The sequence below is a fragment of the Streptomyces californicus genome (assembly GCF_000717645.1).
GTDB lineage: Bacteria > Actinomycetota > Actinomycetes > Streptomycetales > Streptomycetaceae > Streptomyces > Streptomyces californicus.
Map to the genome: position 1 here is coordinate 115,343 of NZ_JNZZ01000005.1, position 115,343 is coordinate 230,685.

90 protein-coding genes and 4 tRNA genes (2 of these 94 running past the window's edge) are annotated in these 115,343 nt (G+C 71.7%); 70 read left to right on the forward strand and 24 right to left on the reverse strand.

Annotation, left to right across the window (positions count from 1 at the left end; all coding sequences use genetic code 11):
• Positions 1-1,138, reverse strand: partial view of an NCS2 family permease gene (locus IF19_RS0108585; protein WP_030116615.1) — the 5' portion only. 320 nt of this gene lie to the left of the window's left edge; 1,138 of the gene's 1,458 nt are visible here — the first part of the coding sequence; it begins with the start codon at positions 1,136-1,138; its stop codon lies beyond the left edge, outside the window.
• Positions 1,139-1,473: 335 nt separating this feature from the next.
• On the opposite strand from IF19_RS0108585, the gene IF19_RS0108590 reads away from it, so the two are divergent.
• From IF19_RS0108590 to mycP, 3 genes are all read left to right on the forward strand, one after another.
• Entirely contained in the window at positions 1,474-2,094 is a 621-nt protein-coding gene (locus IF19_RS0108590) for a helix-turn-helix domain-containing protein (RefSeq protein WP_078580970.1), read from the forward strand.
• Positions 2,095-2,339: 245 nt separating this feature from the next.
• Positions 2,340-2,825: a hypothetical protein gene (locus IF19_RS0108595; RefSeq protein ID WP_030116617.1), complete on the forward strand. Its 486-nt coding sequence runs from the start codon at positions 2,340-2,342 to the stop codon at positions 2,823-2,825.
• Between the two features lie 1,559 nt (positions 2,826-4,384).
• The gene (mycP, locus tag IF19_RS0108605) at positions 4,385-5,755 is read left to right on the forward strand and encodes a type VII secretion-associated serine protease mycosin (RefSeq protein ID WP_030277529.1); all 1,371 of its coding nucleotides are present in this window, start codon (positions 4,385-4,387) and stop codon (positions 5,753-5,755) included.
• Positions 5,756-5,791: 36 nt separating this feature from the next.
• Here the strand turns inward: mycP and IF19_RS0108610 are convergent, their stop codons facing one another.
• Complete coding sequence (locus tag IF19_RS0108610; protein WP_030116620.1) at positions 5,792-6,460, reverse strand: CatB-related O-acetyltransferase; 669 nt, start codon at positions 6,458-6,460, stop codon at positions 5,792-5,794.
• A gap of 284 nt (positions 6,461-6,744) precedes the next feature.
• On the opposite strand from IF19_RS0108610, the gene IF19_RS0108615 reads away from it, so the two are divergent.
• Positions 6,745-7,533: a hypothetical protein gene (locus IF19_RS0108615; RefSeq protein ID WP_078580968.1), complete on the forward strand. Its 789-nt coding sequence runs from the start codon at positions 6,745-6,747 to the stop codon at positions 7,531-7,533.
• A gap of 174 nt (positions 7,534-7,707) precedes the next feature.
• Here IF19_RS0108615 and IF19_RS0108620 read toward each other — a convergent pair whose 3' ends face one another.
• From IF19_RS0108620 to IF19_RS0108630, 3 genes are all read right to left on the reverse strand, one after another.
• Entirely contained in the window at positions 7,708-8,472 is a 765-nt protein-coding gene (locus IF19_RS0108620) for a DUF2071 domain-containing protein (protein ID WP_030116622.1), read from the reverse strand.
• Positions 8,469-8,804, reverse strand: a complete 336-nt coding sequence (locus tag IF19_RS0108625) for a metalloregulator ArsR/SmtB family transcription factor (protein ID WP_030116623.1) — start codon at positions 8,802-8,804, stop codon at positions 8,469-8,471. Before IF19_RS0108625 ends, IF19_RS0108620 begins: the two co-directional genes overlap by 4 nt.
• A gap of 273 nt (positions 8,805-9,077) precedes the next feature.
• Positions 9,078-9,719 carry a superoxide dismutase gene (locus IF19_RS0108630; RefSeq protein WP_030277150.1) on the reverse strand — a complete coding sequence of 214 codons (642 nt, stop codon included), beginning with the start codon at positions 9,717-9,719 and terminating at the stop codon, positions 9,078-9,080.
• 305 nt (positions 9,720-10,024) lie between these two features.
• Here IF19_RS0108630 and tkt point away from each other — a divergent pair, with 305 nt between their 5' ends.
• Complete coding sequence (tkt, locus tag IF19_RS0108635) at positions 10,025-12,337, forward strand: transketolase (protein ID WP_032748089.1); 2,313 nt, start codon at positions 10,025-10,027, stop codon at positions 12,335-12,337.
• Between the two features lie 186 nt (positions 12,338-12,523).
• Positions 12,524-13,207 carry a Dps family protein gene (locus IF19_RS0108640; protein ID WP_030116627.1) on the forward strand — a complete coding sequence of 228 codons (684 nt, stop codon included), beginning with the start codon at positions 12,524-12,526 and terminating at the stop codon, positions 13,205-13,207.
• Between the two features lie 177 nt (positions 13,208-13,384).
• Here the strand turns inward: IF19_RS0108640 and IF19_RS0108645 are convergent, their stop codons facing one another.
• The 3 genes from IF19_RS0108645 to IF19_RS0108655 form a co-directional block, all read right to left on the reverse strand.
• Positions 13,385-14,455, reverse strand: a complete 1,071-nt coding sequence (locus IF19_RS0108645) for a glycerophosphodiester phosphodiesterase family protein (RefSeq protein WP_030116628.1) — start codon at positions 14,453-14,455, stop codon at positions 13,385-13,387.
• 207 nt (positions 14,456-14,662) lie between these two features.
• Complete coding sequence (locus IF19_RS0108650; RefSeq protein WP_030116629.1) at positions 14,663-16,132, reverse strand: amino acid permease; 1,470 nt, start codon at positions 16,130-16,132, stop codon at positions 14,663-14,665.
• 298 nt (positions 16,133-16,430) lie between these two features.
• A complete protein-coding gene (locus IF19_RS0108655) occupies positions 16,431-17,942 on the reverse strand; it encodes an amino acid permease (RefSeq protein WP_030116630.1) in 1,512 nt (503 codons plus the stop codon).
• A gap of 349 nt (positions 17,943-18,291) precedes the next feature.
• Here IF19_RS0108655 and IF19_RS0108660 point away from each other — a divergent pair, with 349 nt between their 5' ends.
• The gene (locus IF19_RS0108660; RefSeq protein WP_030116631.1) at positions 18,292-18,885 is read left to right on the forward strand and encodes a biotin transporter BioY; all 594 of its coding nucleotides are present in this window, start codon (positions 18,292-18,294) and stop codon (positions 18,883-18,885) included.
• Positions 18,886-18,910: 25 nt separating this feature from the next.
• On the opposite strand, the gene IF19_RS0108665 is transcribed toward IF19_RS0108660, so the two are convergent.
• Positions 18,911-20,218 (reverse strand): FAD-binding oxidoreductase, encoded by a 1,308-nt coding sequence (locus IF19_RS0108665; RefSeq protein WP_030116632.1) that lies wholly within the window; start codon positions 20,216-20,218, stop codon positions 18,911-18,913.
• A gap of 109 nt (positions 20,219-20,327) precedes the next feature.
• Positions 20,328-21,761 (reverse strand): amino acid permease, encoded by a 1,434-nt coding sequence (locus IF19_RS0108670; protein WP_030116633.1) that lies wholly within the window; start codon positions 21,759-21,761, stop codon positions 20,328-20,330.
• 251 nt (positions 21,762-22,012) lie between these two features.
• Here IF19_RS0108670 and IF19_RS0108675 point away from each other — a divergent pair, with 251 nt between their 5' ends.
• The 3 genes from IF19_RS0108675 (at position 22,013) to IF19_RS0108685 (ending at position 24,715) form a co-directional block, all read left to right on the forward strand.
• Positions 22,013-22,501, forward strand: a complete 489-nt coding sequence (locus IF19_RS0108675) for a ribose-5-phosphate isomerase (protein ID WP_030116634.1) — start codon at positions 22,013-22,015, stop codon at positions 22,499-22,501.
• Between the two features lie 126 nt (positions 22,502-22,627).
• Entirely contained in the window at positions 22,628-23,461 is an 834-nt protein-coding gene (locus IF19_RS0108680) for an Fpg/Nei family DNA glycosylase (protein ID WP_030193545.1), read from the forward strand.
• A 108-nt stretch (positions 23,462-23,569) separates the two neighbouring features.
• Positions 23,570-24,715: a PP2C family protein-serine/threonine phosphatase gene (locus tag IF19_RS0108685; RefSeq protein ID WP_030116636.1), complete on the forward strand. Its 1,146-nt coding sequence runs from the start codon at positions 23,570-23,572 to the stop codon at positions 24,713-24,715.
• A 97-nt stretch (positions 24,716-24,812) separates the two neighbouring features.
• Here IF19_RS0108685 and IF19_RS0108690 read toward each other — a convergent pair whose 3' ends face one another.
• Complete coding sequence (locus tag IF19_RS0108690) at positions 24,813-26,000, reverse strand: cation:proton antiporter (protein ID WP_030116637.1); 1,188 nt, start codon at positions 25,998-26,000, stop codon at positions 24,813-24,815.
• 238 nt (positions 26,001-26,238) lie between these two features.
• On the opposite strand from IF19_RS0108690, the gene IF19_RS0108695 reads away from it, so the two are divergent.
• Entirely contained in the window at positions 26,239-26,739 is a 501-nt protein-coding gene (locus IF19_RS0108695; RefSeq protein WP_030121717.1) for an HD domain-containing protein, read from the forward strand.
• Between the two features lie 99 nt (positions 26,740-26,838).
• On the opposite strand, the gene IF19_RS0108700 is transcribed toward IF19_RS0108695, so the two are convergent.
• Positions 26,839-28,005, reverse strand: coding sequence for an acyltransferase family protein (locus IF19_RS0108700; protein ID WP_030116639.1), 1,167 nt, complete (start codon positions 28,003-28,005; stop codon positions 26,839-26,841).
• Positions 28,006-28,530: 525 nt separating this feature from the next.
• On the opposite strand from IF19_RS0108700, the gene IF19_RS1000000135980 reads away from it, so the two are divergent.
• Positions 28,531-28,725: a hypothetical protein gene (locus IF19_RS1000000135980; RefSeq protein WP_012380975.1), complete on the forward strand. Its 195-nt coding sequence runs from the start codon at positions 28,531-28,533 to the stop codon at positions 28,723-28,725.
• Positions 28,726-28,862: 137 nt separating this feature from the next.
• Here the strand turns inward: IF19_RS1000000135980 and IF19_RS0108710 are convergent.
• Positions 28,863-28,936 (reverse strand) — tRNA-Gly (locus IF19_RS0108710).
• Between the two features lie 211 nt (positions 28,937-29,147).
• Here IF19_RS0108710 and IF19_RS0108715 point away from each other — a divergent pair.
• The 5 genes from IF19_RS0108715 to clpX all read left to right on the forward strand — a co-directional run bounded on the left by IF19_RS0108715 (position 29,148) and on the right by clpX (position 33,926).
• Positions 29,148-29,224, forward strand: a tRNA-Pro gene (locus IF19_RS0108715).
• A 177-nt stretch (positions 29,225-29,401) separates the two neighbouring features.
• Positions 29,402-30,802 carry a trigger factor gene (gene tig, locus IF19_RS0108720; protein WP_030116640.1) on the forward strand — a complete coding sequence of 467 codons (1,401 nt, stop codon included), beginning with the start codon at positions 29,402-29,404 and terminating at the stop codon, positions 30,800-30,802.
• A gap of 297 nt (positions 30,803-31,099) precedes the next feature.
• Positions 31,100-31,705, forward strand: a complete 606-nt coding sequence (locus tag IF19_RS0108725) for an ATP-dependent Clp protease proteolytic subunit (RefSeq protein WP_018511477.1) — start codon at positions 31,100-31,102, stop codon at positions 31,703-31,705.
• An 82-nt stretch (positions 31,706-31,787) separates the two neighbouring features.
• Positions 31,788-32,471: an ATP-dependent Clp protease proteolytic subunit gene (locus tag IF19_RS0108730; protein ID WP_030116641.1), complete on the forward strand. Its 684-nt coding sequence runs from the start codon at positions 31,788-31,790 to the stop codon at positions 32,469-32,471.
• A gap of 156 nt (positions 32,472-32,627) precedes the next feature.
• Complete coding sequence (gene clpX / locus IF19_RS0108735) at positions 32,628-33,926, forward strand: ATP-dependent Clp protease ATP-binding subunit ClpX (protein WP_030193559.1); 1,299 nt, start codon at positions 32,628-32,630, stop codon at positions 33,924-33,926.
• A 92-nt stretch (positions 33,927-34,018) separates the two neighbouring features.
• Here clpX and IF19_RS0108740 read toward each other — a convergent pair whose 3' ends face one another.
• Positions 34,019-35,026, reverse strand: a complete 1,008-nt coding sequence (locus IF19_RS0108740; protein WP_030277151.1) for a hypothetical protein — start codon at positions 35,024-35,026, stop codon at positions 34,019-34,021.
• Positions 35,027-35,194: 168 nt separating this feature from the next.
• Here IF19_RS0108740 and IF19_RS0108745 point away from each other — a divergent pair, with 168 nt between their 5' ends.
• The 20 genes from IF19_RS0108745 (at position 35,195) to IF19_RS0108840 (ending at position 65,984) form a co-directional block, all read left to right on the forward strand.
• Entirely contained in the window at positions 35,195-37,816 is a 2,622-nt protein-coding gene (locus tag IF19_RS0108745; RefSeq protein WP_030118908.1) for a valine--tRNA ligase, read from the forward strand.
• A gap of 225 nt (positions 37,817-38,041) precedes the next feature.
• Positions 38,042-39,562, forward strand: a complete 1,521-nt coding sequence (gene folC, locus IF19_RS0108750) for a bifunctional tetrahydrofolate synthase/dihydrofolate synthase (protein ID WP_030118909.1) — start codon at positions 38,042-38,044, stop codon at positions 39,560-39,562.
• An 8-nt stretch (positions 39,563-39,570) separates the two neighbouring features.
• Positions 39,571-39,921, forward strand: a complete 351-nt coding sequence (locus IF19_RS0108755; RefSeq protein ID WP_030118910.1) for a DUF4233 domain-containing protein — start codon at positions 39,571-39,573, stop codon at positions 39,919-39,921.
• 280 nt (positions 39,922-40,201) lie between these two features.
• The gene (gene ndk / locus IF19_RS0108760; RefSeq protein WP_030118911.1) at positions 40,202-40,615 is read left to right on the forward strand and encodes a nucleoside-diphosphate kinase; all 414 of its coding nucleotides are present in this window, start codon (positions 40,202-40,204) and stop codon (positions 40,613-40,615) included.
• 288 nt (positions 40,616-40,903) lie between these two features.
• Positions 40,904-41,923: a rod shape-determining protein gene (locus IF19_RS0108765; RefSeq protein ID WP_030118912.1), complete on the forward strand. Its 1,020-nt coding sequence runs from the start codon at positions 40,904-40,906 to the stop codon at positions 41,921-41,923.
• Between the two features lie 311 nt (positions 41,924-42,234).
• Positions 42,235-43,281: a rod shape-determining protein MreC gene (gene mreC, locus IF19_RS0108770; protein ID WP_030118913.1), complete on the forward strand. Its 1,047-nt coding sequence runs from the start codon at positions 42,235-42,237 to the stop codon at positions 43,279-43,281.
• Positions 43,282-43,292: 11 nt separating this feature from the next.
• The gene (gene mreD / locus IF19_RS0108775; protein WP_030118914.1) at positions 43,293-43,958 is read left to right on the forward strand and encodes a rod shape-determining protein MreD; all 666 of its coding nucleotides are present in this window, start codon (positions 43,293-43,295) and stop codon (positions 43,956-43,958) included.
• 96 nt (positions 43,959-44,054) lie between these two features.
• The gene (mrdA, locus tag IF19_RS0108780) at positions 44,055-46,277 is read left to right on the forward strand and encodes a penicillin-binding protein 2 (RefSeq protein WP_030118915.1); all 2,223 of its coding nucleotides are present in this window, start codon (positions 44,055-44,057) and stop codon (positions 46,275-46,277) included.
• Positions 46,277-47,470 carry a rod shape-determining protein RodA gene (gene rodA, locus IF19_RS0108785; protein WP_030118916.1) on the forward strand — a complete coding sequence of 398 codons (1,194 nt, stop codon included), beginning with the start codon at positions 46,277-46,279 and terminating at the stop codon, positions 47,468-47,470. The genes mrdA and rodA overlap by 1 nt, the downstream gene beginning before the upstream one ends.
• Before the next feature lie 30 nt (positions 47,471-47,500).
• Entirely contained in the window at positions 47,501-49,030 is a 1,530-nt protein-coding gene (locus tag IF19_RS0108790) for a CYTH and CHAD domain-containing protein (RefSeq protein ID WP_030277152.1), read from the forward strand.
• Positions 49,031-49,079: 49 nt separating this feature from the next.
• On the forward strand, positions 49,080-51,008 hold the full coding sequence (locus IF19_RS0108795; protein WP_030120590.1) for a TIGR03960 family B12-binding radical SAM protein: 1,929 nt from the start codon (positions 49,080-49,082) through the stop codon (positions 51,006-51,008).
• A gap of 90 nt (positions 51,009-51,098) precedes the next feature.
• Positions 51,099-52,313, forward strand: coding sequence for a hypothetical protein (locus tag IF19_RS0108800; protein ID WP_030118920.1), 1,215 nt, complete (start codon positions 51,099-51,101; stop codon positions 52,311-52,313).
• Positions 52,314-52,435: 122 nt separating this feature from the next.
• Positions 52,436-53,218 carry a TIGR03936 family radical SAM-associated protein gene (locus tag IF19_RS0108805; RefSeq protein WP_030118921.1) on the forward strand — a complete coding sequence of 261 codons (783 nt, stop codon included), beginning with the start codon at positions 52,436-52,438 and terminating at the stop codon, positions 53,216-53,218.
• A 227-nt stretch (positions 53,219-53,445) separates the two neighbouring features.
• Positions 53,446-57,741: an Rne/Rng family ribonuclease gene (locus IF19_RS0108810; RefSeq protein ID WP_030277153.1), complete on the forward strand. Its 4,296-nt coding sequence runs from the start codon at positions 53,446-53,448 to the stop codon at positions 57,739-57,741.
• A gap of 479 nt (positions 57,742-58,220) precedes the next feature.
• Positions 58,221-58,541, forward strand: a complete 321-nt coding sequence (gene rplU, locus IF19_RS0108815; protein ID WP_010062939.1) for a 50S ribosomal protein L21 — start codon at positions 58,221-58,223, stop codon at positions 58,539-58,541.
• Positions 58,542-58,555: 14 nt separating this feature from the next.
• On the forward strand, positions 58,556-58,813 hold the full coding sequence (gene rpmA, locus IF19_RS0108820) for a 50S ribosomal protein L27 (RefSeq protein ID WP_026291105.1): 258 nt from the start codon (positions 58,556-58,558) through the stop codon (positions 58,811-58,813).
• Between the two features lie 144 nt (positions 58,814-58,957).
• Complete coding sequence (gene obgE / locus IF19_RS0108825; protein WP_030119195.1) at positions 58,958-60,394, forward strand: GTPase ObgE; 1,437 nt, start codon at positions 58,958-58,960, stop codon at positions 60,392-60,394.
• A gap of 356 nt (positions 60,395-60,750) precedes the next feature.
• Complete coding sequence (locus tag IF19_RS0108830; RefSeq protein WP_030119194.1) at positions 60,751-62,250, forward strand: bifunctional cytidylyltransferase/SDR family oxidoreductase; 1,500 nt, start codon at positions 60,751-60,753, stop codon at positions 62,248-62,250.
• Positions 62,251-62,381: 131 nt separating this feature from the next.
• Positions 62,382-64,574: a hypothetical protein gene (locus IF19_RS0108835; RefSeq protein ID WP_030119193.1), complete on the forward strand. Its 2,193-nt coding sequence runs from the start codon at positions 62,382-62,384 to the stop codon at positions 64,572-64,574.
• Positions 64,575-64,730: 156 nt separating this feature from the next.
• Complete coding sequence (locus IF19_RS0108840) at positions 64,731-65,984, forward strand: glycosyltransferase family 2 protein (RefSeq protein ID WP_032746074.1); 1,254 nt, start codon at positions 64,731-64,733, stop codon at positions 65,982-65,984.
• A gap of 68 nt (positions 65,985-66,052) precedes the next feature.
• On the opposite strand, the gene IF19_RS0108845 is transcribed toward IF19_RS0108840, so the two are convergent.
• Entirely contained in the window at positions 66,053-67,402 is a 1,350-nt protein-coding gene (locus IF19_RS0108845) for a polysaccharide pyruvyl transferase family protein (protein ID WP_229321009.1), read from the reverse strand.
• Between the two features lie 288 nt (positions 67,403-67,690).
• Here IF19_RS0108845 and proB point away from each other — a divergent pair, with 288 nt between their 5' ends.
• The 5 genes from proB (at position 67,691) to IF19_RS0108870 (ending at position 73,154) form a co-directional block, all read left to right on the forward strand.
• Positions 67,691-68,809, forward strand: coding sequence for a glutamate 5-kinase (gene proB / locus IF19_RS0108850; RefSeq protein ID WP_030120585.1), 1,119 nt, complete (start codon positions 67,691-67,693; stop codon positions 68,807-68,809).
• Positions 68,810-68,935: 126 nt separating this feature from the next.
• Entirely contained in the window at positions 68,936-69,427 is a 492-nt protein-coding gene (locus IF19_RS0108855) for a hypothetical protein (protein WP_030119188.1), read from the forward strand.
• A 258-nt stretch (positions 69,428-69,685) separates the two neighbouring features.
• Complete coding sequence (locus IF19_RS0108860) at positions 69,686-70,972, forward strand: glutamate-5-semialdehyde dehydrogenase (protein ID WP_030119187.1); 1,287 nt, start codon at positions 69,686-69,688, stop codon at positions 70,970-70,972.
• 134 nt (positions 70,973-71,106) lie between these two features.
• Positions 71,107-71,691: an SCO2584 family spore wall biosynthesis protein gene (locus IF19_RS0108865; RefSeq protein ID WP_030119186.1), complete on the forward strand. Its 585-nt coding sequence runs from the start codon at positions 71,107-71,109 to the stop codon at positions 71,689-71,691.
• Between the two features lie 311 nt (positions 71,692-72,002).
• The gene (locus tag IF19_RS0108870; protein ID WP_030277154.1) at positions 72,003-73,154 is read left to right on the forward strand and encodes an SCO2583 family membrane protein; all 1,152 of its coding nucleotides are present in this window, start codon (positions 72,003-72,005) and stop codon (positions 73,152-73,154) included.
• On the opposite strand, the gene IF19_RS0108875 is transcribed toward IF19_RS0108870, so the two are convergent.
• Complete coding sequence (locus tag IF19_RS0108875; RefSeq protein ID WP_030119183.1) at positions 73,069-74,190, reverse strand: M48 family metallopeptidase; 1,122 nt, start codon at positions 74,188-74,190, stop codon at positions 73,069-73,071. The two genes, IF19_RS0108870 and IF19_RS0108875, sit on opposite strands and share 86 nt — an antisense overlap.
• 111 nt (positions 74,191-74,301) lie before the next feature.
• Between IF19_RS0108875 and IF19_RS1000000137600 the strand changes: the two genes are divergently transcribed.
• The 15 genes from IF19_RS1000000137600 (at position 74,302) to IF19_RS0108945 (ending at position 89,312) form a co-directional block, all read left to right on the forward strand.
• Positions 74,302-74,454, forward strand: a complete 153-nt coding sequence (locus IF19_RS1000000137600) for a hypothetical protein (RefSeq protein ID WP_032748091.1) — start codon at positions 74,302-74,304, stop codon at positions 74,452-74,454.
• Positions 74,455-74,538: 84 nt separating this feature from the next.
• The gene (locus tag IF19_RS1000000137605; protein WP_032746079.1) at positions 74,539-74,700 is read left to right on the forward strand and encodes a hypothetical protein; all 162 of its coding nucleotides are present in this window, start codon (positions 74,539-74,541) and stop codon (positions 74,698-74,700) included.
• A gap of 38 nt (positions 74,701-74,738) precedes the next feature.
• Complete coding sequence (gene nadD, locus IF19_RS0108890) at positions 74,739-75,356, forward strand: nicotinate-nucleotide adenylyltransferase (protein WP_030119182.1); 618 nt, start codon at positions 74,739-74,741, stop codon at positions 75,354-75,356.
• 19 nt (positions 75,357-75,375) lie between these two features.
• A complete protein-coding gene (locus IF19_RS0108895) occupies positions 75,376-77,208 on the forward strand; it encodes an LCP family protein (RefSeq protein WP_030119181.1) in 1,833 nt (610 codons plus the stop codon).
• Between the two features lie 125 nt (positions 77,209-77,333).
• The gene (gene rsfS, locus IF19_RS0108900) at positions 77,334-77,765 is read left to right on the forward strand and encodes a ribosome silencing factor (RefSeq protein WP_030119180.1); all 432 of its coding nucleotides are present in this window, start codon (positions 77,334-77,336) and stop codon (positions 77,763-77,765) included.
• Positions 77,762-78,415 carry a histidine phosphatase family protein gene (locus IF19_RS0108905; RefSeq protein ID WP_030277156.1) on the forward strand — a complete coding sequence of 218 codons (654 nt, stop codon included), beginning with the start codon at positions 77,762-77,764 and terminating at the stop codon, positions 78,413-78,415. The genes rsfS and IF19_RS0108905 overlap by 4 nt, the downstream gene beginning before the upstream one ends.
• 207 nt (positions 78,416-78,622) lie before the next feature.
• Positions 78,623-78,695 (forward strand) — tRNA-Ala (locus IF19_RS0108910).
• 132 nt (positions 78,696-78,827) lie between these two features.
• Positions 78,828-79,016 carry a hypothetical protein gene (locus IF19_RS1000000138160; RefSeq protein ID WP_078580557.1) on the forward strand — a complete coding sequence of 63 codons (189 nt, stop codon included), beginning with the start codon at positions 78,828-78,830 and terminating at the stop codon, positions 79,014-79,016.
• Positions 79,017-79,019: 3 nt separating this feature from the next.
• Entirely contained in the window at positions 79,020-79,253 is a 234-nt protein-coding gene (locus IF19_RS0108915) for a hypothetical protein (RefSeq protein WP_003969224.1), read from the forward strand.
• Positions 79,254-79,465: 212 nt separating this feature from the next.
• A tRNA-Ala gene (locus IF19_RS0108920) sits at positions 79,466-79,538 on the forward strand.
• A 337-nt stretch (positions 79,539-79,875) separates the two neighbouring features.
• Positions 79,876-82,749, forward strand: a complete 2,874-nt coding sequence (leuS, locus tag IF19_RS0108925; protein ID WP_030120277.1) for a leucine--tRNA ligase — start codon at positions 79,876-79,878, stop codon at positions 82,747-82,749.
• A 238-nt stretch (positions 82,750-82,987) separates the two neighbouring features.
• Positions 82,988-83,770, forward strand: coding sequence for a hypothetical protein (locus IF19_RS0108930; RefSeq protein WP_030119176.1), 783 nt, complete (start codon positions 82,988-82,990; stop codon positions 83,768-83,770).
• 244 nt (positions 83,771-84,014) lie between these two features.
• The gene (locus IF19_RS0108935; RefSeq protein ID WP_030119175.1) at positions 84,015-84,860 is read left to right on the forward strand and encodes a DegV family protein; all 846 of its coding nucleotides are present in this window, start codon (positions 84,015-84,017) and stop codon (positions 84,858-84,860) included.
• 814 nt (positions 84,861-85,674) lie between these two features.
• Positions 85,675-86,373, forward strand: a complete 699-nt coding sequence (locus IF19_RS1000000137950) for a ComEA family DNA-binding protein (RefSeq protein WP_030119174.1) — start codon at positions 85,675-85,677, stop codon at positions 86,371-86,373.
• 401 nt (positions 86,374-86,774) lie between these two features.
• On the forward strand, positions 86,775-89,312 hold the full coding sequence (locus IF19_RS0108945; protein WP_418952726.1) for a ComEC/Rec2 family competence protein: 2,538 nt from the start codon (positions 86,775-86,777) through the stop codon (positions 89,310-89,312).
• A gap of 46 nt (positions 89,313-89,358) precedes the next feature.
• On the opposite strand, the gene IF19_RS0108950 is transcribed toward IF19_RS0108945, so the two are convergent.
• Positions 89,359-89,820, reverse strand: a complete 462-nt coding sequence (locus IF19_RS0108950) for a pyridoxamine 5'-phosphate oxidase family protein (RefSeq protein ID WP_030119171.1) — start codon at positions 89,818-89,820, stop codon at positions 89,359-89,361.
• A 378-nt stretch (positions 89,821-90,198) separates the two neighbouring features.
• On the opposite strand from IF19_RS0108950, the gene IF19_RS0108955 reads away from it, so the two are divergent.
• Positions 90,199-91,080 (forward strand): YceI family protein, encoded by an 882-nt coding sequence (locus IF19_RS0108955; protein WP_030119170.1) that lies wholly within the window; start codon positions 90,199-90,201, stop codon positions 91,078-91,080.
• Between the two features lie 27 nt (positions 91,081-91,107).
• On the opposite strand, the gene IF19_RS0108960 is transcribed toward IF19_RS0108955, so the two are convergent.
• Positions 91,108-91,353, reverse strand: a complete 246-nt coding sequence (locus IF19_RS0108960; protein WP_030119169.1) for a hypothetical protein — start codon at positions 91,351-91,353, stop codon at positions 91,108-91,110.
• A 248-nt stretch (positions 91,354-91,601) separates the two neighbouring features.
• On the opposite strand from IF19_RS0108960, the gene holA reads away from it, so the two are divergent.
• Positions 91,602-92,588: a DNA polymerase III subunit delta gene (holA, locus tag IF19_RS0108965; protein ID WP_030119168.1), complete on the forward strand. Its 987-nt coding sequence runs from the start codon at positions 91,602-91,604 to the stop codon at positions 92,586-92,588.
• 395 nt (positions 92,589-92,983) lie between these two features.
• Here holA and rpsT read toward each other — a convergent pair whose 3' ends face one another.
• Positions 92,984-93,250: a 30S ribosomal protein S20 gene (gene rpsT / locus IF19_RS0108970; RefSeq protein ID WP_030119167.1), complete on the reverse strand. Its 267-nt coding sequence runs from the start codon at positions 93,248-93,250 to the stop codon at positions 92,984-92,986.
• 216 nt (positions 93,251-93,466) lie between these two features.
• Here rpsT and lepA point away from each other — a divergent pair, with 216 nt between their 5' ends.
• Positions 93,467-95,341 (forward strand): translation elongation factor 4, encoded by a 1,875-nt coding sequence (gene lepA / locus IF19_RS0108975; RefSeq protein ID WP_030731087.1) that lies wholly within the window; start codon positions 93,467-93,469, stop codon positions 95,339-95,341.
• A 332-nt stretch (positions 95,342-95,673) separates the two neighbouring features.
• Positions 95,674-97,563: an AMP-dependent synthetase/ligase gene (locus IF19_RS0108980; protein ID WP_030120265.1), complete on the forward strand. Its 1,890-nt coding sequence runs from the start codon at positions 95,674-95,676 to the stop codon at positions 97,561-97,563.
• Positions 97,564-97,759: 196 nt separating this feature from the next.
• Here the strand turns inward: IF19_RS0108980 and IF19_RS0108985 are convergent, their stop codons facing one another.
• Entirely contained in the window at positions 97,760-98,611 is an 852-nt protein-coding gene (locus IF19_RS0108985; RefSeq protein ID WP_234313194.1) for a hypothetical protein, read from the reverse strand.
• A 306-nt stretch (positions 98,612-98,917) separates the two neighbouring features.
• On the opposite strand from IF19_RS0108985, the gene IF19_RS0108990 reads away from it, so the two are divergent.
• Together IF19_RS0108990 and hemW are read left to right on the forward strand one after the other, a co-directional pair.
• Positions 98,918-100,873, forward strand: coding sequence for an ATP-binding SpoIIE family protein phosphatase (locus tag IF19_RS0108990; protein ID WP_030119162.1), 1,956 nt, complete (start codon positions 98,918-98,920; stop codon positions 100,871-100,873).
• 22 nt (positions 100,874-100,895) lie between these two features.
• The gene (hemW, locus tag IF19_RS0108995; protein WP_030731096.1) at positions 100,896-102,137 is read left to right on the forward strand and encodes a radical SAM family heme chaperone HemW; all 1,242 of its coding nucleotides are present in this window, start codon (positions 100,896-100,898) and stop codon (positions 102,135-102,137) included.
• A 143-nt stretch (positions 102,138-102,280) separates the two neighbouring features.
• Here hemW and IF19_RS0109000 read toward each other — a convergent pair whose 3' ends face one another.
• The 3 genes from IF19_RS0109000 to IF19_RS0109010 all read right to left on the reverse strand — a co-directional run bounded on the left by IF19_RS0109000 (position 102,281) and on the right by IF19_RS0109010 (position 106,984).
• Positions 102,281-105,157, reverse strand: coding sequence for an ABC transporter substrate-binding protein (locus IF19_RS0109000; RefSeq protein ID WP_030277160.1), 2,877 nt, complete (start codon positions 105,155-105,157; stop codon positions 102,281-102,283).
• A 148-nt stretch (positions 105,158-105,305) separates the two neighbouring features.
• A complete protein-coding gene (locus IF19_RS0109005; protein ID WP_030119157.1) occupies positions 105,306-106,124 on the reverse strand; it encodes a DUF3097 domain-containing protein in 819 nt (272 codons plus the stop codon).
• 128 nt (positions 106,125-106,252) lie between these two features.
• A complete protein-coding gene (locus tag IF19_RS0109010) occupies positions 106,253-106,984 on the reverse strand; it encodes an MBL fold metallo-hydrolase (RefSeq protein ID WP_030119156.1) in 732 nt (243 codons plus the stop codon).
• Positions 106,985-107,167: 183 nt separating this feature from the next.
• Here IF19_RS0109010 and hrcA point away from each other — a divergent pair, with 183 nt between their 5' ends.
• From hrcA to IF19_RS0109045, 7 genes are all read left to right on the forward strand, one after another.
• Entirely contained in the window at positions 107,168-108,184 is a 1,017-nt protein-coding gene (hrcA, locus tag IF19_RS0109015) for a heat-inducible transcriptional repressor HrcA (RefSeq protein WP_030193664.1), read from the forward strand.
• Complete coding sequence (dnaJ, locus tag IF19_RS0109020; protein ID WP_030119153.1) at positions 108,185-109,327, forward strand: molecular chaperone DnaJ; 1,143 nt, start codon at positions 108,185-108,187, stop codon at positions 109,325-109,327.
• A gap of 133 nt (positions 109,328-109,460) precedes the next feature.
• The gene (locus IF19_RS0109025) at positions 109,461-110,534 is read left to right on the forward strand and encodes a nitronate monooxygenase (protein WP_030119152.1); all 1,074 of its coding nucleotides are present in this window, start codon (positions 109,461-109,463) and stop codon (positions 110,532-110,534) included.
• A complete protein-coding gene (locus IF19_RS0109030) occupies positions 110,531-111,277 on the forward strand; it encodes a 16S rRNA (uracil(1498)-N(3))-methyltransferase (protein WP_030277161.1) in 747 nt (248 codons plus the stop codon). Before IF19_RS0109025 ends, IF19_RS0109030 begins: the two co-directional genes overlap by 4 nt.
• A gap of 257 nt (positions 111,278-111,534) precedes the next feature.
• Positions 111,535-111,894 (forward strand): histidine triad nucleotide-binding protein, encoded by a 360-nt coding sequence (locus IF19_RS0109035; RefSeq protein ID WP_030119149.1) that lies wholly within the window; start codon positions 111,535-111,537, stop codon positions 111,892-111,894.
• 26 nt (positions 111,895-111,920) lie between these two features.
• Positions 111,921-112,832 carry a ribonuclease Z gene (locus IF19_RS0109040; RefSeq protein ID WP_030119148.1) on the forward strand — a complete coding sequence of 304 codons (912 nt, stop codon included), beginning with the start codon at positions 111,921-111,923 and terminating at the stop codon, positions 112,830-112,832.
• Positions 112,833-112,865: 33 nt separating this feature from the next.
• The gene (locus tag IF19_RS0109045; RefSeq protein ID WP_030119147.1) at positions 112,866-113,858 is read left to right on the forward strand and encodes an adenosine deaminase; all 993 of its coding nucleotides are present in this window, start codon (positions 112,866-112,868) and stop codon (positions 113,856-113,858) included.
• 187 nt (positions 113,859-114,045) lie between these two features.
• Here the strand turns inward: IF19_RS0109045 and IF19_RS0109050 are convergent, their stop codons facing one another.
• Positions 114,046-115,343 carry the 3' portion of an MFS transporter gene (locus IF19_RS0109050; RefSeq protein WP_030277162.1) on the reverse strand. The gene runs 46 nt beyond the window's last position, so only the last 1,298 of its 1,344 coding nucleotides appear in the window; its start codon lies off the right edge, out of view; its stop codon occupies positions 114,046-114,048.

Consider the following 115,343-nt stretch of genomic DNA (forward strand, 5'->3'; position numbering starts at 1 on the left):
GGAAGAGGGCGAGCGCGAAGAGCCCACCGGTGATCATGTTGGCGAAGCCCGTACGGGCCCCCTCGCCCACACCGGCGGCGGACTCGATGTAGGTGGTGGCCGACGACGCGGACGTGGCGCCGCCGGCGACGGCGGCCGCGCCGTCGATGAGCAGCACGCGGCCGAGGCCGGGCACCTGACCTCGCTCGTCGAGGAGACCGGCCTCGGCCGTGACACCGACGACGGTCCCCATCGTGTCGAAGAAGTCGGACAGGATGAGGGTGAAGACGAGCAGGACGACCGTCAGCACGCTGACCTGACCGAACGAGCCGAACAGGTCGAACCGGCCGAGCAGTCCGAAGTCGGGCGCGGCGACCGGGTTGCTGGGAATCGCGGGCGACGTCAGGCCCCACGCCTTGATGTCGGCGAGCTCGTTGACGACGATCGCGAGGGCGGTCATCAGGACGATGCTGATGAGGATCGCGCCCTTCACCTTGCGGGCGACCAGGACGACGGTCAGGAGTACGCCGAGGCAGAAGACGAGCATCGGCCAGCCGGTGAGCGTGCCGGTGCCGAGCTGGACGGGCACGGTGGAGTTCGCGGCGTCGGGGATGCGGGTGACGAACCCGGCGTCCACGAAGCCGATGAAGGCGATGAACAGGCCGATCCCGACGCTGATCGCCTGCTTGAGGGGTTGCGGGATGGCGTGCATGATCGCCTCGCGCAGCCCGGTCATCACCAGGAGGCAGATCAGCAGGCCTTCGAGCACGATGAGGCCCATCGCGTCTTCCCAGCTCATCAGCGGAGCGATCTGGAAGGCGACGACGGCGTTGATCCCCAGGCCCGCGGCCAGCGCCAGCGGAAGGTTGCCGCCGACGCCCATGATCAGCGTCATCACCGCGGCGACCAGGGCGGTGGCGGTGACCAACTGCACGCTGTCCAACTGGTCGCCGAACTTGTCCTTCGCCCCGCCGAGGATGATCGGGTTGAGCACGAGGATGTACGCCATCGTGAAGAACGTGGCGAATCCGCCGCGTATCTCCCGTAGGTAGGTCGAACCACGTTCGCTGATGCGGAAGAACCGGTCTACCGCGCCCCCCGACGGGGTGGGCTTGTCGGTGGGCGGCGGGCTGGTCGTGCTGGCCGTACTGGAGTGCATGACTGATCTCCTGGACCTGCGGATGATGAGGGGGAAAGGCATGCCGACGCTGCCGGCCGCACGCGGGAGGCACTGTGCGAACGCACATGCGCCACCGTGCGCAGCGGATCATACGCGGCACGGTCGGGCGCGCAACTCCCGTTCTGTGGTGCGTAGTTGATGCCTTTTCCGTCCTGTGGGTTCCTACGGAATCGACGGCGACCTTTGCCGTCAAACCGGCAGGCAGCCGACAGTGGCTGTGGAAGGACCGGTGACCGCACCCCTACGCTCCGTACGTGCACCCACCACTCCCCTTCAACGCGCGGGCGGCGCGGGCCTTGCGCGAGAAGCTCGGGATGGAACCCGGGCATGTGGCGTACGGCATGCGCGCGTCCTTCGGCACGACCCATGTCAGCCCCGAGCACGTGATCGCGTGGGAACGCGGCACCCATGTACCGGACCTGGCCGAACTCACCGCTCTGGCGGCGGCGTTGTGGTGTCAGCCCGGCGAACTGATGGGGCGGCCGAGCACGTTGCTCGAACACCGCGTCGCACGCGGGGTCTCGGCCGAGGAGGTGGCCCGCGCCACCGGCCTCACGGTCGAGGCGTACCTCGCCATGGAGGAAACCGGCCGGTGGACCGGTGACAAACGGCAGTCGGTCAGACTCGGCGAGGTCCTCGCCCTGCCCGCACGCGACTTCATCGCCGTCACCGGACTGGAGGCGGAACTGGCCGGCCTCCTCACCGAGGCGGTCTCCACCCGCTGGCAGGCCCACGTCCGCGCCATCGCCAAGCTCATCTCGATGGACCGCCGCGAGCTGAAGGCCCCGTTGAGCGCCATGCAGCAGGAGTACCAGTCCCTGATGGCGGCCACCTTGAGCCGCGCGGGCGGCACCACGGCTTCCGGCGAGGACGGCCGCCGCTACGTCGAGCACATCGTGGACCACTTCTGGTCCCGGCTGCCGGGCGGCGCCTGAGGAGCACCGGGCGGCGCCGCATCGCCCGGCGCTCGCCGCGTCATCTGCGCCGATCCCGCCATGCGCAGCGGCGAAGTCGCTTCGGCTTCGACACCCGGCAGGGCCGGGGAACCGGGGCAGGGCGAAGGGTCACCCAGGGAGCATGACTCAATGTGACCGGGTTCTGGCTCCATTGCTCCTGTGAATCCCTTCCGAGGATCTGCCAGAATCGCCTTCTGAGTGTTGGCTGTACGGGGGAGGGCGCTGTGGCGCACGGGGAAGACGGGGCGGTTCCGGACACGGGGAAGTCGTTCGACAGCCTGTACGCGGTGAATCCGCAGCAGGCCCTGGCGATCGAAGCCCAGAAGATGAAGGCATTCAAGAAGAGGGTCGACGACCTGCTCATCGCACTGGGCGACTCCGAGGCATCCCCGGACCGCATGGGCGAGGGCCGGGTGAGCCGAGCCCAGCTGGGCTCGGCGGAGTTCGGCGAGGCGCAGTACCTGTACGAGTCGTACACGGTGGTCCACGACGAGCTGGAGAAGCTGTCGAAGGTGCTTGGGGCGCAGATTGAGGGCATGGGGCTGGCCGTTCATGCTTCGCGCGTGGGGTACGACAACATCAACCAAGACGTCCGTGAGCGTATGAGGTCGATCAACACGGAAGTTGCGTCGCACTACGACCGGGAGCGCGACCCCTTCGTCAAGGACGAGTCGACGGAGAAGAAGGCGGACAAGGAGGCGGGCTTCTGATGACGAAAGGTGCCGGCGGCGGGAAGCCGCAGCCGCGGCGCACGGACTTCGAGTCGATGACGCATCAGCAGTTGGTCGCCCTGATCGCGTCGGCGAACCCGTCTGGTGCGTCGAACCTGGCGTCGAAGCTGTCTCAGGCGTCCTTCACGATCACGAGCATCGGTGAGGACTTGAAGGCTTATGTCGCAGGTCTGGCATGGCACGGAGAGGGCGGAGACGCGTTTCGTGCCTGGGGCGGGCAGACAGCCAGCGCGACGCTACGCCTGGGGGAGTACAGCAGGGGCGCGTCGCAGTGGATGGAAGAGGTAGCTCAGGCCATCGGGGAGGCGAAGGCGGCGATGCCGCCGATCTCGGAGACGACCCGGGCGCAGAACGCGCTGACGAAGGCGAACGGGGCGTACGAGACCGCGACCGACCCGGCCAATCGCAATGATCCGGATGCGCGGGGCCTTGCACGAACTGCTCAGTCGGACGCCGCTGCGGCGGAGGCCCGGATCGACGTGCTGCGGGGCGAGGCGGCGCTTCGGTTGCGGAAGTTGGCGCAGACGTATGAGTTCACCGCCCATCAGGTGAACGCAGAGACGCCGCCGACGTTCCCCCCACCTTCTTCGGTCATGCCGGAATCGGTCTTCAATGTGCGCGAGCCGACCTCTGGCGAGGGCCCGACGACGCCGGAGCGGTTGACGAGTGGTGACCGACCGGGTGCCTTCGCCCGGGCAGCGAACAGTGGAGACTTCGCGGCTGGATCGGAGGGCCGTGTTGAGCCTCGTCCGGTAGCGGACCTTCCGCACGTTGATATCAGCGAATCATCAGGGCGGCCGCCGCGCGTGGAGCCAACGACGCGCATGGAGATCGACGGTCTCGCGACGCTGCCGACTGCCACGTCACCGTCCCCTGCTTCGCCCTCGGCGAGTCCACCGCCCGCCGGTGCCACCGATCCGTTGGGTATGCAACCCACGCAAACGCCTCCTGTGTCGGCCGCAGGCGGTACGAAGGCGTCCTGGCAGCCCGCCCCACCCGTGATGGGGCGTCCCGGCCAATCAGGGGGACGGCCTTCGGCACTACCGACCCAAGGGCCTTTGGGGCCCGGCTCCACCGTACGTACGCCGCAAGAGAGCGGAATCGTCGGCGGCCGCCCGACACCTCCGAGTGCGACGGGCGCGGGCCGCGGGATGCCGCGTGGCTTGGTCGTAGGCGGCGAGGGAACTGCGGGGGCCCGCGGCCCCATGGGGCATACCTCTGCAATGGGAGCTGGAAGCGGTGGCGCGCGACCGGGAGCAACTGGAGGGAGCCGCCGTTATGCCTCCGAGAAGGGAGGAATTGTCGCAGGAACTCCCCGGCAGACGAACCGACCGGGTGCCCACCCAGTAGCGGGAGGCGGGGCCATGGCGAAGCCAACCTCGAACGCACCTTCTGGTCGCCGCGACAAGCGTGGCTCTGAGCGTCCCGACTACCTCATCGAGGACGAGGACACCTGGAAGCAGAACGGACGCCGTATTGTCCCTCCGGTCGTCGAGTGACGTCCGCTAGCCCCCGAATCCGTAAGAGGTAGACACGAGATGCGTATCAGCAGGCAGCGCGCCGGGCTCCGCCCAGCGCTGGCGGCTTTCATGGGGCTGGTGCTGACGGGTGCTGTGGCGGCTCCCGCGCAGGCCGAGACCGCTCGGGAGCAGCAGTGGCATCTCGACCTCATGCGCGCCGATGAGATGTGGAAGACAAGCACCGGTAAAGGCGTCACCATCGCAGTGATTGACACCGGCGTTGACGAAGGTGCGACCAACCTGCGGGGCCAGGTATTGGACGGCGTCGACTACTCCAGTGAGAAAGGCGACGAACACACCGACTGGGGAGAACACGGCACCGTGATGGCTGCCTTGATCGCGGGCACGGGAGCGGGTGGCGAGCGCGCCGGGGCCTATGGTCTGGCTCCCGGGTCCAAGATCCTTCCGATCAGAATGCCGAAGGAAGGGGAAGGTGTAACGGGGCTGCTGGTAACTCCGAGCTACCTGAAGAAGTGGGCGAAGCGCATGGCCCGGGCCATCCGTTTCGCTGCTGATTCTGAGGCGAAGGTCATCAACATCTCCATGGCTTCCCCGGGGGCAGAGAACCCGGAACTGTCCGCTGCTGTGAAGTACGCGCTGGATAAAGGGAAGCTGATCTTCGCTGGTGTCGGGAACAGCGGTGACGTCAAGAATGAGCTGCAGTACCCGGCCGCCACTCCGGGTGTCATCGGTGTGGCGGGAGTGGATCGGAACGCCAAGCCGTACAAGAGCTCCCAGTGGGGCCCTCAGGTCGACTTGGCTGCCCCTGCCGTGGACATCGTCAGTACTTGCCCGAACGACCGGCAGGTTTGCAAGGCGAGCGGCACGAGCAACGCGTCCGCTCTCGCCTCGGCCTCAGCCGCGTTGCTCTGGTCGCAGCATCCGGACTGGACGAACTATCAGGTGCTTCGGGTCCTGTTGCAGACGGCCAGTGGCAATGACAAGGGGTTGAGCCGCGATGATGTAGTCGGCTACGGCGTTGTCCGCCCTCGTATTGCGTTGACGGAGCCGGGTGATCCGGGGCCGGCTGATGAGTATCCGTTGCCTGATCTGGGTGGCAAGGCTGCCGAGTCCGCGTCTCCGGAGGCTTCTGAGCCTGCGAAGGGTTCCGCCGAGCCCACAGCCGCTGCCGCCGCGGCTGGTGAGGGCGGTGGGGGTGGCGGTGTGCCGACTGTGGGGATCGCCGTCGGCGTCGGTGCGGCCGTTCTGCTCGGTGGGGCCGCCGCGGTGTGGGCTGTTCGTAGGCGTCGTAGTGATGCGGCTCCCACGGGGGTCACTCCTGCGCCGCCGTACGGGGGGCAGCCGCCCTATCCGCCGTCCACTGTGCCGCCGCCGCACCAGGGCTACGCTCACCCCTCCCACGACCACGGCCACGACCGGAGGGCATGAGCCCTCCACCGCGGAGGCACGGGGCGGGGCGCGGGCTCAGGACGGGCGCTCCGCCCCTGGTGCTGCTGCCTCCAGTTCGGCCACCGTGCCGGACATGACCGTACGGATATGGCGTGTCAGGTGTTCCGTGGGCCAGTCCCACCAGGCCACCGCCAGCAGGCGCGCGATGTCCGCCTCCTCGTAGCGGGTGCGGAGCAGGCGGGCCGGGTTGCCGCCGACGATGCCGTAGTCCGGGACGTCCGAGACCACCACGGACCGTGAGCTGATGATCGCCCCGTGCCCGATGCGGACGCCCGGCATGATCACCGCTTCGTAGCCGATCCAGACGTCGTTGCCGATCACGGTGTCGCCCCGGTTCGGGAGGCCCGTCAGCAGGTCGAAGTGGTCCGCCCAGGAACCGCCGAGGGTCGGGAACGGGAAGGTGGACGGCCCGTCCATCCGGTGGTTGGCACCGTTCATGATGAACCGCACCCCGGTCCCCAGAGCGCAGAACTTGCCGATGACCAGACGCTCGGGGCCGTAGTGGTAGAGCACGTTCCGGGTCTCGAACTCCGTGGCGTGTTCGGGGTCGTCGTAGTACGAGTAATCCCCGACCTCCACCAACTCCGAGGTGACCAGGGGCTTCAGCTGCACCACACGCGGTTGGCCGGGCATCGGGTGCAGGACGGTGGGGTCCGCCGGGACAGGCGAAGAGGGAGACGTCATGGCAGTGCTTCCGGGGTCGGGGTGGGGGAACGAAGGGGCGTGCGGTGGTCATCGTGGCACCCGAGGGCGGTGGCGTGCGGACAATTTCCGCCCCGCCGGAGTGCGGCACCCGTTCCGCCGGCCTGCACCGCCCTGCTTGACCCCCATGCCCCGCCGGCCCGCATCGCCCTGCTCGACTTCGGCACCGGGCCGGCTGCACCGCCTCACACGCCCCCGCGCCCCGCCCTCCCACCGCCCGTCCGGCTCCGACGCCGCGCCTGTCGGCCTGCGACGATAGGGCGGTGATGCTTGCCGCGATCGACGCCGTCGACTGGAGCCGGATACCCGTGGCCGCCGCGCCTTCCGAGGTGGCTGGTCTGCCCGCTCCCATCCCTCCCTACGGCCTGCTCGACTTGTACGAACCTGATCGCGTCGCTGTCGGCCTGCGTGCCCTCGCCACGGCGACCGGGCTAGTCCGGGCCGCCGACGCCGGATCGCTCCTGGCCGGCGGCGGACTCCTGCACGACCACAGCGGGGCGGTGTTCCCCGCGGCCGTCACCGCCGCGCCGTTCCTCCTCGCCATCGTGCGCGACGGCCATGCGCACGCCGCGGCGACCGCCCTCGGGCTGCTCCACGACGCCCTCGCGTTCTCCGTCAGCGACGGCGTGCGTACCCGGGTGGTGACCCCGTACGCCGACGCCGTGCCGATCTGCTGCGCCCTCGCCGACCACCTCCGGGGCGAGGCCGGCCTGCTCGCCGCGTCCGGGGCCGAGGGCGGGTGGCTCCTCGCCGACGCCGCGCACCACTGGCGGTTCGACGTGCACGAGATCGTCGCCGACGGGAACGGTGCGCTGGCGCTCGGGGTGTTCGCGGGGCGGTTTCCGGGCGGTACGCGGTCGGCCGAGGCGTACCGCGTGGGCCGTGCCGCCCCGCTCCTCGTCCAGGTCGCCCCGCCCTACCCGCTCAGGGAGGACGGCGCCGAAGCCTGCCTGCGGATCGACGGCGTACGGCCGGACGAACTAGCCCCGCCCACGGTCCTGTTCCCGGCCCGGGGCAGCCACCCCGACGACGCCGACACCGACGCCGCCTCGTAACCCTGCGCGGCCTCGTCAGATCCGGCCCGCGCACTGCGCCCCCACCAGTTCCGGCCGCCCCCACCACCCCCGGTCACCCCCACCAGCCCCCCTGGCCCCACCAGCTCGCCCGGCCCGACGAACTTCCCCCGGCCCGACGAACTTCCCGGGCCCGGCGAACGCCCCCAGACCGTCCTACGCCGCAGCCGCAGCCGCAGCCGCCGTCCCCGCACCACACCCCAGCCGGAACGGCTCCCCCTGCGACCAGTCCGCCGGCACGCCCCGCATCACCAGCGCGCTGTCCAGCACCGCGCTGCCCGGCGGAAAGCGGTCCAGGTCCTCGAAGAACGTGGAGCGTACGGAACGGGGCCGGCCCGCCGTCACCTTCCAGGCGTCCGTGGAGAGTTCGAGGACGTCCAGGTGGCGGCCCCCGGCGTTGGGGGAGAGGCCCCGGTTGCCCAGGTGGAAGAACTCCGACGCCTCCGCCAGGTCCGTGAACAGCTCGCTGCCGCGCAGTTCGCCGGCCGGCTCCACCGTGGCGTCCACCGCCACCTCGCCGTCCCGGGTCGCGAAGGCCACGCGTACGGCGTCGGCGTCCTCCCGGACCGTGAAGTCCGCGCGGCCGTGCTCGCCCGGGTACAGCCGCCCGCCCGCGAAGGCGTTGAGGCGGGAGGCGGTGTCGCGACGGGGGATGTACACGCCGCGCTCGACACCGTCCGGCCCGTCCCACTCGACCGAGATCCGGTGCGCCGCGTTCTCGCTGGTCAGCCCGGTCGCCGCCGGGGCCCAGCCGGGGCGGACGCCGCCGATCCGCAGCAGGCAGATCCCGGCCACCGCCTGACCGCGCACCAGTTGGGGGCGGAGCGGGGCGGGCAGCAGAGCCGCCGCGACGTACGGGGCGACGCGGTAGTTCACCAGCAGGCGGCGTTCGATGGTGCTGGAGAGCCGGGACCGGATCACGAGGTCTCACCTTCCGCGGAGGGGCGCCACTTCGTGTGGCGGAGCACGATCTGTTCGGGGCACACGGCGCTCAGGAAGCGGCCCACGCACATGGCGAGCCGCTCCTCGGCGAGGGAGTAGAGGATGCGGTTGGCGTCCCGGCGCTCGGTGACGAGACCCGCGCCCTTGAGGACGCCCAGATGGCGCGAGATGGACGGGGCGCTGATCGGGAACCGGCTCGCGATCTCCCCGGCGGCCAGCTCGCCGCCCCGCAGGTCCTCCAGGATCTGGCGGCGGGTGGGATCGGCGAGTGCGCGGAAGGCGCTCGCCTCGTCGTCGGCGGGTGATTCCATGATGCATGTTTAGCACATGAGCTAAGCAGCTAAATAGGCAGCCCGCTGCGGCGGGCGCAGGTTGCCGCGCGAGGGCTCTCGCGCGATGGGAAGACCCCCGCGAGTCACGTCCTCGCGGGGGTCTTCCGTTGAACCGCCTGCCGAGGTGAAGGTTGAGAAGACGATCACGAGGCAGGACGTTCGCGGTGTGCCGGCATCGCCTCAAGGGGGCGGACGGCGGCACGTCCGTGGTGTGTCGGCGCCCCAGTCGGGCGCCGACACCTCAAGGGGGTGTCAGGGGGCGAGCAGCAGCACGTTCTGGCGCTCCTTCGCGGCGGCGTAACGCTTGGCCACGTCCTGCCAGTTGACGACCCGCCACATCGCCTCGATGAAGTCCACCTTCTGGTTCTTGTACTGGAGGTAGAAGGCGTGCTCCCAGGCGTCGAAGACCAGGATCGGGACCGAGCCCTGACCGACGTTGCCCTGGTGGTCGTAGACCTGCTCGACGATCAGCTTGTCGCTCAGCGGCTCGTAGGCGAGCACGCCCCAGCCGGAGCCCTGGGTGGTGGCCGACGCCTTCGTCAGCTGGGACTTGAAGCCCGCGAAGGAGCCGAACGACTCGGTGATCGCGTCGGCGAGGTCGCCCACGCCGTCCGCCGCGAGGGGCTCGCCGCCGCCGTCGCCGGTCATGTTGTGCCAGTAGATCGAGTGCAGGATGTGGCCGGAGAGGTGGAACGCGAGGTTCTTCTGGAGGCCGTTGATGGCGCCCCACGCCTCCTTGTCGCGGGCCTCCTCCAGCTGCTCCAGGGTGTCGTTCGCGCCCTTGACGTACGCCGCGTGGTGCTTGTCGTGGTGCAGCTCGATGATCTGCGGGTTGATGACCGGTTCGAGCGCCGCGTAGTCGTACGGGAGTTCCGGGAGCGTGTACGTGGCCATGAGTGCGAGCCCTCCGACTGCTGGGAATGCCGTCCAGTTGTTATTGCAACCTATATGCAGGAGCAGGCTAACAGCAGGAGTGTTGCCGAAGTGATCAGCCCTTCGGCCTAGGACCTGCGACGCTGTCCTCCGTCTCCGTCGTTTTGTCGGGCAAAGGTGATTTGCTCCTTCTCTCGTGCTGCGTACGCCGACGCACGTTTGGTCCCGTCGTTCCGGGGGACCCGGCCAAGCAGCCGGGCCGACCGGTGCCGGGACCGCGTGTGTGCCGCCCGCAGCCCGTCCACCCCGCTGATCAGGAGGACTCGATGGCACCCCCCGAAACGCCGAACGGCCCGAACGACCCCTCGGGCGGCCCCGGACGGAGCGGCCCCGGAGCGGGCGGTTCCGGCGCGAGCGGTGCGGGAGCCGGAGGTGGTTCCGCCGCACGCGGCCGTGATCCGCGTCTGGCCCCGCCCCGCGCGGACGCGGCCGGCTGGGGGGAACTCGACGTCCGCGCCGTCGACACCGTGCGGGTGCTCGCCGCCGACGCCGTGCAGAAGGCCGGCCACGGCCATCCGGGCACCGCGATGAGCCTGGCCCCGCTGGCGTACCTGCTGTTCCAGCAGGTGATGCGGCACGATCCGGCCGACGACCAGTGGATCGGGCGGGACCGCTTCGTGCTCTCCTGCGGCCATTCCAGCCTCACCCTCTACATCCAGCTCTACCTCAGCGGGTACGGCATGGAGCTGTCGGACCTGGAGGCGCTGCGCACCTGGGGCTCGGCCACCCCCGGCCACCCGGAGTACCGCCACACGCGGGGCGTCGAGATCACCACCGGACCGCTGGGCCAGGGGCTCGCCTCCGCCGTGGGCATGGCCATGGGCGGGCGGCGCGAGCGCGGACTCCTCGACCCCGACGCGCCCACCGGCACGAGCCCCTTCGACCACCACGTGTACGTCGTCGCCTCGGACGGCGACCTGATGGAGGGCGTGACGTCCGAGGCCAGTTCACTGGCCGGACACCAGGAGCTCGGGAACCTGATCGTCTTCTACGACTCCAACCACATCTCCATCGAGGACGACACCGACATCTCCTTCAGCGAGGACGTCACCGCGCGTTACGCGTCCTACGGCTGGCACGTCCAGACGGTCGACTTCACCCGGACCGGTGACTACGTCGAGGACGTCGACGCGCTGCTCGCCGCCGTCGAGGCCGCGAAGGCCGAGACCGGCCGGCCCTCCCTGATCCTGCTCCGCACGATCATCGGCTGGCCCGCGCCCACCAAGCAGAACACCGGCAAGGCGCACGGCTCCGCGCTCGGTGACGAGGAGGTCGCCGCCACCAAGAAGCTGCTCGGCTTCGACCCGGACGCCGACTTCGCCGTCGAGGACGACGTACTCGAACACGCCCGCGCGGTCCGCGAACGCGGGGCCGAGGCCCACCGAGCCTGGGAGCCCGGCTACCAGGAGTGGCGCTCCGCCCACCCGGAGCGCGCCGAACTCCTCGACCGGCTGCGGGAGCAGCGCCTCCCCGACAGCTGGACCGACAGCCTGCCGGTCTTCGACGCCGACCCCAAGGGCATCGCCACCCGCAAGGCGTCCGGCGACGTGCTCACCGCGCTCGCCCCGGTGCTGCCCGAGCTGTGGGGCGGCTCAGCCGACCTCGCGGGGAGCAACAACACCACCATGGAGGGCGAGCCGTCCTTCGTTCCGGAGTCCAAGCAGACCGGCGAGTTCCCCGGCAACCCCTACGGCCGTACGCTCCACTTCGGCATCCGCGAGCACGCCATGGGCGCGATCCTCAACGGCATCGCCCTGCAGAGCCTGACCCGCCCCTACGGCGGCACGTTCCTGATCTTCAGCGACTACATGCGCCCCGCCGTCCGCCTCGCCGCCCTGATGAAGCTGCCGGTCACCTACGTCTGGACCCACGACTCGATCGGCCTGGGCGAGGACGGCCCCACCCACCAGCCGGTCGAGCAACTGGCCGCTCTCCGCGCCATCCCCGGCCTCGACGTCGTACGGCCCGCCGACGCGAACGAGACCGCCGTCTGCTGGCGCACCGTCCTGGAGCACGACGACCGGCCCGCCGGACTCGCCCTGACCCGCCAGCCGTTGCCGGTCCTGGAGCGGGGAGCGGGCGACGGCGCGTACGCCTCCGCCGAGGGGGCCGCACGCGGCGGCTACGTCCTCGTCGACAGCCGGGGGGAGACGCCCGACGTCATCCTCGTCGCCACCGGCTCGGAGGTCCACATCGCGCTGGAGGCGCGGGAGTTGCTGGCCGCCGACGGGCACGACGCGCGGGTGGTCTCGCTGCCCTGCCGCGAGTGGTTCGCCGAGCAGCCGTACGCGTACCAGGACGAGGTGCTGCCGCCCGGCGTCCGGGCCCGGGTCAGCGTCGAGGCCGCCGTCGCCCAGGGCTGGCGGGACGTGGTGGGGGACGCGGGCCGCATGGTCAGCCTGGAGCACTTCGGCGCGTCCGCCCCGTACGAGCGGCTGTACGAGGAGTTCGGCATCACGCCCGCCGCGGTCGCCGAGGCCGCCCGGGACAGCATCCGCGCCGCGTCCGGACCCGTCCGGCCCGGCGGCGAGCGCCCCGGAGCGGCCCCGACCGAGGGCGGCACCGGGGACGCCGGCTGAGCGGGCCGACGACCGCGGAACCGCCCGACCCGCCTGGGCATAACCACACCCCCAGAATCGCCCGCCCCACTCTCCGAAGAACCGAACTACCGAAGAACCGATCAACCGAAGAACCGGAGAGTCGAAGAACCGCAGAACCGAAGCACCGCCCCCGTAGAACCGACCGTTCGCACGAAGAGGAGCCCCATGTCCCCCGCACGCACCCCCCGTTACACCGTCCCCGGCCTCGGCGTCGACGAGGGCCGCCGGATCATCGACCTGCTGACGCTGCGCCTGCACGCGCTCAACGACCTCGCGCTCACCCTCAAGCACATCCACTGGAACGTGGTCGGCCCCCACTTCATCGCCGTCCACGAGATGCTCGACCCGCAGACCGCCGCCGTACGGGACATGGCGGACGCCGCCGCCGAACGCATCTCCGCCCTCGGCGGCGAGCCGAACGGCACGCCGGGCGCCCTGGTCAAGGAGCGCACCTGGGACGACTACAGCGTCGGCCGCGCCGACGCCATCGCCCACCTCGGGGCCCTGGACCTCGTCTACACCGGGATCATCGAGGACCACCGCGCCGCGGTGGAGAAGGCCGGCGAGCTCGACCCCGTCACCGAGGACCTGCTCATCGAGCACCTGCGCGGCCTGGAGCAGTTCCAGTGGTTCGTCCGCGCCCACCTGGAGTCCAGCTCCGGCGCGCTGTCGACCGCCGGAGCCGACACCGAGGAGGCGGCGGCCGAGGCCGCGTCCCCGAAGCGGGCCGCGTCCGGGAGCGCCCCCGCCAAGAAGACCGCGCTGCCCGCCCCGGCGAAGAGGACCGCGAAGAAGACCGCGAAGAAGGCGGTCAAGAAGACCACCGCGAGCCGCCGCACCACCCGCTGAACCGCATCACCCGCTGAGCCGCACACCTGCTCAGCCGCACCACCCGCTGACGCGACCCCGGCCCGGCCGGCCCCCTGGGCAACCGCTCAAGGACCCGGCCGGGCCGGGGTGCGTGTGAGGCCCGGCCCCTCCGCGCCGCCGCCCGCCCCGGAGGCCTGGACGCCGTCGTCCCTTCCGCTACCCCCGCAGGTCGTCCCTGGCCTGCGCCGCGATGTCCGGGAAGTCCGTGACCACCGCGTCCACGCCCTGCCCGTAGTGGAAGGCGTACTCCGCGAACGCGTCGCCGAAGGCGTTGGGGTCGGTGCCCCGGCGGTACGCGGCCGGGAGGTACTGGTTCTCCGCCCGGAAGGTGTACGCGCCGACCTTCAGGCCCGCCGCGTGGGCGTCCGCCAGCAGGGTGCCCGGCGGGACCAGCGAGGACTTGTCCGGGCCGATCCAGTCCGCGTACGACGCGATCTCGCGCAGCCCGGCCGGTGTCATCATGTCCCGGTAGGCGGTCCCGTGCCCGTACGGGCCGCCGCTCGTGCCCAGGGCCTGCCAGAGCGGAAGACCGAGGCGGGCGGCGGCCACCCGGCGCAGGCTCGTGGGCTCGAAGGACTGGACGACGCAGTCGCGGGCGGTCAGCCGGTTGCGGCGGATCACCCGGATCAGCTCCTCCTCCAGCGGCAGCCCGATCGACCGGAAGTACGTCGGGTGCTTCGTCTCGGGGAACACCGCGATCCGCCGGCCCGACTCCCGGGACAGCCGCCGGGCCAGGTCCACGACCTCCTGGAACGTGAGCACCCGGCCCCGCCCGTCGAAGACCGTGTTGCGGTCGCGGACCAGCGGAAGCCGTTCCACCGTGCGCAGCGTCTTCAGCTCGCGCAGCGTGAAGTCCTCGGTGAACCAGCCGGTCACCGCCTTGCCGTCGACCGTCTTCGTGGTGCGGCGGTCCGCGAACCCGGGGTGGTCGGCGACGTCCGTCGTCCCGCCGATCTCGTTCTCGTGCCGCACGACCAGGACGTGGTCCTTCGTCGGCACGAGGTCCGGCTCGATCCAGTCGGCCCCGGCCCGTACCGCGTAGGCGTACGCGTCGGCGGTGTGCTCGGGCCGCCAGCCCGCCGCCCCGCGGTGGCCGATGACCAGGGGTCCGGACGGGCGGTGGGGGCGGTGGCCCGCGGTGGGGGAGGCGGCGGCCGGGGCGGTCGCCGCCGCGGTCACGGCGGCGGTGGCCAGGAGGATCGAACGGCGCCTGGGCGCAACGGACATGACGGCTCCTCGGATGGGGTGAGCCATCACGGAAGCGAGCACGGGTGACGGCCCGGGGTACGGCGCCCGGCCCCGCGATGTCCTGTCGGCCACGGATGTACGCCGCGCCCGCGCCGGCCCGTTCACCACCGGGCCCGAACACCGGAACGCCGGGCCCGCCCCGATCGTACGAGGAGGAGCCCGGCGTCCGCAGCGGCCGTGCGGGAACTACTCGCGCTGCGCCGGGATGTCGGACGCGGGCGCGGAGACGGCGGCGCCGTCCGTGCCCCCGCCGCCCCGCCGCCGCTGGCGCAGGAGGCCGAGGACGATCAGGACCAGGGTCAGCGCCCCCGTGGCGAGGAGCTGGTCACGGGTGTCCGGCTGGCGCAGCATCAGCAGGAAGATCCCCGCCATCGCACACAGGGCGACGATCGTCCCGACCGGGTAGAACCACATCCGCACGACCAGCGTCTCGGGCGCCTCCCGCTCGGTGCGCCGGCGCAGGATCAGCTGCGAGGCCGCGATGAAGATCCACACGACGAGGATCACCGCACCGATCATGTTCAGCAGCCACGGGAAGACGTCGTCCGGCCGCCAGTAGCTGAGCAGCACGCAGAGGAAGCCGAAGACGGAGGAGAACATCACGGCGTTGCGCGGCACTCCGGAGGAGATCTTCCCCAGTACGGCCGGGCCCTGGCCCCGGGCGACCAGCGAACGGGCCATGCGGGACGAGCCGTAGATGTTGGCGTTCATCGCGGAGAGCAGCGCGATGAGGATGACCACGTTCATGATCTGCGCGGCGCCGCCGATGCCCAGGTGGTCGAGCATCGCGTAGAACGGGCCGACCTCGGCGACCTTCGGGTCGTCCCAGGGGACCAGCGTGACGATGACCGCCATCGAGCCGATGTAGAAGACCGCGATGCGCCACATCGCCGTACGGACCGCCTTCGCGACGCCCCGCACGGGGTTCTCGGACTCGGCCGCCGCGATGGTGACCGTCTCCAGACCGCCGTACGCGAACACGGAGGCGAGCAGGCCGATGATGAAGCCGTCCATCCCCTTGGGCAGGAAACCGCCGTCCCCGGTGAGGTTGGACAGGCCGGGCGCGTCCGTGTCGGGCAGTACGCCGAGGATCGCGAGCACACCGAGGACCAGGAACAGCGTGATCGCGCCGACCTTGAGCGCGGCGAACCAGAACTCGAACTCGCCGAAGTTCTTCACGGCGGCCAGGTTCGTCCCCAGGAAGATCACCATGAACAGGGCGACCCAGGCCCACTCCGGGGTTCCGGGCAGCCAGCCGCTGACGATCTGCGCGGCCCCGATGCCCTCCAGGCCCACGGCGACGCAGAGCAGGAACCAGAAGGACCAGCCCGCCGTGAACCCGGCCCACGGTCCGATCGCCCGTTCGGCGTGCACGGAGAAGGAGCCGGACGCCGGGTTGGCGGCCGACATCTCGCCGAGCATGCGCATCACCATCATGACGAGCAGGCCGGAGATGGCGTAAGCGATGATGATCGAGGGCCCGGCGGCGGCGATCCCGGCGCCCGAGCCGACGAAGAGGCCGGCGCCGATCACCCCGCCGAGGGCGATCATCGACAGGTGCCGCTGCTTGAGGCCGTGGGTGAGCGCGGAGTCCGCCGAGGGGCTCGCGGGGGCCGCGGCGTCAGGGGTGGGGGGAGACGCGGGAGTCCGAGGCATGGACAAGCTCTGTTCGGTAGTCGAGACGGGAACGAACCCACAGTCTGGGCATCCGTACCGCTCACACGGAAAGGGTGTCCGCTATACGGTCACCAGGCTCACACAAGGTGCACACGCGCCTACCGGCCGGTAAGGCCGGACGCACCGCCCGCCCGGCAGCCCCGAGCCCCTCACTCCGCGCCCGACCCCTCGGGCCGCACCGGCCTCGTCAGTCCGCGCCCGTCCCTCAGCCCCCGTCGGCCTCATCAGAACCGCCCACCCCTCGGGCCTCGCCCGCCCCTCAGCCCCCCGGCTCTCCTCAGGTCCCGCCCGACCCCTCGGCCCCCGCCCGCCGCGCCCGCCACTCGCGCCCCGCCGCGACCAGCAGGACCAGCGCCGTCGCCCCGGCCGACCACAGCACCTGCGGGCGCGCCGCGTCGTCGGTCAGCATCAGGACCAGCACCCCGAGCAGCCCCGCCAGCGTCAGCCAGGTCAGGTACGGGAAGCACCACATCCGCAACGACAGCGCCTCGGGCGCCTCCCGCTCCAGCCGGGCGCGCAGCCGCAGTTGGGAGGCGGCGATCAGCGCCCAGACGAACAGCAGCACCGCGCCGACCGAGTTGAGCATGTAGAGGAACACGGTGTCCGGCCACAGCAGGTTGAGCAGGACGGAGACGAAGCCGAAGGCCACCGACGCCAGCACCGCCCGGCGCGGCACCCCGCCCGCCTGACCGGAGGAGCCGCCGGCGCCGCCGCCCGACACCTTCAGCAGCCCGCGCGGGGCCTCGCCCCGCTCCGCCAGTGAGAAGACCATGCGGGAGGAGCCGTACAGATTGGCGTTGAGCGCGGAGAGCAGGGCCACGAACACCACGATGTTCATGATCTGCCCGGCCGACGGCACCCCGATCGCGTCCAGCACCTTCACGTACGGGCTCAGCCCCGCCTGCTGCGCGGTCCACGGCAGCACGGTCACGATCACCAGCATCGAGCCGACGTAGAAGAAGAGGGTGCGCACCACCGCGCTGCGCACCGCCCGCCCCACCGCACGCGCCGGATCGTCCGTCTCGGCGGCGGCGATCGTGACGACCTCCAGGCCGCCGAAGGCGAACACCACGGTCAGCACCCCGGAGACGACCCCGCTCCAGCCGTTCGGCAGGAACCCGCCCCGGCCGGTCAGGTTGGTCATCCCCACCGGGTCGGTGTCCGGGAGCAGGCCGAAGACCGCCAGCCCGCCGAGCACCAGGAAGACCACGATCGCGCCGACCTTCAGGGAGGCGAACCAGAACTCGAACTCGCCGAAGTTCTTCACCGCCGGCAGGTTCGCCACGGTGAAGACCACCATGAACAGCAGCACCCACGCCCACGGTTCGACCGCCGGAACCCACCCGTGGGCGATCTGCGCGGCCGCCGTCGCCTCCACGGCGAGGACCACCACCAGCAGGAACCAGTACAGCCAGCCGACGCTGAACCCGGCCCACCGCCCGAGCGCCCGCTCCGCGTGCACCGAGAACGAACCGGAGGCGGGCATCGCCGCCGACATCTCGCCCAGCATCCGCATCACCAGCATCGCCAGCGCGCCCGCGATCAGGTACGACACGACGATCGCGGGCCCCGCCACCGCGATCCCGGCGCCCGAGCCGACGAAGAGCCCGGCGCCGATCACCCCGCCGAGCCCCAGCATCGTCAGATGGCGCTGCTTGAGACCGTGCGCCAGTGGCTCGGCCTGAGCGGCGGAGGGCGGGGGAGCGGCGGACGGCGGGCCGGTGGCGGACGCCGGAGGAACGGCGGGCGTCGACGGACCGGGCGGTGTGGGGGGAGGGGTCTCGTGCATGGCGGCGGGGTCGCTCTCGGATCCGTGGCTCGCGGGGAATCGTGCCGGTCCTGCGAGGCGCCGGCCGAAGCGAACTGATCGTTTATGGGGAAGCTACAGTCTCGCCTCCCGGCGCCCTCCCCGCCAAAACGCGCCGACCACGCCCTCACCTCCGTGACGAGCGTCACGCGGGAGCGGGATTGCGGCACGGGCTTTGTGTGAATCCCACCAAGCCGTCAACCACCGCTTTGTGGGCGGCTGATGGTGATCGAGCGTTAACCCGTGGGCTAACGTCGGCGGGAGCCCGACCCACCCTGCCCGGCGGCGGCCGCCCAGGCCCACCCGCCCCGCCCTCACCCGCGGAGTCCCGATGAGCACTGCTGCCGCCCCCGTCCGCTCCGGAGCGGTCCTCGCCGACCTGCTGCCCGCAGTCCGGCACCGCTACGCCGTGGACGCGGCCCTCGTCCTCGGCGGCGCCGCCCTGACCGGCATCGCGGCCCAGATCGCCGTCCCGGTCCCCGGCTCCCCGGTCCCGGTCACCGGCCAGACCTTCGCCGCGCTCCTCATCGGCACCGCGCTCGGCGCCCGCCGGGGCTTCCTCTCGCTCGCCCTGTACGCGCTCGTCGGCATGGCCGGCGTGCCGTGGTTCGCCGAGGCGAGCTCGGGCTGGAGCATGCCGTCGCTCGGGTACGTCTTCGGCATGCTCCTGGCCGCCACCGTCGTCGGCGCCCTCGCCCGGCGCGGCGGCGACCGCTCGGTGCCGCGCACCGCGGGCACGATGGTGCTCGGCTCCGCGATCATCTACGCCATCGGCGTGCCCTACCTCGCGCTGTCCACCGGGATGTCGCTGAGCGCCGCCGTCGCGGCCGGCCTCCTCCCGTTCCTGGTCGGCGACGCCCTCAAGGCGGCCCTCGCCATGGGCCTGCTGCCGGCCACGTGGAAGCTGCTGGGCCGCCGCGGCTGACCGCGGACACCACCGCCACGAGGGCTCACCCCTCGTACGGCCCCCCGAAGAGGCCCGCCGGATCGTACTGGGAGACCAGACCGGCGAGCCTCTTCGCCGTTTCCGGCTCGTGGAACCCGTGGGTACGGTCCCCGCCGCCGAAGCAGAAGTTGGCCGCGCGCCCCTGGACCAGCGGCCCCAGCGCCCCGGAGATCTCCCCGTACAGTGCGCGCACCGACGGCACGTCCGTCGTGTCCAGTACGGAGATGAGCCCCAGCAGGAACCCGGCGTCCCGGTGGGGCACCGCGCTCGCCGGTTCGGGGCGCCCGGCCAGGGCCCCGCCGAGGTGCGTCAGCTGCACCACGTTCATCATCGGCGCCCCGGGCCCGGCCAGTTCCAGCACCCGGGCGCCCCGCTCGGCGTCCAGCCCCCGCAGCACCAGCCCCTCCCCGTAGTACGCGTGCGGGAACGGCGGATCGTTGTGGATGGTGGGGCTCTCGGTGTACGGCATCTCCCGCAGCGAGTCCTCCAGGGCCGGACCGACGGCCCGCAGCGGGGCCACCAGCCGCTCGCCCTCGGCCGCGTCCCCCGTGAAGGCGACCCGCACCGAGACGACGTACCGTCCGCGCACCTCCTCGGGCACCTGCGGCAGGTCCGGGTAGGGCAGCGCGGCCAACGAGGACGTCAGACTCGCGGGCACGGTCCGGGTCCACTCCAGGTAGCGGGCCATCACCTCGGCGGCCCGTTCCCCGTCGAAGGCGATCGCACCCCCGTACAACCGCTCCACCGCCACCAGGCCGATCTCCATCGAGGTCACCACCCCCAGCCGGCGCCCGCCGCCGCGCAACCCCCAGAACAGCTCCGGCTCGCGCTCCGGCGTGACCCGGCGCGGCACACCGTCGGCGGTCACCACCTCCAGCGACCGGACGTGGTCGGCCGCGTACCCGAACTCCCGGGCCAGGATGCCCAGCCCGCCGCCCAGCGTGTACGAGACCGCGCCCACCGAGGGCGACGAGCCGTTGAGCGGGGCGAGCCCGTACGGGGCCGCCGCCGCGGTCACCGCGCCCCACGTCGCGCCCGCGCCGATGGTGGCGGTACGCGCGACCGGATCGACGGTGACGGCGTCCAGGGCCCGGGTGACCACGAGGACACCGCCCTCGACCGCGCCCGGAAGCCCGTGCCCGGTGGCGTGCGCGGTCACGCGGAGCCCGTGCCGGGCGGCGTACGCCACGGCCTCCCGTACGTCGTCGGTGGTACGGGCCTCCACCAGCCGGTCGGGGCGGATCGGGAAGCCGGTCTGGAAGCTCGCGGGAACGGACGCCTCGGGCTGGGACCGGTGCGGGGACGACGACATGGGAAAGCTCTCCTTCGCTCGCGTTTCTGCGGTGCGAAGGAGAGCTTCCCCGCCATACCTGACAGCGTCCGTCAGGTATGGGCGGCGGTTCGCGGCGGACGGCCGCCGGTCACTTGGCGACGGCCTTGCGGCTCCGCCACTCCCGGGCCAGCGAGATGCCCACCACCAGCGCGGCGACCAGCAGCGACAGCACGACCTGCTCGCGGGCGGCGTCGTCGGTCAGCATGTATACCAGGACGAAGGAGATCATCGCGATCGTCGCCCAGGTGAGGTACGGGAAGAGCCACATCCGCACGACCAGCTTGCCCGGGTTCTCGCGCAGGATGATCCCGCGCATCCGCAGCTGGGTGAAGGAGATGACCAGCCAGACGAAAAGCGCGACCGCTCCCGAGGAGTTCAGCAGGAACTGGAACACCGTGTCGGGCCACTGGTAGTTGAAGAACACCGCCACGAAGCCGAAGACCACCGACGACAGGATCGCCGCCTGCGGCACGCCCCGCCGGTTGACCTTGGCGAAGGACTTCGGCGCGTCGCCCCGCTCACCGAGCGAGAATGCCATGCGGGAGGCGGTGTAGAGGCCGGAGTTGAGACACGACAGCACGGCCGTCAGCACGATGAAGTCCATGACCTGGCCCGCGTGCGGGATGCCGATGGAGTCGAGGGCGGCGACGTAGCTGCCCTTCTCGACGATCGAGGGGTCGTTCCACGGCAGCAGCGTCAGCACCACGAAGATCGAACCGAGGTAGAAGACGGCGATGCGCCAGATCACGCTGTTGGTGGCCTTCGAGACGGCCCGCTGCGGGTCCGACGACTCACCGGCGGCCAGCGTCACGATCTCGCTGCCCATGAAGGAGAAGACGACCATCAGCACACCGGTCAGGATCGCGCCCGGCCCCTCGGGGAAGAACCCGCCGGAGTCCGTCAGATGCGCGAGCCCCGACCCCGGGTTGTCCGATCCGGGCAGGAACCCGAAGACCGCGAGCAGGCCGACGACCACGAACGCGGCGATCGCCACGACCTTGATCCCGGCGAACCAGAACTCGAACTCGCCGTAACTGCCCACCGACACCAGGTTGGTGGCGGTCAGCACGACCATCACGATCAGCGCCCAGGCCCACTGCGGCACCCCGGGAATCCAGTTCTCCAGGATCTTCGCGCCCGCCGTGGCCTCCACCGCGAGCACCACGACCCAGAAGAACCAGTAGAGCCAGCCGATGGAGAACCCGGCCCACCGGCCGAGCGCCTGGTCGGCGTAGGCGGAGAAGGAGCCGGAGCTCGGCCGGGCGGCGGCCATCTCGCCGAGCATCCGCATCACGAGGACGACCATCAGGCCGACCATCGCGTACGAGACGAGGATCGCCGGGCCCGCCGCCGCGATGCCCGCGCTGGACCCCACGAAGAGCCCGGCGCCGATCACACCGCCGATCGCGATCATCGAGAGGTGGCGGTTCTTCAGGCCGGCCTGAAGCCCGTCCGACGAGTCCGGCCGGTCCGGCCCGCCGGGCTCCTGGCCCGGCTTCGGCAGCGTCGTCTGCGACGTCATGGGGGGAGTCCTTACGTTGTGGAGCGTGAGGGGGCGCCCTGTCTCGCATGGGTGGGTGGGGTGCGAGGACAAGGCGACGCATTCAAGCCCGAATGAAGGCGGAAGAGGAACCCCCTCTTCGGAATCGTTTGCCTGATCGTTGCCCACGTGGTGTTCGCCACACCGAAACGCCCGAAGACCTGCGAATCATCGGAACGAGGCGGTGACCCCGCTGACGGTTACCCCCCGAAGTTCGTGCCACACTTCGCACCATGCGCGTGTACCTCGGATCCGACCATGCCGGCTACGAACTCAAGAACCACCTCGTCGAGTGGCTCGGCGCCCACGGCCACGAGGCCGTCGACTGCGGCCCCCACATCTACGACGCCCAGGACGACTACCCGCCGTTCTGCCTCCGCGCCGCCGAGAAGACGGCCGCCGACCCGGACAGCCTCGGCATCGTGATCGGCGGCTCCGGCAACGGCGAGCAGATCGCCGCCAACAAGGTCAAGGGCGTCCGCGCCGCACTGGCCTGGAGCGAGCAGACCGCCGCCCTCGGCCGCGAGCACAACAACGCCAATGTCGTCGCGATCGGCGGCCGGATGCACACGGTCGAGGAGGCCACGAAGTTCGTCGAGATCTTCCTCGCCACCCCGTACTCGAACGAGGAGCGCCACACGCGCCGCATCGAGATGCTGGCGGCGTACGAGACCACCGGCGAGCTCCCCCCGATCCCGGCCCACCACCCGCAGCAGGGCTGACCGGCCCGCCGCACCCCACACCTCCCGTGCCGCCGGGTCCCGGACCCGGCGGCACGGCCATGCCGCCACCCGCCACGCCGGGCACCGTCCGCCGCACCGGCGTCACGTCATCAGGAGCAGACCACCGTGCCCGAGGGACACACCATCCGCCGCCTCGCCGACGACCACGCCGAACGGTTCGCTGGCGCACCGGTCCGGGTGAGCAGTCCGCAGGGCAAGTTCTCCGACAGCGCGGCCCTCCTGGACGGACGCGCCCTCACCGCCACGGACGCCCACGGCAAGCACCTCTTCCTCGGCTTCGGCGCCACCGGCTGGGTCCACATCCACCTCGGCCTCTTCGGCAAGCTCGGCTTCGGCGCCGCCCCGCCCCCGCCGCCCACCGACACCGTCCGGCTGCGCCTCGTCAACACGGAGCACTACGCCGACCTGCGCGGCCCCACCACCTGCGCCCTGATCACCGAGCCCGAGAAGCGCGCGATACACGAGCGCCTGGGCCCGGACCCGCTGCGCGGCGACGAGGACGGGGAGCGCGCCTGGCAGCGGGTCTCCCGCAGCCGCACCAGCATCGCCGCCCTGCTGATGGACCAGAAGGTCATCGCGGGCGTCGGCAACGTCTACCGGGCCGAGGTCCTCTTCCGCCACGGCATCGACCCGTACCGCACGGGCCGCGACCTCACCCGCGCCGAGTGGGACGCCCTCTGGACGGACCTGGAGGAGCTGATGCGCGAAGGGGTGCGGAACAACCGGATCGACACCGTCCGCCCCGAGCACCTCCCCGAGGCCATGGGCCGCCCGCCCCGCAAGGACGACCACGGCGGCGAGGTCTACGTCTACCGGCGGGCGAACCTGCCCTGCCACATCTGCGGTACGGAGATCCGCACCGCGGACCTCGTCTCGCGCAACCTCTTCTGGTGCCCCCGGTGCCAGCGCCCGGGCCGTTCCGGCGGAGGAAAAGGCTGAAAACCGCCCGAAGAAGGCCGACGGACATGTGCGGGCAACCCCCTTTCGCGCACATTGTCACCGGGGTCCCGCTGTGCCGGAGGCGTCCGGGTGGATAAAGTCCCGGCAGTGGCCCGTACCGGAGGAGCAGACGACTTCTGGGCCCGGTGGCGCAAGAACGTGCACCGGGCCCGCAACGGGCTGCGCAGATCCGGGGTCGACTACTTCCGCGGCGACGGCTCCGACTGGATCGCCCTGGCCGGGCTGCTGCTGACGATCCCGGCGATCACGTTCGCCACCGTCCTCAGCCCCGTCTGGATCGACCCCGCCGCGCTCGCCCTGCCCATCGTGGCAGGCGGCCTCCTCCTGCGCCCCGCCAGCCTGCTGGGCCTGTACGCGACGGCGGCGGGCGCACTGATACTCGAGGCGCTCAAGCTCGGCCCGTACCTGGACGGGCCCGCCCGGGTCACCCCCGGCACGGTGCTGGTGGTCGCCGCCTGCGGGTTCTTCGGGCTGGTCCTCGCTCAGTTCCGGGCCCGGGTCGGCGTGCCCTGGCGGCGCGGCGGCACCATGCTCTTCGACCTGCGCGAACGCATCCGGGTCCAGAGCTCCCTGCCCCGGCTGCCCCAGGGCTGGCACCGCGAGATGGCCCTGCGCCCGGCCGGCGGCCAGTCGTTCTCCGGGGACTTCGTCGTCGCGGCCCGCACGCACGGGGGCCGCACCCTGGAGGCCGTGCTCACCGACGTCTCCGGCAAGGGCATGGACGCGGGCTCCCGGGCCCTGCTGCTCTCCGGAGCCTTCGGCGGGCTCCTCGGCTCGCTGCCCCCGCACGCCTTCCTGCCGGCCGCCAACGGCTATCTGCTGCGCCAGGACTGGGACGAGGGGTTCGCCACCTCGATCCATCTGGTACTGGACCTGGAGTCAGGCGACTACGAGATCTACTCGGCGGGCCATCCGCCCGCCCTCCAACTGCACGCGGGCAGCGGCCGGTGGGAGGAGAAGTCCGGGGAGGGGCCCCTGCTCGGCGTCTACGACGGGGCCGAGTTCGACGCGGTGAAGGGGTCGCTCGCCCCGGGCGACGTGCTGATGCTGTTCACCGACGGTCTGGTGGAGGCGTCCGACCGGGACATCGCCGAGGGCATCGACCGGCTGACCGGCGAGGCCGACCGCTATGTCACCGCCGGCTTCGAGGGCGCGGCCTGGCACCTGATCGAGGCATGCGCCAAGGACGTCAACGACGACCGGGCCCTCCTGCTGCTCTCCCGCCGGGCCTGACCCGTCCGCCGTCCGGGGCGGGGACGCCCTGGAACGCGGAGAGGCGCCCGTCACCCGGGGCCGGGTATCGGGGCGCCTCTCCGCGTTCCGCCGCCGCTCAGACCGAGACGGGGACCTGGTCCTGGTCCTGGTGGTCGTCGTCCTTCCCGCGGCCGCGCGGCAGGACGCGGGCCAGCCAGTGCGAGCGTCCGGCCGCCAGCGGTGCGAGGACGGCGAGCAGGAGGACGTACCCGGCGATGAACGGGGAGAGCCGCTCGTCCAGTCCGGCGGCCGCCGCCATCGTGGCCAGGATGAGCGCGAACTCACCGCGTGCCACCAGCGTGGTGGCGATGTTGGCCGTGGCCTGCGTGCCGAAGGAGTACACCCTCGCCGCCGCGAAGCCGGCCGCGATGTTCATGGCGAGCGTCAACACCACGGCCGCCAGCACCGGCCATAGCACGCTCGGAAGGTCGCCCGGGTCGATGGAGAGGCCGAAGGCGAAGAAGAAGATGGCGCCGAACGCGTCCCGCAGCGGGTGCACCAGCTTGAGGATGCGGTCGCCGGACGAGGTCGAGCCGAGCATCAGGCCGACCATGAACGCGCCGATCGCGTCGGCCACGCCGAACATCTCGGAGACGCCCGCCACGAAGACCGCGACGCCCAGGAACGAGATGACGAGCAGTTCGTCGTCCTTGGTGCTCATGAGCTTGCCGATGATCTTCGTGCCGAACCGGGCCGCCAGCGCGAGCAGCAGCAGGAAGCCGAACGCCTTGCCGCCGTCGACCACCGCCGCCGAGAGGCTGTCCGCACCGGACAGGATCGGCTGGAGCGCGGCCAGGTAGAGGGCGAGGAAGATGTCCTCGACCACGATGATGCCGAGGATCGGCCGGGTCTCCGGGTTACCGATGCGCCCGAGGTCCACCAGGATCTTCGTGACGATCGCGGACGAGGAGATGCCGAGGACACCGGCGAGGACCAGCGCCTCCGACGTGCCCCAGCCCAGCGCGAAACCGAAGGCGAGACCGGCGCCGACGTTCAGGGCGAGATACGTCCCGCCCGCGATGGCCATCTTCCGGCCGCCCGTCTTGAGGTCGTCCATGTGGAACTCGAGCCCCAGGTAGAAGAGCAGGAGGACGAGTCCCAGCGCGGAGAGCATCTCCAGGTCGTGCGGGTTCGAGAGAAGGGTGTATCCGGGCGTGTGCGGGCCGAGGAGGATCCCGGCCAGGATGAACAGGGGGATCGTCGGCAGCCCGATACGGCCGCCGAGGCGGGCGAGGACGGCAGCGGCGAGGAAGGCGCCGCCCATGGCGAGGAGGGTGTCTGCGTGTCCGATGAGCCTGATCCTTCGGGGTCGGGTCAAGTGCGAGTCAAGGGGGCATCAAGAATCCATCAGTAATTAGTTTACCGAACGATTGACCCTGCAACTATGGGTCGGACGTATTGCCGGTTTTTGTCTGCTTGTTCCGTCGTGGTGGGTGGCGCCGACGGTCCGGTTCCCGGACCGCGTTCGGGCCCTGTCCCGACTCCGGCCGTAGGGTCGGCCCATGACCGGACACCAGCTGAGCGTCTCCGAGGTGGAGGCCGTCGCCCGCGAGGCCCACGCCCGTCAGACCGACAAGGCGGGCCGCCCGTACGTGGAGCACCTCGCGGCCGTGGCCGAAGGCGTACGGGTGCGGGGCGGCGACGACGGGCAGATCGCGGCGGCCTGGCTGCACGACGCGATCGAGGACGGAGCGCTCACCGCCGCGTGGCTGGCGGACGCCGCCCTGCCGCAGCGGGTGAAGGACATGGTCCTGGCGGTGACCAAGCGGCCCGGCGAGGCGCTGACCTCGTACACCGCGCGGATTCTGGCCACCCCGGGCGCGCTGCTCGTCAAGGAGGCGGACCTCGCCCACAACGCCGATCCCGTCCGCCTCGCGGTGCTGGACGCGGCCGTCCGTACCCGGCTGACGGCGAAGTATGCGCAGGTGCGGGGCCTGTTGGGGCTGCCCGGCGGTGAACCACCCCTGGACCGAACGTTTTCGGCCAACCCGGAATCGCGCTGAATCACCCGCGGACCGGGACCGGAAACGCTCTGATCCACCCGCGGCCGCGGCCGCGGGTGGATCAGTGAGGGGCGCGCGTCAGGCCGGAGAGCCGTCGGCTCAGCGTTTCGCGGGGGTCTTCCGGAACGCCCAGGACATGTCCGGGTCGGTGGCCCACTTCAACGCCCGGCCCACCGGCGGGGTGCACATGAGCGATACCGCCGCGGCTGCCGTGAGCGTGACGACGACCAGGCCGATCGGGTCGGAGAGCCAGGTGTAGCGGTCGAACAGGCCCGCGTACACGGCGGCCTTGAGCGCCAGGCCGTGCAGCAGGTAGCCGCAGATCGTGCCGGCCCCGAGCACCGTGAACCACCGGGCCCTGCCCGGCACCCACGCCAGGAAGACGATCGTCAGCGCCAGCGCGCAGCCGAACATGGCGAGCGTCATCACCGCGCCCGACCACCACGGGGCGTCCATCTCCTGCGCGCTGTTGGCCCGGTACAGCCAGCCCAGCTGCATGCGCGGGGCGATCCAGTACGCGAAGAGAAGCGCGGCCGCGAGGACGGGCAGGGCCAGCAGCTTCACCTCGCGTCGCCTGACCAGCTGGAAGTGCTCCGGCTTCATCAGCAGGCCGAGTACGAAGAACGGCAGGAACTGCAGCACCCGCTGGAGGTCGAGGTCGTCGCCGATCTCGGGGGAGACCGAGGCGAGGACGGAGATGGCGAGCGCGACGAGCATCGGGTGGCGCAGCGACAGCCAGATCGGCGTGGTCACCCGCCAGATGAACAGGGCGACCAGGAACCAGGTCAGATAGAACGGGTCGATCAGGCTGATCGCCGTGTCCGGCGAATCGTCCGCATACCGCTTGAAGAGCGAATAGGCCGTCTCGAACAGCACGTACGGCACCACGACACCGGTGATCAGCCGCTTCACCTTGGGGGCCGACATGTCGAAGGTCCGGGAGAAATAGCCCGAGATGAGGATGAAGGCCGGCATGTGGAACGTGTACACGAGCATGTAGAGCGCCCGGGTGGCCCGGCTGCCGTCCATCACCGGTTCCCAGGCGTGCGCCACGGCGACGAGCACGATGGCCAGGTACTTCACATTGTCGAAGTAGGGGTCGCGTTTCCTCGCCGGGGCGGCTGCCGGAGCGGGAGCGTCCGACGCCCCGGCCCCGGGTGCGGGCCGAGGCGCGGTGGCCGTGGTCGTCTGCTCGGATCTGGGCTCCGACTCCCGGGTCGCCTGGGGGAGCGGGGCCCTCTGAAACACGCTCGGAGCTGGGAACATCTCAGGCACCTTAGACCGGTCGATTGCCTTGCGTAAAACCGCGGGGAGATTAGCGCGCCTTCCCCGCTATTCGAATATGAAACCACCGAACAGGGTCCGATATGACACTCTTGATCCCCATGAAAGGGGGCATATGGCTCCGGAGTTGGGGAGAGTTAATTCGGTCGCATGTGCGCTTCCCTTCGACCTGTGGATGAAGTGTGGGGATGTGGAAACGATCATTGGGGCGCATATTCGGCCGCGGTGAATTCACAGGGGACGCACAGGGTGCGGCGGGACGGCCGGCCTCCCGGGGGCGGCGGGTCCGCACCCCGTGTGCGGGGCGGCCCGAGGGTGGTGCCGCGTCCGTCGGCCGGACCGCTCGTCGCGCTCCCCGGGGCCGCGAAGGATGGCGGGAAGTTGTCACCCCGTTCCGTCACCCGGCAGCACCCCCGGGGGAGTTGGTGGCACGATGGGGGTGACGGGGCGCGCGGTCGTGCACGCTTCCGGGCCGGCAAGGCGGACCGACCTAGGGTGTGATCAGACGTGGCTATTTCACTGTCGATGGTGCTGCTGTTCGCCGTCATCCTCGTGGTGATGATCCGGAGCGGCTCCATCAAGCCCGGACCCGCGCTCGTCGCCGTGCTCTTCGGCTTCTTCCTGGCGTCGACCGGCATGGCGCCGTCGATCAACCGGTTCATGAACTCGATAGCCGACACCATCAACCAGATCAGCTTCTGACGTCCGGTCGGAGGCGGCCCTGCGACGTACCGCGGGCCGCCCGGCTCATGGCGGGCGTTACGCGGCCCGGCCGCGCACGGGAACAACGCACGAGGGCCGGTCCGGAGGATGATCCTCCGGACCGGCCCTCGGTCACGTGGAGCGGGCGACGGGAATCGAACCCGCGTAGCTAGTTTGGAAGACTAGGGCTCTACCATTGAGCTACGCCCGCATGCACCGCACCGCGGGTCCGTGGACCGCGGCACGAACAGCATCGTAGCGGGTCGGCGACGGTGTCCGCACACCCGTTGTGCCGCTCGTCCGGCACCCGCCGGGTCGACCGCCCCGCGCGACCCGGACCCGCGCCGGGCGGACGCGGTGGATCCGCTCGGTAAAGCGGCGTATCCCCGGTCGCCGTCCATGTACCCTACGTGTCGCACCGACGGGGTGTGGCGCAGCTTGGTAGCGCGTCCGCTTTGGGAGCGGAAGGTCGTCGGTTCGAATCCGGCCACCCCGACCACCGGCAAGATCGCTTCGTGCCCGACCACCGGCAAGATCGCGTTGTGGGAGTCATCCCCCTTGCCGTTACTATGCAAAATGCGTGCCCGTGTGTCTGATGTACCGGGCTCGGTCCGCGAAGCCGCCACTCGGCGGCCCAGCAGAACCCCAAGAAGTCAGCCACCAAGGAGACCGAACCGTGAAGAGCGCCGTGGAGACCCTGAACCCGACCCGGGTTCGGCTCAGCATCGAGGTGCCCTTCGAGGAGCTCAAGGACAGCCTCGACGCGGCGTACAAGAAGATCAACCAGCAGGTCACGGTGAAGGGCTTCCGCAAGGGCAAGATCCCCGCCCGGGTCATCGACCAGCGGTTCGGCCGCGGTGCTGTGCTGGAGGAGGCCGTCAACGACGCGCTCCCGAAGTTCTACACCGAGGCGGTCAACGAGGGTGAGCTGAACGTCCTCGGCCAGCCCGAGGTCGACATCACCGAGCTGAAGGACGGCGAGTTGCTGGCCTTCACCGCCGAGGTTGACGTACGCCCCGAGATCGAGATCCCGGACTACTCCGGCATCGAGGTCACCGTCGACGCCCTCGAGGTCACCGACGAAGAGGTCGAGAAGGCCGTGGAGCAGCTCCGCGAGCGCTTCGCCTCCACCAACCCGGTCGAGCGCGCCGCCGCCGACGGCGACGTCGTCACGATCGACCTGGAGGCCAAGGTCGACGGCGAGGTCCTGGAGGACGGCGTGGCCGCCGGTGTCTCGTACACCATCGGTTCCGGCGAGCTCCTCGACGGCATCGACGAGGCCGTGACCGGCCTGGAGGCCGGCGGCGAGGCCACCTTCACCTCGCAGCTGAAGGGCGGCTCCGCCGAGGGCAAGGACGCGGAGGTCACCGTCAAGGTCACCGCCGTCGCCGCCCGCGAGCTCCCCGAGCTGGACGACGACTTCGCCCAGATGGCCAGCGAGTTCGACACCCTGGACGAGCTGAAGGCCGACAGCCGCAAGCGGCTGGAGAGCACCAAGCAGTACGACCAGGCCACCCAGGCCCAGGAGCGCGTCCTCGAGGAGCTGCTGAAGCTCGCCGAGATCCCGATCCCGGAGAAGCTGCTCGCGGACGAGGTCCAGACCCGCAAGCACAACCTGGAGCACCACCAGCTCGGCCAGATGGGCCTCGACCTCGAGAAGTACCTCGAGATCCAGGGCAAGACGCTGGAGGAGTTCGAGAACGAGACCTCCGAGCAGGCCGTCAAGGGCATCAAGACCCAGTTCCTCCTCGACGAGATCGTCAACAAGGAGAAGCTGAACGTCAACCAGGAGGAGCTCACCGAGCACCTCATGCGCCGTGCCGCCTCCTCCGGCATGAGCCCCGACCAGTTCGCCCAGGCCGTCGTCGAGGGCGGCCAGGTGCCGATGCTCGTCGGCGAGGTCGCCCGCGGCAAGGCGCTCGCCGTCGTCGTCGAGGCCGCCAAGGTCGTCGACACCAACGGCGAGGTCGTGGACCTGGAGGACGACGAGGACGAGGCCGCCGAGGCCACGGAGACGGCCGAGACCGCCACCGAGGCGAAGGCGGACGAGAAGGCCGAGGAGAAGAACGAGGCCTGAGCCTCGCTCCGCTCCGCGACAGCCGCGCGCTGATCGTCACGACGGGCCCCGGACGCACCACGCGTCCGGGGCCCGTCCCCGTACCGCGTCGCACCGCCGTACGGCGGCGGAACCCGTGTGCGCCCTACGGACCTTGCGCTCCCAGCGAACAGTTGGGGAAGCGGGATGGCGTTGTCCCACCTGCGCGTTAGGGTCCATGAAGAGGAAGGGTGGGGCAGTGACTTCACCCGCCCGGTACGAAGACGCTGAGACGGCCGGAGCCGTCAGAGACGAGCAGGTGGATACGTGACGAATCTGATGCCCTACGCCGCCGGAGAGCCGTCCCTCGGTGGTGGCCTCGGCGACCAGGTCTACAGCCGACTGCTCGGTGAGCGCATCATCTTCCTCGGACAGCAGGTGGACGATGACATCGCGAACAAGATCACCGCGCAGCTCCTCCTCCTTGCCGCCGAGCCGGACAAGGACATCTACCTCTACATCAACAGCCCCGGCGGTTCGGTGACGGCCGGCATGGCGGTCTACGACACCATGCAGTACATCCCGAACGACGTCGTCACCATCGGCATGGGCATGGCCGCCTCCATGGGCCAGTTCCTGCTCACCGGCGGCGCCGCGGGCAAGCGCTTCGCGCTCCCCAACACCGACATCCTGATGCACCAGGGCTCGGCCGGCATCGGCGGTACGGCCTCGGACATCAAGATCCAGGCGCAGTACCTGCTCCGCACCAAGACGCGCATGGCCGAGATCACCGCGCACCACTCCGGCCAGACCGTCGAGACGATCATCCGCGACGGCGACCGCGACCGCTGGTACACGGCGGAGGAGGCCAAGGACTACGGCCTCATCGACGAGATCATCACGGTCGCGTCGGGCATTCCGGGCGGCGGCGGCACCGGTGCCTGATCCGGTTCCCACCGGACCGGCCGCACCAGACCCGCGCCCCCTTCTCGTACGCCGAGACCTCCAGCCCCAGAACGCCACCAGGATGGTGAACACCCACATGAACAACTTCTCCGGCGCCTCCGCGAGCGGCCTCTACACGGGCCCGCAGGTGGACAACCGCTACGTCGTCCCGCGCTTCGTGGAGCGCACCTCGCAGGGCGTGCGCGAGTACGACCCGTACGCGAAGCTCTTCGAGGAGCGCGTGATCTTCCTGGGCGTCCAGATCGACGACGCCTCGGCCAACGACGTCATGGCGCAGCTGCTGTGCCTGGAGTCGATGGACCCCGACCGCGACATCTCGATCTACATCAACAGCCCCGGCGGCTCGTTCACCGCGCTCACCGCGATCTACGACACGATGCAGTTCGTGAAGCCGGACATCCAGACGGTCTGCATGGGCCAGGCGGCCTCCGCCGCCGCGATCCTGCTCGCCGCGGGCACCCCGGGCAAGCGCATGGCGCTCCCGCACGCCCGGGTGCTCATCCACCAGCCGTCCTCGCAGACGGGCCGTGAGCAGCTCTCCGACCTGGAGATCGCGGCCAACGAGATCCTCCGCATGCGCTCGCAGCTGGAGGAGATGCTGGCCCGTCACTCGACGACCCCGCTGGAGAAGATCCGCGAGGACATCGAGCGCGACAAGATCCTCACGGCCGAGGACGCCCTCGCGTACGGTCTGGTCGACCAGATCGTTTCCACCCGCAAGACCACCGCGGGCGCATCGCTCTGACGTCGGTCTTTCCCCTTGGCACATGACGTTCGCACGACCACAGCCGTGTGAACCGTGCCAAGGGGGGCCCGAACGGGGGGCCAGGCAAGGTACCGTCGATTAGAGGCACCAGGAGCCGCTGAACCAGGCGTCTCCCAGGCGAAGGGGAAGCACCTCGTGGCACGCATCGGTGATGGCGGCGACCTGCTCAAGTGCTCGTTCTGCGGAAAGAGCCAGAAGCAGGTGAAGAAGCTCATCGCGGGACCCGGTGTGTACATCTGCGACGAGTGCATCGATCTCTGCAACGAGATCATCGAGGAGGAGCTCGCGGAGACGAGCGAGGTGCGCTGGGAGGAGCTTCCCAAGCCCCGCGAGATCTACGAGTTCCTGGAGGGGTACGTCGTCGGGCAGGAGCCCGCGAAGAAGGCCCTCTCCGTCGCGGTGTACAACCACTACAAGCGGGTCCAGGCCGGGGAGAACGGCGGCGGTTCCGGTCGTGAGGACGCGATCGAGCTCGCCAAGTCGAACATCCTCCTGCTGGGCCCCACGGGCTCCGGCAAGACGCTGCTCGCGCAGACGCTGGCCCGCATGCTCAACGTCCCGTTCGCCATCGCGGACGCCACCGCGCTGACGGAGGCCGGCTATGTCGGCGAGGACGTCGAGAACATCCTGCTCAAGCTGATCCAGGCGGCCGACTACGACGTCAAGAAGGCCGAGACCGGGATCATCTACATCGACGAGATCGACAAGGTCGCCCGCAAGAGCGAGAACCCGTCGATCACCCGCGATGTCTCGGGCGAGGGCGTGCAGCAGGCGCTGCTGAAGATCCTGGAGGGCACCACCGCCTCCGTCCCGCCGCAGGGCGGACGCAAGCACCCGCACCAGGAGTTCATCCAGATCGACACGACGAACGTGCTGTTCATCGTGGGCGGCGCGTTCTCCGGTCTGGAGAAGATCATCGAGTCGCGGGCCGGCGCCAAGGGCATCGGCTTCGGCGCCACGATCCGCTCCAAGCGGGAGATCCAGGCGAGCGACCAGTTCCAGGAGGTCATGCCCGAGGACCTGGTGAAGTTCGGGATGATCCCCGAGTTCATCGGCCGTCTCCCCGTGCTGACCTCGGTGCACAACCTGGACCGCGAGGCCCTGCTCCAGATCCTCATCGAGCCGCGCAACGCCCTGGTCAAGCAGTACCAGCGCCTGTTCGAACTCGACGGTGTGGAGCTGGACTTCGAGCGCGAGGCGCTGGAGGCCATCGCCGACCAGGCGATCCTGCGGCAGACCGGCGCCCGCGGCCTGCGCGCGATCATGGAGGAAGTCCTCCAGTCCGTGATGTACGAGGTCCCGTCCCGCAAGGACGTCGCCCGCGTCGTCATCACCCCGGACGTCGTCCGCGACAACGTCAACCCGACGCTGGTCCCGCGCGAGCCGCGCACGATCGGCAAGAACGACGGCGGCCGCCACGAGAAGTCGGCCTAGCCGCACCCGACTCGCGTACGCCGAAGGGGCGCCCACCGGTTCGACCGGCGGGCGCCCCTTCGGCGTTGGCGCTCAGATACGGCGTGCGGCGCTCAGATCTTGGTGCGGGAGGTGTTGTAGAGCTTGGCGGCGAGCGCGGCCGTCTCGTCCTGTGTCATCGGCTTGTTCGTCATGGCACCGCCGATATCGAAACCGATCACCACGCCCACGGTGCTGTAGTCGGCCCAGATACAGACCGGCATGGTCATCTCCTTGGGCCCCTTCTGTGCGGTGCCGTCCGCCTTGTCGTTGATGACCTTGACGTCCTGGCACTTCATCAGCGCGCCGTCGAAGTCGGCGGGGGAGGCGGACTTCGGGCTACCCACCAGCGAACCCTTGGTGTCCTCGCTCGCCGCCGCACTGTCCTTGGCGTTCTGGAAGGAACCATCGATGGCCTTCTCCGGGTCCTCGATCTCGCCCCAGACACCCTGCAGCATCAGCATCTTGGCGAGCAGGGGGTTGGTCTTGAGGTCACCGCTCACGTACTGGGCACCGACCTCGTGCGGGTTCTTCACCCCCATGGCCTCGGCCTTGGTCTTGTCCTCACCGCTCATCGCGGACTCGGGCTTCTTCTTGGACGGGTCCTGCTTGTAGTCGTCCACCGCGGCCGCGGGCGTCAGCTTGTACCCCTTCGTGGAGTCCGCCACGTCACTGCTGCCGCCGCCCGAGGTCAGGAAGTACACCCCGCCCGCGATGACCGCCAGGGCCACCACGGCGACCCCGACGATCAGCCCGGTCTTCTTCTTCGGCTGCTGCGGCTGCCCGCCGTACGGAGGCTGGGCCCCGTACGGGGGCTGCCCGCCGTACGGCGGAGCCGGCGGCTGCTGACCGTACGGACCCGGCTGCTGCGCCTGCGGGTAGCCGTACCCCTGCGGCTGCTGGGGCTGCGCGTACGGGTTCGGCTGCTGCGGGGGAACACCCTGCGGGGCCTGCTGCGGGTAGCCGTAGCCGGGTCCGCCCTGCGGCGGCGGGGCCCCGTACGGGCCCGGCTGCTGTCCGTACGGTCCGGGCTGCCCCTGCGGCGGCTGGCCGCCGTACGGGCCCGGCTGGTTGTAGCTCATCGCGCTGTCCCCTCCAGATGTCCTCGGGCCGGCCGACACGTGGAGGGCGGCCCTGATGCGTTGCGAACATCCTGACGGAAGCCGTCTCCGGGCGGGGGACCGGGCCGTACACCGTTACGGAACCAATCCGTTTCAGTGCAGTCCTGTGACGGCCCTAAACTGTCTTCCGTGACCGAGAACTCATCGCAGCAGCCAGCCAGCAACCCCGAACTGCCGACCACGTACACGCCGGCCGACGTAGAGGGGAAGCTGTACGAGCGCTGGGTGGAGCGCGGTTACTTCGAGGCGGACGCGAAGAGCGAGAAGCCCCCGTACACCATCGTCATCCCGCCGCCCAACGTCACCGGCGCCCTCCACCTGGGCCACGCCTTCCAGGTCACGCTGATGGACGCCCTCACCCGCCGCAAGCGGATGCAGGGCTTCGAGACGCTGTGGCTGCCCGGCATGGACCACGCCGGCATCGCCACCCAGAACAAGGTCGAGCAGCAGCTCGGCGAGGAGGGCAAGTCCCGCCACGACATCGGGCGGGAGGCGTTCACCGAGCGCGTCTGGCAGTGGAAGGACGAGTACGGCGGCCGCATCCTCGGCCAGCTGCGCCGCCTCGGCGCCGGCCTCGACTGGTCGCGCGAGCGGTTCACCATGGACGAGGGGCTGTCCCGCGCTGTCCAGAAGATTTTCAAGGACCTCTACGACGACGGCCTGATCTACCGCGCCGAGCGCATCATCAACTGGTGCCCGCGCTGCCTCACCGCCATCTCAGACATCGAGGTGGACTACCAGGAGGACGACGGCGAGCTGGTCTCCCTCCAGTACGGCGAGGGCGACGAGACCCTGGTCGTCGCCACCACCCGGGTCGAGACGATGCTCGGCGACACCGCCGTCGCCGTCCACCCCGACGACGAGCGGTACGCCCGCCTCATCGGCAAGCGCATCAAGCTGCCGCTGACCGACCGCACCATCCCGGTCGTCGCCGACACCCACGTCGACCCGGAGTTCGGCACGGGCGCCGTCAAGGTGACCCCGGCGCACGACCCGAACGACTTCGCGATCGGCCAGCGCCACGACCTGGAGTCCCTCACGATCATGGACGAGCGCGGTGTCATCACCGTGCCCGGCCCCTTCCAGGGACTCGACCGCTTCGAGGCGCGCTCGGCCATCGTCGCCGCGCTGCGCGAACAGGGCCGCGTCGTCGCGGAGAAGCGCCCGTACGTCCACTCCGTCGGGCACTGCTCCCGCTGCAAGACCACCATCGAGCCCCGGCTCTCCCTCCAGTGGTGGGTCAAGGTCGACACGCTCGCGAAGGCCGCCGGCGACGCGGTCCGCGACGGGCGGGTCGCCCTCCACCCCAAGGAGATGGAGAAGCGGTACTTCGACTGGGTCGACAACCTCAACGACTGGTGCATCTCCCGCCAGCTCTGGTGGGGCCACCGCATCCCCGTCTGGTACGGCCCCGACGGCGAGGTCGTCTGCGTCGGCCCCGACGAGGAGCCGCCCACGGGCGAGGGCTGGACCCAGGACGAGGACGTCCTCGACACCTGGTTCTCCTCGGGCCTGTGGCCGTTCTCCACGCTCGGCTGGCCCGAACAGACCCCGGACCTGGAGAAGTTCTACTCCACGGACGTCCTGCTCACCGGCCACGACATCATCTTCTTCTGGGTCGTCCGGATGATGATGTTCGGCCTGTACGCGATGGACGACGAGGTCCCGTTCAAGACGGTCGCCCTCACCGGCCTGGTCCGCGACGAGTTCGGCAAGAAGATGTCGAAGTCCAACCCGAACGCGGTCGACCCCATCGTGTGGATGGACGCGTACGGCTCCGACGCCGTCCGCTTCACCCTGGCCAACGGCGCCAACCCCGGCGCCGACGTCCCGATCGGCGAGGACTGGGTCAAGGCGTCCCGGAACTTCGCCAACAAGATCTGGAACGCCACCCGTTTCGCCCTGATGAACGGCGCGACGATCGAGGGCCCGCTGCCGGACCCGTCCGCGATGACGGCCACCGACCGCTGGATCCTCTCCCGGCTCAACGAGACCGTCGCCGTCGTCGACCGCTACTACGAAGACTTCCAGTTCGCGAAGATCTCCGACGCGCTCTACCACTTCGCGTGGGACGAGGTCTTCGACTGGTACGTCGAGCTGTCCAAGACGACGTTCTTCGCCGGCGGCGAGCAGGCCAAGGTCTCCGGCCGGGTCCTCGGCGAGGTCCTCGACGTCACCCTGCGCCTGCTCCACCCGATCGTTCCGTTCGTCACGGAGACGCTGTGGACCACGCTGACCGGCGGCGAGTCCGTCGTCGTCGCCGAGTGGCCCGCCGACTCCGGTTTCCGCGACGAGGCGGCCGAGAAGGAGATCGAGCTGGTCCAGCAGGTCATCACCGAGGTCCGCCGCTTCAAGGGCGACCAGGGCCTCAAGCCCGGCCAGAAGGTCCCGGCCGAGCTGACCCTGGCCGGCACCGCGCTCGCCCCGCACGAGCCCGCGATCCGGCAGCTCCTCCGTCTGGAGGCGGCCGGGGAGGACTTCAGCGCCACCGCGTCCCTCCCCGTCGCCGGGGCCACCGTCGCGCTCGACCTGTCCGGCACCATCGACGTGCCGGCCGAGCGCAAGCGCCTCACGAAGGACCTGGAGGCGGCGAAGAAGGAGAAGGCCCAGGCGGAGGGCAAGCTCGGCAACGAGGCGTTCCTCGCCAAGGCGCCGGACCAGGTGGTCGACAAGATCCGCGGCCGGCTCGCCAAGGCCGAGGCCGACATCGAGCGGATCGGCGCCCAGCTGGCGGGCCTCCCGCAGAGCTGATGAGCTGAGGGCGGAGCCCCCGCGCACCCGACCGACCGGGCGCACGGGGGCTTCGCCGTGTTCGGGGGAGGGCGGGTGGCCGCGCCGGCATGGACGGACCACACGGCTCCCGACCCCGCACGTTTCCGCCGGTCCCGGCCGCCGCGCGCGAGGTCGGCCGGCCGCCGCGCGCGAGGCGGGCCGGGCGCTGCGCGCGATGTCCGAGCCCATCCGTAGACTGGGCGCGTGAGTGAGCCCCGCCCAGACCGGCACGACGAGCCCGATCCCGACGAGACCTTCGAGGGGATCGTCGACGAGGCGACCCAGCGCGACCCCGACCTGGCGGTGATCGAGGCCGGGAGCCGCACGCTGCGCACCCACTCGGGTCAGCCGCAGGGCGAAGCGGTCCCGGCCCGCCCGGCCGACCCCGAGACCGACAAGGCGCTGCGGGCGGTGGAGCAGGAGCTCGCCGGACGCTGGGGCGAGACCAAGCTGGAGCCTTCCGTCACGCGCATCGCCGCGCTGATGGACGTCCTCGGCGAGCCGCAGCGCGCCTACCCATCGATCCACATCACCGGCACCAACGGCAAGACCAGCACGGCCCGCATGATCGAGGCCCTGCTCAACGCCTTCGAGCTGCGCACCGGCCGCTACACCTCCCCCCACGTCCAGTCGATCACCGAGCGGATCAGCCTCGACGGCGCGCCGATCGCACCCGAGCGGTTCATCGAGACGTACGAGGACGTCAAGCCGTACGTCGAGATGGTCGACGCCCAGCAGCCCTACCGGCTCTCCTTCTTCGAGGTCCTCACCGGGATGGCGTACGCGGCCTTCGCCGACGCGCCCGTCGACGTCGCGGTCGTCGAGGTCGGCATGGGCGGCACCTGGGACGCCACCAACGTGATCGACTCCACGGTCGCTGTCATCACCCCGATCTCGCTGGACCACACGGACCGGCTCGGCACCACGCCCGCCGAGATCGCGGGGGAGAAGGCCGGCGTCATCAAGGAGGGCGCCACGGTCATCCTGGCGCAGCAGCCGGTGGACGCCGCGCAGGTGATGCTGAAGAAGGCCGTCGAGGTGGACGCCACCGTGGCGCGCGAGGGCATGGAGTTCGGCGTGACCTCCCGGGAGATCGCGGTCGGCGGCCAGCTGATCGGCCTGCGCGGCCTGGGCGGCGAGTACGAGGAGATCTTCCTCCCGCTGTACGGGGCCCACCAGGCGCACAACGCGGCCGTCGCGCTCGCCGCCGTCGAGGCGTTCTTCGGCATCGGCGCGGAACAGGCCCGCTCCCTCGACATCGACGCCATCCGCAAGGCGTTCGCCTCGGTGCTCTCGCCGGGCCGCCTGGAGGTCGTGCGCTCCAGCCCGACCGTCGTCCTGGACGCCGCGCACAACCCGGCCGGGGCCAAGGCGGCGGCGGAGGGCGTCTCCGAGGCGTTCAGCTTCTCCCGGCTGATCGGCGTGGTCGGCACGAGCGCCGACAAGGACGTCCGGGGCCTCCTGGAGGCGTTCGAGCCGATCTTCGCCGAGATCGTCGTCACGCAGAACTCCACCCCGCGCGCGATGGACGCCGACGAGCTGGCCGCGATCGCCGTCGAGGTCTTCGGCGACGAGCGGGTCCAGGTCGAGCCGCGCCTCGACGACGCGCTGGAGGCGGCGATCACGCTGGCCGAGGAGGAGGACGAGTACGCGGGCGCCGGGGTGCTGGTGACCGGGTCCGTGATCACGGTCGGGGAAGCCCGGCTGCTGCTCGGAAGGGGCTGAGGAGAAGGATGCGCACGCTCTGCGCCTCGACGCTGATCGGTGAGTTCTTCGTGATCGGTTTCGCCGGTCTCGTCGCGATGAAGATGGACGACGCCTCCATGGGCGCGGTCTGGACGGTGTGCGGCATCGGCATGGCCCTCTCCGTGCTGCTCTGCGGCATGATCACCCGGCCCGGCGGCATCCAGCTCGGCTGGGCGCTCCAGGTCGCGCTGGTCCTCAGCGGCTTCGTCGTCCCGGTGATGTTCGTCCTGGGTCTGGCCTTCGGCGCGCTGTGGTGGGCCTCGATCCACTACGGCCGCAAGATCGACGAGGCCAAGGCGCGCTGGGCCGCCCAGGAGGCGGGCGAGGCCGCCGCCTGACGCCGGGCGCGCACCGAGGGCCCGTCCGGCATCCGGGGGCCGCCCGCCCACGCCCGGAGCCCGCCCGCCCAGCCGCCGGAGGTCCCGCCGCCCCCGGGTCCGGCCACCCGGACGCGGGTCCACTCCCCCCCGGTCCCGGCCACCCGGAAGCGGGTCCGCCGGGCCGGGGCCCGAAGGTGACCCTGGGTGAACCCGGGCGCGGGCGCGTCCCCCCGCCCCTGTAATCTCGCCCTCACCGCACCCGTATCGCGTATCGCCCGGCCTTGCAAGGAGCCCGTACATGTCCCAGCGCACCCTCGTCCTGCTCAAGCCCGACGCGGTCCGCCGCGGCCTGATCGGCGAGATCGTCGGCCGTATCGAGCGCAAGGCGGGCTGGCGGATCACCGCGCTGGAGCTGCGCACGCTGGACCACGCGACGCTGGAGCAGCACTACGGCGAGCACAAGGGCCGCCCGTTCTACGAGCCGCTCATGGAGTTCATGGCGTCCGGTCCCGTCGTCGCCCTGGTGGCCGAAGGCGAGCGGGTCATCGAGGGCGTCCGCGCCCTGGCCGGCCCCACCGACCCGATCGCCGCCGCACCCGGCTCGATCCGCGGCGACTTCGGGTCGATCACCCGTGAGAACCTCATCCACGCCTCGGACTCGGAGGAGTCCGCAGAGCGAGAACTGAAGCTTTTCTTTCCCGGACTTTCCTGACCCGATCGGCCAAACAGCGCTGTACGCCTGGGGCGACCGAAGTAATTCGGTCGCCCCTCGGCATAGGGTTCGGTGTCGCGGGAACGCATCCCTCCGACGTAACGTCACCATGGGTGGAACGGGCACCCGTTCCGCTCGCCATGGCGAAGGACCCTCGCGCTCCGTCCGTGCGTACGGCACTACGATGGAAGCTTCCACGCCCGCAGCGCCAACCTCGCCTACCAGAACAAGCCATCTTCGCTTCTTGGGAAGGCCCGACGCATCCTCATGGGGAACAAGGGGAACTCAATGTCGTTCATCGGCCGTGACATGGCTATCGACCTCGGGACTGCCAACACGCTGGTGTACGTCAGGGGGCGCGGCATCGTCCTGAACGAGCCGTCCGTCGTGGCCATCAACACCAACACCGGCGGCATCCTCGCGGTCGGCTCCGAGGCCAAGAAAATGATCGGTCGCACGCCGGGCAACATCGTCGCCGTGCGACCGCTGAAGGACGGCGTGATCGCCGACTTCGAGATCACCGAGCGGATGCTCCGCTACTTCATCCTCAAGATCCACAAGCGGCGCTACCTGGCCCGCCCCCGGGTCGTCGTCTGCGTGCCCTCCGGTATCACCGGGGTCGAGCGCCGCGCCGTCATCGAGGCGTCCACCCAGGCCGGCGCGCGCCAGGTGCACATCATCGAGGAACCCATGGCCGCGGCCATCGGCTCCGGGCTGCCGGTCCACGAGGCCACCGGCAACATGGTGGTCGACATCGGCGGCGGCACCACCGAGGTCGCGGTCATCTCGCTCGGCGGCATCGTCACCGCGCAGTCGATCCGCACCGCCGGCGACGAGCTGGACAACGCGATCATCCAGCACATCAAGAAGGAGTACTCGCTCCTCCTCGGTGAGCGGACCGCCGAACAGATCAAGATCACCATCGGTTCGGCGTACGACCTGGAGAAGGACGAGCACACCGAGATCCGCGGCCGCGACCTGGTCTCCGGGCTGCCCAAGACGGTCGTCATCTCGGCCGCCGAGGTCCGCAAGGCCATCGAGGAACCGGTCAACGCGATCGTCGACGCCGTGAAGACGACGCTCGACAAGTGCCCGCCCGAGCTGTCCGGCGACGTCATGGACCGCGGCATCGTCCTCACCGGCGGCGGCGCGCTGCTGCGCGGCCTGGACGAGCGGCTGCGCAACGAGACGGGCATGCCGATCCACATCGCCGAGGACCCCCTGGACTCGGTGGCGCTCGGCTCCGGCAAGTGCGTCGAGGAGTTCGAGGCGCTCCAGCAGGTGCTGGACGCCCAGCCCCGGCGCTAGGACACGTCCGGCGGCTCCTCATCGGGCCCGATCCCGATGCCGATCCGCCGGACACACCCCGGGGGCGCGTCCGGCGGCTCTCGACCGGGCCCGCCCCCCCCCCGGCACGGCGCCACGCGGTGTCGCCGGGCCCGCCCTGGTCGTCCTGCGGGACACACCCGATCCGGCGAGCGGACGCTGACGCTCTGTCCGCCGGATCGTTGATATAGATCGTTGCTGTACGCGCACCGGAGCGGAACACCCGGACCGGTACGCGTACGGAGACGTACACAGGCACGAACATTCCGACGAGGAAGGCACGGCCGCCGCACGTGAGGGACACACGAGAGAGCCGGCTGCTTCTGGTGCTCTTGATCGCCATCGCATTCGCCCTGATCACGGTGGATATCCGAGGCGGCGAGGGATCACCGGTCGACGGCGCGCGGCAGGCCGCGGCCACCGTCTTCGGGCCGATCGAGAACGGCGTATCAGCGGCGGTCGACCCGGTGGGCAACGCCATAGGGGCGGTCCGCGACTCCGGCAACCGGCACGACCGGATCTCCACCCTGGAGAAGGAGAACGCGGCGCTGAAGGCCAGGCTCGGCAGCGACGACCGCACCAACAGCCGGGTCCGCCAGCTCGACGCCATGCTGAAGCACGCGGGCGCCGGACAGTACGGGATCAAGGGCGCCGAGGTCATCGCCATAGGAGCGGCCCAGGGCTTCTCCTGGACGATCACCATCGACGCCGGGTCGAACGACGGCATCCGCCGCGACATGACCGTCCTCAACGGGGAGGGGCTGGTCGGCCGGGTCACCACCGTCGGCCCCAGCACCGCCACGGTCCTGCTCGCCAACGACCCCGACTTCACCGTCGGCACCCGGATGGAGAAGACCGACGAGCTCGGGTTCGCCACCGGCCAGGGCTCCCGCCCGCTGTCGGTGCAGTTCCTCAACGGCAAGGCCGAGGTGAAGGCCGGAGACCGGCTCGTCACCTTCGGCTCCAGCAAGGACAAGCCCTTCGTGCCCGGCGTCCCTGTCGGCGAGGTCGTGCGCGTCGACCCCTCGGGCGGCGCGCTCACCCGGACCGTCTACGTCAAGCCGTACGTCGGATTCACCAAGCTCGACATCGTCGGGGTCGTCGTCCAGGCGCCCCGCGAGGACCCGCGGGACACGGTCCTGCCCAAGAAGCCCGCCAAGGCCAAGCCGAAGCCGACCCCCACGGTCACCGTCACCGTCCAGCCCAACGGCGATCTGGTGGACGGCTCCGGCAAGGTCGTCGGCAACGTCAACGAGAACGGCGACGCCGCCGGTGACGCCGCGGGCGACCAGCAGGGCGACGCCCAACAACCCGGCAACGCGGCCGACGACCAGGAGTAGCGCTGATTCCCATGCGTATCAACCGGACTCTGCTCTCCATCGCCCTGGTCGTTGTCGCCCTGGTCATCCAGGTCTCCGTCCTCGCCCGCCTCCAGCTCCCCGGCGCCGTCCCCGACCTGCTGCTCCTCACCGTCCTCGGACTCGCCTTCGTGTACGGGCCGGTCAGCGGCGCCCTCATCGGCTTCGGCGCCGGCCTCCTCGCCGACCTCGCCCCGCCCGCCGACCACGCGGTCGGCCGGTACGCCCTGGTGCTCTGCGTCATCGGCTATCTGGCGGGCCTGGTCCGGCCGGAGAACGGGCAGCTCAAGTCGGCGTTCGCCCCGATGGCCGCGGTCGTCGCCGCCGCGATCGGCTCGACCCTGCTGTACGCGGGCGTGGGCGCGCTCGTCGGCGACACGGCCGCCCGCCATGTGGGCCTGGGCAGCCTGCTGTTCACCGCCGCGATCTACGACCTGCTGCTGGCGCCCTTCACCGTGCCGTTCATCATGGCGCTGGCCAGACGCACCGAGAACGACCCGGTCGCCGAGGCGTCCTCCGGCGGCCACGACGTCGCCGCCGGCTGGCTCGCCTCCGGCACCGGTCTGCGGATCGGCAACCAGCGCGGCGGCCTGCGCATGAAGGCCGCCCGCAACCGCGCCGCCCGCGCGGGCAGGATCAAGGGGGTCAAGCGACTGTGATCCCGTACGCGACCGAGGACGCCGGGGGCGCCGCGTGAGGCTGTACTTCCCGGGGGACCCCCGTACCCCCGGCCGGACCATCAGCGGGGGCACCGCGTGAGCAACATTCCCGAGACCGGGCGGACCCAGCGGGTTCAGATCCGGCTCATCGTCATCCAGGTCCTCGTCTTCTCCCTGCTGCTCACCCTCGGCGGCCGCCTCTGGTACCTCCAGATCCGCAACGGCGACGAGTACACCGCCGAAGCCGCGGGCAACGGCGTGCAGCAGGTCGTCCAGCCCGCCGTGCGCGGCTCGATCCTCGACGCCCGGGGCGTCCCCCTCGCCGACAACGAGACCCGCCTCGTCGTCTCCGCCAGCCGCACCGAACTGCTGAAGATGAAGGACGACGGCGTCGGCGTCCTCACCCGGCTCGCCGACGTCCTGGGCATGAAGGCGAAGGACGTCCAGGACAAGGTCCGCCTCTGCGACGCGAAGACCCCCCAGCCCTGCTGGAACGGATCGCCCTACCAGCCGATCCCGGTCACCGACGAGGCCACCACCCAGCAGGCCCTCCAGATCCGCGAGCGCGCCGAGGACTTCCCCGGCATCACCGCCGAACCCACCGCCGTACGCCGCTACGCCGCACCCGCCAAGGCGAAGACGGCGCAGGTTCTCGGCTATCTCTCGCCCGTCACCGACGAGGAGATCAAGCAGGCCCAGGACGGCCCGTCGCCCTACCTGCGCTCCGACCAGGTCGGCCGCTCCGGCATCGAGCGCACCTACGACAAGGAACTGCGCGGCAAGGCGGGCGTCACCCGCTACGAGGTCGACAACCTCGGCCGCGTCATGGGCGAGGCGGAGAACGACCCGGCGGTGGCCGGCTCCACCCTCGTCACCAGTCTGGACGCCCGGGTGCAGGCGGTCGCCGAGTACGAGCTGGCGCAGGCCATGAAGACCGTCCGGCAGGAGACCGACAAGATCACCGGCCGCAAGTACGAGGCCGACTCCGGCGCCGTCGTCGTCATGGAGTCCAAGACCGGCCGAGTCGTCTCGATGGCCTCCCAGCCCGACTACGACCCGAACGACTGGGTCGGCGGCATCTCCGGCAAGCAGTACGCCAAGCTCACCAGCAAGAAGTCCAACTACCCGCTGCTCAACCGGGGCATCCAGGGCCAGGCCCCGGCCGGCTCGATCTTCAAGGTGGTCTCGGCCAGTGCCGCCGTGCGCGGCGGCCACGCCTTCAACGACCTGTACGAGTGCAGCAGCTCCTACAGCCTCGGCAACCAGACCTTCGCGAACTTCGAGTCCCAGGGCCACGGCCCCATCACGCTCGGGGACGCGCTCAAGTACTCCTGCAACACCGTCTTCTACCGCCTCGGCCACGACGAGTGGGTCAAGGACGGCGGCATAAAGCCCAAGAAGGACGCCAAGAACTGGTTCTACCGCACCGCCCGTGACTTCGGCCTCGGCTCCGAGACCGGCATCGACCTGCCCAACGAGGTCAAGGGTCGCATCCCGGACCGCCAGTGGAAGCAGGACTTCTGGAAGGCCAACAAGGACGCCTGGTGCAAGGAGGGCAAGAAGGGCGGCACCTACGTCCAGCAGATCGCGTACGAGAGCTGCCTCGAAGGCAACCAGCTCAAGGCGTACGACAGCATCAACTACGCGATCGGCCAGGGTGACGTGCTCGTCACGCCCATCCAGATGGCCACCGCCTACGCCGCCATCAGCAACGGCGGCACCCTCCACGAGCCCACCGTCGGCAAGGCCGTGATCAGCCCCGACGGCAAGTCCGTCCGGGAGATCACGCCCAAGGCCGCCGGGAAGCTCCCGGTCAGCGCCCGGACCATCAAGGACCTCGACAAGGGGCTGCGCTCGGTGGTCGAGCCGGGCGGCACCGCCGCCTGGCGGTTCGGCGGCTGGCCGCAGGACAAGATCCCGATGCGCGCCAAGACCGGTACGGCCCAGGTGTACGGCAAGCAGACCACCGCCTGGTTCGCCACCTACACCGACGACTTCACGATCGTCATGACGATCTCCCAGGGCGGCACCGGCTCCGGTGCCGCCGGACCCGCCGTCCGCAAGATCTACGACGCGCTCTACGGCCTCGACGCCGAGGGCAACCAGGACAAGAAGAGGGCCTTGCTGCCGAAGCCCCAGAAGGCGCTGCCGAAGATCCAGAGCGACGGCACCATCTACGCGCCGAAGGTCAAGCCCTACGACCCCGCCCCGATCACGCCCGAGCAGCAGCCGGGGGGCCAGGAGCCCCAACTGCCGCTGCAGCCGGGCGGCCAGCCCGGACTCACCGGATCGCCCGCGTCGACGGGGAGGCAGCCCTGATGGCAGGTGGATTCTCCGTCCCCCGGTACGGCCCCGACCAGGGCTCCTGGGCCAAGCTGACCGCCCGCGACTCCGTCGCGCGGCGGCTGGACTGGCCGCTCCTCGGAGCCGCGCTCGCGCTCTCGTTCATGGGCGGCCTGCTCGTGTGGTCCGCGACCCGCAACCGCGACCACCTCACCCAGGGCGACCCGTACTTCTTCCTCGTCCGGCACGCCCTCAACACCGGCATCGGGCTCGCCCTGATGATCGGCACGATCTGGCTCGGCCACCGCACGCTGCGCGGGGCCGTCCCGATCCTCTACGGCATCTCGGTGCTGCTGGTCCTGGCGGTGCTCACCCCGCTCGGCACCACGGTCAACGGGGCCCACGCCTGGATCAAGCTGCCGGCCGGCTTCTCGATCCAGCCCTCCGAGTTCACCAAGATCACCATCATCCTCGTGATGGCGATGCTGCTGGCCGCCCGGGTCGACGCGGGCGACCAGGACCACCCCGACCACCGCACCGTCGCCAAGGCGCTGGGGCTGGCGGCCGTCCCGATGGCCATCGTCATGCTCATGCCCGACCTGGGCTCGGTGATGGTCATGGCCGTCATCGTCCTCGGCGTCCTGCTGGCCTCCGGCGCCTCCAACCGCTGGGTCTTCGGCCTCCTCGGCGCGGGCGTGGGCGGAGCCGTCGCCATCTGGCAGCTCGGACTGCTCGACGACTACCAGATCGCCCGGTTCGCCGCCTTCGCCAACCCGGCGCTCGACCCGGCCGGCGTCGGCTACAACACCAACCAGGCGCGCATCGCGATCGGCTCCGGCGGCCTCACCGGGACCGGGCTCTTCGAGGGCACGCAGACCACCGGCCAGTTCGTGCCCGAGCAGCAGACCGACTTCGTGTTCACCGTCGCCGGCGAGGAGCTGGGCTTCCTCGGCGCCGGACTGATCATCGTCCTGCTCGGCGTCGTCCTGTGGCGCGCCTGCCGGATCGCCCGCGAGACCACCGAGCTGTACGGCACGGTCGTCGCCGCCGGGATCATCGCCTGGTTCGCCTTCCAGTCCTTCGAGAACATCGGCATGACGCTCGGCATCATGCCGGTCGCCGGGCTCCCGCTGCCCTTCGTCTCCTACGGAGGGTCCTCGATGTTCGCCGTCTGGGTGGCGATCGGCCTGCTCCAGTCGATCAGGGTGCAACGGCCGCTGTCCGCCTGAACCCGGGCGCAGACGGGTAGGTGTCCGTACATGGCGGACACCAAGCGCGAGATCGAGCGGAAGTACGAGGCCACCGACGCCACCCGGCTGCCCGACCTGGGCCGGGTGGCCGGCGTCGACCGGGCCGTGCCACGCGGCCGGACCGAACTGGACGCCGTCTACTGGGACACCCCCGACCTCCGGCTCGCCGCCGGGTCCCTCACCCTGCGCCGCCGCACCGGCGGGGACGACGAGGGCTGGCACGCGAAGTTCCCCGTGGCGGTCGGCGTCCGGGACGAGATCCGCGAACCGCTCTCCGACGCCCTCCCGCCCTCGCTGGCCGCGCTCCTGCGCTCCCGGGTCCGCCACGCGGAGATCGCTCCCGTCGTCCGGCTGCTCTCCTCCCGGGACGTCCACCACCTGCTGGACGCCGACGGCGGGCTCCTGGCCGAGGTCAGCGTCGACACCGTCCTCGCCGAGCGCCTGGCGGGGGAGGGGAGCGGCGCCACCGCCGCCTGGACCGAGATCGAGGTCGAGCTGGCCGACGACGCCGACCCGGCCGTCCTGGACGCCGTCGAGAAGCGCCTCCGCAAGGCCGGGGTCCGCCCCGCCTCCTCCTCGTCGAAGCTGGCGAGGGCGCTGGCGGAGACCACACCCGTACGCGAGGGGACGGGCCGGCGGCAGGACGCGCCGAGGACCGCGGGCGACCACGTCCTCGCCTACGTACGGAAGCAGATCGACGCGATCGTCCGGCTCGACCCCGCCGTGCGCCGCGACCTTCCCGACTCCGTCCACAAGATGCGCGTCGCGACCCGCCGGCTGCGCAGCACCTTCAAGACCCACCGCAAGATCCTCGACCGGGAGACCACCGACCCCCTCGGCGCCGAGCTGAAGTGGCTCGCCGCCGAGCTGGGCCTCGACCGCGACCAGGAAGTCCTGGACGCACGGCTCGGCGCCCGCGTCGACGAACTGCCCGACACCCTCGCCCTCGGCCCCGTGCGCGGCCGGCTCCGTGCCTGGTCGGCCGCCCGCCGCACCGGATCGCGCCGCAGGATCGTCGACGTACTGGACGGGCGGCGCTACCTCGACCTCCTGGACGCCCTCCACGCGCTGAGCGAGGAGCCGCCGCTGCGCCCCGCCGCCTCCCGCAAGCCCGCCAAGGCCCTGCCCCGGGCGGTGCTCAAGGACCACCGGCGCCTCGCGACCCGCGTCGAGCACGCCCTCGCGCTGCCGCCGGGGCCCGAGCGGGACACCGCGATGCACGAGGCCCGCAAGGCCGCCAAACGCGCCCGGTACGCGGGCGAGGCGGCCCGCCCCGCCCTCGGCAAGCCCGCCGAGCGCTTCGCGAAACGGGTCAAGGCGCTCCAGTCCCTCCTCGGCGACCACCAGGACAGCGTCGTCGCCCGCGAAGCGCTGCGCACCCTCGGGATCCAGTCCCACGCGGCGGGCGAGACCGCCTTCACCTGGGGGCTCCTGTACGGCCGGGAGGAGGCCGCGGCCGAGGCGAGGGAGCGCGAACTGCCCGCGGTCTGGGCCCGCGCGGACGCCCCCGGACTGAGGGCGGATCTGAAGCACCGGTGAGCGGGGTACGCTGGATGGTCACCCCTGCCGGCTCACGAAGGTTCGCGAGATGTCTGCCGCATCGGTCTTCCCACAGCTCGAAGCTCTGCTCCCGCATGTGCAGAAGCCCATCCAGTACGTCGGCGGTGAGCTGAACTCCACCGTCAAGGACTGGGACAGCTGTGACGTCCGCTGGACCCTGATGTACCCCGATGCCTACGAGGTCGGGCTCCCCAACCAAGGCGTCATGATCCTCTACGAGGTACTCAACGAGCGCGAGGGCGTCCTCGCGGAGCGCACGTACAGCGTCTGGCCCGACCTCGAAGAGCTGATGCGCGAGCACCACGTGCCCCAGTTCACCGTGGACAGCCACCGCCCCGTCGGCGCGTTCGACGTGTTCGGGCTCAGCTTCTCCACCGAGCTGGGCTACACGAACATGCTCACCGCCCTGGACCTCGCGGGCATCCCGCTGGAGTCCAAGGACCGCACGGTGGACCACCCGATCGTCCTCGCGGGCGGCCACGCCGCGTTCAACCCCGAGCCGATCGCGGACTTCATCGACTGCGCGGTCGTCGGCGACGGCGAGCAGGCCGTCCTGGAGATCACCGAGATCATCCGCGCCTGGAAGGCCGAGGGCCGCCCCGGCGGCCGCGACGAGGTCCTGTTCCGGCTCTCGAAGACCGGCGGCGTTTACGTCCCGCGCTTCTACGACGTCGAGTACCTCCCCGACGGCCGCATCGGCCGCGTCGTGCCCAACCGGTCCGGCGTGCCGTGGCGGGTCTCCAAGCACACGGTGATGGACCTCGACGAGTGGCCCTACCCCAAGCAGCCCCTCGTCCCCCTCGCGGAGACCGTGCACGAGCGGATGTCCGTGGAGATCTTCCGCGGCTGCACCCGCGGCTGCCGTTTCTGCCAGGCCGGCATGATCACGCGCCCCGTGCGGGAGCGAAGCATCACCGGCATCGGCGAAATGGTCGACAAGGGCCTCAAGGCGACCGGCTTCGAGGAGGTCGGCCTGCTCTCGCTCTCCTCCGCCGACCACAGCGAGATCGGTGACATCGCCAAGGGCCTCGCGGACCGCTACACCGACGACAAGATCGGCCTCTCGCTGCCCTCCACCCGCGTCGACGCGTTCAACGTCGACCTGGCCAACGAGCTGACCCGCAACGGCCGCCGCTCCGGTCTCACCTTCGCCCCCGAGGGCGGCTCCGAGCGCATGCGCAAGGTCATCAACAAGATGGTCTCGGAGGAGGACCTGATCCGCACGGTCGCCACCGCCTACGGCAACGGCTGGCGCCAGGTGAAGCTGTACTTCATGTGCGGCCTGCCCACCGAGACCGACGAGGACGTCCTCCAGATCGGCGACATGGCGGTCAACGTCATCGCCAAGGGCCGCGAGGTCTCCGGCCAGAACGACATCCGCTGCACCGTCTCCATCGGCGGGTTCGTGCCCAAGCCGCACACCCCCTTCCAGTGGGCCCCGCAGCTCAGCGCCGAGGACACCGACGCACGGCTCAAGAAGCTCCGGGACAAGATCCGGGGCGACAAGAAGTACGGCCGCTCCATCGGCTTCCGCTACCACGACGGCAAGCCCGGCATCGTCGAGGGCCTGCTCTCGCGCGGCGACCGCCGCGTCGGCTCCGTGATCCGCGCGGTCTACGAGTCCGGCGGCCGCTTCGACGGCTGGCGCGAGCACTTCAGCTACGACCTCTGGATGAACTGCGCCGAGAAGACGCTGCCCGAGTTCGGGGTGGACGTCGACTGGTACACCACCCGCGAGCGCACCTACGAGGAAGTCCTGCCCTGGGACCACCTCGACTCCGGCCTGGACAAGGACTGGCTCTGGGAGGACTGGCAGGACGCGCTCGACGAGACCGAGGTCGAGGACTGCCGCTGGACCCCCTGCTTCGACTGCGGCGTCTGCCCGCAGCTCGACCTGGACATCCAGATCGGCCCGACCGGCAAGAAGCTCCTGCCGCTCAGCGTGGTCAACAAGTAGCGCCCCGCCGCGCCTTCCGCTCGTGGAGGCACGGTGATCATCCGGCCCGGTCCGGCAACCCCGGACCGGGCCGGAGGCGTCACTGAGGGCATGGACTCGGACGCGCACTACGGCAGACACCAGGCGCCCCAGGGCTACGAGCCGGGCGAGAGCATCCTGGCCACGCTGATCAGGATCCCCGTGCGGATCGTCGTCCTGGTGCTCGTCCTGCCCGCCCGACTGCTCTGGGACGCGCTCACCGCGCTGTGGCACGGTGCCGGACGCGTACTGCTCCGCCCGCTCGGCCGGGCGCTGCTGTGGCTGGCCGACACGCTGCTCCTGACCCCGCTGACCTGGCTGTACACCTGGGTCCTCGCGCCCCTGGGCAAAGCCGCGGCCTGGCTGGCCGTCGCTCTGCTGGTGTGGCCGTGGACCGGTCTGTGGCGGTACGTGATCGTCCCCGTCGCCCGCTACGGCGTCGCCGTCCCCGCGGTGTGGCTGTACACCCACGTCCTCACCCCGCTGGGCCGCGGCCTGCGATGGACCGGCACGGCCCTGCTGGCCCCGGCCGCCCGCGCACTCGCCACCGCCCTCGCCCGGCTCTTCACCGTGCTGGTGATCGTGCCGCTGGGCTCCGGGTGGCGGTACGTGCTCGTCCCGGTGGTGCGGTACGGGCTCGTCGTGCCGGTGGTGTGGCTGTACACCGGCGTCCTCACCCCGCTCGGCCGCGGCGCGGCGTGGGTCCTCACCCGGCTGTGGCAGGGGACGGAGTGGCTCCTGGACCAGGTCTGGCGGGGGCTCGCCGCCACCGGGCGCGGAGTCGGCCTCGCCGTCGCGTGGCTGGTGGTGACGCTGGTCGTGGCGCCGCTCTCCTGGACGTACCGCCGCATCCTCGTCCCGGTGGGCCGGGAGATCGGGGACGCGCTCGCCGTCGCGTGGCGGATCGCCGGCTACGTCTCCCGGGCGGTCGGGCGGGCCCTGGCGTGGCTGGTCCTGACCCTGCTCGTCGCCCCGGTCGCCTGGGGGTACCGCACCCTGTGCACCCCGGTCGGCCACTTCCTGCGCGATTCCCTGTGGGTCCCCGCCCGGCGCGCCGCCGCCGAGGCGGGCCGGGCCGCCCGCACGGCCCTCGCGAGCGTCCGGGAAACCGTGCGCCGGGCGCGCCGCGACGCCTGGCGGGCGCTGGGCGGCTCCCCGGCCGCCGCACGGTCCGGGGAACCGAGGGGGGTCCCTGCGCGTACTCTGGGTAGTACAACGACTGTCCCCAGCGCGGCGCAGGCGTCCGAGACCCCGCTGCTCGGCGAGAAAATCGCCGGGCGGGGGTGAGCCGGAGCGGCACCCCGGGGCGACCCGAATTTCGTGGGCGGCGCGCCACCGCGCCCGCCCCGCACCGAGGAGAAGAACCACTGGGCAAGCGACAGCCCGAAGGCCCGCCGCCCGCACCGGCAGTGCAGCGCATCCGACTGCGCTACACCAAGCGCGGCCGCCTCCGGTTCACCAGTCACCGAGACTTCCAACGGGCCTTCGAGCGGGCACTGCGCCGCTCCGAGGTACCGATGGCGTACTCCGCGGGCTTCACCCCGCACCCCAAGGTCTCCTACGCCAACGCCGCACCCACCGGCACGGGCAGCGAGGCCGAGTTCCTGGAGATCGCCCTCACCGAGGCGCGGGACCCCGAGACCCTGCGCGGCCTGCTCGACGCGTCGATGCCGACCGGCCTCGACATCGTCGACGCGGTGGAGGCGCGCACGTCCGGCCTGGCCGAACGGCTCACCGCCTCCGTCTGGGAGATGCGCCTGGACGGCGTCGACCCCGAGGACGTGCGCCCCGCGGTGGCGGCCTTCAACGACGCGGAGACCGTCGAGGTTCAGCGCAAGGCGAAGAACGGCATCCGGACGTTCGACGCCCGCGCCGCCGTCGCGGACCTGCGGGTCGGCGACGGTCCGGACGATAGGCCGGGTGAGCGGCCCTGTGCGATACTGCGCCTGGTTGTGCGGCACGTGACACCCGCCGTGCGACCCGACGACGTCCTGTCCGGCCTCCGAGCTGTGGCCGACCTGGCGCCGCCCGTCCCCGCAGCGGTGACGAGGCTGGCGCAGGGGCTCTTCGACGAGGAGACCGGCACGGTGACCGACCCGCTCGCGCCCGACCGCGAGGCCGCCCCGACCGCACATCCCGCGGTCGCCGGGGCAGCCGTCGCGACGGCGCCGGAAGGTGCAGGTTCCGCGTAGGACGGTCGTCGTGGCGCAGCCCCATGACTCGGGAGCCACCTGGGCCGGGCCGCGCACTGACCCACAAGACTTTCGCCAGGCCGTACGCACACCGCGTACGGAACCGGCGAGCCAGACATCAGCTCCTGTGCGGCGCCCGCGCCCCGGACGGCGGTATCGCACCACTGCGGACCGGCCGGACCGGAATACGACGCGGCGCCCGGGAGCACGACGGGAGAAACGCCCGCATGCCTCAGCCGAACGAACCCGGCACGACCGGGAACAACGAAGAGAACACCCCCGGCGACAAGCTGCCGCCGCGCCGTCGGCGCCGCGCCGCCTCCCGCCCCGCCGGTCCGCCCGGTGGCGCCGCGCCCGCCGCCGAGGACGTCACGCCGGCCATACCGGCTGACGCGTCCGCCGCTCCCGCAGTGGACGACACGCCCGGGGAGACGGCCGCCGAGGCCGCGCCCCCCGCCCGCACCCGCCGCCGCGCCGTGCGCAAGTCCACCGCGCCCGCCGGCGCCCCGCCGCAGGCGGAGACCGCCGAGCCCGGGCCCGCCGCCGAGACCGCCCCGGTCGCCGAGGCTCCCGCGCAGCCCGTCGCCGACGAGGAGCCGGCCGCCCCCGCGCCGCGCGCCCGCCGCCGCGCGGTCCGCAAGGCGACGGCCCCGGCCGGTTCGCCGGAGGCCGCCGAGGTCGTCGAGGCACCGGTGGAGGCCGCCGCCGAGCCCGAGACCGAGCCCGAGGAAGAGGCCGTGGCCGCCGTGGAGACCCCGGAGGAGGCCCCGGCGCCCCGCCGCCGTCGCGCCTCCCGCAAGGCCACCTCGCCGGCAGGCGCCCCGCAGCCCGCCGAGGAGGCCGTCGTCGTGGTCGAGCCCGCCGCCGATGCTCCTGCCGAGGAGCCCGCCGCCGCCGCGGAGCCCGCCGCTCCCCGCGGCCGCACCCGCCGCCGTGCCTCCGCTCCGGCCGGCGCCCCGCAGGCCGCCGCGTCCGTGAGCGAGCCGGAGCAGGTCCGGGCCGCCGAACCCGCCGCCCCGGCCGCCGTCGAGGCCGAGACCGCCGAGGAGGCCCCGGCCCCGCGCGGCCGTCGCCGCGCCTCCCGCAAGGCGTCCGCGCCCGCCGGTTCGCCGCAGCCCGCCGAGGCTGCCGGAGCCGTTGGGTCCGCCGACGTCGCCGACTCCGCCGACGTCGCGGAGGAGCCCGTCGAGTCCGGCGAGAGCCTGCCCGCCGCCGTCGCCGAGGAGCTGGCCGCCGAGACCGACGAGGTCGAGGAGGCGGCCCCGCGCGGACGGCGCCGCCGCCGGGCCACCGCCGCCGCGGGCAGCCCCGAGTTCACCGCGAAGACCGAGGAGCCGACGCGCCGGAGCCGCCGTGCGACGCGCCCCGCCGTCGCCGTCTTCCAGGCCCCGGTCTTCGCCGAGCCCATGTTCCAGACCCCCGAGACGGCCGCCGCCGCGGCTGCCGCCGCCGGCTCCGCCTCCCCGTACGACGAGGCCGACGAGGTCGAGGAGCAGACCGGCTCCGAGCAGAGCGCCGCGCCCGCCGAGGCCGCGCCGCAGGGCGGCTCGCGCCGTCGCCGTCGCCGCCGCGGCGAGTCCGACGCCGCCGAGCAGGCCGCCCCGGTGGGGACGCCCGCGGCCGAGGCCCCCGAGGCCGAGGCGGAGGCGGAGGCCGACGAGCACGACGACGACGCCGACGAGTACGGCGACCGCCCCTCGCGCCGCCGCCGCCGAGGTGGCCGCCGCCGCCGTCGCGGTGAGGCCCACGACACGGACGACGAGAACACCGACGACGCCCCCGCCCGCACCGGCGCCGAGGAGACCCGCGCCGAGGACGAGCAGGACGGCGGCCGGGGCCAGGCGCAGGAGACGGCCGACGAGAGCGACGAGGACGACGACGCCTCGGCCTCCGGTTCGAGCAGCAGCTCCCGCCGTCGCCGCCGTCGCCGCCGCCGCAGCGGTGACGCGGCCGCCGACGCGGACCACGGCACCTCCGACGACCCGGAGCGTACGGTCGTCAAGGTCCGCGAGCCCCGCAAGAAGGAGGAGCGCGAGCCGGGCACCGGCTTCGACGAGGTCCAGTCCATCAAGGGCTCGACCCGGATGGAGGCCAAGAAGCAGCGCCGCCGCGAGGGCCGCGAGCAGGGCCGCCGCCGGGTCCCGATCATCACCGAGGCCGAGTTCCTCGCCCGCCGCGAGGCCGTCGAGCGCGTGATGGTCGTCCGCCAGAACGGCGAGCGCACCCAGATCGGCGTCCTCGAGGACAACGTGCTCGTCGAGCACTACGTCAACAAGGAGCAGTCCACCAGCTACGTCGGCAACGTCTACCTGGGCAAGGTCCAGAACGTGCTGCCGTCCATGGAGGCCGCCTTCGTCGACATCGGCAAGGGCCGCAACGCCGTCCTGTACGCCGGTGAGGTCAACTTCGAGGCGCTCGGCATGGCTCACGGGCCGCGCCGCATCGAGACCGCGCTCAAGTCCGGCCAGTCCGTCCTGGTCCAGGTGACCAAGGATCCGATCGGCCACAAGGGCGCGCGGCTGACCAGCCAGGTCTCGCTGCCCGGCCGCTACCTGGTCTACGTGCCCGAGGGCTCCATGACCGGGATCAGCCGCAAGCTGCCCGACACCGAGCGCTCCCGCCTGAAGACCATCCTCAAGAAGATCGTTCCCGAGGACGCGGGCGTCATCGTGCGCACCGCCGCCGAGGGCGCGAGCGAGGACGAGCTGCGCCGCGACGTCGAGCGCCTCCAGCAGCAGTGGGCGGACATCCAGAAGAAGGCCAAGGGCACCAGCTCCTCGAACGCCCCGACGCTGCTCTACGGCGAGCCGGACATGACCGTCCGGGTGGTCCGCGACATCTTCAACGAGGACTTCTCCAAGGTCATCGTGAGCGGTGACGAGGCGTGGGAGACCATCCACGGATACGTCTCGCACGTCGCGCCCGACCTCACCGAGCGGCTCTCCCGCTGGACCTCCGAGGTCGACGTCTTCGCGACGTACCGCATCGACGAGCAGCTGATGAAGGCGCTGGACCGCAAGGTCTACCTGCCGAGCGGCGGTTCGCTGGTGATCGACAAGACCGAGGCGATGGTCGTCGTCGACGTCAACACCGGCAAGTTCACCGGCCAGGGCGGCAACCTGGAGGAGACCGTCACCAGGAACAACCTGGAGGCGGCCGAGGAGATCGTGCGCCAGCTGCGGCTGCGCGACCTCGGCGGCATCGTCGTCGTCGACTTCATCGACATGGTGCTGGAGTCCAACCGGGACCTGGTCCTGCGGCGGCTCCTGGAGTGCCTGGGCCGTGACCGCACCAAGCACCAGGTGGCCGAGGTCACCTCGCTCGGCCTGGTCCAGATGACCCGCAAGCGGGTGGGCCAGGGCCTGCTGGAGTCCTTCTCCGAGACCTGCGTGCACTGCAACGGGCGCGGTGTCATCGTCCACATGGAGCAGCCGACGTCCCCGGGCGGCGGTGGCGGCGGCAAGAAGTCCAAGAAGCGCCGCGGTGGCGCGGGCCAGGACCACGACCACGGTCACGACCACGGCTCCCAGGACCACGGCTCCCAGGACCACGGCTCCCAGGACCACGGCTCCCAGGACCACGCCTCCGCCGAGACCTCGGAGACCGAGGCCGTGGAGACCGAGGCCGAACTGGCCGCCGAGGTCGCCGCCCCGGTGGCCGTGGAGCCCGCGGTCCGCGAGGACGACGAGTTCTACGGCAGCCCCGCCGAGGCGGAGGCGGCCGCCACGCGCGGCCGTGGCCGCCGCCGCGCCTCGCGCAAGGCGTCGGCTCCGGCCGGCGCCCCGAAGGCCGAGGCCCCTGCCGCCGAACCGACGCCCGAGCCGGTGGTCGAGGCCCCGGCGGCCGAGACCCCGGTCGCGGAGGCCCCCGCCGCCGAGGTTCCGGAGGCGCCGGCCGAGGCCGCGCCCCAGGGCCGTACGCGCCGCCGGGCCACCCGTAAGGCGACCGCCCCGGCGGGTGCGCCGAAGCAGGCCGAGGCGGCGGAGCCGGTACAGCCGGCCGAGCCCGCCGCGGACCCGGTCGCGGTGGAGGACCCGGTCGTGGAGCCGGCCGCCGCGGAGACGCCGGCCGTCGAGGCCCCGGCGGAGCCCGCACCCGAGGCCCCGGTGGCCGCGCCGCCGCGTGCCCGTCGCCGGGTGACGCGCAAGGTCACCGCTCCGGCGGGTTCGCCCACCGGCGGGGACGACGCGGCGGTGGTCGTGGTCGACACGGCGTCCGAGGCGAAGGCCCCGGAGGCGGACGACCGGGCCCCGGAGGGAACCCCGGAGTCCGGAGTGACGGATTCCGAATCCGCGGGGGCCGCACCGGCGAAGAAGACGGCACGCAAGACCGCCGCCAAGAAGGCCCCGGCCAAGAAGGCGGCGGCCAAGAAGACGGCCGCGAAGAAGACGGCCGCCAAGAAGACGACGGCGAAGACCGCGGCGAAGAAGGCGACGAAGAAGACCGTCGCCGCCGAGCAGCAGTCGTCGCCCTCGGTGAACGCCTCCACCGGTTCCCCGGAGGGTGAGGCGTCGGCCGGCTGACGTTCTCCGCCTTCCTCGCGGACGGTCCGCCCCGAGCACCTGGGGGCGGACCGTCCGCGTGTCCGGCCGTGGTGTTCTCGCCGGCCGGGCCCGTCATTCCCGGGGGACGGGAGGCGGGCGCTGGACGCCGTAGGGCCGACGGGGCGCCGTACGGCATGAGCGGCGAGCGCGGCTCCTCCGTGGTCCGCGGCGGAGGCGGAGGCCGGAGGTGGCGGTCCGAGGCATCGGCGTACCACCTCGGCCGCACCCGTGGGTCGGACGGGCCAGGGGCCGGTTTGACCCCCACACCCCCGCCCCGTAACCTTGACCCTCGGTGTGTTTCTTCGACACATCCACCCCTGAGCACATCCCTCCCGGTCGCGATCGGTGTTCGCGCCGTCCACCAGGAGAGGCCGCTCATCCTTCCGGATCGACTCGGGCCCCGGCCCGCGCGGGCGGCTGGCATCAGGGGTTCCGTTCCGAGCGAGAGAGAGATCCGCGTGTACGCCATCGTGCGCAGCGGTGGTCGCCAGCACAAGGTTGCTGTCGGCGACATCGTTGAGGTTGACAAGATTTCCACTGCCAAGGTTGGCGACACGGTCGAGCTCTCGACCCTGCTCGTTGTCGACGGTGACGCGGTCACCAGCGACCCGTGGGTGCTGGACGGCATCAAGGTCACGGCCGAGATCGTGGACCACCACAAGGGCGCGAAGATCGACATCCTTCGCTACAAGAACAAGACCGGCTACCGCCGTCGCCAGGGTCACCGCCAGCAGTACACGGCGATCAAGGTCACCGGTATCCCCACGGCCGCGAAGTAAGGGACTGAGAACACATGGCACACAAGAAGGGCGCATCGTCCACTCGGAACGGGCGCGATTCCAATGCTCAGCGGCTCGGCGTGAAGCGCTTCGGCGGTCAGGCCGTCAACGCCGGTGAGATCCTGGTCCGCCAGCGCGGCACCCACTTCCACCCGGGCACGGGCGTCGGCCGTGGCGGCGACGACACGCTGTTCGCGCTCGCCGCCGGTGCGGTCGAGTTCGGCACGCACCGTGGCCGCAAGGTCGTGAACATCGTTCCGCTCGCCGTCTGAGTTCTTCTCGACGCGCGCCGAACGGCACAGCACCTTCCGAGGGCGGACCGCAGCTTTCCCGGTGAACGGGGAAGCGGGTCCGCCCTCGGCGTGTTACGACAGAGACAATTCCGCTTTTTCCCGCTGTACCTGGAGGCACTGACCATGACCACCTTCGTGGACCGCGTCGAGCTGCATGCCGCCGCGGGTAACGGAGGCCACGGCTGCGCCTCCGTCCACCGTGAGAAGTTCAAGCCGCTGGGAGGCCCCGACGGGGGCAACGGCGGACGGGGCGGCGATGTGATCCTCGTCGTCGACCAGGCCGTGACCACGCTGCTCGACTACCACCACCACCCCCACCGCAAGGCCACCAACGGCCAGCCCGGCGCAGGCGACAACCGCTCCGGCAAGGACGGCCAGGACCTGGTCCTGCCGGTCCCCGACGGCACCGTCGTCCTCGACAGGGCGGGGAACGTCCTCGCCGACCTCATCGGCCAGGGGACCACCTTCGTGGCCGGTCAGGGCGGCCGCGGCGGCCTCGGCAACGCGGCGCTGGCCTCGGCCCGACGCAAGGCGCCGGGCTTCGCGCTGCTCGGTGAGCCGGGGGAGAGCCGGGACATCGTCCTGGAGCTCAAGACCGTCGCCGACGTGGCGCTCGTCGGCTACCCGAGCGCCGGCAAGTCCTCGCTGATCTCGGTGCTCTCGGCGGCCAAGCCGAAGATCGCGGACTACCCGTTCACCACCCTCGTACCGAACCTCGGCGTCGTCACGGCCGGTTCGACCGTCTACACCATCGCGGACGTCCCCGGGCTCATCCCCGGCGCCAGCCAGGGCAAGGGCCTCGGCCTGGAGTTCCTGCGCCACGTCGAGCGCTGCTCGGTCCTCGTGCACGTCCTGGACACCGCCACCCTGGAGTCCGACCGCGACCCCGTCTCCGACCTCGACATCATCGAGGAGGAGCTGCGCCAGTACGGCGGCCTGGAGGACAGGCCCCGCATCGTCGCCCTCAACAAGGTCGACATCCCCGACGGCCAGGACCTCGCCGACATGATCCGCCCCGACCTGGAGGCCCGCGGCTACCGCGTCTTCGAGGTCTCCGCGATCGCGCACAAGGGCCTCAACGAGCTGTCCTACGCGCTCGCCGGGATCATCGCCGAGGCGCGCGCCGCCAAGCCGAAGGAGGAGGCGACCCGCATCGTCATCCGCCCGAAGGCGGTCGACGACGCGGGCTTCACGGTCACCGCGGAGGGCGAGGACCTCTACCGCGTACGCGGCGAGAAGCCCGAACGCTGGGTGCGCCAGACCGACTTCAACAACGACGAGGCCGTCGGCTACCTCGCGGACCGGCTCAACCGCCTCGGCGTCGAGGACGCGCTGGTCAAGGCGGGCGCACGGGCCGGCGACGGCGTCGCCATCGGCCCCGAGGACAACGCCGTCGTCTTCGACTGGGAGCCGACCGTGCAGGCCGGCGCCGAGATGCTCGGCCGTCGCGGCGAGGACCACCGCATGGAGGCCCCGCGCCCCGCGGCGCAGCGCCGCAGGGACCGCGAGGCCGAGCGCGACGACGCGCAGAAGGAGTACGACGAGTTCGACCCCTTCTAGGAGCCTCCGGCTTGCGGGAACCGCCGGCGGGGAGTTCGCCGCTCTCCGGCGGCGGCCTTCCCGCCGGCAGCCCCCGGCCCGTCTCTCCGGAGACGGGCCGTCCGGTAGTCTCGGGGCCTGGCGTCGGCGGTTTTCGCCGGTCACGCCGGGTGCGGGTTCCGCTCATGTGCCGATTACGCAACACATCTGTGGGGTCGATCACCCCGCGCAACGCCCCGTGGCGCCCAACCTCCCTGGCCAGAGGGTGAACTGAGGGCGTCGGCGGGGCGAGTGACGGATGACGTCCACCTTGCGAGACGGTCACGGAGAGTGCGACCATCACACTGTTCCCCCTGTCATAGCAAGGTAGGTCGTCTGTGTCTGTGCCGCATGAAGCCAAGCCCCGGACCACAGCGGTCGTGCTCGCCGGTGGGACCGGCCAGCGCGTCGGCCTGTCGATCCCCAAGCAGTTGCTGAAGATCGCCGGTAAGGCCGTCATCGAGCACACGCTGACCATCTTCGAGAACGCCGAGGGCATCGACGACGTCATCGTGCTGATGGCGCCGGGCTTCGTCCCCGACGTCGAGAAGATCGTGGCGAAGGCCGGACTGACCAAGGTCACGCGGGTCATCGAGGGCGGCACCACCCGCAACGAGACCACCGAGCGCGCCATCGCGGCCCTCGGCGAGGGGCTCGCCGAGGGCGAGGACCGCAACGTCCTCTTCCATGACGCGGTCCGCCCCCTGCTGTCACAGCGTGTGATCAAGGACTGCGTCGACGCGCTGGGGCGCTACCAGGCCGTCGACGTCGCCATCCCGTCCGCGGACACGATCATCGTGACCCGTACGCACGGTGAGGACGGCGAGTTCATCACCGACGTCCCCGACCGCTCCCGGCTGCGCCGCGGCCAGACGCCCCAGGCGTTCAAGCTCTCCACGATCCGCAAGGCGTACGAGATCGCGGCGGGCGACCCCAACTTCCAGGCCACCGACGACTGTTCGGTGGTCCTCAAGTACCTCCCCGACGTGCCGATCCATGTGGTCGCGGGCGACGAGTACAACATGAAGGTGACCCAGCCGGTCGACGTCTTCATCACGGACAAGCTCTTCCAGCTTGCCTCCACCGCCGCCCCGCGCCAGGCCGACGAGGCCGCCTACCGGGAGCTGCTGGAGGGGAAGACCCTCGTCGTGTTCGGCGGTTCGTACGGCATCGGCGCCGACATCGCGGCCCTCGCCGAGAGCTACGGCGCCAAGGTCTACGCACTGGGCCGCTCCACCACGGGAACGCACGTGGAGAACCCGGAGCACGTGGACGACGCGCTCTCCACCGCGTACGGCGAGACCGGGCGGATCGACTACGTCATCAACACCGCGGGCGTGCTGCGGATCGGCAAGCTGGCCGAGACCGACAACACGACGATCCAGGAAGCGCTGAACGTCAACTACCTGGCCCCCGTGCAGATCGCGCGCGCCTCGTACAAGTACCTGGTGGAGACCAAGGGCCAGTTGCTGCTCTACACCTCCAGCAGCTACACCCGGGGCCGCGCCGAGTACAGCCTCTACTCCTCGACCAAGGCCGCCATGGTCAACCTCACCCAGGCGCTCGCCGACGAGTGGGCGGGGGAGGGCATCCGCGTCAACTGCGTCAACCCGGAGCGGACCGCGACGCCGATGCGCACCAAGGCGTTCGGCCAGGAGCCGGAGGGCTCGCTGCTCTCCTCGGAGGCCGTGGCCCGCACCTCGCTGGACGTCCTGCTCTCCGCACTGACCGGTCACGTCATCGACGTGCGGCAGCAGGACCCGACGGCGGGGGCCGCCGAATCCTCCGGGTTCGAGCAGGCGCTCGCCTCCGTGCTGGACCGTCAATCAGATGTGTAATCATTGACGATCGACTGTTCGGGCCCGGGAAATCGCCCTCACGCGAGTTCCCGGGCCCGAAATCGTGGAGCCTTTCTTCACGCTTTCCCCATAAACTCATCTGAGTCGGCATTTTTCGGGAGCGGTACTTCGTGATTTCGAAAGCCATTCGTCTGGCTCGTGTCGGCAGCGGTACGGAACTGGCCGCCGCGCTCCTGGTCGGCCTTGGATACCCCAGCGTCATGCTGGCGGCGATCCTCCCCAATGTGTGGGTCTTCGTCCCGGCCCTGCTGGTCACCTATGCGGCTGACCGCTATCTGCACCACTGCGGCAGCTACCTCATCAACCGTCTCGCCGCGGTGCGCGCCGGTCTCTCCATCCGCTTCCTGGTGCGTCAACTGCTGCTGATCCTGCTGCTGTCGCGCATGGGATACGGCGATGAGCCCCTCTTCTACGTGACGGTCGCCGGCCTGCTGGCCTTCTACGCGCTCCAGGTGCCGCAGAGCGCGATGGTCACCCTGATCCGGCTGCGCCGCAAGCTGCCGGTGGTCACGCGCAACGTCGACCTGGCCGACATCGCCATCGCCGACGCTCCGCCGCAGCGGCTGATGAGCCGTCCGGCCGAGAAGATGCTGCACCTGGACCTCTTCGCCATGGTCGGCGTGCTGGTGGCCGTGATCACCGACCGCGACGTCTTCGCCTACGTCGGTCTCGCCCTCACCCTGGCCGGCGCCCTCGCCTACCTCGCCATGCTGCTGCCGTACCTCCGTCCCAGCCGCCTCGCGCCGTCGGACACGAAGGTCCTCGCCGCGGTCGACGACTGGCTGCGCGTGTACCGGCCGACCGTCATCCTGTACTTCTCCGGATCCCGCGACTCGGCCTACCAGGTCAACATGTGGCTGGAGACCGTGGGGAAGCTGGAGGGCCGCCCGCTGATCTTCCTGCGCGAGCGCGCCATCCTGAGCCAGCTCGGGACCACCTCGGTTCCCGTGCTGTGCGTGCCCGGCGGCGTCCACCTGATGAACCTGGACCTGTCCTCGGTACGGGTGGCGCTCTACGCGGCCAACGTCGGCAAGAACATCCACATGCTGCGGGTGCCGACCATGAAGCACGTCTTCATCGGCCACGGCGACAGCGACAAGCTGGCCAGCGTCAACCCGTACAGCAAGGTCTACGACGAGGTGTGGACCGCCGGCCGGGCCGGGCGCGACCGCTACGCCCTGGCCGACGTCGGCGTACGGGATGACGACATCGTCGAGGTGGGACGCCCTCAGCTGGCCGGTATCCGTACCGGTTCCGGGTCCCTGGCGCACCCCATTCCGACCGTGCTGTACGCGCCCACCTGGGAGGGCTGGGACGACAACCCGGGGAACACCTCCCTGCTGCTGGCGGGCGAGAACATCGTCCGCACGCTGCTGAACAGCGAGGAGCCGGTCAGGCTCCTCTACAAGCCGCACCCCTTCACCGGCACGCGCAGCGCCCAGGCCGGGGCGGCGCACCGCCGCATCGTGGCGATGATCGAGGAGGCGACGCTCCGGCGAGCCTCCGATCCGCGCTGGGTGCGGGAAGCCGCGGCGCTCCAGGGGGAGCGGGCTGCCGCCGGGGCCGAGCTGAGCCGCATCGGGGCCCGGCTGGCCGAGCTGGCCGACGGCGGCGGCACGGGCGGTGACGAGGCCGAACGCGCCCGCGACTCCGTCGCCGACGTCGCGGGCGAAGCCGAGACGGTCCGGCTGCGGGACGAGTGGAACGCGGCCTACTGGCGCTCCACGGGCTGGTGGGAGCACCAGGTCATCACCGCTCCCGAGGTACGGCTGTACGACTGCTTCAACGAGTCGGACGCCATGGTGTCCGACATCTCCAGCGTCGTCTCCGACTTCATCGCCAGCGGCAAGCCGTACGCGGTCACCGACTCCGCCGCGCTCGGCGCCGAGGAGTTCAAGCGGCAGAACACCGCCGTACGGGCCGCGGTCATCCTGTCCAACGAAGCCGGGGAACTGGCCGAGCTGCTGGCCGCGGTGACCGACCCGGCGGCGGACACCCTGGCGGAGGCCCGCCGCGAGCTCAAGGACTACCTCCTGGGCCCGGACGAGCCGACCTCCATGGAGCAGTTCAACGCCGCGGCGCAGGCGCTCGCCGCCAAGGCGGAGGCGCGCAACGTCGGTGTCGCCCAGCGTCTCGGCGCGGACCAGGACCTGGCCGTCCCGGACCGCGAGGCGGCCTCCAGCGGCGCCGGAACGGGCGAGTCGGAGGCGCTGGCCGAGGCCGACGCGGCAGCGGATCCGGATGCGGTGGGCGTTCCCGGGGCGGAGACCGCGGAAACCAAGGGCACGTCCGCGGCGCACTGAGCCACCCGTCTGATCAAAGTGGCGGAATGAAGGCAACCATCACGACGACCCGTGCATCTCTCCTCGGGGGAGATGCACGGGTCGTTCGGCTGGTTGCCGCATGAAGAATGCGGAGTCGGGCATCCGCCCTCTTTATGATCGAATCGACAGGTGTGCATGCCCGACGCGACCAGGACGAACAACATGCCCGATGAGCCCGGCGTTCCCGATGTGAGTGTGATCATCGGCGCGTACGAAGCGATGCCTTATCTGATCCAGTGCCTGGAGTCCGTGGACGCTCAGACGATCGGCGCCGAACGCCTTGAGATCATCGCGGTCGACGACGGTTCCACGGACGGTACGGGTGCGTATCTGGAGGAGTTCGCGGCGCGGACGGCCATTCCCACGCAGGTCATCCGGCAGGCCAATTCCGGAGGCCCCAGCGGCCCGCGGAATGTCGGCCTGAAGCTCGCGCGCGGCCGGTATGTCTTCTTCCTGGACGCCGACGACTACCTCGGCGAGGAAGCCCTGGAGCGCATGGTCGCGATGGGGGACCGGGCCGGCACGGACGTGGTGCTCGGAAAGATCGTCGGCGTCAACCGCGGTGCGCCGAAGTCGATGTGGAAAGAGACCGTTGAGCGTGCCGATCTGTACACGTCCAACATCAAGTTCACCCTGAGCGCGCAGAAGCTGTTCCGGCGCGACCTTCTCCTACGGCTCGGCATGAGCTTCGACGAGACGCTGAAGACGGGCGAGGACGCCCTGTTCACCATGGAGGCGTACCTGCGCGGCGACGGCGTCTCCGTCGTCGCCGACTACCCCTGCTACTACCTGGTGGGCCGGGACGACGGCAAGCACGCGACGAAGAGCGGTACCTACGTGCTGCGCTTCGACTCGGCCAGGGCGCTCACGAAGCTCATCGCCACCCATGTCCCGCCCGGTCCGGAGCGGGACGTCCTGATGGTCCGGCCCTTCGTCGTCACCCTGCTGCCGCAGTTCGGCCCTTCGATGCTCAGGCAGAGCGAGGAAGTGCGGAGGCGCAAGATGGAGCTGGGCGCCCCGCTGATGCGGGACTACTGGACGCCGGGGCTGGCCCGTCGGCTCAAGGTCCAGGAGAGGCTCCGGCTGGCGTGCGTGGCTGAGGGCCGGCTCGATCTCCTTCTGGACATCCTGCAGTTCATGAAGGACAAGAAGGAGCCCGAAGCGGTCCGCAAGGGCGTACGCGGCCACTACCACCTCACCTACCCGCACCTCGGCGAGCCGGGCGGACTGCCCGACTCGGCGTACGAGGTGGTGGTTCCCGAGCGGGTCAAGGGTGGGAAGACGCAGAGGCCGGAGCCCCAGTCCCCCGCGATGTTCATGCGACGCCTGAAGCGCAAGGCGCGCAGGGTGGCGCGCACCGTGCTGTCCACCCCGCGGCGGGCCCGTTGAGCCCGACCGGGGAGGTCGTCGGGCGACGAGGGACGTGGTCGGCCGATGGAAGGGCGTGCCGGCCGCCCTCACTGCTCGGGGCGCAGCAGCTTCCGGACCGGGCGTCCCACTGCACGGCGTGCCCTTCGGTAGGCCCGCGGCAGGACGGCCGGTTGCGTCGTGGCGCCGGCCGAGGAGAGCTTCTTGTCGAGTTGCTTGCGCAGCTCCGCGTTCTCGGAGGACAGCTCCTCCAGACGGCTCTGCATCCAGCTGAAACGGCCGCTCAGCGTGTCGGCGTCGGTGTCGGTCCACGGCCGGACGGCGGGCGGGAGAGTGAGCTTGGCCAAGCGCGCCTCGAACGCGGCACCGCCGTCGCCGTGCGTGAAGGTGTTCTCCAGGCCGTTCTTCTCCATGAACCCGGTGAAGCGGAGGAAGCGTTCCTTGTGCCCGTTCACCAGTTCACCGAAGTCGGCCGCCTCGTAGAGCTCCGCGGGATCGACGGTCTTGGGGACCTCGGTGATCTTGCGGTGCGGGATGCCGAAGTACCGGCACAGCTCCAGCGTCCGGGAGTCGCCGCAGAGGACGGTGCTCGGGACACCGGCCAGCAGCGCCGCGATGTTGCCGTGGATGCGCGAGCCGAAGGAGAAGTCGAACGGGCGGAGTTCGCTGATCCAGGTGGCCGGGTCGATGTAGAGCCGGACCTTGCCCTCGCGGTACATCGGATGCGACGGGTGCGTCGGCATGGAGGTCTGCGCGCCGCTGTCGTGCGAGGTCTGGCGCCAGTGCAGCAGCTGGGCCTCCAGGAGGTTCTGTCCGATGAACCTGAGGTGCGGGTAGCGCTCGTGGGCCTGGCGGATGACGCGGTCGAGCCCCTGCGAGCGGACGGCGCTGTGCGAGCCGTTCACCGAGACGCGGGACTCGGAGGTGAGCGACTCCGCCTTCTTCTCGACCGTGAACGTCTGGCCGTACATGAACATGGAGGGGCAGCCGATGACTTCGACGTCCCGGAACCCCATGTCCAGCAGGTACTGCTCCGTGAACTCGCCCCGGACACCGATGGAGGCGCTGCGGTCGAGGACCGCCGTGACGAACTCCCTGACCGTCTGCTCCATCGGCTTCAGCCGCGCCGCGTTGTACTTCAGGTCGGCCTGGGCCCCGACGCCGAGGACGACCACGGGGATGCGCAGCTTCTTGATCAGTTGCGTCATCCGCGCCAGTGACCGCTCGAACGACGGACGGAAGGCATTGGCCAGAGGTATGACGAAGACGTCGTACTCCTCATTGATGCGCTCCGCTTCGGACGCGACCGTCCGGATCCCGTTGGAGACCACTTCCGCCCGCGGGGTTGTGAGGATCTTGTGCGAGGCGTCGCTGAAGATCAGGTTCCCTGTATTCGTCGCGAAGACGTCGTTGTGGAGGGACTGTTCGAGCGAGTCCACATCGAAAGGGCTTTTGCCCGACCTGAGAAGTATGCGCCTTGTGCGGGTGGGTTCATCAGTCACACACAAAGCGTAGCCTGACGAAGTACGGCCGAAAATTACGTGAAGGGATCGTTTCGCGGCCCTCTCCGAGCGGCTCGAAGCGGCCTCTCCCTACTGCCTCGCGTAGATTGTCAGCGCCGGTGCGAACGACATGATGGGGGCGGGCAGCACGTGTCAGGGGCAAGCGAGTCGGAAGGCGACGTCCACGCACTCCCCGAAAAGGGAGGCGCCGGACGCGAGTCGGCGGTGACCGGCGCCCGGAGGGTCGTCGTCAAGGTCGGCTCGTCCTCGCTCACCACGGCCTCCGGCGGGCTCGACGCCGACCGGGTCGACGCCCTCGTCGACGTCCTCGCCAAAGTCAGGGACGGCGGCGGACGCGAGGTCGTCCTCGTCTCCAGCGGAGCCATCGCCGCCGGACTCGCCCCGCTCGGCCTCGTCCGCCGGCCCAAGGACCTCGCCCGCCAGCAGGCCGCCGCCAGCGTCGGGCAGGGCCTCCTCGTGGCCCGCTACACCGCCTCGTTCGCGCGCTACGGCGTCCGCGTCGGCCAGGTCCTCCTCACCGCCGACGACACCAGCCGCCGCGGCCACTACCGCAACGCCTACAGCACCCTGGACAAGCTCCTGGACATGGGCGCGGTCCCCGTCGTCAACGAGAACGACACCGTCGCCACCGACGAGATCCGCTTCGGCGACAACGACCGGCTCGCCGCCCTCGTCGCCCACCTCGTCCACGCCGACCTCCTCGTCCTGCTCTCCGACGTCGACGGCCTCTACGACGGCCCTCCCGGCACCCCCGGTGCCGCCCGGATCGCCGAAGTCACCGGCCCCGGCGACCTGGCCGGCGTCACCATCGGCAGCGCAGGCAAAGCGGGCGTGGGCACCGGCGGCATGGTCACCAAGGTCGAGGCCGCCAACATCGCCACCGCCGCCGGAATCCCCGTCGTCCTCACCTCCGCCAGCCGGGCCGCCGACGCCCTCGCCGGACGCGACACCGGCACGTACTTCCACCGCACCGGCCGCCGCTCCGCCGACAGGCTCCTGTGGCTTGCCCACGCCTCCACCCCGCAGGGCGCGCTCATCCTCGACGACGGCGCCGTACGGGCCGTGGTGGACCGGCGCACCTCCTTGCTCCCCGCCGGGATCTCCGCCGTCGAGGGCGAGTTCAGCGCCGGCGACCCCGTCGAACTGCGCGACCCGCAGGGCGTTCCCGTCGCCCGCGGACTCGTCAACTTCGACGCGAAGGAGATCCCCCAACTGCTCGGCCGCTCCACCAGGGACCTGGCCCGCGAACTGGGGCCCGCCTACGAACGCGAGGTCGTACACAGGGACGATCTCGTCATTCTTACGCCGCGCCTCACCCCCTGAAACGGCTGAAAGTCCGGCGTTCGGGCAGGCACCTTTCCCAAAACCACCCCACGCCGCGCTGTGGACTGGTCCACTTTGTTGTGGGGAACAGGGGTACCGCACAGCAACACACACAGGAGGCCGCCGGTGAGACGAGCGCGCCCGGGGGCGCCGCCCCGAGGCACGGCCGACCGAACTCTGACGAGCGTCGGAGCGGGGCCGGACTGCGACCGGAACCCACGCCCGGCGGACACCGTCCGACGGGATCCGGTCACGACGGCGCGTAAGGAGCCCCCGCAGTCCAAGCTCTGGCACATCACCCTCAGCGTCTCGGGCGCCGAGGCTCCGCTCGCGGAGGTCAGACGCGGCCTGGAACAGCTCGCGCACGACCATCCGTTCCTGCTGACCAGCCGCTACGCCAACGACCACGCGGAGATCCGCTACTGGGAAGAGGCCCGCGATCTGCACGACGCGGCCGCCGTCGCGCTGCGGCTGTGGGGCGAGCACCGCTCCACAGCCCGGCTCCCGCCCTGGGCGATCGTCGGCCTGGAGGTCATCGACCGCGAGACCTACCACCTGCGGGTGGCCGAAGGATACGGACCACCGCCCGCGTCCCCCGTGGGCGTGCACCCGTACTGACGGTGCGGTCCACGGGCGTGCGCCGCGTACGGACGGGGCGCACGCGCGGGTCGGCCGGGGGCGGGTCCGCGTACGCAAGGCGGATCCGCGTACGGAGGGCGGGCCCCGTCTGCTCATTTGCCTGCCGCCGGCCCTCCGGGGATCGGCTCACCCATGGGGCCGCCGCCGGTCCGCCGAGGGACGGCCGTGCCCGGCCCGGTCGTCTCGCATCACGGGATACGCGACGGATGCCCGCAGTGCGCGCATTACCCTGCGGGCATGACCACCCTCTCGCCCTACGACAACCTCTCCCCGGTCGCACAGACCGCCTACCGGGCCCGCGGAGCCGCCGCCGACATCGCGCCACTGCCGCGCGCGGCCAAGGACGACGCGCTGCTGGCCATCGCCGACGCCCTCGAAGTGCGGACCGGCGAGATCGTCGAAGCCAACGCGAAGGACGTCGAGCGCGCCCGCGAGGCCGGGACGAGCGAAGGCGTCATCGACCGCCTGACCCTCACTCCGGAACGCATCCGCGCCATCGCCGCCGACGTGCGGGACGTGGCCGCCCTGCCCGACCCGGTCGGCGAGGTGGTGCGCGGATCGACCCTGCCCAACGGCATCGACCTCCGCCAGGTGCGGGTCCCGCTCGGTGTGGTCGGCATCATCTACGAGGCCCGGCCCAACGTCACCGTCGACGCGGCCGCCCTCTGCCTCAAGTCCGGCAACGCGGTCCTGCTGCGCGGCTCCTCCTCCGCCTACGCCTCCAACACCGCGCTCGTCCGGGTGCTGCGCGACGCGGTCGGCGGCTCGGGTCTGCCCGCCGACGCCGTGCAGCTCGTCCCGGGCGAGAGCCGCGACTCCGTCCGCGAACTGATGCGGGCCCGCGGCCTGGTCGACGTCCTCATCCCGCGCGGCGGCGCCTCGCTGATCCGCACGGTCGTCGAGGAGTCCACCGTCCCCGTCATCGAGACCGGCACCGGCAACTGCCACGTCTACGTCGACGCCCGGACGGACCTCGCCATGGCGGTCGACATCCTGGTCAACTCCAAGGCCCAGCGGCCCAGCGTCTGCAACGCCGCCGAAACCCTGCTCGTCCACAAGGACGTCGCGGACGCCTTCCTGCCGCTCGCCCTGGACGCGCTCGCCGACGCCGGGGTCACCGTCCACGGCGACGAACACGTCCTCGCCCGCGCCGAGGGGACCAAGGCCACCGTGGTCGCCGCCACGGAGGAGGACTGGGAGACCGAGTACCTCTCCTACGACATCGCCGCGGCGGTCGTCGACTCCCTGGACGCGGCGGTCGCCCACATCCGGCTCTGGTCCTCCGGCCACACCGAGGCGATCGTCACCACCTCGCAGGCCGCCGCCCGCCGGTTCACCCAGTTGGTGGATTCGACCACCGTCGCGGTGAACGCCTCCACCCGTTTCACAGACGGCGGACAGTTCGGCTTCGGAGCAGAGATCGGCATTTCCACGCAGAAGCTGCACGCCCGGGGTCCGATGGGCCTGCCCGAGCTGACCTCGACGAAGTACATCGTCACGGGCGACGGACACGTCCGCCAGTGAGTCCTCCCGGGCGGCGGCGTCCTCGCGCCGTACTCGCCGCCGGACCGGCCGGATCGCCCCGGGCTCACCGGGGCGATCCGGGGGAGTTCTCCGGGTCCCTGCCGAAAAGCCCCCGTCCGGGCTACGCTGAATCCGTGCCGGACGACGTGGGGGGCAGGCCGTTTCCTGACGGCTGGGAGCCCGACGACGACCGCGGGGGCGCGGACGAGGACTTCGCCTCCGTGGTGTTCGACGAGGACTTCATCCGGGCGGCCCCCGTCCACGAGCCCACCGCCGTGGAGCGCCTGCTCGCCGCCGCGGAGGCCCGAGCCGAGGCCGAGGCGGCCCGCGCCCGCCGGAGCCGTCGCGCCGACGACCCGTACGACCCCTACGACGGTCCCCGCGGCTACCACGACCCGCAGGACCTCGACTACGACCCGGACCACGGCTACGGGGACGACGCGTACGGCCCGGGGCCCTACGGCCGCCACGGCGGCTCCCTGCGCCCCTACCGCAACTCCGCCCGCTGGCACCGGCCCGTCGCCTGGCTGCTGGCCCTCGTGATGGGCGTCGGCATGGTCTCCCTCGCCTTCACCGCGGTCTACCGGGGCGCCTCGGACAACGGCCAGGACCAGGTGCCGCCCCCCGCCAGCAGTGGCGTGGACAAGCCCGGGGCCGCCCCGTCCGCCTCCGCCGACTACTCCCGCCCCACCGTCTCCGCCGAGCCCCGCGTGCCCTGATCCGCTTCCCCCGTGACGACGTGGCTCAGTGCGCCGCCGATCCGCCCCGGCATGCCCCGGACAGATCCCGCCCTCGGATCGCCCCCGTCGCCGCATCCGGCCCTCCTCTCCCTCCCGTCACCCGATCGCCGACGGCCACCCCCGGCACTCCCGCGGTTCCCGGTGCTCTCCGCGTTTACGTGAGCCGCAATCGACCTACCCTCAAGATGTGACCCCTCGCTCCCAGGGGGGCTTCTCGCTGCCGGACGCCGCTGGGCCGAAGCAGACCGTTGCGCACCGAACCGAACGGTGTGGGGATCGGGAGAGAAGTCATGACAGGCCGCTCAGAACCGCCGGACGGCCCGCCCGAGAACTCCGCGGGCGGCGAGGACGAATACCGCTCGCTCGTCTTCGACGAATCGTTCGTCCGGGCTGCCCGCATGCAGGAGTTCTCCGCCGAGGAACGGATGGGCCGGCACTCCCGGGCCGTCCGCACCCTGCCCGAGGAACAGGTCCTCGTCCGGGGCGGCGGCAGCGGCTCCCGGGCCGCCATAGCCCTGGTCGTCCTCATCGCCATCGCCTTCGCGGTGGCCGTGTACATCGGCTTCCGCACCCCCTACCCTCAGCCCGCCGTCCGCCGGGCGGAACCCCTGCGGACCACCGTCATCCCCCTGGCCCCACGGGGCGCTGTGCCGGGCGGATCACCCGAGCGGCTGTACCGGGCCACGCCGGTCTCCGGCTTCCGCTCGGGCGCGGCGGGCATCAACTTCCCCGCCGTGGAACGCACGCGGAACTTCTCCGACAGCCAGATCACCGCCGCCCTCGCCACCGTCAAGGACTACCTGGTGGAGTCCTCCCTGAACCCCGACGTGCTCACCGGCTCCGTACGCCGACCGGTCGAGCACCTCCTCGACCCGGACCAGCGCCCCCAGTTCGAACGCAGCCTGAGCAGCCCGGAGGACGACGGGGCCCATGCCGCATCCGGCTGGCTGGTCCGCTTCGACCCGGCGCGCGTGGAACTCGCCGACCCCGAGATCCGGGTCCAGGGCACCCTCGGCTACGAGGAGGAGGCGGCGGGCGTTCTCGGCGTCGTCTCGGACCACACCTTCACCTACGCCCTACGCCCCGCGGACCGGGCCCCGCGCGAGGACGACGCCTCCCTGTTCACCGTGCGGCGCGAACTCCACTTCCGCTTCGACCGTGAGGACCTGCGGCTGCACCGCCTGGAGGTGCGCACCGCACACGTCCAGGCGGGGCCCCAGTCCTGCTCGGCCGACGCCACCGGGACGCTCCGCCCGCTCCTGGCCGGACAGCGGGCCGACGCCCGCGGACCCGCCGCCACCGACCCGTACGCCACAGGATCGCCGACGGCGGCCCTCTGCGGAACGCTGGCGGCCGTCAATCCTTCAACGGCCCCGACGGCCCCGACGGCCCCGAGCTCCCCTCCTCCGGGTCCTGAGGCCGGCCCGGCGCCCCGTTCGTAGCGGAGCCGCCGGCGCCCGCTCCGGTGAACTTGTCCCGCAGCTTGCCGCCGAGGTCCCCCGCGCCGCCGGCGATGTCGCCCACGAGCTTCATCAGCGGATCCTTGCTGGTGCGCACCGTGTCCGCGTAGTGCGCGGCGGACTCCCGGAACGAGTCGGACACCGAGGCGTCCTTGTCCTCGTCGCGCCGCGGGTAGTGGCCGTCCATGAGCCGCTGGAACTCGCGGGTCTCCGACCACTTCTTCAACTCGGCGGCCCGCACCGTGGTGAACGGGTGCGTGCGCGGCAGCACGTTGAGGATCTTGAGGACGGAGTCGCGGAGGTCGCCGCCCTTCTCGTACTCGTCGGCCTGGGCGAGGAACGCGTCCACGTTCATCTCGTGCAGGTGGTTGCCGCCCGCGATCTTCATCAGGCCGCGCATGGACGCCTGTATGTCCTGGCCGACCAGCAGCCCGGCCCGGTCAGCCGACAGCTCCGACTTGCGGAACCACTCGCGCAGTGCCGTCACTATCGCCATGATCGCCACGTTCCCCAGCGGGATCCAGGCGACCTTCACGGCGAGGTTGGTCAGGAACAGCAGTATCGTCCGGTACACCGAGTGGCCGGACAGGGCGTGGCCGACCTCGTGGCCCACCACCGCCCGCATCTCCTCCTCGTCGAGCAGCTCGACCAGGCCCGTGGTGACCACGATGATCGGCTCGTCGAGCCCGATGCACATGGCGTTGGGCTGCGGGTCCTGCTTCACGTACATCGGCGGGACCTTCTCCAGGTCCAGGATGTAACACGCGTCGCGCAGCATGTCGTTGAGATGGGCGAACTGCTCGTCGCTCACCCGGACGGAGTCGGAGAGGAAGAGCAGCCGCAGGCTGCGCTCCGGCAGCAGCCCGCTCAGCGCCTTGAACACGGTGTCGAAGCCGGTCAGCTTGCGCAGGGCCACCAGGGCCGAGCGGTCGGCCGGGTGCTCGTAGGCCCGGGAGGAGATCCCGGGGAAACGCCGGCGCTGCCTGCTCGGCACGTTCTCGTGACTGATTTCGGTCATGGATGGCCCCCTGTTCGTACGAGTCGTCGCTCGTCCCCCGGACAAATGCCAGCGTATGCGCTGGCGCTACGGTGTGCGGGGGGCTGTGGATAACTTTGAGGAGCGCCCGAAATGCCGCACACCGCCGTACTGCTCGCCGCCGCGTCCGAGGAGCAGGGACCGGGCGACACCCTCCGGATCGTCCTGCTCGTCTCGATCCTCGGAGCGGCACTGCTCGCCTGGTTCCTGCTGCGTGGATACCGCAACGACGACAACAACGACTGAGTCGCCGTGAGCGTGCCCGGAGGTCCCGCATACGATGGCCCCGACGTCTTCCTTCCGACTCACGATCGATAGGTCCTGCCGAAGATGAGCCTCACGAGCACCGCACACCAGCTGGCCACTCTCGCCTCCGGGGGCGAGGGCGGCGGCAACCACGAAAGCCTCAACCCCTACTTCGTCGGCGCCGGGGCCTTCGTCGCGCTGATGCTGCTTCTGTTCATCACCATCAGCTTCAACCGCGACCGCTGAGCCGGGGGCGTACAGCTGTGCCAGTAGGCTCTGCACGCATGGGAGAGCAGGAAGTGCCTACCGGCCCCGGGAAGCGCCGTATCGGCGTGATGGGCGGGACATTCGACCCGATCCACCATGGACACCTGGTGGCGGCCAGTGAAGTGGCCGCCCAGTTCCATCTGGACGAGGTCGTGTTCGTCCCGACCGGGCAGCCGTGGCAGAAGAGCCACAAGCAGGTCTCCCCGGCCGAGGACCGCTATCTGATGACGGTCATCGCCACCGCGTCCAACCCGCAGTTCTCCGTCAGCCGCAGTGACATCGACCGTGGCGGACCGACGTACACCATCGATACGCTGCGGGACCTGCGCGAGGTCCACGGCGACGCGGACCTCTTCTTCATCACCGGCGCCGACGCGTTGGCCCAGATCCTCACCTGGCGCGACGCGGAGGAGCTGTTCTCGCTCTCCCACTTCATCGGTGTGACCCGCCCGGGTCACGTGCTCACGGACGACGGACTGCCCGAGGGCGGTGTCTCCCTCGTGGAGGTGCCCGCGCTGGCGATCTCGTCCACGGACTGTCGTGAGAGGGTCGCGCAGGGGGAGCCGGTCTGGTACCTGGTGCCGGACGGCGTGGTCCGCTACATCGACAAGCGCCAGCTGTACCGCGGCGAGTGAGCCACGGAGAGGGGCACCGGTGAACGACCGACAGAACCCGTACGACCCGTACTACCAGGAGCCGCAGATCGTCGGCTACGACGCGTACGGGCAGCCGGTCTACCAGCAGCAGGGGCAGCCGCAGGGCCACCAGCAGTACGACCCGCAGGGGCAGCAGGGCCAGGGATACGACCCCTACGCCGCCCAGCAGGGTCAGGGACAGCAGAGCCACCAGGCCCAGGACGCCGGCTACGGCTACGGGTACGACGCGTACGGCAACCCCCTCCAGCAGCCGCAGGGTTACGACCCGTACGGCGGTCACCAGGGCCCGCGGCAGCCGGACCACTCCCAGGCCGGCCGGCAGCAGCAGGAGCAGGGGAGCGGGCAGGGGTACGACTACGCCGCGTACACCGACTACGGCTACGCCACCGGGCAGCAGCCCGCCGCCGTCGACACCGGCGAGCAGTGGAGCATCCCGCAGCAGGGCACCGCCCCGGAGCCCGAACGGGCCGGGCAGCAGCCTCCCGTGGGGCAGGCCCCCGGCCGGCGGCCGCCGGACGCGGCGGAGCCCGAAGCGGAGACGCAGGCCACGGTCCCTGGGCAGCGCGAGCAGGCTCCCGACTACCGCACCGAGCAGTTCTCGTTCATCGAGGAACCCGACGAGGACTCCGAGGACGTCATCGACTGGCTCAAGTTCACCGAGAGCCGCAGCGAGCGGCGCGAGGAGGCCCGGCGCAAGGGCCGCCACCGGATGATCGCGCTGATAGTCGTTGCCGCTCTCGTCGTCGTCGGCGGGGTCGGCTACCTGTGGTCCGCCGACATGATTCCGGGCCTCTCCGGATCGGACGAGAAGAAGGCCGTCGCCGCCGGCGCCCAGCAGCGCGACATGATCGTGGTGCACCTGCACGACACGAAGAACGGGGACACCTCGACGGCCCTGCTCGTCGACAACGCCACCACCAAGCAGGGCACCACCGTCCTGCTGCCCAACTCGCTCGCCGTCGCCGGCGACGACGGGACCACCACCACACTCGGCAAGTCCGTTGAGGACGACGGCAGGACCGGCACCCGCGAGGCGATCGACACCCTCCTGGGCACCCGCATCACCGGCACCTGGCGGCTGGACACCCCCTACCTGGAGAACCTCGTCGAACTGGTCGGCAACATCGAGGTCGACACCGACACCGACGTGCCCGGTGCGAAGAAGGGCGACGCGCCGCTCGTCAACAAGGGCGAGGCGCAGACGCTGAGCGGCCCGATGGCCGTCGCGTACGCCACGTACCACGCGCAGGGCGAGCCCGAGGCCAAGCAGCTGTCGCGGTTCGGCGAGGTCATGCGCGCCACCCTGCGCAAGATCTCCGAGGACCCCAAGGCGGCGACCGTCACCGTCGAGACGCTGCTCCAGGTGCTCGACCCCTCGCTGCCCGAGAAGGACCTCGGCGCCTCGCTCGCCAAGCTGGCCTCGCGCGCCAAGGTCGGCGACTACAGAACGACCGTGCTGCCGGTCCAGCAGGACGGCACGCTCACCGAGGCCGACACCAAGGACGTCGTCAAGACGGTCCTAGGCGGCACGGTGAAGGCCCCGGAGGCGGGCGCACCGCTCCGGGTCGCCGTACGCAACGCCACCGGGAGCGAGAAGGCGCCCGAGGCCGCCCGCGTCCAGCTCGTCAACGGCGGCTACGCCTTCGTGGACAGCGGAAAGGCGGGATCCGAGGCGTCGTCCGTCGTGCTCTACCGCGCCGACGAGGACAAGGAGAAGGCCGTCGAGGTGGCCAAGACCCTGGGGCTCTCCGCCGGCGACGTGAAGAAGGGCGAGCCGGCCGCCAACGCCGACGTGTCCGCGGTCCTCGGCCAGGACTACAAGCTCCCGTAGCCCGCACGTCCCGTCGGGCGGTGCTCCGGCACCGCCCGACGGGAGCCGCGAGAAACGCAGTAAGGCTCTGTCGGCGGTCCGTGAGACCCTGGAGGTTGTATCCGACCGCCGACGAAAGCCTGCATGTGACCGCCACGGACCGCTCCATCGAGCTCATCAACGCCGCCGCCCAGGCGGCCGCCGACCGGCTCGCGCACGACATCATCGCCTACGACGTCAGCGATGTGCTGTCGATCACCGACGCCTTCCTGCTGGCCTCGGCCCCCAACGACCGCCAGGTCAAGTCGATCGTCGACGAGATCGAGGAGCGGCTCCAGAAGGAGCTCGGCGCCAAGCCGGTGCGCCGTGAGGGCGACCGCGACGCCCGCTGGATCCTCCTCGACTACGTCGACATCGTCATCCACGTCCAGCACAGCGAGGAGCGTGTCTTCTACGCGCTGGAGCGCCTGTGGAAGGACTGCCCGGAGATCGCCCTCCCCGAGGACGCGGTCAAGACCCGGGGCAAGGCCGAGGAGCACGCGCAGCTCCACGGCGGCACGGAAGGTGACCCGAGCTGAACGCCAGCAGGAGCGGCAAGGGCCGCAGGATCGTCCTCTGGCGGCACGGCCAGACGGCGTGGAACCTGGAGCGCCGCTTCCAGGGGTCCACGGACATCGAGCTCACCGAGGCCGGTGTCGGGCAGGCCCGCCGCGCCGCCAGGCTGCTCGCCTCGCTGAAGCCGGACGCCATCGTGGCGTCCGACCTCCGGCGGGCGGCGGCCACGGCCGCCGAGCTGTCCGCCGTCAGCGGTCTGCCGGTCGCCCATGACGCCGCACTCCGTGAGACGTACGCGGGCGCCTGGCAGGGGCTGACCCACGAGGAGATCATCGAGCGGTACGGCGAGCAGTACGCGGCCTGGAAGCGCGGCGAGCCCGTCCGCCGGGGCGGTGGCGAGCTGGAGACCGAGGTCGCCGACCGGGCGGCACCGGTCGTCCTGGAGCACGCCGACAAGCTGCCGGAGAACGGCACGCTCGTCGTGGTCAGTCACGGCGGCACCATCCGGACGACGATCGGCCGGCTGCTCGGCCTGGAAGCACACCACTGGGAAGGGCTCGGCGGGCTGTCCAACTGCTGCTGGTCCGTCCTCGGGGAGGGCGCACGGGGCTGGCGCCTGCTGGAGCACAACGCCGGCACGCTGCCGGAGCCGGTGCTCGGCGACGACGACTGAGGGGCCTCCGGCGGATCAGAACCGGAAGCCCCCGGACGACGGACGCACGGTGCCGGGACGGCCCGACAGACGGCTGTTCCAGCGGTGTTGAGGCGCGGCTCGCGGGCCGCCGTCGAGCGGGTCCGGCCGGATTTCGCATTCCGGCCGGTCGCAGGCTAGAGTTCTTCTTGTTCGCAGGGCGGAAACGCCGAGAACGCAGCGGACAGCGGGGCTATAGCTCAGTTGGTAGAGCGCCTGCATGGCATGCAGGAGGTCAGGAGTTCAATTCTCCTTAGCTCCACAATCAAGATCCCGCCCCCGTCCAGGGGGCGGGATCTTCTGTATGGAGGGCACCTGGCAGGCTGACCCTCTTGCGGGGCCATGGCAGAATCGGAACGCCGGAGGGGGCGACGTACCGATCGGGAGGAGCGCGATGCCTGCGAGTCGCGAACACGTTCCCGACCGGCCTCTTGTCCCCGCCCCGCTCCCCGGCCCCGTCGCGTCCGACGATCGATCCCGTCTCGGCTGTCCGTCCTGCGGTTCGTCCCACGTCGCCCAGATGCTGGGTGACAACGGAGGGGTCTCCTACGTGTGCACGGCCTGCGGCCACAGCTGGAGCTGACTGATGGGTGCACACAGGCGTAAGTGCGACTGGTGCGGCAGCGGTACGCCCATCGTCAGGGACATGGACCCGGTCAACGCCGAGTACCAGTACTGGTGCGAGGAGTGCGCGCGGGCGCTGATCATAAAAGGCGACCCGATCGAGACCTACCGGGAGCTGGAGGGGGAGCCGATCTACGGGCGGCTCCTTGAGGAGCACTGCACCCTCAAGCGCTTCTACTCCTTCGCGACCGCCTGATCGTCCGCCCGCCGACTGCGGGGTCGTCGCTCCACACCGTCGTGCGGTCTTTCCGCGTCGCTGCCCTGTACCCGTCTGACCTGCGACGGAAGGTCCCTCACGCCGGACAAGTCGGGCATAGCGGGTCTAAGGGGAAACGATTTGGTGAAGCACCGGGGGGACCGTGTAATGTTCTCGATGTCGCCAAGGGAAACCGGGGCGAAACGCAACAAGGGGCTATAGCTCAGTTGGTAGAGCGCCTGCATGGCATGCAGGAGGTCAGGAGTTCAATTCTCCTTAGCTCCACAACTTCCAGTGAAGAAGCGGGCCACTCGATCGAGTGGCCCGCTTCTTCGTATCCGGTCCTGCCCGGTCCGGCCCGGGTTCTCTCCGGTCGGCCGACGGCCCCGCGCCCGCTCGCCGGCCCCTTCGCGCGGTCGCCCGCCTTGCGGTCACTCCCCGCAGCCCTCCGGAGCCGTGCGGTACCCTGACGCCATGCGTGCCGTACGCCTTCTGCTTAGCGAGCCGCGCTGAACAGCCCCGACCGGTGAGAACGCCTGGTCGGAGTCAGCGCGGCGTCCCCTCCTGTGCGAGGGGATTTTTCGTTTCCCGGCAGATGACGATCGATGGAGCTTTGAGGATCATGAGCGAGACGAATTCCGCTGCCGAGACGGCCGCGCCGCACCGCTACACGGCGGCGATGGCCGCCGACATCGAGGCACGCTGGCAGGACTTCTGGGACGCCGAGGGGACGTACGAGGCGCCGAACCCCACGGGTGATCTGGCGGGTGACCCGGAGGAGGCCGCCAAGCCGAAGAAGTTCATCATGGACATGTTCCCGTACCCCTCGGGTGCGGGCCTGCACGTGGGCCACCCGCTGGGCTACATCGCCACCGACGTCTACGCCCGTCACCAGCGCATGACCGGCCACAACGTGCTGCATACCCTGGGCTTCGACGCGTTCGGCCTGCCCGCCGAGCAGTACGCGGTCCAGACCGGCACGCACCCCCGGGTCTCCACCGAGGCCAACATGGAGAACATGAAGGTCCAGCTGCGCCGGCTGGGCCTGGGGCACGACAGCCGCCGCTCTTTCGCGACGATCGACGCCGAGTACTACAAGTGGACGCAGTGGATCTTCCTGCAGATCTTCAACTCCTGGTACGACGCCGAAGCCGACCGGGCCCGCCCGATCGCCGAGCTGGTCGAGCAGTTCGAGAGCGGCGTGCGCGCCACTCCCGACGGCCGTGAGTGGGGTGCGCTGAGCGCCACCGAGCGCGCGGACCTGCTGAGCGAGTACCGCCTGGCGTACGCCTCCGACGCCCCGGTCAACTGGGCGCCCGGCCTGGGCACCGTCCTGGCCAACGAGGAGGTCACCGCGGACGGCCGCTCCGAGCGCGGGAACTTCCCCGTCTTCAAGGCCAAGCTGCGCCAGTGGAACATGCGCATCACCGCCTACGCCGACCGGCTGCTGAACGACCTGGACGGGCTGGACTGGCCCGAGGCCATCAAGCTGCAGCAGCGCAACTGGATCGGCCGCTCCGAAGGCGCCCGCGTCGAGTTCCCGGTGGACACCGCGGGCGGCATCACGGTCTTCACCACCCGCCAGGACACCCTGTTCGGGGCCACCTACATGGTGCTGGCGCCCGAGCACGACATGGTGGAGCGGATCATTCCGGCCGCCTGGCCCGAGGGCACCCACCCGGTGTGGACCGGTGGTCACGCGAACCCGGCCGAGGCAGTCACCGCGTACCGCAAGCAGGCCGCCGCCAAGTCCGACGTCGAGCGGCAGGCCGAGGCCAAGGACAAGACCGGGGTCTTCACCGGCGCGTACGCCACCAACCCCGTCAGCGGCGAGAAGGTGCCCGTCTTCATCGCCGACTACGTCCTGATGGGCTACGGCACCGGCGCGATCATGGCCGTACCGGCGCACGACACCCGCGACTTCGCCTTCGCGCGCGCCTTCGAGCTGCCGATGCGCTGTGTCGTCCAGCCCTCCGACGACCGCGGAACCGACCCCTCCACGTGGGACGACGCGTTCAGCTCGTACGACGCGAAGCTGGTCAACTCCGCGAACGACGGGATCTCGCTGGACGGCCTGGGCGTCGTCGAGGCCAAGGCGAAGATCACCGAGTGGCTGCGTGAGCACGGTGTGGGCGAGGGCACCGTCAACTTCCGGCTGCGCGACTGGCTGTTCAGCCGGCAGCGCTACTGGGGCGAGCCCTTCCCGATCGTGTACGACGAGGACGGCATCGCCCACCCGCTGCCCGAGTCGATGCTGCCGCTGGAGCTGCCCGAGGTCGAGGACTACTCGCCGCGCACCTTCGACCCGGACGACGCCTCGGCCCAGCCCGAGACCCCGCTGTCGCGCAACGCCGACTGGGTCAACGTCACGCTGGACCTGGGCGACGGCGCCGGTCCGCGGAGTTACCGCCGCGAGACCAACACCATGCCCAACTGGGCGGGTTCCTGCTGGTACGAGCTGCGCTACCTGGACCCGAACAACGACCGCCAACTGGTCGACCCGGCGATCGAGCAGTACTGGATGGGGCCGCGCGAGGGGCAGCCCACCGGGGGCGTCGACCTGTACGTCGGCGGCGCCGAGCACGCCGTACTGCACCTGCTGTACGCGCGCTTCTGGTCGAAGGTCCTGTTCGACCTGGGCCACATCTCCTCCGCCGAGCCGTTCCACAAGCTGTACAACCAGGGCATGATCCAGGCGTTCGTCTACCGGGACGCCCGGGGCATCGCCGTCCCCGCCGCCGAGGTGGAGGAGCGGGACGGCGCCTTCTACCACGACGGCGAGAAGGTCAGCCGCGTCCTGGGCAAGATGGGCAAGTCCCTGAAGAACGCGGTCACCCCGGACGAGATCTGCGCCGAGTTCGGCGCGGACACCCTGCGCCTGTACGAGATGGCGATGGGCCCCCTGGACGTGTCGCGCCCCTGGGACACTCGGGCCGTCGTCGGCCAGTACCGGCTGCTGCAGCGCCTGTGGCGCAACGTCGTCGACGAGGTCACCGGTGAGGTCACCGTCGTCGAAACGGAGCCGGACGAGGACACGCTGCGCGCCCTGCACAAGGCGATCGACGGGGTCGGCCAGGACATGGCGGGCATGCGGTTCAACACCGCCATCGCCAAGGTCACCGAGCTGAACAACCACCTGACCAAGGCCGGCGGCCCGCTGTCGCGGTCCGTCGCCGAGCGGCTGGTCCTGCTGATCGCCCCGCTGGCCCCGCACATCGCGGAGGAGCTGTGGCGGCGGCTGGGCCACACCGACTCGGTCGTCCACCAGGACTTCCCCGTGGCGGACCCGGCGTACGTCGTCGACGAGACCGTCACCTGCGTGGTCCAGATCAAGGGCAAGGTGCGGGCGCGTCTGGAGATCTCGCCGTCGATCACCGACGAGGAGCTGGAGGCGCTGGCCCTGGCCGACGAGGCGGTCGTCGCGGCGCTGGGCGGTGCGGGCATCCGCAAGGTGATCGTGCGCGCGCCGAAGCTGGTGAACATCGTTCCGGCGTGACGTCCGCCGCACGCGCGTCGACCCCCAGGCGGTCGTTGCGCGTGCGGCCGATCCGCAGGGGTGCGACCGCGTGTGCGGCCGGCAGGCGTGCCCCGTGCGCGGGTGATCCGCCGGCGGTTGGGGGCCATCCCCTACGGGCAGGTTGGGGGTTCCGAAGGAACCCTCGGCCTGCCCTTTCCGTTTACGGTGGAGGGGCGGCCGGTATCGGCGGACGCATTCGAGACACCGAGGGGCATTCATGGAAGCCGTGATCACGATCCTGGCGCTGCTCGTCGTCGTGTTCATCGCCCTGGGCGTCTATGCGACCGTGAAGGCCGTCGGAGCGGCGAAACGCGGTGTGGACCGCACGATCACGCAGGCCCGCCGCACGGTGGAGGACACCACGCTCCGGGCCAAGAGCTTCGGCCAGCCGGGCGTCGCGGGCGAGCTCGCGCAGTTGCGGCTCTCCCTGCGCACCTCGATGCGGGCCACCCAGGACGCCCTGCACGCCGGTGCCGCCGAGGACGCTTCGCTGGCCGAGTCGGTGGCCCTGTTCCGGAGGCTGAGCGCCCACGGGCTTGAGCTGGACGACGAGCTGAAGCGGCTGGAGCGGGAGCCCGACCGGACGACGGTCGCGAGCCTGCTGCCCAAGCTGAGGGAGCGCACGCGGCAGATCACGCACTCGGCGGAATCGCTGCGCTGGGCGGCGAGGGACCGGGCCCGGCAGTTCGCCGACGACGACTTGGACGCGCTGAACGCCCAGATCGACATCGAGGCCGGCGCGTTGCGCCACTGGACCACGGACGAGCCCGCACAGAGCGGTGGTGCGAAGAACGCCGCGTCACCGGGGCGGGGGCCGGGCACGGACTGGCCCGATCCGGCCGCCACCACAGACCCCTCGGCCACGAACAGCAGCACGGCCGACGAGGCGTGGTCCGGCCCGGCCCGCGAGGAGAGCCCCCAGGCGATCACCGCCCCGGACCCGCGGCTGCGTACGACCTACCCCTGGCAGAAGAGCACCCGACCGGAGACGACGAACTGACGCACGGCCACTGACTGACGCACGGCTCCCGAGGCGCACGCTTCATCGTCATGCGATCGGCTCCGTTCCGCGAGCCCGGCCACTCGTCCCGGGCACGTGGCTACATGGCTATGTGCGGGCGTCACGCTTACCGACGAGCGAGGGCCGACGGCGGACGGGCGGATTCACTCCGAAGCGGCCAGGAGCGATCACTGGGCCGGGGCCGGGCTGCCGCGGTCCCGGCACGCCAGGTAACCTCCGGCTCATGTCCCGCCATGTCGCTATCGTCACCGATTCCACGGCCTACCTGCCGCGCCCGACGATGGAACGGCACGGCATCACCGCGGTGCCGCTGACCGTCGTCCTGGGCGACCGGGCGCTGGAGGAGGGCACCGAGATCTCGGCGCGCTCGCTTGCCCAGGCTCTGCAGAAACGCCACTCCGTGACCACGTCCCGTCCCAGCCCCGCGGTCTTCGCGGAGACCTACCGGGCGGCGGCCGAGAACGGCGCGGACGCGGTGGTGTCGCTGCACCTGTCGGCGGAGTTCTCGGGCACGTACGACGCCGCGGTGGTCGCGGCGAAGGACGCTCCCGTTCCGGTGCGTGTGGTGGACACCGGCATGGTCGCCATGGCCCTGGGGTTCTGCGCGCTCACGGCGGCGGAGACCGTGGAGGCGGGCGGCGGTCCGGACGAGGCGGTGGCGGCGGCGGAGAAGCGGGCCGAGGGCACCTCCGCGTATTTCTATGTCGACACGCTCGACTATCTGCGCCGGGGCGGCCGTATCGGTACGGCCCAGGCGCTCCTGGGCTCCGCGCTGGCGGTGAAGCCGATCCTGGAGCTCGACGGAGGCCGGATCGAGATGCTGGAGAAGGTACGGACGGCGTCACGGGCCATCGCGCGCCTGGAGGAGATCGTCGCCGAGCGGGCGGGTACGGCTCCGGTGGACATCGCCGTCCACCACCTCGCCGCCCCGGAGCGCGCTGAGCGCCTGGCGGAGCGGCTGTGTGAACGCGTGCCGGGACTGGCCGAACTCCACGTCAGCGAGGTCGGTGCGGTGATCGGGGCGCACACGGGACCGGGGCTGCTCGGTGCGGTGATCTCGGCGCGGTGAGCGTGGCCGCTGAGCACGGGTCTTGAGCGTGTTCCGCTGAGCGTCGGGAGGGCGGGCGGCCCGGGATTTTCACCCGGCGGGGTGGCCGAGATATCCACAACTGCCGGGCCGTCCACAGATATCCGTGCAGCTCAGCGAGGTTCGGCAGTTGTGCCTAACGTCGTGAGGCATGACCCTTCGAAACTCTTGGGCGTCGACTTCCGACGCTTCGGCCACCTCAGCGGTGGCGCCCGCGGCTGTGTCGTCGCCCGTCGAGAGGACCTCCTCACCACCCGGCTCGGGAGACAATCCCTCCTTCCCTGTTCTGCCGCCGCCGGACCCGCTGAGTGGGCGGCACCCGGCACGAGGACGGCACGCGGCCGGTACGCGCCCCGGCGGCCGGGCGGGGACGGGGCCCGGCGCTCGTTCTGTCCCGCGCCCCGGCGGGCGGCGGGCCGCGCGACGTTCCGCTCTCGCGTCGGCTGCCGGGCGTAGCCGAGCGGACGCGCTGATGGCCGGGGCGTTCGGCGGGGGCGGCGGTCCCGGTGAGCCCGGGCCGCTTGCGGCCGCAAGCTGCCCTGTGCAGGAGCCGGGAGCGGGGCCCGCGCCTGCGGAAAGCGTGCGGGCGCCGGTGGCCGCGTTCTCACCTGACCCGGTGGGACCTGAGGTGGCGGGACCTGACCCGGTGGGACCTGAGGTGGCGCGCGACCTCGCAGCCGAACCGGGGCCCCCTGCCGACGGGGTGGACCGGGCGGCGGGGGACAGCTCGAAGCTGCGCCGTCTGACGTCCGTGGTCCGGGAGAGGCTGCCGCTGTGGGTGAGGCTCCGGTGCGGAATGGCCCCGCGCACGCCGGTGGCGCTCGGCCTGGTGCTGATCGCGGCCGTGGCCCTGGCGGTGTTCCACTTCTGGTCCTCGGGCCCGCAGACCGTGGGCGTGCCGGAGCCGGTCGCGGACGAGGCGGTCGTACCGGGACCGACACCGGACGCGTTACGCGCGGGCGCTCCGGACCCGGTGCCCCGCCCGGCTGCCGGGCAGCCGCCTCCCGAGGGCGGCGGAGACGGCGGAGACGGCGGGCAGATCGTCGTCGATGTGAGCGGCAAGGTGCGCAGGCCGGGGGTTCGGCGGCTCCCGGCTGGTTCGCGGGTGGCGGACGCGCTCGAAGCGGCGGGCGGAGTGCGCGTCGGTACGGATCTGACGGGGCTCAACCGGGCGCGGGTTCTGACGGACGGGGAGCAGGTGGTCGTGGGCCTCCCGCCCGGCTCGTCCCTCACGGGAGCGGCGGGCGGTGGAGCGTCCACCGGCGGAGGGCAGACCGGCACGACGGGCGGTGGCGGGCCTTCGGGGCCGTTGAGCCTGAACACCGCGACCGCGGAACAGCTCGAAGCCCTGCCGGGGGTCGGGCCCGTGCTGGCCCAGCACATGATCGACTACCGCACGGAGAACAACGGGTTCCGGTCCGTCGACGAACTCCGCCAGGTCAACGGCATCGGCGACCGCCGTTTCGCCGACCTCCAGCCGCTCGTACGGCCATGAGCGGCCGCGAGCCCCGGTCCGACGTCCGGAGGGGCGCGGTCCCGGGCGTGGGGAGGGGCGTCAGGGGAGACGCGGGCCACGGGCGAGGGCTGCGGGACGGAGCGGCGGTGGCCGGATCGCCCGCTGCGGCGCTCCCGGAAGCTCCGCTGAGGGCATGCCAGGGGGAGCCGGAAGTGTCGGATGCCCGGGGAGACCGGGGCGGCGGACCGGGGGTGCCGGGGCGGGCCGGAGAGAGGCCGGAGGGGCTCGCGGACCTGCGGCTGGTTCCGCCGGCGCTGGCGGTCTGGGGCGCGGCCGCGATCTCGCTGGGGCTCCCGGGTAGGTGGGTGGCGGCGGTGAGCGTCATGTGTGCGGTGCTCGCGTTGACCCTGCTGGCGGTGGCCTCGCGCACAAGGATCCCAATGCTCGCGAGGCCATCGGGGAGCCGGGATGCGCCGCGGAACCGGGAGGCGCCGGGTGGCCAGGAGGCACTGCGGTCCTCGCACGACCAGCAGGGCCCGAGGGGGTGGGGACAGAGCCGTCAGGAGTCGAGGGGGTGGGGACGGGCCCAGCCGGAGCCCGGCCGGCGGGAGCAGGCCCGACAGCAGCCCGGCGGGCGGGGGCAGGGGGAGCGGGCTCACGGGGGGCAGGAGGCTCCGCACCCCCGGGGAGGCCCTCAAGGAAATGGGCGAGCGGCCGGACGGGCCAGGCTCGCCGCTGCCGGGGGAGCGGTGCTGCTGTGCGCGGCGGGTGGCGCCGCGGTGGCCGGGCTGCACGGGGCCGACGTGCGGCGTGGGCCCGTGCCCGTGCTGGCGCGGGAGTACGTGCGGGTCGACGCCGACGTCCGGGTGACCTCGGACCCCCGCGCGACGCGCCCGGCGGTGCGGGGCAGCCACAGCACGCGTCCGCTTCTCCTGCTGAACGCCGAGGTCACGGAGGTGCGGGCCGTCCAGGGGCGGCACGCCCGGCACGCCCGGGTCCGCACCCCGGTGCTGCTCATGGTCGCGGCGGACGACCACCGGGCGGAGTGGCGGAAGCTGCTGCCGTCCACCCGGCTGCGGCTGAGCGGCCGTCTCTCCCCGCCCGCCCACGAGGGCGAACGGCTCGCGGCGGTCCTGCGGGTGGAGGGTGAGGGGCCGCCCCGGATCACCGGACCTCCGACGTGGATCCAGCGTGCGGCGGGGGAGCTGCGGGCCGGCCTGCGGGAGGCGACGGACGGGCTGGACGCGGACGCGCGGGCGCTGCTGCCGGGGCTGGTGGTCGGCGACACATCCAGAGTTCCGCCCGAACTGCACGAGGCGTTCAAGGCGACCGACCTGACACACCTTCTGAGCGTTTCCGGTGCGAATCTGTCGATCCTCCTGTTCCTGCTCGTGGGGCCTCCGGGGGCGGCGCTGAGCGCGGAACGACGGGGCCTGGCACCGGTCCTGGGGCTCTCGCTGCGGACGACCGCGGTGATCGGCGGTGCGATGACGCTCGCGTTCATCGTCGTATGCCGCCCGGAGCCGAGCGTGCTCCGCGCCGCGGCCTGCGGACTCATCACGCTCCTCGCGATCGGCACGGGCCGCCGGAGGTCCCTGATCCCCGCGCTGGCGGCGGCAGTCGTCCTGCTGGTGCTCTACGACCCCTGGCTCGCCCGCAGTTACGGCTTCCTGCTGTCGGTCCTGGCCACCGGGGCGCTGCTGACGATCGCCCCGCGCTGGAGCCTCGCCCTGCGTGCGCGGCGCGTGCCGGGAAGACTCGCCGAGGTGCTGGCGGCGGCGGCCGCCGCGCAGGCCGTGTGCGCCCCCGTGGTGGTGGTCCTGGCGTCGCGGGTGAGCCTGGTGGCGGTCCCGTGCAACCTGCTGGCGGAGTTCGCCGTGGCGCCGGCGACGGTGCTCGGGTTCGCGGCGCTCGCCGTCGCCCCGGTCGCCCCGCCGGTGGCCGAACTGCTGGCCCGGGTCGCGGGATGGCCGGTCGGGTGGATCGCCACGGTCGCCCTTACGGGAGCGGGGCTTCCCGGAGCGGAGGCCCAGTGGCCCGGAGGGTGGCCGGGAGCGGCGCTGCTGGCCGGGCTCACGGTGCTGCTCGTGTGCGTGGCCCCGAGGCTGGCCCGCCGGCCCTGGGTCTGCGCGGCCGCCGGACTGCTCCTCGTGCTCGTGGTGCTGCGCCCGGTCCCGCTGACCCGGATCATGACCGGATGGCCGCCGCCCGGCTGGGCGTTCGCCCTCTGCGACGTGGGGCAGGGCGATGCGATGGTGCTCGCGGCGGGGAAGGGGACGGGGGTGGTCGTCGACACGGGGCCGGACCCCCGCGCGATCGACCGTTGTCTGCGCGACCTCGCGGTGACCCGGGTGCCGCTCGTGGTCCTGACCCACTTCCACGCCGACCACGTACGCGGACTGCCGGGCGTGCTGCGAGGGCGGGCGGTGGGCGCGATCCAGACGACGAGCCTCGAAGAGCCGCCCGAGCAGGCGGCGTTCGTGCGGCGGACGGCGGCCGGGGCGGGGGTTCCCACCGTGCGGGCCGTGGCCGGGGAGCACCGCAGGTGGGGCCCGGTCGACTGGCGCGTCCTCTGGCCCCGCCCCGGGCCCGGGGGAGCGGAGGCCGCGCGGGAGCCGAACGACTCCAGCGTGACCCTGAGGGTGCGGGCGGCCGGCGGACTGACGCTGCTCCTCCTCGGGGACCTCGAACCGCCGGCCCAGCGGGAGCTGCTGCGGGGCGGGGAGGCGTCGGGTCCGGTGGACATCCTCAAGGTGGCCCACCACGGCTCGTCCTACCAGGACGCCGGGCTGCTCCACTCCGTACGGCCGAGGCTGGCGCTCATCTCCTGCGGTGCGGACAACCCGTACGGGCACCCGTCGCCCCGCACGGTGGGAGCCCTCCGGGCGGCGGGCGCGCGGGTCCTGCGTACCGACACCGACGGGCCGATCGCGGTGACGGGCGCCGGGAGGGGGCTGCGGGCGATGGGCCGGTCGTGACCTCGGCCACCGGGCGGGGGCGGTCGACCGGTCAGGTGGAGTGGGGTCAGACCAGCCAGGTGCCGTCGGTCATGAGGTCACGGTCGGGGAGTTCGTTCTCCTCGCGCCAGGCACGCACCGTGTGGGGGGTGATGAGCAGGAACACCCAGCGGGGGGCCTTGCGCGGGTCCCAGCTGAGTTTGGCGGCGAACGCGTCGCCGAGTGCCGTGGGCAGCTCCTCGCCCTCCACGACCCTCGCGTCGCCCTCGATCAGTACGACGTCGCGCGTGTGGCCGACCGTCACCCTGATCGGGCCGGTGGGGGTCACGTTGACCGCGGTCGGGTTGGTCCGTCGGGTACACATCACCAGGACGCCGGTGTCGTCGTCCCAGGAGAACGACAGCGGCACGAGTGTGGGGACGCCGCTTGACGAGGCTGTCCCCACCCATGCGTCGTCGTCCTGCCGCAGTCGGGCCAGGACGTGCTGTTTGCGCTGGTCCCGGCTGCGTGCGGGTTCGGGTTCGGTCATGCCCGACACGCTAGAGCCGATGATCACGCGGCGCCTCGGTCGACAGTCCTCGGGCCGGGGACCTAGGTCCGGTGGTCGGCGGGGCGGGGCGCGGACGCCGTGCGAGGCTCCGGTGCCGCCGCAGCCCGGTGGGAAGAGCCGCCGCGGTCTTGGGGAAGGAACAGTCGCAGCCCTGAGGAACGGAGGGCCCCTTTACACCTCGGCGGCATCTCAGCACAAGACTCTTTCCTGTACCCAGTTTGCTCGAACGCCGCAAAACTGATCGAATGCATGCTCGTCGGCGGGCCGCCGAGCAGACAGAGACGTCCGGCAGACCTGGAAGAGACGTCCACCGGTCAGGGGCCCGGAGTGCGCGGTGCCCCTGGGAGTAGGTAAGTGATGTTCGGCCGTTGGCTGGGAAACAGAGGCCAGGCGGGTGGGCGCGGTGGGGCCCTCGCCGGATTCCAGGTGCCCCGCACCGCGGGTGTGCTCAGCTGCCGGGTGCTGGATCCGGTCAACGAACCGGTTCAGCAGGCCGAGTTCACGGTGACCGACAGCGCGGGCCGGAGGATCACGGGAGGCGAGACGGACCCCTTCGGGAGCGTTCTCGCGACGGTTCCGGCCGGTGACTACCGTCTCGCGGTCACGGCCGAGGGTTTCTCCCCGTTCCACGGGGCGGTCACGGTCTCCGAGGGGGCGCACGCCAATCTGGGCGATGTGACGCTTCAGGTGGCCCAGCTCCCGCCGCTCCCGGACCCCGGAGACTGGGACATCGAGCCGAACCACTCACAGATCGGCTTCACGGCCCGGCACATCGGACTCGCCCGCATTCACGGCAGGTTCAACAACTTCGCCGGGGCGGTCCGGATCGCCGACCGCATGGAGGACTCCGCCATGCACGTGATCATCGACGCCGCGTCGATCGACACCAACGTGCAGATGCGCGACGACCACCTGCGCTCCGGCGACTTCCTCGACGTCGGCCGCTACCCGACGCTGGAGTTCTACAGCGAGCGCTTCGTCCACCGGGGCGGCAGCCGGTGGGGCGTCACCGGGGCGCTGACCCTGCACGGGGTGAGCCGGACCGTGACGCTGGACACCCAGTACCTCGGCATCGGCAACGGGCTGGAGGGCGAGACCCGCGCCGCCTGCCGCGCCACCACCGAACTGCACCGCGAGGACTTCACGCTCACCTGGCAGACCATGCTGGCGCGCGGGATCGCGGTGGTGGGGCCGAGCATCGTCATCGACCTGGACATCCAGATCGTGCCCAAGGGCTGACCCGGGCCCGGCCCGCCGGGGCGTCCCTCACGGCTGCTCCAGCCAGCCCTCGTACTCCTCGGCGAACGCGTTCAGCGCGACCGGGTCCAGCCGTCCGGCCGGGTCCTCGACGACCACCAGCCACTGGGCGTCCTCGGCGTCGTCCTCGCCGGCCAGCGCGTCCCGGACGAGCTGAGGCTCCTCGGCGACCCCGAAGCGGTCCGCCACCTCCTCGGCCACCTCCTCCGCCGCGTCGCGGTCGGGCAGCACCAGTACATGTCTCACATCGCTCACCCGGACATTCTCCGGTACGGGAGCGCGGGCCCGTCGCCGCGGTCCGGGGCTCGCGGCGGCCTCAGACCTGCGGCGGCGTCGCACCCGGGTGCCTTGGACCCGAGGGGGCCTCCGACCCGGAGCGGCCCCGGGCTCCCGCTCCCGCCTCGGACCCGGGACGGCCCCGGGCCCGCGCTCCCGCCTCGGACCCGGGCGGCGGCGGTGCGGGCTGTCGGGGCTGTCAGTGGGGCGTGGGATCCTGGACGGCGATGGCCACCAGGAAGAATTCCACCGACGATCCGCTCGCCCCCCTCACCCTCGCCGTGGGCCAGGAGGACCTCCTCCTGGACCGTGCGGTGCAGCAGGTGGTGGCGGCCGCGCGCGCTGCCGACGCCGACACGGACGTACGCGATCTGGCGTCCGACCAGTTGCAGCCCGGCACGCTCGCCGAGCTGACCAGCCCCTCGCTCTTCGCCGAGCGCAAGGTCGTGATCGTGCGCAACGCGCAGGACCTCTCGGCCGACACCGTCAAGGACGTCAAGGCGTACCTCGGCTCGCCGGTCGAGGAGATCACCCTCGTCCTGCTGCACGCGGGCGGGGCCAAGGGCAAGGGCCTGCTCGACGCGGCACGCAAGGCGGGCGCCCGGGAGGTCGCCTGCCCGAAGACCACCAAGCCGGCCGAGCGGCTCACGTTCGTACGGTCGGAGTTCCGGACGCACGGGCGGTCCGCGACGCCGGAGGCATGCCAGGCGCTCGTCGACTCCATCGGCAGCGATCTGCGGGAGCTGGCCAGCGCGGTGTCCCAGCTGGTCGCGGACGTCGAGGGCACGATCGATGAGGCCGTCGTCGGGCGCTACTACACCGGGCGTGCGGAAGCCTCGTCGTTCACCGTCGCCGACCGGGCGGTCGAAGGGCGCGCGGCGGAGGCGCTGGAGGCGCTGCGGTGGTCGTTGTCGACCGGGGTCCCGCCCGTCCTGATCACCAGCGCACTGGCCCAGGGGGTGCGGGCGATCGGGAAGCTGTCCTCGGCGCGGGGAGGCCGGCCCGCCGATCTGGCACGGGAGCTGGGCATGCCGCCGTGGAAGATCGACCGCGTACGCCAGCAGATGCGGGGCTGGACTCCGGACGGGGTCGCGGTGGCCCTGCGGGCGGTGGCGGCGGCGGACGCGGGGGTGAAGGGCGGAGGGGACGACCCCGAGTACGCCCTGGAGAAGGCCGTCGTCGTCATCGCCCGGGCCGCTCGGTCGGGGCGGTAGCGGTTCCGTCCGGTCCGCCGCGGGGAGCGAGGCCCTGTCGTGACCGGTTCCGTCCGCAAGCGCCGAACGGGCCGGAACGGGTCGCCGCGTCGCGCCGGGAGGGTGCGGGCCCTCGTGCGATCACCGGTTCCGTCCGCAAGCGCCGGACGGGCTGAGGGTGCGCCGGACGGGCCGGAACGGGTCGTCGGGCGGGCCGGAGAGTGGCCCTTGTCCACACGAAAGCCCCGGCCCGACCTGGGGAGATCGGGGACCGGGGCTTCCGGGTCATGCTCTGGTGCGCCGCACCCGCGTGGCGAACGCAGGTTCGGTGTGCGGCGCGGGGGCCGGGCAGGGGCGGGAGAGAGGGCCCGCTGGTCCGTTCCGGCGAATCACATCAGTGAGCTCCGGGAAGAAGCTCAGGCCTGCAGGGAGGCAACCTTGGACGCCAGCGCCGACTTCTTGTTGGCGGCGGCGTTCTTGTGGATGACACCCTTCGAGACGGCCTTGTCGAGCTGACGGGAGGCGTCGCGAGCGGCCGTGGTGGCCTTCTCGACGTCACCGGCGACGACGGCCTCGCGGGCCTTGCGGATCGCGGTCTTGAGCGACGACTTGACGGCCTTGTTGCGCAGGCGCGCCTTCTCGTTGGTCTTGTTCCGCTTGATCTGGGACTTGATGTTCGCCACGAAAAGAGCCTTTTCAGGTTCGTTGGATCTTCCAGGTGAGCCCCGCCGCTCGTGAGAGCCACGAGGCACAGCTGTCCACGGTAGCAGTCACCCTCCGACCGGCCCAAACCGGTCGCCGCCCCGCAGGCGTGGGACGATGGAGCCTACGTATCGATCCGACCGACCCGACATCGACCCGAGACACGGCGTTCGGCGTCTCAAGAATCAGGACCCTGCGTGCCCGCGACTCCTTCCAACGTGCCCGAGCCGAGCCGTACCGACCCGGCGCTGATCCGCAACTTCTGCATCATCGCGCACATCGACCACGGCAAGTCGACCCTCGCCGACCGGATGCTTCAGCTGACCGGAGTGGTCGACCAGCGGCAGATGCGTGCTCAGTACCTCGACCGGATGGACATCGAGCGCGAGCGCGGCATCACCATCAAGTCCCAGGCGGTGCGGCTGCCCTGGGCGCCCACCGAGGGCGAGGACAAGGGCCTGACCCACGTCCTCAACATGATCGACACCCCGGGCCACGTGGACTTCACGTACGAGGTCTCCCGTTCGCTCGCCGCCTGCGAGGGCACGGTCCTGCTGGTCGACGCCGCGCAGGGCATCGAGGCCCAGACGCTGGCCAACCTCTACCTCGCGATGGAGAACGACCTCACCATCGTCCCGGTGCTCAACAAGATCGACCTCCCGGCCGCCCAGCCGGAGAAGTTCTCCGAGGAGCTGGCGAACCTCATCGGCTGCCAGCCCGAGGACGTGCTCAAGGTCTCCGCCAAGACCGGTGTCGGCGTGGACGCGCTGCTCGACCGGGTCGTGCGGGACGTGCCGGCCCCGGTCGGCGTCGCGGACGCCCCCGCCCGCGCGATGATCTTCGACTCGGTCTACGACTCGTACCGCGGTGTCGTCACCTACGTCCGTGTCGTCGACGGCCAGCTCAACAAGCGCGAGCGCATCAGGATGATGTCGACCGGCGCCACCCACGAGCTGCTGGAGATCGGGGTGTCCTCCCCGGAGATGACCCCGGCCGACGGCATCGGCGTGGGCGAGGTCGGCTACATCATCACCGGCGTGAAGGACGTCCGGCAGTCCAAGGTCGGTGACACGATCACCTCCCTGAACAACGGGGCGACCGAGCCGCTGGGCGGCTACAAGGACCCGAAGCCGATGGTCTTCTCGGGCCTCTACCCGCTGGACGGCTCCGACTACCCGGACCTGCGCGAGGCGCTCGACAAGCTCCAGCTCAACGACGCCGCCCTGGTCTACGAGCCGGAGACCTCCGCCGCGCTCGGCTTCGGCTTCCGCGTCGGCTTCCTCGGCCTGCTCCACCTGGACGTGGTCCGCGAGCGGCTGGAGCGCGAGTTCGGGCTCGACCTCATCGCCACCGCGCCCAACGTGGTCTACCGCGTCGAGATGGAGGACGGCACCGAGCACGTCGTCACCAACCCGAGCGAGTTCCCCGAGGGCAAGATCGACAAGGTGCACGAGCCGGTCGTCCGCGCCACGGTGCTGGCCCCGAGCGAGTTCATCGGCGCGATCATGGAGCTGTGCCAGGGCCGTCGCGGCACCCTCCTCGGCATGGACTACCTTTCCGAGGACCGGGTCGAGATCCGCTACACCCTCCCGCTCGCGGAGATCGTCTTCGACTTCTTCGACCAGTTGAAGTCCAAGACCCGCGGATACGCCTCCCTCGACTACGAGCCCACCGGCGAGCAGACGGCCAACCTCGTCAAGGTCGACATCCTGCTCCACGGCGACAAGGTGGACGCGTTCTCCGCGGTCACCCACAAGGACAAGGCGTACGCGTACGGCGTACGGCTCGTCGCCAAGCTGCAGAAGCTCATCCCGCGCCAGAACTTCGAGGTGCCCATCCAAGCGGCCATCGGGGCCCGGGTCATCGCCCGCGAGACCGTCCGCGCCATCCGCAAGGACGTCCTCGCCAAGTGCTACGGCGGTGACATCTCCCGTAAGCGGAAGCTGCTGGAGAAGCAGAAGGAGGGCAAGAAGCGGATGAAGATGGTCGGCAACGTGGAGGTCCCGCAGGACGCCTTCATCTCCGTCCTGTCGACCGACGAGTCCGCCGGGGAGAGCAAGGGCAAGAAGTAGCCGGGAGGCGGTGTTCACACCGCCGTTCCCGACGTGCTCGCCCCGCCTCCGGGCGGCCGGAAAGGGCCCCCGCTCCGCAGCCGTACGCGGAGCGGGGGCCCTTTGTCGTGCTCCCTTTCGTTATGAAGCGGCGGCCCGCTGCCCCTTACGTGGCGGACACGCGCGCTTTACTCTGATCACGTCTTGATGGTTACTGACCAGTTAAACAAGCAGAACATGCAGGTAGAGCAGTAGGACGAGAGCAGCGAGAAGCAGCAGGCACCAGGACGACAGCAGCTGGTCGCTGTATCAAAGAAGCCGGTCGTAGCAATGCCGCAGGCCCGGAGGACGTCGTGAGCGACACACAGACCTTGATCGATAACCGGCCGCCCTCCGTGGCGTCCCTTTTCATCGACCGCGTGGCGGCGACCCCCGACGGGGAGGCGTACCGCTATCCGGTGCCGCCGGCCTCGGGCGAGGGGCCCGACGACTGGAAGTCCCTGAGCTGGGGCCAGGCCGCTGAGCGGGTCTTCGCCATCGCCGCGGGCCTCATCGCGCTCGGCGTGCAGCCGGAGGAGCGCGTCGCCCTCTCCTCGGCCACCCGGGTGGAGTGGATCCTCATCGACCTCGGGGTGATGTGCGCGGGCGCCGCGACCACCACGATCTACCCCTCGACGAACGCCGAGGAGTCCGCGTTCATCCTGTCCGACTCCGAGAGCCGGGTGCTCGTCGCGGAGGACGCCGAGCAGCTCGCCAAGGCCCGGGAGACCCGGAAGGACCTGCCGGACCTCGCCCACGTCGTCGTCATCGACCCGGCGGGGGTCGAGCCCGCCGAGGGCGACCCCGACGGCTGGATCATCACCCTGGCCGACCTGGAGGCCCGGGGCAACGAGCTGCTGGCCGAGACCCCGGACGCGGTCACCGGACGGGTCGCCGCGATCACCGCCGACCAGCTCGCCACCCTGATCTACACCTCGGGCACCACCGGCCGCCCCAAGGGCGTACGGCTGCCGCACGACAACTGGTCGTACATGGCCAAGGCCACCGTGGCGACCGGGCTGATCACCGCCGAGGACGTGCAGTACCTCTGGCTGCCGCTCGCCCACGTCTTCGGCAAGGTCCTCACCTCCGGCCAGATCGAGGTCGGCCACGTCACCGCGATCGACGGCCGCATCGACAAGATCATCGAGAACCTGCCGGTCGTCCAGCCGACCTACATGGCCGCCGTGCCCCGGATCTTCGAGAAGGTCTACAACGGGGTCGCCTCCAAGGCCCGTGCGGGCGGCGGCGCCAAGTACAAGATCTTCCAGTGGGCGGCGGGGGTGGCCCGCGAGTACGCCAAGGTCTCCCAGGACAACTTCCGCCGGACCGGCAACCCCTCCGTGCCCTTCGCGCTCGGCGCCAAGCACAAGGTCGCCGACGCGCTCGTCTTCTCCAAGATCCGTGAGGCGTTCGGCGGCCGGCTCCGCGCCTGCATCTCCGGCTCCGCCGCCCTCGCCCCGGACATCGGCTACTTCTTCGCGGGCGCCGGCGTCCACATCCTGGAGGGCTACGGCCTCACCGAGAGCAGCGCCGCCTCCTTCGTCAACCCGGGCGAGGCGTACCGCACGGGCACCGTCGGCAAGCCGCTCCCCGGCACCGAGGTGCGGATCGCGGACGACGGCGAGATCCTCATGCGCGGCCCCGGCATCATGCAGGGCTACCACAAGCTGCCCGACAAGACCGAGGAGGTTCTGGAGTCGGACGGCTGGTTCCACACCGGTGACATCGGCGAGCTGTCGCCCGACGGCTACCTCCGCATCACCGACCGCAAGAAGGACCTGATCAAGACGTCGGGCGGCAAGTACGTCGCCCCGGCGGAGGTCGAGGGCCAGTTCAAGGCGGTCTGCCCGTTCGTCTCCAACATCCTGGTGCACGGCGCGGACCGTAACTTCTGCACCGCGCTCATCGCCCTCGACGAGCCCACCCTCCTCGGCTGGGCCGCCGAGAACGGGCTGGCGGGCAAGTCGTACGCGGAGGTCGTCGCGGCCCCCCGGACGGTCGAGCTGATCGACGGGTACGTCAAGCAGCTCAACGAGGGCCTCCAGCGCTGGCAGACCATCAAGAAGTTCCGCCTCCTGCCGCGCGACCTGGACGTCGAGCACGGCGAGCTGACCCCCAGCCTCAAGCTGAAGCGTCCGGTCGTCGAGCGCGAGTACCGCGGGCTTATCGACGAGATGTACGCGGGCACGCGCGAGGCCTGACGGGCGGCCCGGCCCGTCCGCTTCACGGCGGGCCGGGCCGGACAAGTCCCGCAGGCGGATCGCGCGGACCGTCCGGGGGCTCGGCCCCGGACGGACACGGGCGGGGCGCCCGGACCCTGCGGGGGCCGGGGCCCCGCCCGTCGTACGTGCGCGTACGCCCGGGCACGCCCGGGGAGGGCCGCGCTCCTCGGACGCCTCACGCGTCGGGCAGGACGAGGAAGACCTCGGAGAACGTGAGGCCGTGCCGGTCGGTCGTCACCCCGCACGGGCAGCCCAGGGTGACCCGGCGCCAGTCGCAGACGACGGTCCACGGCCCGTCCGCGTTCGAACACCCGGGGCAGCGGAACGTGTCGGCCGTCCACACGTGGCGGGCGGGCCTCCCGTAGTGCCGGAGGCGGCCCGCGTACCGCGTGCGCCAGGGAACGGCCGCCGGGTGCCGGGCCCCGGTCCCGGGCGGGGCCGGAGCCGCCAGGGCGGTGAAGACATCGGTCAGACCGGGCAGGAGGGCTTCGCCCGCGTCGGTCGGCGGCGCCTCCGGCCGGTCGGCCGCGTCATGCGTCGCCGCTCCGCGTGCCGCCGCGCCCTCGGGGGCGGCTGACCCGCTCGGGACCGGGTAGCGCGGGGCCGCGGCGGCGGGCGGCGGATTGGGGGTGCCGTACCAGGGCACGTACGCACGGGCGACGGCCGCCAGCAGGGCCGCGGCCGGCGGGCTGACCGCGCCCGCGTCGAGGTGGTGGACCGCCCTGCGCCAGATCCGCTGGAGCCTCCGGTCCCGGTCCACGGCCCGTGCCCGCGCCCAGGCGGCCCCGCGCCGGGGGAGGGGAGCGGTCAGCCGGGCGAGGACCCTCGCGGCGGCCTCGGCGTCCGCCGCGTCCGGCCGCCACACGCCGCTCTCCAGCCACCCCCGGGCGCGCTCCGCCTCCCGGTGCAGCGCGCGGACCGGCAGCGGGGAGACACCGGAGGCGGAAGCGCTCGTGGGGCCCTTCGGGTCAGGCTCCTCGGCACTGGGGACCACCGCGTCGGACGTCCGCCCGCAGTCCGCCGTCATCAGGCCCCCGCCCTCGTCCCACCCTGCTCACCGACGTATCGGGCGAACGATATACGGGTACCGGCGGCGCCCCCGTGCGCAGCGCCCCGCCCGCACCCTCCGCAGCGCTCCGGCGCGGCCCTCCCAGGCGGTCGGCGACCGGCGGGCCGGCCGAGCCGTCGCGGGCGTGCCCGCCCACGGCCCATCGGTTTTCCGAAGCCTTGCGTTCGAATGTGCTCGATTTTCTGCCCACTTCAGTAACTCGGTGCTTATGCGTGCCGCCCGTCTGTCACTCTGTCGGTGTCGTCGGACCGTAGGAGCCGTACCGTGGCGCCCCTTCCCCTGCAGCGGGACACCGTGCAGCGTCCCGGCACCTCCCGTGCCGGGTGCGTGCCGGGCCGTCGCCCGGCCAGTCGTACGAGCCTGCCCGGAATTCCGCTCGCCCCGTCCGCGGCCCGGCGGTTCGTGCGGGCCGCGCTCGCGGAGTGGACCGGGCTCGGGGTGCCCGCCGCCGTGGGGTTCAGCGACCGGCTCGCCGACGACGCCGTGACCGTCACCAACGAGCTGGTCACCAACGCCGTCGTGCACGCCGGGACCACCGTCGACCTGGTCATCACGCTGGAGGAGGGCGGCGAGGAGCCGTCCGCCGCCCTCGTCCTGGAGGTCACCGACCACCACCCGGCCCGCCCCGTCAGCGGTGACGACCCCGCCCCGGAGCCCGAACCCGCCGGGGCCGCCGCCGGGGAGCTGCCCGACCCCGCCGAGTACGGGCGCGGCCTCCAGCTCGTCGCCACCCTCGCCGACTCCTGGGGCATCACCTACCGCACCGGCCGCAAGACGGTCTGGGCCCGCCTCCCCGTCGACGACTGGAGCGCCCCGCCCGCCCAGCCGGAAGCGGACGCCCTCCGGCGCGGCCTGCGCGCCGCCGAACTCCTCGCCCCCGTCGCCCGGCGCACCGAGCGCGACGACACCGTCTGGGACGGCCGGGGCGCCCCCGCCTTCCTCGCCGAGGCGTCCGACCTGCTCGCCGGGCAGCTCGACGAGGATCTGGTGGCGGCCATAGCGGGCCAGCTCCTGGTGCCCCGGCTGGCCGACTGGTGCGCGATCCGGCTGGAGGCCGAGAGCGGGAAGTCGGCCGCCGAGCCCCGCCCCGTCCAGGTCCGGCACCGCGACGAGAGCGGCGCCGAGGCCCTGCGCGCCGCCCTGGAGACGGCTCCTTTTACGCTCCCGGCCGTGGCGGGGTCCGGACCCGTACCGGTCCCCGTGCCGTGGTCGGCCGCCCGGGCCGAAGGGGCCGGCGGCGCCCCGCGCCCCGGCTGCCCCGACGGGGCCGCGCTCGCGTTCCGGATCACCGCCGGGGGCCGGACGCTCGGCACCGTCATCGTCGGGCGGGAGGGCGACGCCCCGGTGCCCGAGGCCGTCTCCTCGCTCATCGAGGACTTCGTCCGCCGGCTCGGCCTTGCCGTGGGGGCCGCCCGCGCCTACACCCGGCAGGCCACCATCAGCCGCATCCTCCAGCGCGGACTGCTCCCCAGCAAGGTCGCCGACATCCCCGGCGTCACCAGCGCCCTCGTGTACGAGCCGAGCGACGACGGCGTGGTCGGCGGCGACTTCTACGACATCTTCCCGTGCCCCGGCGACCGCTGGTGCTTCGTCCTCGGCGACGTCCAGGGCTCCGGCCCCGAGGCCGCCGTCGTCACCGGCCTCGCCCGCCCCTGGCTGCGGCTCCTCTCCCGCGAGGGCTTCGGCGTCGGGGAGGTGCTGGACCGGCTCAACCGGCTGCTCCTCGACGACGCGATGGAGGCCGCCGAGGCCGCCGCCCTGATGGTCGCCGCCGCCGGGGGACAACAGCTCCACGACGGCACCCAGCCGCGGTTCCTCTCCCTGCTCTACGGGGAGGTCGTGCCGCTCCCCGGCGGCGGGGTCCGCTGCACGGTGGCCAGCGCCGGACACCCGCTGCCGCTGCTGCTGCGCCCCGACGGTTCCGTACGCCCGGCCGCCGAGCCCCAGGTCCTGCTCGGGGTCGTCGAGGAGGTGGCCTACGAGAGCCAGGTCTTCGACCTCGCGCCCGGCGACACCCTCCTCTGCGTCACCGACGGGGTGACCGAGCGGCGCTCGGGCCCGCTGATGTTCGACGACGGGGACGGGCTCGCCCGGGCCCTGGCAGGCTGCGCCGGACTGCCCGCCGACGCCACCGCCGAACGGCTGCGGCGGGCCGTCCACGAGTTCGCCGAGCAGCCCCCGGACGACGACGTGGCGCTGCTGGTCCTGCACGCGGACTGAAGCACGTCGGGGGCGAGCGACAATGGACGGTATGCCTTCCGTACTGCCCGATGGTGAACCCGTGCCCGACGACGGGGCGCTGCCCCGCCACGCCCTGGAAGGCGCAGCCGACCGCCCGCTCGGCTTCTACCTGCACGTCCCGTACTGCGCCACCCGCTGCGGCTACTGCGACTTCAACACCTACACCGCCACCGAGCTGCGCGGCTCCGGCGGGGCGCTGGCCTCCCGCGACAACTACGCCGCCCACCTGATCGAGGAGGTCCGCCGGGCCCGCAAGGTCCTCGGCGACGACCCGCGCCCGGTCCGCACCGTCTTCGTCGGCGGCGGCACCCCGACCCTGCTGCCCGCCGCCGACCTCGTGAGGATGCTGGCCGCGATCCGGGACGAGTTCGGGCTCGCGGACGACGCCGAGATCACCACCGAGGCCAACCCCGAGTCGGTCGGCCCGGCCTACCTCGAAGCCCTGCGCGAAGGCGGCTTCAACCGGGTCTCCTTCGGGATGCAGAGCGCCAAGCGGCACGTCCTGAAGATCCTCGACCGCACGCACACCCCCGGCCGCCCGGAGGCGTGCGTCGCCGAGGCGCGCGCGGCGGGCTTCGACCACGTCAACCTCGACCTGATCTACGGCACCCCCGGCGAGTCCGACGACGACTGGCGGGCCAGCCTCGACGCCGCGATCGGCGCGGGACCCGACCACGTCTCCGCGTACGCGCTGATCGTCGAGGAGGGCACCCAGCTCGCCCGGCGCATCCGGCGCGGCGAGATCCCGATGACCGACGACGACGCGCACGCCGACCGCTACCTCATCGCGGACGAGGCGTTCGCCGCCGCCGGGTTCCACTGGTACGAGGTCTCCAACTGGGCCACCACCGAGGCCGGCCGCTGCCTGCACAACGAGCTGTACTGGCGCGGCGCCGACTGGTGGGGCGCGGGCCCCGGCGCGCACAGCCACGTCGGGGGCGTGCGCTGGTGGAACGTGAAGCACCCCGGCGCGTACGCCCAGGCGCTCGCCGAGGGCCGCTCGCCCGGCGCGGGCCGCGAGGTGCTGAGCGACGAGGACCGCCGGGTCGAGCGCATCCTGCTGGAGCTGCGGCTCCTCGACGGCTGCCCGCTCGACCTGCTGAAACCCGACGGGCTCGCCGCCTCCCGCCGCGCCCTCGACGACGGGCTGCTGGAGCCGGAGCCGTACGGGAGGGGCCGCGCGGTCCTCACCCTGCGCGGGCGGCTCCTGGCCGACGCCGTCGTCCGCGACCTGGTCGACTGAGCCCGGCGGCGGGCGACGCGGCCGGGCTCACGGCCCGGCAGCGGGCCGCGCGGGCCCGCCGCACCGCGCGGTGGCCCCGGGCCCGGCTCACCGACGCCCGCCTCACCACGCCGCCCGCCTCACCGCGCCGCCCGGCCCGCGGCTCACGGCTTGCAGTCCTTCGCCGTCAGCGGCGGCGCGACCCCGGCCGGCTTGCCGCACACCAGGGTCCGCTGGGCGTCGGGCCCCGGCCGGACGACCTTGACGATGTTGAGGCCGTGCAGGTTGTCCGAGACCGAGGACCGGTCCCGGCTGAACGAGATCGTCCCCGTGGGCATGTTGTTGAGCTCCACCGTGTGCAGCGTCGCCCAGGTCTCCGCGGCGCTCCGCCGCTCGTCCCGGCGCGCCGCCGCGTCGTACAGGGCCGCCGTCGCGCTGAAGGCGATCACGGTCTGCCCGCTGGCGAACAGGTCGTCCTCGTACGCCGGCCGCCCCGACGCCAGCGTCGCGACCTCCCCGTCGGGGTGCAGTCGCCGCAGCGCCCGGTAGGAGTCCCCGTAGAAGCCGAGGTTCTTCCCCCGGTCCAGCGGCGCGAGCGAGGAGTGGTAGAGCGTGACGTTGGCCGCGATCGACGTGGAGTCGTCGAACGTGCCCTTCGTCAGGTCGTCGCCGGTGAACACCGTCATCCGCCGGTCCGCGCACCCCGTGGCCTCCGAAAGACCCCGCATCAGCGCCGGCACGTCCTCGACCCGCCCGGCGAAGTACAGCGCGTCCGGCACCCGCTCGGCCCCGCAGATCGTGGTCAGCGGGGCGTTCAGACTGGCCCCGCCCGCGAGGTTGTACTCCACGCCCTCGCCCAGCGAGAACCCCGCCTCGCGCAGCATCCTGCCGCCCGCGGCCCGCTGCTCGGTCGTGTACTGGTCCAGGTCCCCGTTGCGCTTCTTGCGGGACAGCACGATCGCGTGCGGGCGGTCCAGGTCGTCCGCGATCTGCCGCGCGACCAGGCCGAGCGCGTACGTCTGCTCCTCGTCCGTCGCCGCGAGACCGAAGTAGTTGGGGAAGTCGCGGGGCAGGTCGCTGCTGGAGTTCGTCGTGTCCACCAGCGGCAGCCCGGCCTCGCGCAGCAGCTCCACCGCGTCGTCGCTCTGCTCGGTGTTGCGGCCGAGGCCGACCACGCCGACCACCGTCGGGTCCCGCCGGGCCACCTCGATGATCTTCCGTACGGCGGTGAGCTGCCGCAGCATGCCCGCGCCGCCGTTGGCGGTCAGCACCCGCAGCTTCACCGACCGGCGCACGGTCTTGTTCACCGCCCGCTGCTGGAGGTAGACGCCGGTCAGCTCCTCCAGCCCCTTGCGGGTGGCCTCCCGGTCGTTGCCGGGAGCGGTCAGGGGACCGGCGTACACGACCGTCACGTACGCGTCGCCCGCCTCGATGTCGTCGTTCTCCTCGCGGATCGCCTGTTCGATCCGTTCGAAGGTGATGCCTTTGCCCGCCCCGTTCAGCTCCAGGCCGTTGCCGGCCGCGAACCGGACCTCGGGCGCGGTCGCCACGCCCACGCACTCGCGGTCGTCACCGGGGCCCTGCCAGATCGCGTCGGTGTTGCGGTCGGTCAGCGGTCCGTGGCAGTACGTGTCGCGCCAGTGCCCCGCCCACAGGAACGCGCCCAGCAGCGAGCCCACGACGACCACCGCGATGGTCGCCCGCGACATCACCCACCACGCCCACGTCCGCCGCACCCGATGGGTGACGAGCTGGGCGTACGCGTGCTCGTGGGTCAGCTTCTCGGTTGACAGCGGTAGCAGCAGCACCCACGCCAGGGTCGCCGCCGCCACCGGCGACTGGCCGAGGCTCAGATCGTCGACCCACCGCTCGTACCGGGCGCGCGCACCGGAGAAGCCGGTCGGCGCGCCGGGGCCCGGCCGCTCCGGGGGCAGCGGCGGGGTGTGCCGCATGATCTCCGGGGCCGGCAGCGAGGCGAGCAGCAGCAGCGGGTCCACCTCGCTGCGCCGCGACCGTACGTTGTTGATCGCGTTGATCAGCAGGATGCCGCCGTTGTCCTGCGTGGCCCGGGGCAGGAACACCACTGGCGGCACCGTGCGCTTGCTGCGCCGCCAGTCCAGCGAGTGCGGGCGGTAGTTGTGCCGCAGGTCCTCCAGCAGCGCCTGCACCCGCAGCTCCAGATGGAACTGGCGCGCGTGCTCGTCACCCGCCCCGGCGTCCGCCACCCGCTCCGCGACCGCCGCCGACCGCGCCCGGATCACCCGCCACGAACCGCTCGGCGAGAACCACGACCAGCCGTCCGACGGATAGCCCGTGCTGGACGCGGCCAGCGAGGAGGTGGTGGCGAACCAGCGGCTCGCCCGGCGCAGCCACAGCAGCGGCGGGGCGGTCCGCCGCGCCAGCCCCACCACGGCGAGCCCGATCAGCGCCAGCGCCCCCACCAGCGCCGTCAGCAGCCAGTCGATCTCCCCGAGCAACACGCTGAGCAGGGCGATGAACAGCGCCCCGACGAACGTCTCGGGCCGGACCGACTGCCGCAGCGCGTCCCACCGCGTCGACCCGCGCGGCCGCCCCGACCGCCAGCGCAGCCGGCTCAGCTGCTCCAGAATCCTCTCGTCGCGGTCCTCGACCGGGTTCCCGTCGGCCTGGCCGACCACCGTCGCGGTGGCCTGCTCGATCGCCCCGAGGAGCCGGGAGCGGGGAAACGCGAAGTTCTTGTACTGGGTGTTCTCGCGCGTCTCCCACGGCTTCTCGGAGAGCGTGCGCACCATGTCGAGCGCCGCCTCGTACGGGGTGGGGCCCTCACCGTCCAGCAGCCGCACCGGCACCCGGCGCAACTCGTTGGCCCGGTGCACCTGGTGGACCAACTGCTCCACGCGCGCGTCGATCTCCGGCCCGGCCGCCGCGTCCGCGGCCTGGACCACCACGAGCGGCATCACCGGCCGGTTGACCCGGTACCGGTCGATCAACTGCTGCATCAGATGGAAGACGGCCGAGGCCGCCTCGTTGTCCGCACTGTCCCGCCAGACCTCGCGCGCCATCGCCCGTGCCCTTCCCCCGTGGGCCCTCCGGCCCGTGAACCGCCTGCCCCTTGCCCCACCTCATTAATCGATGGTGCGCGTGGGACGCAGGCATTCCCAGGGATCGGCACGTGATCGTCGTGGAACGACCGGCATCAGCCCCCGGACATCAGTCCGGAACGGTGACGAAGTCAATCAATTCCTCCACTCGGCCCAGGAGTTGGGGTTCGAGGTCCTTGTAGCTGCGTACGGTGGAGAGGATGCGCTGCCAGGCCGCCCCGGTGTTGTCCGGCCACCCCAGCGCCCGGCACACGCCCGTCTTCCAGTCCTGCCCCCTCGGCACCACCGGCCACGCGTCGATCCCCACCGAGGACGGCTTCACCGCCTCCCACACGTCGATGTACGGGTGGCCCACCACCAGCACGTGGTCCCCGGTCACCTCGGCGGCGATCCGGGACTCCTTGGAGCCGGGCACCAGATGGTCCACCAGCACCCCCAGCCGGGCGTCCGGGCCCGGGGCGAACTCCGCGACGATCGCCGGGAGGTCGTCGACGCCCTCCAGGTACTCCACGACCACGCCCTCGATGCGCAGGTCGTCGCCCCACACCCGCTCCACCAGCTCCGCGTCGTGCCGGCCCTCCACGTAGATCCGCCCGGCCCGCGCCACCCGCGCCCGCGCACCGGGCACCGCCACCGAGCCGGAGGCCGTACGGGTGGGGCGCACGGGGCCGCCGGCCGAGGGGCGCACCAGCGTGACGACCTTGCCCTCCAGCAGGAAGCCGCGCGGCTCCATCGGGAACACCCGGTGCTTGCCGAAGCGGTCCTCCAGGGTCACGGTCGGCCCCTGGGCGGTCTTCTCGCAGCGGATCACCGCCCCGCAGAAACCGGACGCGACCTCCTCCACGACCAGATCGGGTTCGGCGGGCACCTCGGGCACGGGGGCGGACCGCTTCCACGGCGGGGTCAGGTCCGGCTGGTAACTGCGCATGGAGCGACGATAATCGGCGAGCCGCCGCCCGTGACCGCACGCCGCCCCGAAGATCCCCGGGCCGACCGGGAGCCGAAGGAGCCCCGCCGCTCCGAGGCCGCCCCGGGGACCCCCGGGGCCCCGGCCCCTCACGCCACCGCGAACCGCTCCGCCAGCGCCTCGCGCTGCGCCCGGACGAACGCCGCGTCCACCACCGCCCCGTGCCCCGGCACGTACAGCGCCTCCTCGCCGCCCAGCTCCAGCAGCCGGTCCAGCGCGGCCGGCCAGCGCGCGCCGGTCGCGTCCGGGCCCGCCTGCGGCTCGCCCGACTCCTCGACCAGGTCGCCGCAGAACACCACCGCGGGACCGCCGGCCGCCCCCGGCACCAGCGCCGCCAGGTCGTGACCGCTGTGGGCGGAGCCGAGGTCGGCCAGCACCACCTGCCGCCCGCCGCCCAGGTCCAGCGTCCGCTCGCCGCGCACCTCGTGGCCCGGGACCACCAGCGTGTCCGCCGACCCGGCCGCCTCGTCCTCCGCCAACCCGTGGGCGACCGCCGACGCGTACAGCTCCTGCTCCCCGCCCAGCAGCAGGGCGGCCAGCCCCGCCGAGCCGTACACCTGGACCCCGGCGAACGCCGCCGTGCCCAGCACATGGTCGAAATGAGGGTGGCTCAGTGCGATATGCGTCACCCTGCGGCCGAGCAGCGCCTCGGCCTGCCGGCGCAGCACCACGCCCTCGCGCAGCGTCGATCCCGTGTCGTACAGCAGGGCCCCCGCCGTGCCGGCGACCAGCCCGGCGGTGGCGTCCCAGCCCGGGAGCCGCCGCCTGCCGACCCCGTCGCCCAACCGCTCCCAGCCGAGGTCTTCCCAAGCGATGTCCATACCGGGACGCTATCGGCACGGCCCGCCCGGTCGGCGGCCACCGGCGCGCTCTCGCGGCGGGGTGGCCGGTCGCCCTTGCCCCGGCCCCACCTCACCCCCGTACACTGACGGCGGGATGGCTGGCACTCGTACGCACCGAGTGCCAGACGGAGACACCGGGAACCACAGCTGGAGGTGTGCGCGATGCTCAGCGAACGCAGACTCGAAGTGCTGCGCGCCATCGTCCAGGACTATGTCGGCACCGAGGAGCCCGTCGGCTCCAAGGCGCTCACCGAGCGGCACCAGCTGGGGGTCTCCCCGGCCACCGTCCGCAACGACATGGCGGTGCTGGAGGAAGAGGGCTTCATCGCCCAGCCGCACACGAGCGCGGGCCGCATCCCGACCGACAAGGGGTACCGCCTCTTCGTCGACCGGCTCGCGGGCGTCAAGCCGCTCTCCTCGCCCGAGCGCCGGGCCATCCAGAACTTCCTCGACGGCGCGGTCGACCTCGACGACGTCGTCGGCCGGACGGTACGGCTGCTCGCGCAGCTCACCCGGCAGGTCGCCGTCGTGCAGTACCCCTCGCTGACCCGTTCGACGGTGCGGCACGTGGAGCTGCTGTCGTTGGCCCCCGCCCGGCTGATGCTCGTCCTGATCACGGACACCGGCCGCGTCGAACAGCGTATGATCGACTGCCCCGCGCCGTTCGGCGAGGCGTCCCTCGCGGATCTGCGGGCCCGGCTCAACAGCCGGATCGTCGGATGCCGCTTCGCGGATGTCCCGCGGCTGGTGCGGGAGCTGCCGGAATCCTTCGACAGCGAGGACCGGGGGACGGTCTCCACCGTCCTCTCCACCCTCCTCGAAACGCTGGTCGAGGAGACGGAGGAGCGGCTGATCATCGGCGGCACCTCCAACCTCACCCGCTTCGGGCACGACTTCCCGGTGATGATCCGTCCGGTGCTGGAGGCGCTGGAGGAGCAGGTCGTCCTGTTGAAGCTGCTCGGTGAGGCGACGGACTCCGGCATGACCGTACGGATCGGGCACGAGAACGCCCACGAGGGCCTCAACTCCACATCCGTCGTCGCGGTCGGCTACGGTTCGGGCGACGAGGCAGTCGCCAAACTCGGCGTGGTCGGACCGACCCGCATGGACTACCCCGGAACGATGGGAGCGGTACGCGCAGTGGCACGTTACGTCGGACAGATCCTGGCGGAGTCGTAAGTGGCCACGGACTACTACGCCGTACTCGGCGTGCGCCGCGACGCTTCCCAGGACGAGATCAAGAAGGCATTCCGTCGGCTCGCCCGCGAGCTGCACCCGGATGTCAACCCGGACCCGAAGACCCAGGAGCGGTTCAAGGAGATCAACGCCGCTTACGAGGTGCTGTCGGACCCGCAGAAGAAGCAGGTCTACGACCTCGGCGGCGACCCGCTCTCCGCCAACGGCGGCGGCGGTGGCGGCGCGGGCGGTTTCGGAGCCGGCGGCTTCGGCAACTTCTCCGACATCATGGACGCCTTCTTCGGCAACGCCGCGCAGCGCGGGCCCCGTTCGCGGACCCGGCGCGGCCAGGACGCCATGATCCGTCTGGAGATCGACCTCAACGAGGCGGCCTTCGGCACCACCAAGGACATCCAGGTCGACACGGCCGTCGTCTGCACCACCTGCAGCGGCGAGGGCGCGGCCCCCGGCACCTCGGCCCAGACGTGTGACATGTGCCGCGGCCGCGGCGAGGTCTCGCAGGTCACCCGGTCGTTCCTCGGCCAGGTCATGACCTCGCGGCCCTGCCCCCAGTGCCAGGGCTTCGGCACGGTCGTGCCCACCCCGTGCCCGGAGTGCGCCGGAGACGGCCGCATCCGCTCGCGCCGCACGCTCACGGTCAAGATCCCCGCGGGCGTCGACAACGGCACCCGCATCCAGCTCGCCGGAGAGGGCGAGGTCGGCCCGGGCGGCGGCCCGCCCGGCGACCTCTACGTGGAGATCCACGAGCTGGCGCACCCGGTGTTCCAGCGGCGCGGCGACGATCTGCACTGCACGGTCACCATCCCCATGACGGCCGCGGCCCTCGGCACCAAGTGCCCGCTGGAGACGCTGGACGGGGTGGAGGAGATCGACATCCGGCCCGGCACCCAGTCCGGCCAGTCCGTCCCGCTGCACGGTCGCGGGATCACGCATCTGCGCGGCGGCGGGCGGGGCGACCTCATCGTGCACGTCGAGGTGATCACCCCGTCCAAGCTCGACCCCGAGCAGGAGCGGCTGCTGCGGGAGCTGGCCAAGCTCCGCGGCGAGGAACGGCCCTTGGGTCAATTCCAGCCAGGTCAGCAGGGCCTCTTCTCCCGTCTGAAGGACGCGTTCAACGGCCGCTGAACCGCTTTCCGCCTTTCACCGCACCGCCCGCCGGATTCCCACCGGCGGGCGGTGCGCTGTACGGAGGGGGAACCGGTCAGTCCATCGACTGGCTGATTCGGCCCTGTTGTGCGGGACGTGGCACGATGCGCACATGTCCTCCGAGGTGACCGATCTCTGCCGGTATCCGATCGTGCAGGCCCCCATGGCGGGCGGCGCGTCCGGACCTCAGCTCGCCGGAGCCGTCACCGAGGCTGGCGGGCTCGGCTTCCTGGCCGCCGGGTACAAGACGGCGGACGGGATGTACCACGAGATCAAACAGCTCCGCAGGCTCACCGCCGGACCGTTCGGCGTCAACCTCTTCATGCCGCAGCCCGTGCTCGCCGACCCCGGCGCCGTGGAGGTCTACCGCCACCAGCTCGCCCACGAGGCCGCCTGGTACGAGACCCCGCTCGGCGACCCGGACGGCAGCGGCGACGACGGCTACGAGGCGAAGGTCGCCATCCTGCTGGAGGACCCCGTCCCGGTGGTCTCCTTCACCTTCGGCTGCCCCACCCGCGACACCCTCGACGCCTTCGCCCGCGTCGGCACGCACACCATCGTCACGGTCACCTCCCCCGAGGAGGCCCGAAGCGCCCAGTGGGCCGGGGCCGACACCGTCTGCGTCCAGGGCTTCGAGGCGGGCGGCCACCAGTCCACCCACCGCGACGACCCGCAGCTCGACCAGACCGGCACCGGGCTGCTCTCCCTCATCACCCAGGTCCGCGAGACCGTGCAGATCCCGATCGTCGCGGCCGGCGGGCTGATGCGCGGCGCCCAGATCGCCGCCGCCTTCGCGGCCGGCGCGGACGCCGCCCAGCTCGGCACCGCCTTCCTGGCCTGCCCCGAGTCCGGGGCGCACCTGCTGCACAAGCAGGCCCTGACCAACCCGCTGTTCGTCCGCACCGAGCTGACCCGCGCCTTCTCCGGGCGGCCCGCACGCGGCCTGGTCAACCGCTTCGTCCGCGAACACGGCCCGTACGCCCCCGCCGCCTACCCCCAGGTCCACTACGTCACCAGCGGGCTGCGCCAGGCCGCCGCCAAGGCCGGGGACGCCCAGGGCATGGCCCTGTGGGCCGGACAGGGCCACCGCATGGCCCGCGAACTGCCCGCCGGCGAGCTGATCGAGCTGCTCGCCGCCGAACTGGAGGCCGCCCGGACGGCCCTGAGCATGAGGAGCCCCCGGTGACCGCACCGGTCTTCGTCGTCGAACGGATGCCCACCGGGCCGGAGTTCGTGCTGGACGGCCCCGAGGGGCGGCACGCCGTCTCCGTCCGCCGACTCCAGGCGGGCGAGGACGTCGTCCTCACCGACGGGCTCGGCCACTGGGCCGAGGGCGTCGTCCACGCCGCCGAGGGCAAGGACCGCCTCACCGTCGCCCTGCGCGGCGGCGTACAGGAGGAGCCGGAGCCCGCGCCCCGGATCACCGTCGTCCAGGCCCTGCCCAAGGGCGATCGGGGCGAACTCGCCGTCGAGACGATGACCGAGACCGGCGTCGACGCGATCGTGCCGTGGCAGGCCGGCCGCTGCATCACCCAGTGGAAGGGCGACCGGGGCGCGAAGGCCCTGGCGAAATGGCGCGCCACCGCCCGCGAGGCCGGCAAGCAGTCCCGCCGCGTCCGCTTCCCCGAGGTGGCCGAAGCGGCGACGACCAAGCAGGTCGCGGCCCTGCTCGCCGACGCCGACTTCGCCGGGGTCCTGCACGAGGACCGCGACCACGACAGCACCCCCCTCGCCACCGCCGGACTCCCGGCCGTCGGCTCCATCGTGCTGGTCGTCGGCCCCGAGGGCGGCGTCTCCCCGCAGGAACTGGCCGCCTTCGCCGAGGCGGGCGCCCGCCCTTACCGGCTCGGCCGCAGCGTGCTGCGCACCTCCACCGCCGGGACCGCCGCGACGGCGCTGCTGCTGGGCCGCACCGGCCGCTGGGGCTGAACCGGCCGCCGGGGTCGAACCGCCGGGGCCGGTCCGTTCGCCGAAGTCGCTCCGCCGGGACCGGTCCGCGGCCGATCCACCCGGGCCGGTCCGTCCGCCGGGCCCGGACCGTCCCGCCGGAGCCGGACCGCCGGACGCCCCCGGAGCGGCGGCGGCCCGGCGATAGCATGCCCCTGTACCGATCACCGGCGGTCGCGCCGACCACCGGTGAACACGGCGAACACACTGACCACCAGCGAACGAGGAGGCCCGGCGCCATGGCGGGAGAGCCGCAGTCCGACTGCCTGTTCTGCAAGATCGTCTCGGGGGAGATCCCGGCGACCATCGTCCGCGAGAGCGAGACCACGCTCGCCTTCCGCGACATCAACCCGCAGGCCCCGACCCACGTCCTGGTCATCCCGAAGGTCCACTACCCGGACGGCGCCTCCCTCGCCGCCGCAGAGCCGCAGACCGCCGCCGACGTGCTCACCGAGGCCGGAGCGGTCGCCGCCGACGAGAAGATCGACTCCACCGGCTACCGGATCATCCTCAACACCGGATCCGGCGCGGGCCAGACCGTCTTCCACGCACACGCCCACGTCCTCGGAGGCCGCGGCCTCCAGTGGCCCCCCGGATAACCCCCGTACCGCAGGAGCGTTTCCCCATGTCCGTACGCGAGCTGGTGGTGCTCGGCACCGCCAGCCAGGTCCCCACCCGGCACCGCAACCACAACGGCTACCTGCTGCGCTGGGACGGCGAGGGCATCCTCTTCGACCCCGGCGAGGGCACCCAGCGCCAGATGCTCCGGGCCGGGGTCGCCGCGCACGACGTCCACCGGATCTGCGTCACCCATTTCCACGGCGACCACTCCCTCGGCCTCGCCGGGGTGATCCAGCGGATCAACCTCGACCAGGTGCCCCACCCGGTGACCGCGCACTACCCGGCGAGCGGGCAGCACTTCTTCGACCGGCTGCGGTACGCCACCGCCTACCGCGAGACCGTCGAGCTGGACCTCGCCCCGGCCACCGGGGACGGCGGGACCCTCGCCGCCACCCCCGCGTACACCCTGGACAGCGCGAAGCTCTCGCACCCCGTCGAGTCGTACGGCTACCGCCTCACCGAGCCCGACACCCGCCGCATGCTGCCCGCCCTCCTCAAGGAGCACGGCATCGCCGGACCGGACGTCGGCCGCCTCCAGCGCGAGGGCTCCCTCGGCGGCGTCACCCTGGAACAGGTCTCCGAGCACCGGCGCGGACAGCGGTTCGCGTTCGTCATGGACACCCGGCTCTGCGACGGGGTGTACGCGCTGGCCGACGGCTGCGACATGCTCGTCATCGAGTCCACCTTCCTCGACGAGGACGAGCGGCTGGCCGTCGACCACGGCCACCTGACCGCCGGCCAGGCCGCCCGGGTCGCGAAGGAGGCGGGCGTGCGCCACCTCGTGCTCACCCACTTCTCCCAGCGCTACAGCGACCCGGAACTCTTCGAGACCCAGGCCCGCGCCGCCGGGTTCGACGGTGAACTCACCGTCGCCCAGGACCTCGTCCGCGTCCCGGTCCCCACCCGGCACCACTGACCCCCACCAGCACCACCGTTTGCGAGACACACCGTGCACCTCCCCAAGGCGGAACTCCACCTCCACATCGAAGGCACCCTCGAACCCGAACTGGCCTTCGCCCTCGCCGAGCGCAACGGGGTGACCCTCCCGTACGCCTCCACCGAAGAGCTGCGCGCCGCCTACGAGTTCGACGACCTCCAGTCCTTCCTCGATCTGTACTACGCGCTGATGGCCGTCCTGCGCACCGAGGAGGACTTCGCCGAACTCGCCGACGCCTACCTCGCCCGCGCCGCCGCCCAGGGCGTCCGGCACGCCGAGATCTTCTTCGACCCGCAGGCCCACACCGCGCGCGGCGTCCCGATCGGCACGGTCATCGAGGGGCTCGGCCGGGCGCTGGAGCGCAGCGAGGAGAGCCACGGCGTCTCCACCCGGCTCATCCTCTGCTTCCTGCGCGACCTGTCCGCCGAATCGGCCCTCGGCACCCTCGACGCCGCCCGCCCCTATCTGCACCGGATCAGCGCGGTCGGCCTGGACTCCGCCGAGGTCGGCCACCCGCCCGCCAAGTTCCGCGAGGTGTACGAGGCGGCCACCGCGCTCGGCCTGCGCAAGGTCGCCCACGCGGGGGAGGAGGGCCCGCCGGAGTACATCCGTGAGGCCCTGGACGTCCTCGGCGTCGAGCGGATCGACCACGGGCTGCGCTGCATGGAGGACCCGGAGCTGGTGGCGCGGCTGGTCGCCGACCGGGTGCCGCTCACGCTCTGCCCGCTCTCCAACGTCAGGCTGCGCACGGTGGACCGGCTCGCGGACCATCCGCTGCCGGCGATGCTGGCCGCCGGACTCCACTGCACGGTGAACTCCGACGACCCCGCGTACTTCGGCGGCTACGCCGGGGACAACTTCGACGCCGTCCGCGAGGCCCTCGCCCTCGGCCCGGAGCAGCTGCGCACGCTGGCCCGGAACTCGTTCGAGGCGGCGTTCCTCGACGACGACGAGGAACGCCGGGCGCGCTACCTCGCCGAGGTCGAGGCGTACACCTTCGACTGAGCCAGGGACCAGGGGCCGCGGGCCACGGGCAACCGGCCACGGGCCGCAGGCCACGGGCCGCAGGCCACGGGCCTCAGGCCACCGACAACGGGGCCACCGGCCACCGACCACGAGCCACGAGCACCGGCCGGAGCCGCGACCTCGTACGTACGAGGTCGCGGCTCCGGCCGGCCGACGCGGTGCGCGGTCAGCCGTTCCCCTGGCCGGACGCGCCGTCCGGACCGGCCGTCCGGATCGCGCTCCGCACCAGGCGCCTGCGCCGCAGCGCCGGAACGCGCAGCTCCGTGACGGTCTGCTCCGGCGCACCGAGCTTCGGCACCGCGCCGGGCATGCTGCCCGTGGCGGTGGCGGCCAGCAGCGCGACCGGGACTCCACCGCGACGGCGCACCGACCCCGGCACCAGCGGACGGCCGCCGGTGTGCAGCGCCACGGCGGTCACCGGGGCGGCGACCAGCAGGGTGGCCGCGCCCAGGATCAGGCCCATCGCCGGATAGCCCGCCTCCTCGGAGAGCACGCTGCCCAGCAGCGGCCCGCAGGCCACCCCCACCGAGGAGGCCGACCCCGCCAGCACCGCCCAGCGGCCCCGTATGTCCAGGGAGGCCGCCAGCCCGATCAGATACGACAGGACCACCGGGTAGACGGTGTTCCACAGGATCTCGCCGGTCGCGAACGACCCGAGGTCCCGGGCCGAGGAGCTGAGCACGATGCTCCCGGCGATGACCACGGTGCCGAGACCGATCGGCATCGCCCGGCCGAGCCGCCCGCCGAGCAGCCCGGCGCCCGTCACTCCGAGCAGCCCCGCGCCGAGCGCGGCGGCGAACACCGCGCCGACCGTCACCTCGGACAGCCCCGCCTGGACCACGCCGATGCGGCTGCTCACCCCCCACAGCGCGTTCTGCGCCATGGACCAGACGAGCATCCCGCCCGCCAGGACGAGCCCGGAGCGGCGGTGCGGCAGCCGGCCGGTCACCGGCGACGCGGCGCCCTCCGCCCCCGTGGCGTCGCCGAGCCGCGCGGTCGCGGGCCAGACGAGCAGGGCCACCACGGCGATCGCGGCGAACGGGAGCCGGTGGCCGCCGCCCAGATGGGGGATCGTCAGATAGAGGACGCCCGCCGTGGCGGACACGGTGAGCAGCCCGAGCGAGGACGTCCGGTGCGGATCACGGCGGGCGGCTATCCCGGCGGCGGCGACCGCGGTCGCCGTTCCCGATCCGAGGCCGCCGACCACCACGCCCAGCACCACCAGCGGTACGGACCCGGCGAGGGCGGTGAAGCCGTAGCCGACGGCGGCCAGCACCAGTCCGGCGCGGGCGGGGGTACGGGGGCCGAGCCGTTCGACGCGGCCCGCCAGCGCGAAGCCGGCGCCGGCCGAACTGAGCAGCAGGGCGCTGCCGACCAGCCCCGCCTCGGTGGCACTGAGCCCGAGCTGGGCGCTGAGCCGCCCGACGAGGGTGGGGAGGAGGTAGGAGGCGAGGTAACCGGCGG

Coding starts and splice junctions, on each gene's coding strand:
- IF19_RS1000000137950 (WP_030119174.1), top strand. CDS start 85,675: ATGGCCCCGCGCACGCCGGTGGCGCTCGGCCTGGTGCTGATCGCGGCC.
- IF19_RS0108935 (WP_030119175.1), top strand. CDS start 84,015: ATGTCCCGCCATGTCGCTATCGTCACCGATTCCACGGCCTACCTGCCG.
- IF19_RS0108695 (WP_030121717.1), top strand. CDS start 26,239: ATGACCGGACACCAGCTGAGCGTCTCCGAGGTGGAGGCCGTCGCCCGC.
- leuS (WP_030120277.1), top strand. CDS start 79,876: ATGAGCGAGACGAATTCCGCTGCCGAGACGGCCGCGCCGCACCGCTAC.
- IF19_RS0108625 (WP_030116623.1), bottom strand. CDS start 8,804: ATGGAATCACCCGCCGACGACGAGGCGAGCGCCTTCCGCGCACTCGCC.
- IF19_RS0108665 (WP_030116632.1), bottom strand. CDS start 20,218: ATGTCGTCGTCCCCGCACCGGTCCCAGCCCGAGGCGTCCGTTCCCGCG.
- obgE (WP_030119195.1), top strand. CDS start 58,958: ATGACCACCTTCGTGGACCGCGTCGAGCTGCATGCCGCCGCGGGTAAC.
- IF19_RS0108670 (WP_030116633.1), bottom strand. CDS start 21,761: ATGACGTCGCAGACGACGCTGCCGAAGCCGGGCCAGGAGCCCGGCGGG.
- tkt (WP_032748089.1), top strand. CDS start 10,025: ATGGCACCCCCCGAAACGCCGAACGGCCCGAACGACCCCTCGGGCGGC.
- IF19_RS0108945 (WP_418952726.1), top strand. CDS start 86,775: ATGCTCGCGAGGCCATCGGGGAGCCGGGATGCGCCGCGGAACCGGGAG.
- IF19_RS0108840 (WP_032746074.1), top strand. CDS start 64,731: ATGCCCGACGCGACCAGGACGAACAACATGCCCGATGAGCCCGGCGTT.
- IF19_RS0108655 (WP_030116630.1), bottom strand. CDS start 17,942: ATGCACGAGACCCCTCCCCCCACACCGCCCGGTCCGTCGACGCCCGCC.
- mycP (WP_030277529.1), top strand. CDS start 4,385: ATGCGTATCAGCAGGCAGCGCGCCGGGCTCCGCCCAGCGCTGGCGGCT.
- nadD (WP_030119182.1), top strand. CDS start 74,739: ATGGGAGAGCAGGAAGTGCCTACCGGCCCCGGGAAGCGCCGTATCGGC.
- IF19_RS0109025 (WP_030119152.1), top strand. CDS start 109,461: ATGTCCTCCGAGGTGACCGATCTCTGCCGGTATCCGATCGTGCAGGCC.
- IF19_RS1000000137605 (WP_032746079.1), top strand. CDS start 74,539: ATGAGCCTCACGAGCACCGCACACCAGCTGGCCACTCTCGCCTCCGGG.
- IF19_RS0108645 (WP_030116628.1), bottom strand. CDS start 14,455: ATGTCCGTTGCGCCCAGGCGCCGTTCGATCCTCCTGGCCACCGCCGCC.
- IF19_RS0108955 (WP_030119170.1), top strand. CDS start 90,199: ATGTTCGGCCGTTGGCTGGGAAACAGAGGCCAGGCGGGTGGGCGCGGT.
- IF19_RS0108755 (WP_030118910.1), top strand. CDS start 39,571: ATGCGCACGCTCTGCGCCTCGACGCTGATCGGTGAGTTCTTCGTGATC.
- ndk (WP_030118911.1), top strand. CDS start 40,202: ATGTCCCAGCGCACCCTCGTCCTGCTCAAGCCCGACGCGGTCCGCCGC.
- IF19_RS0108790 (WP_030277152.1), top strand. CDS start 47,501: ATGGCGGACACCAAGCGCGAGATCGAGCGGAAGTACGAGGCCACCGAC.
- IF19_RS0108765 (WP_030118912.1), top strand. CDS start 40,904: ATGTCGTTCATCGGCCGTGACATGGCTATCGACCTCGGGACTGCCAAC.
- IF19_RS0108740 (WP_030277151.1), bottom strand. CDS start 35,026: ATGAGCTACAACCAGCCGGGCCCGTACGGCGGCCAGCCGCCGCAGGGG.
- IF19_RS0109000 (WP_030277160.1), bottom strand. CDS start 105,157: ATGGCGCGCGAGGTCTGGCGGGACAGTGCGGACAACGAGGCGGCCTCG.
- IF19_RS0108650 (WP_030116629.1), bottom strand. CDS start 16,132: ATGCCTCGGACTCCCGCGTCTCCCCCCACCCCTGACGCCGCGGCCCCC.
- IF19_RS1000000137600 (WP_032748091.1), top strand. CDS start 74,302: ATGCCGCACACCGCCGTACTGCTCGCCGCCGCGTCCGAGGAGCAGGGA.
- IF19_RS0108810 (WP_030277153.1), top strand. CDS start 53,446: ATGCCTCAGCCGAACGAACCCGGCACGACCGGGAACAACGAAGAGAAC.
- holA (WP_030119168.1), top strand. CDS start 91,602: ATGGCCACCAGGAAGAATTCCACCGACGATCCGCTCGCCCCCCTCACC.
- IF19_RS0108630 (WP_030277150.1), bottom strand. CDS start 9,719: ATGGCCACGTACACGCTCCCGGAACTCCCGTACGACTACGCGGCGCTC.
- IF19_RS0108950 (WP_030119171.1), bottom strand. CDS start 89,820: ATGACCGAACCCGAACCCGCACGCAGCCGGGACCAGCGCAAACAGCAC.
- rpmA (WP_026291105.1), top strand. CDS start 58,556: ATGGCACACAAGAAGGGCGCATCGTCCACTCGGAACGGGCGCGATTCC.
- IF19_RS0108640 (WP_030116627.1), top strand. CDS start 12,524: ATGTCCCCCGCACGCACCCCCCGTTACACCGTCCCCGGCCTCGGCGTC.
- IF19_RS0108795 (WP_030120590.1), top strand. CDS start 49,080: ATGTCTGCCGCATCGGTCTTCCCACAGCTCGAAGCTCTGCTCCCGCAT.
- IF19_RS0108800 (WP_030118920.1), top strand. CDS start 51,099: ATGGACTCGGACGCGCACTACGGCAGACACCAGGCGCCCCAGGGCTAC.
- IF19_RS0108875 (WP_030119183.1), bottom strand. CDS start 74,190: ATGACCGAAATCAGTCACGAGAACGTGCCGAGCAGGCAGCGCCGGCGT.
- IF19_RS0108615 (WP_078580968.1), top strand. CDS start 6,745: ATGCTTGCCGCGATCGACGCCGTCGACTGGAGCCGGATACCCGTGGCC.
- IF19_RS0108930 (WP_030119176.1), top strand. CDS start 82,988: ATGGAAGCCGTGATCACGATCCTGGCGCTGCTCGTCGTCGTGTTCATC.
- IF19_RS0108690 (WP_030116637.1), bottom strand. CDS start 26,000: ATGGGCGGCGCCTTCCTCGCCGCTGCCGTCCTCGCCCGCCTCGGCGGC.
- IF19_RS0109035 (WP_030119149.1), top strand. CDS start 111,535: ATGGCGGGAGAGCCGCAGTCCGACTGCCTGTTCTGCAAGATCGTCTCG.
- IF19_RS0109040 (WP_030119148.1), top strand. CDS start 111,921: ATGTCCGTACGCGAGCTGGTGGTGCTCGGCACCGCCAGCCAGGTCCCC.
- IF19_RS0108870 (WP_030277154.1), top strand. CDS start 72,003: ATGACAGGCCGCTCAGAACCGCCGGACGGCCCGCCCGAGAACTCCGCG.
- IF19_RS0108730 (WP_030116641.1), top strand. CDS start 31,788: ATGGTGAACACCCACATGAACAACTTCTCCGGCGCCTCCGCGAGCGGC.
- IF19_RS0108660 (WP_030116631.1), top strand. CDS start 18,292: ATGAGCACTGCTGCCGCCCCCGTCCGCTCCGGAGCGGTCCTCGCCGAC.
- IF19_RS1000000138160 (WP_078580557.1), top strand. CDS start 78,828: ATGCCTGCGAGTCGCGAACACGTTCCCGACCGGCCTCTTGTCCCCGCC.
- hemW (WP_030731096.1), top strand. CDS start 100,896: ATGGACGGTATGCCTTCCGTACTGCCCGATGGTGAACCCGTGCCCGAC.
- IF19_RS0109005 (WP_030119157.1), bottom strand. CDS start 106,124: ATGCGCAGTTACCAGCCGGACCTGACCCCGCCGTGGAAGCGGTCCGCC.
- rodA (WP_030118916.1), top strand. CDS start 46,277: ATGGCAGGTGGATTCTCCGTCCCCCGGTACGGCCCCGACCAGGGCTCC.
- IF19_RS0108985 (WP_234313194.1), bottom strand. CDS start 98,611: ATGACGGCGGACTGCGGGCGGACGTCCGACGCGGTGGTCCCCAGTGCC.
- IF19_RS0108915 (WP_003969224.1), top strand. CDS start 79,020: ATGGGTGCACACAGGCGTAAGTGCGACTGGTGCGGCAGCGGTACGCCC.
- IF19_RS0109010 (WP_030119156.1), bottom strand. CDS start 106,984: ATGGACATCGCTTGGGAAGACCTCGGCTGGGAGCGGTTGGGCGACGGG.
- mreD (WP_030118914.1), top strand. CDS start 43,293: ATGCGTATCAACCGGACTCTGCTCTCCATCGCCCTGGTCGTTGTCGCC.
- IF19_RS0108610 (WP_030116620.1), bottom strand. CDS start 6,460: ATGACGTCTCCCTCTTCGCCTGTCCCGGCGGACCCCACCGTCCTGCAC.
- IF19_RS0108675 (WP_030116634.1), top strand. CDS start 22,013: ATGCGCGTGTACCTCGGATCCGACCATGCCGGCTACGAACTCAAGAAC.
- IF19_RS0108860 (WP_030119187.1), top strand. CDS start 69,686: ATGACCACCCTCTCGCCCTACGACAACCTCTCCCCGGTCGCACAGACC.
- IF19_RS0108725 (WP_018511477.1), top strand. CDS start 31,100: ATGCCCTACGCCGCCGGAGAGCCGTCCCTCGGTGGTGGCCTCGGCGAC.
- IF19_RS0108700 (WP_030116639.1), bottom strand. CDS start 28,005: ATGTTCCCAGCTCCGAGCGTGTTTCAGAGGGCCCCGCTCCCCCAGGCG.
- IF19_RS0108590 (WP_078580970.1), top strand. CDS start 1,474: ATGGAACCCGGGCATGTGGCGTACGGCATGCGCGCGTCCTTCGGCACG.
- hrcA (WP_030193664.1), top strand. CDS start 107,168: ATGCTCAGCGAACGCAGACTCGAAGTGCTGCGCGCCATCGTCCAGGAC.